The organism is Emticicia sp. CRIBPO (assembly GCF_009905725.1).
Lineage (GTDB): Bacteria > Bacteroidota > Bacteroidia > Cytophagales > Spirosomataceae > Leadbetterella.
Map to the genome: position 1 here is coordinate 173,015 of NZ_JAAAKV010000009.1, position 115,343 is coordinate 288,357.

Here is a 115,343-nt window from a genome sequence, read left to right on the forward strand (position 1 = left end):
AGTTACTCAGCCATTGTTGCGTGGCATAATAGGCCAGCGGAAAAGCTACCACCAGTGAAAAACTCACCAGTTTCAAAAAATCAGTGGAAAGCAGCTGTACAATACTTCCGATAGAAGCCCCCAGCACTTTGCGGATACCGATTTCCTTGGTTCGTCTTTCGGCTGAAAGCGTCGCCAGACCAAACAGGCCCATACATGAAATGAATATCGTCAGCAGTGTACCAAACAGCAGAATCTGCTTCCATTTAGCCTCTGATTCGTAGTTTTTCAGATTTTCCACATCCTTAAAGCGGTAACTGTATGAATGGACAGGAAAGAGTTTTTTGAATGTTTTTTCGATGTAAGCCAGGCTTGATTGCTCGGTATTGGGTTTGATCTTGATATAACTTACTCCATATTCATTCTGAGACTTCATCGTAAACAGCTGGGAACCGATTTTCTGATTCAGGGCATCGTAGTGATAGTCTTTTGTCACCCCGATTACCTTGTAAACCTGGTCTGATTCCCCCACAAAGAATCTCACGTCCTGCCCGACCGGGTTTTTCCAGCCTGCTTTTTTGACAAACGATTCATTGACAATTACCGACTGGCTTGAATCTCCCGGAAAATCTGCAGAGAAATTTCTGCCCTGGATCACCGGGATCTTCAGCATCGGCAAAAATTCGGCGTCCACTGTTTCGTAACTGAAGTTAATCTGGGTGTCCCCGTTTATTTTAGCAACAGTGCCCCATCCTCCGCCATTTTTGGGAGCATAACCCAGGATATCCGGATTTTTAAGCAATTCATTTTTAAAAAGCCTCGCTTCATTACGGCTTAACCGCCATTTATCTACCATGACCAGGTTTTTATCATCATAACCCAACTCTTTGTTGGTAAGGTAGTTAAACTGCGAATAAATGGTCATGGTAGCTATAATCAGGAAGGAAGCCAAGCCGAATTGCAAAGTCAGCAAACCCTTCTGCAGATAATTTTTCCCCGATAAAGTGAAGCGGCTGTATAAGGTCTGTACAGGATCGAATCCCGACAAAATATACGCAGGATAAAACCCGGCCATCAGACTGGTAACCAGGAAGATTGCCACATACCCGATGATCAGCTGAATATCAAGCAGATAAGAAAAAGAAAGGGCTTTGTTGGATAACTGGTTAAACGTAGGCAGAATCATATTAACCAAACCGACAGCCAGAGCAAAAGCCAGAAAGCACAAACCGAACGACTCTCCCAGGAACTGGAAAATCAGCTGACTTCTGTCTCCGCCCACTACTTTCCTCAACCCTATTTCCTTGGCACGTTTCAAAGACCTTGATACTGTGAGGTTAACAAAGTTGATACAGGCAATCAGCAGGATGAAGATGCTTATTCCGGTCAGGATATAAGAAAACATCGGGTTGCTGGCATCGGAAAGCCCGTTGCTGGCCTGGTATTGGGTATTAAGGTGAATATCAGTGTAGGGTTGTAACAGGTAAGCGGCCGATTCCTTTACATCATATTTCTCCAGCATCAATTTAATGGCATCCCTGGCATCTGCTTCATAAATCTGCTTCATTTTCGCCTCCACTTTGGCGATATCAGAGGCCGGGTGAACCAGCACAAAAGTGTTCAGGTAAAAGCTGAACCAGTTTTCTTTGTTCTGAATTTCCTCCTGGCTCACCTGCATCGGTAGCAGCAGATCAAACTTCAGAGTAGAGTTCTGCGGGCATTTTTTGGACACCCCGGTGATCAGCACCGGAGCAGGCTTTCCGTCTTCCAGCATCTCGAGGGTTTTACCCAGGACATCCGTTGTTCCGAAATATTTCTCAGCCAGTTCTTCCGAAATCACAGCCGAATTAGGTTTCTGAAGGGCTGTGGCCGGATTGCCGGCAGACAAAGGGAAAGAGAACATTGAAAAGAAACCGGCATCAGCATAAAGAAGCTCCTGACTCTTGATTTCTGTCCCCATTTTTATGTTTCTGAAATCACTTCTAACCCTTACAAAAGCTTCTATTTCAGGTATTTTATCTTTAAAACGCGGTCCCGGCAAAGAACCCGTGTTACCATCAGCATTTTTAAGGCTTCCGTCAGGGTTTGTCCACCGGTTAACAATCCTGTAAATATTCGGATTTTGTGCATGAAACTGATCATAGCTGATCTCATCTTTGGTATAAAGCAGAATCAGCATCGCCGCAGCCAGGCCAATGGCCAACCCTACAATATTAATGGAAGCATAAACCTTATTTTTAGCCAGGTTTCTGAAAGCGATCTTAAAATAACTTCTTAACATATCTGTACTGTTTACCGGTTTGGAGTAATAAGTCTCTTTTTTTCTTTTGATGGCAAATGGTCTGAAAAAACCAATCACACTGGTATAATATTTTCTTCTGGCAGCCTTTTCTCCAAACGCTTCCACGTTTTGCCCGAAACGCTCATGCAGATCGCCCTGAATCTCCTCCAGCAAGTGGGGAGCACAGAACCATTTCAGCAGGCGGTCGGCCATGTGAGGCGGATTAGGCTGCTTCATCATATACTGACTGCCGGGAAATTCTGTGGTGAAATAGAATCCCACATCCTGTTACGGACCGTCCTGATTTCATTCAGTGTGCGGTTGCCCAGGGCCGTAACGGTAAACAACCGCTTCCGGCGGCCTCCGCGTTCGGCAGTGGCCTCTCCCATTCTGGAATGAAGCATGCTTTTTTCCTGAAGGCGGTGCAGTGCCGCATGAACAGCACTGAGGCTGGCCGATCGTCCGGTCTGCTCTTCGATGGCGTCGGAAATAGAAACCCCGTAAGCCCCGTCGCCCAAAACGGCTACGGTCAGCAAAACGATTTCTTCAAACTCTCCAAGATATATTCTCTTCATGATGTTATTATATTCGCTTTTGTAGAACAAATGATATGCCATCAGCAAAAAAGCCCCTAAAACGCTGTATTTGAAGGATTAGACCCATAAAAACTGTCCGGAATCGTACAGTTGGGCTGTCCGGAAACGAACATGAACAGCAGAAAAACCCGGAAGAAACGAAGGGACATAAATCAATAATAATCTCCGAAGCCGGGATGCCTCCCTGTATTAAAAATATGCTTTCTGCAATGGCGATAAGATTCGCAATTGCGTAACTTAAATGTAATTAGAGAACGTTATGATCAGTGTTGCTAATTTTTTAAAGAAGAAAAGGACTTTTTCTATGTAAAAGGTTTCGACAAAAGGGTTTTAAAATTCAGAGAAAAAGAGCAAACTAAATTTGTATCCAACCTCATGAAGAAATCTGATCTGAGCATTACAAAAATCGTAGAACTGGCGGATGTTTCTGTGGAGTTTGTGAAAGAGATAAAGTTGTAAATAATTCACGAGACCACCGTTCAAACCATTCAACTCATTTTTTATTTCTTTGACATATCATTTCCAATCTCAGTATACAAGTCATATTAAACTTATCCCTGTTATAAACAACATCATTCTAATGCAAATAAAGAGCTTATTTTGAACTACTTCTTTATATCATTGTCAAATGATAAGGGGATCGCAAACAAATAGTTATCTGCCCGTAGAAAGCTATCATACCTTTCTATCGCAAAATACTTATTCATCATAAGTGAATGCAAAGCAAAATTCAGCTCTATATGATCTTGATTACAATGATTAAAAAATCTAAAAAAAACTTCCAAAATTATGGTATAGTCTTCATCAAGGTCCCAAAGCCCGTCAGTCGACTTAATCCGCTTCACCAGCTTTTCTCCTAATGGTTGCGGCAATTCTCCATAAACAATTACGGAATCTACTTTATTTGACTTCATTGTGATGTACACACTTACCTCCTTATTCAAACAGGAATCAGTGTAATACTTTAAGTCCTTTGTCAGATACTGATAAAAAGAATTGTTATATTCTTTGGATTTGAAAAAAGTTTTTTCGCTTTCTTGTCCTTTAGATACCAAGGCATAGAATACTATTGATATCAAAATAACCAGTCGTGTTACTTTCATGAATTCTATATATTAAAACCTCCTCCAATCTCTTCGTTCAGAATCAAAATATATCCTTTCCTTCGCCTTGAAATCTATAAATTCATAATATTTAAAAACATCTAGTTTATTTCTAAGCCTGCTTTTTAGTTCATCATGCCCGACAGACTCACCCATCAGGTCATCAAAAATATAACTACCTGGTAGCTCAAACAGAGCTTTTGATTTTATTAACTGTATGAGCCTTTCTTTACTTTCTTTGTCATACCAGTGGCTGTTATGGGTATCGTTCATGGCTTCTCTACCCATTAAAGCCATCGTATTATCTTCGTATATCAGCACCACTTTATTTAAAATTACCGTGTAATAGGGAGGAAATAAATTACACAAAACACAATCCCCTGAATCATCATCAATCAATGGATATACCATTATATTCAGATTTAGCTTGGAACGATTCTCTTCTGTTTCTCCGCCCAACATATTCAATGGTCGTCCACCGCGAATGCTCATACTTATGCTGTCTATTACTACAAAGCCAAGCCCCTTCCCAAATAATTCGTTACCGGCTGCATGCCTTGAAATATAATTTTCAAGATATTTGACTAAATACCTGTCTCGAATTTTTATATAATTTATTTTAGGTTTTTCCTCTGTAAAACTTAACAAATCCATTGACTGAGCATGGACCGAAAAGCTTATCAGGAATAAAAAAAATATTTTATTCATGTTCTTCAAAGATGAAAAGAGAAGCATCTATTTTGAACAATAAATGCTTCCCGGTTTAATATTAAGGCAAAGTAGTACACATTTGAGAAATTGTACCAGTATGTATATTAAAATATCCGTAACTTGTTCCAGAAAATTGACCTATTGCCCCGCATCCCAAAACATAGTGACTTGCTTCTGGAAATTTGTTCGCAAAAAAGACATCATCTGAACTGTGATTACCGGTTACACCGTCGGTCCCATCATTTACACAAGGGGTGTGAGAGTGTATAGTGGCTTTTATTGGAATATAGTACTTCCCTCCAGAAACAATTGTTCCTTGAAATGTCGGAGCCGCCCCTCCATCAACAGGAAAATAATAGTATAATGTACCTTGATAGCCATACACTCCTTTAAATTCACCACCTAATATCCCCGACACTTGGGTAACAAGAAATGTCCCGTCAAGCGTTATTACTCCATTAACCTCTTTCCCCGATGATATGCTCCTTGACCATAAATCACTTAATCCATCACATTTACTAGAAAAAATGGCTAAAGGTCGATCTCCAGCGGATAAAGCTGTAGAGCCAAAGGTGCTACTCCCACCTCCCCCGTTACACCATGGAGAATTTGGATTTACATCACAACCATAAGGATCTTCTCCATTATTCGGATCAACATTTCCACACTCGCCAAGATAAGTATATTCACAATAATATTCCGTATTAGTGTTAGTATAGTACCACTCTCCGGAAGCATTACTCCATTGATACCAATTCGTATCTTCAGCAAAACACTCTATTAAAACACAATCATCTTTTACCCTTAAATTATTATTTCTAGATGATTTATATCTCATTCTCGACTTAAGTAATTTCCCTTGTGATAGCTCCATTACTTTCATTTTTCCGCTACTCAACTCTTCCAAAGTAATGATACCATCAAACTGCTCCTTCGTAAAATTACCCGTATTGATCTTTTTAAGATCTTTTTTAAAATCCTCAGAAGGTTTGTATCTGACTTTAATAATTGAATAACCGCCTTGGGGTTTTTCAAGCAACAACAACCTTTCTCTCCCGCCTCCCTTCAGCCCTTTTTTGGAACTTGGAAAAGAGAGTTTCCCATCAGTCTTAAAAGCCACCTCGATTGCATGCTCAAACTCTACCGAAGTGTTCCAGATAGGCTCTATCTTAAGAGCCGTCAGTAGTGAGTCGTTTTTAAACCTCTTTTCGTAAGTTTGCCGTAGATTACTCCCTTTAAGATTATCCTGAACTTGTGGTAAATCAAATGCTTCATCCATATCTTTCTGGCAGGACAACACAAAAGTGAGTAACAAAACGAAAGGGAGTAATAATAGTTTGATTTTCTTCATGATTGTCATTAAGATTTAGTTTATTATTAAAATTTATTTGAAAAGTTGCACAAGAAATTAACTGAAATTTCAGCATAAGAAACCTGCTTTTTCGTAAGGCCCATCGAACCATAAGGAAATTTTCGCACGCTTTGCCAGGCCTGAATATCTTTCACAGGCCGCATAAAACCATAGTTATAAGCTGTAGAATAAAACCTTAACCTCTCGATGTCTGAATTAAAAGACAAATTCCTGAATCTGACATTTGCCACATTCAGGAAAGCATAGGCATATTTAAGCTGCCATTCCAAACTCTTAAGTCTTTCAATTCTCTCTTTACGGCAATCTTCATCAGTACCTCTGTTAATAACCAGATATCGAAAACCAGCAAGACTCTGATGAGTAACAATAAAATCTTCCATATCTTCAATAAAGGAAGGTTTCATCTGAAAAGGCCCTAACGAAAAATCAGCTATCTGTCTGCCTCCTTTTACATACAGAGACTCATCTATACCTGCCTCCAGTAAGTCTTGAAAGAAGTTCCACCTTATTATCTCAGGAAAAACAATAGCCAGAGCCTCTAACCTTCCTCCATTATTAATTTTCAGCTCTTTTTTGATTATAAATTCATTCGTTTTTACAAAATCAAAAGCTTCTGAAATATCATCATTATATAGAGATATTACGTTATCGCCGGGTTTCAAGCCGGATTCGGCACAATCAGTAAGATCAGGAGAAAATTCCCGAATTACATTTTTGTCTGAAAACAACCGGAGTACTCCAAAAAATGCGAGTACGGAAATTGAAAATATGAAGACTGTTTTTTTTATGGATTTATTCATTTCCTTAGGCCCTAACAACAATACCTGGTATGGCAAAAGTAACTTTCCAATGAATACAATAAAATCCTCAAATGTTACCAAATAAAGGTAACACTCATCTCTTTCTTTTGTAGTTCCTTAACCTGCTCAGAGATTTCGGATGAATATTTAAATAAGAAGCAATATACTTGTCAGGGATTCGGTTGCTGAGGTCAGGATATGTCTTTAAGAATTGTTCATAGGCTGCCATTGCATTAGGCAATCTTAACATCTGCATCCTTTTTTCATAATCCACTAAATAGTTTTCATAAATTTTTGAGACCATCATTGATGCCCCATGAACAGATTCAGTAAGATATTCAATTGAAGACCTTTCAATATAATAGGTATGAGTATTCTCCAAGGCTTGAATAAAGAAATGAGACGGTAAGCTATTGACGTAACTATCAACAGAATATACAAACTTACCCTCATGAGCAATCCAGGTAGTTAAATCTTCAAATTCCTGACAATTGTGATTCAATGAAAACTCCCGGATTAAACCGGACTGCAAGAAATATATCCTGTCGGACACTTCCCCTTCCTGTAGCAGAAAGGTCTTTTTAGGAAATTTACGCTCTTTAAAATATGAGAGTATAGTAACTAAATCATTTTCCTGGAATTTGTATATAGAGAGTAGTTTTTCTTCAAGCGGATTCATTAATTTAAAAGTTATATGCCGGAAATAAACATCCTAACGTTAGAACGTATATCGGAGGATTTTATTTCATCTCGATTGGCCGGCTAATAATAACATTACCAGATTGCCCGTTTTTCTCGCTGAAGCCTGCTTCAAAAACTTCCTTGAAATAAATAAGACATACTTTCACCTATAATCTTAAAAAAAAATCCGGCAGTTAATGCCGGATTCCTTTTTAAGTAACAGCACCAGCTATTATAGCTGATACGTACGGTATTACCAGGCTTCTGGAAGACTCCTGAGCCATCAAAAAAACGGTTTCATCTAAAGTCCGAATCATTCCCTGAAAAACACCCGTTTCACCCTTTCACTTACCCCGGTCAGTATTTCATAGGGAATCGTGCCGATTTCTTCCGCCAGTTTCATGATGGACAGGTCTTTACCGAAAATAATGACCTGATCGCCTTCTTCGCATTCAGCATCAGTAACATCAATCATCGTCATGTCCATACAGATGTTGCCCACAATCGGACAAAGCACACCGTTGACTAGCACATGCCCCACACCCCTGCTGAAACCCCTGTCGTAGCCGTCAGCATATCCGATGGCCAATGTGGCTATCCTGGCATCTTTATCGAGTACGCCCCGCCTGCCATAACCTACGGTCTCTCCTTTCGGCAGGCTTTTGATCTGGGAAATGGTTGTTTTTAAAGTACCGACAGTCTGCAAACTCTCCTGCTCGATACCTGCAGCTTCCACCCCGTACAAACCGATGCCCAAACGGACCATTTCAAAGCGGGCTTCCGGATAACGGATGATCCCTGCTGAATTACAGATGTGTCTCAACGGCTGATAAGGCAATGCCGAAATGATCTTGGCAGAAAGGCTCTCAAAGCTTTTGATCTGCATTTTAGAAAACGCCAGGTGCTCAATCTCGTCTGCTCCGACCAGGTGACTGAAAATACTGGCTACTTTGAGGTATTTGTTTACATCAAGTATTTCCAGCAATTCTTTAATATCAGCCTCCACAAAACCGAGACGGTGCATGCCTGTGTCGAGTTTAAGGTGTATGTTGACTTGTTCCGGTATCTCTTCTCCCCGGTTGTTCAGGAATGACAGAAACTCTTTAAGATTCCGCAAACTGAAAATTTCAGGCTCAAGGTTATATTCAAACAAATTACCAAACGAATCAGGTTGTGCATTCAGCACCATGATCGGCAACTTAATGCCGTTTCGCCTCAGCTGCACTCCTTCGTCGGTGTATGCCACCGCCAGGTAATCTACCCGGTGGTATTGCAGCCAACTGGCCACTTCGGTGCTCCCGCTTCCATAGGCAAAGGCTTTGACCATTACCATGATCTTGGTTTTAGGACCTACTTTCGACCGGTAAAAATTAAGATTATGGGTCAGGGCATCCAGGTTGACTTCAAAAACCGTCCCGTGAATTTTCTGGACGAGTTTATTGACAATTTTCTCAAAAGCAAACTTCCTGGCTCCTTTGACCAGTATCAGGTTGTTCTGAAGGGTGGAAAACTTAAAACTTTCCAGAAAGTCTTTGGTGGTTTCGTAAAAAACCGGCTTCGACTTTGAGCTGCTTTCAAACAAAGCCTTATTCTTGAGTATTTTCTCGCCTATCCCGATAAACAACTCCATTTCCTGGGCTTTGATCAGATCAGCCAGGCTTTGGTATAATTCTTCTTCCCTGAGGCCTGTCTGCAGCAAATCACTCAGAATCAACACCTTGTTCCGCTTGGTATGGTGCTGACTCATGAAGTTCAGAGCCATCGTTAAACCACCCAGGTCATTATTATAAGTGTCGTCAATGATATAATTGTCGTTGGTGCCCTGTTTCAGCTCCAGTCGCATAGCTACAGGCTTCAATTGAAGGAATTTCTCAAAATACTCCTGTATATCAAGCGTTTTGGCATAATTCTGCTTTAAAATCAATCCAGCAAATGCACAGTGAATGGCATTCTCAACAGAAGCATTATCCGTAAAAGGTATCCTCAGCTGATAATCTTCCCCTTTCCAATATAAAGTCACATCACTGAAATCAGCCGCTTTTTTGACATCGGCCAGGATAGATCCGCTCCCTTTCACAGACCAGCCAACGAGTTCAATTCCCGGATTGACCGCCTTCAGAAAAATCCTGATCTCCTCATCTATTTCCTGGTAATCCTTGCAATAAATAAGCACCTTGCTTTGCTTAAACAGCCTCATCTTCTCCGTAATCTTCTGCTTCTTGCTTCTGAATCCTTCGTTATGGGCAGTGCCTATGTTTGTAAAAATCCCGATGTCTGGCCTGATGATCGGCTCCAGGTTTTGCATCTCGTTCTGAAGCGAGATACCGGCTTCAAAAATCCCCAGGTTATGAGACGCGTTCATCTCCCACACAGAAAGGGCCACGCCTATCTGGGAGTTATAGCTCCGCGGGCTTTTCACAATCCTGAAGTTATTGGCCATTAAACCACTCAGCCACTCTTTAATGATAGTCTTGCCATTGCTGCCGGTGATTCCGATAACCGGATAATTAAAATTCATCCGATGGGCAGCCGACAAGTTCTGAAGGGCTTTGATGCTGTTGTCCACCAACCATACATTGACGTCTTCTTTTTCAGTAAACAACTGAAGATCAGCAGATGATGCCACTGATTTCTTTTCCATCACAAAATCACGGATACCCTTTCTGTAGAGCTCTTCGATATACTGGTGGCCATCATGGCGTTCGCCTTTGATAGCAAAAAAAAGGGTTCCGGCTGGTTCAGATAAAAACCGGCTGTCTGTCAGCAATACATGTGCCGGACTGGTGATGGGCTCTTGGAAAACAGGCATGTCAATAATGATCAAAATAATTTGCGAAAGTAATATTTAAAAACGAATAATAAGAATCTTAAGTCTGGAAGCTTTTTTCTAATTTTGCCGGATCAATTCTTTCTGAGGCGATTAATGCCGAGGAAAAATCATATTTTATGCCCCAAAATGAATCAGCTGATTGAAACCCACGCCCATATTTACGACGAACAATTTGACGAAGACAGGGACCTTATGCTCGAAAGGGCTTTCGATACGGGAATAAGCCAGATCTGGATGCCTAACTGCGACCACGAGACCATCCCGAAAATGCTGGCCCTTGAAGAACAGTATCCTGGTAAATGCCTGTCTATGATGGGTATCCATCCCTGTTATATCGACGAAAACTATCAGAAGGAACTGGAAACCATGGAGCAATGGCTGACCAAAAGGCATTTCTTTATGATCGGCGAAATCGGGCTGGATTTTTACTGGGACCTGACCTTCGTACCCCAGCAGGAAGAAGCTTTTCTTCACCAGCTGGCCCTGGCAAAAAAATACAACCTGCCGATCTGCATCCACTCCAGGAACTCCAAAGACAATACTCAAAACGCCATCATCCGGTGCTGTGAACTCATAGAACAATTCGGATGGGAGGACTTAAGAGGTATTTTCCACTGTTTTTCAGGCAACCACGAAGAAGCCAGACGGGTTATCGGGCTTAACTTCCTGTTAGGCATCGGAGGTGTGGTTACGTTCAAAAACGGAGGACTGGATAAGTTTCTGCCGGAAATAGACCTCAATCATATTGTATTGGAAACAGACTCTCCCTACCTGGCCCCTGTACCTCACCGCGGCAAAAGAAACGAGGTATTTTATATTGACCTCGTGGCCCATAAACTCGCAGAAGTCAAAGGGGTTTCTGTAGCCGACGTCAAAAGAATCACTACTGAAAACGCCCTGAACCTGATAAAAAACTAAGGCATTGAAAAACACCCAGGTTAAGTTCATTACTATCGGCATTCTTTTTTCAATGCTCTGGTCTTCCGCATCAGTAGCAGCTAAATTCGGTATCCTTTCTGTTGAGCCGCTGGTTTTGTTTCAGTTCAGGTTTATGCTGGCAGGAATACTGATGTTATTTTATGCTTACTTCATTGAGAAATCAAGACTTCCGACCAGGTCGGAATGGATTGCCCTGGCCATTTTCGGCTTTCTGAACGTCACGGTCTACCTGAGCTTATTTGTACTCGGTATCCGGGAAGTAGCCGCCGGAATAGGAAGCCTGTCCACTTCCCTTGGCCCGCTGATGATGTCTTTGCTGGCGGGGGTATTCCTGGGGGCTCATATCAATAAAAAAGAGATCCTGGCTTTGTTTTTAGGCGTGACCGGGGTTGCTGTGGCGGTTTATCCGCTCCTGTTCAACAGCTACGCGTCAATTCCAGGACTTGTCTACCTGGGCTTCAGCATGTTGAGTTATTCGCTGGCAGCCCTCTATTATTCTCAGCGTGAATGGCACTTATCACGCATGGCTATCAACGGCTGGCAGGTTTTCCTTGGAGGTATCTTCATGTTTCCGCTGACACTTCTGTTTCATGAAAAAAGTAACGTATTTGATGCCCGGTTTTGGTTTTCCATGATCTGGCTGGCGGTTCCGGTGTCGGGGCTGGCCGTTTCACTCTGGCTTTGGCTGCTCAAAAAAGACCCTGTCAGAGCTTCTTTTTTTCTTTTCCTCTGCCCTATTTTCGGATTTATTTTCGCCACATTTCTTCTCGGTGAGCCGTTCACCATCTATACTTTAGCCGGTTTGGTCTTTGTTTTGGCAGGATTGTACTTCGGACAGAAGAAGAATTGAAACCTCTTCTGAAATCTTACGGCTTAATCAGTATTTTTGTACAACAAATCACTTCTGAACCAGCCATATGAAAAGAACATTACTTATTCTGTATTTTACAATCTCTCTTATTTCTCTCCAGGCCCAGCAATACAGGCTTAAAGGAATAGTCCTCGATCAATCCACTCAAAAGCCTGTCGTCGGGGCAGTTATACAGTTAGAATCGGTTTCCTCCGCCCAAACCACCAACGAAGCCGGGACTTTCAGTTTCGGTCACCTTGAAGGAAAAGCTTACACTTTGCAGATTTCATTTATAGGATACGAAAAGATAGTCAGGAGCATTGACCTGAAAAAAGAAAAAGGAGTACTGACCTTTCAGCTAAAGGCAGGAAATATCAACCTCAGCGAAGTGACCGTTCAGACAAAAAACGCTCACAAACAGCAGATCATCAACAATATTGATATCAACCTCCGCCCGATCAATAATTCACAGGAGATTCTGAGAGTGGTACCTGGTCTGTTTATCGGGCAGCATGCAGGAGGCGGGAAGGCCGAGCAAATTTTTCTTCGCGGATTCGATATTGACCATGGTACCGACATCAGGCTGAGTGCCGACGGCATGCCCGTTAATATGGTTTCTCATGCCCACGGACAAGGTTACGCCGACCTTCATTTTATCATTCCCGAACTGATCGAAAACGTAGCCTTCAAAAAAGGTACGTATTCTGCTGACCAGGGCAATTTTTCAACCGCCGGATGGGTTGATTTTAAAACCAAAGACGTCCTTGACAAGAGTTTTATCAAAGCAGAAGCAGGCCAGTTTGACACTTACCGGGCATTGGGTGCTTTTGATCTGCTAAGCTCAGCAGCCAAAAAGAATGGGCAGTCTGCCTATATCGCAGGTGAATACAATTTCTCCAACAGCTATTTCGATTCTCCTCAAAACTTCAAGAGACTCAATATACTCAGCAAATACAATCAGAAAGTCGGTGACAATTCCTACCTTAACCTGGCTTTTTCGACATTTTACAGCAAATGGAATCACTCAGGGCAAATTCCTGACCGGGCTGTCGAAAACGGCAGTATTTCCCACTACGGTTCTATTGATGACACCGAGGGAGGAGAAACTTCAAGAACGAATGTCAACCTCCAGCTCTTAACGGCTACCCAAAACGGCCGCTTGCTGAAGAACCAGGTTTTCTACTCCAATTACAATTTTGAGCTATTTTCCAATTTCACGTTCTTCCTGGTTGACCCTGTCAACGGCGATCAGATTAAGCAGTTTGAAAAGAGGAATATTTTCGGATATAACGGAAGCTACTCCATTCCTCATAGCATCGGTGGCAGATCTTCCGAATTTATAACCGGGATCAATTACCGTTATGATTTTACCAAAGATACCGAGCTGTCCAGAACCCTCAACAGAACAGACCTGCTGGAAGGCATCAAGCTGGGCGACATCAATGAATCTAACCTGGGACTGTATCTTGAAGAAAACATCACCATCACACCAAAACTAGGCGTGAATGCGGGCCTGCGATATGATGTTTTCCGTAACCGCTACTTCGATAAACTGGCTGATAATGAAGGTAAAGCTTCGGCAGGCATTATTCTGCCCAAACTGAATTTCTACTATACCCCCGGCAAAACCATTCAGTTTTACCTGAATACAGGAAAAAGCTATCATTCAAACGACACCCGTGTGGTGGTGCCTCAGGGTGGAAGAGACATATTACCTGCGGCCTATGGCACAGACCTGGGTCTGAACTGGAAACCTTTCCCAAAATTGTTTATCAATGCAGCTGCCTGGTACCTGTGGCTTGACCAGGAGTTTGTTTATGTCGGAGATGCCGGTGTGGTGGAGCCCGGCGGAAAAACACGCCGCGAGGGCATAGATTTGTCTGCCAGATATCAGATCACCTCCGCCCTGTTTTTTGATACAGACCTTAACATCACCAGACCCAGGGCCATAGGAGAAGAAAAAGGAGCTGATTTCATTCCTCTCGCTCCGACATTTACCTCCATCGGCGGACTGACCCTGAAAGGCAAAAAAGGATTCAGCGGCTCTTTTAGATACAGATTTCTGGGTGACAGGCCTGCCAACGAAGATAAAAGCTTGATCGCTAAAGGCTATTTTGTTTCAGACCTTCAGCTTAACTATGCAGTGAACCGGTACAACCTCGGCCTTTCCGTCAATAATATTTTTAATACCCAATGGAAAGAAACCCAGTTTGCTACAGAAAGCAGACTGAAAAATGAAACCGAACCGGTGGAGGAAATACATTTTACAGCCGGAAGCCCGTTTTTTGCGAGGCTGACATTAATGGTTTATCTCGGCAAAAACTGACTTTAAACGAATTGATCCCGCCGGGGCGGGATCAATTCATACAATCAATACAGGAGATCAATCGCCTTTGTTGCCTTTTTTCTCTTTTTTAGCGGCTCTTTTCTCTTTCAGCGACTTGGTCGCTTCTTTTTTTACTTCCTTTACTGCTCCCTTATCCTTTGACATGATTTCTAATAATTAATTTTTGAAACAATAATTCTTAATAATACAATTAACGCGTAATTTTGTAGTGATATTTTTATTTAAATTTTAAAATAAAACCGAAATATTCACAATAAAATTATAAAAATTTAAATATTTTATATTACATTAACATTAAGATTGATCAATTTTCTAAAAATTTACGTATCTATTCAGATGCTGTATATGTAATTACATCTCAAAGATACGTTAATGATTTTACCATTAAATTAAATCGACTATTTATAAAATGCAAAAAGTATTATTAAGTATCGCTTTTTTGTACACAATCACCACAATATCTTGTAGAAGCAAAAAAACAGAAGGAGAAACAAAAGCACACGTCACTGTTAACGAACCTCAAACCAAGGACTCTACCATCAGGCTTGAAGGCGAATTCTTTGAACCAAACCAGGCCACTCATAAAATTGTTTTTAACGGCAACAGCCTATGCTTGTATCACGGATGGGATGCAGATGATGAATATAAAATTTACAGGGGGGAGGTTTCCATTGAAGACAAAAAGGTAACCATATTTTTCAGAGGAGAAAACCACCCTACACTGGTCCTGAGAATTTCCTCAGACCGCAATAAGAATATTTACTTAAGAGGAGAAGGTACCAGCCCGGGAGGCCGCAAAGTACATTACAATTTCGTGGGCACTAAATTCTGATCACGCCCGATCTGCAACCTGACATTTGAGATCATTTAATCCGGTTATTTCCCTGAGGATATAGCCTGATTCTTTTTGCATGAGCCCGTTCTTCGTTTTTTAATAGCCAACGGATTTTCTTTCATTTTTATCCTCATTCATGCCTGAAGTGGCGTCAAATAAAAAAAGACTGCCTTACCAGACAGCCCTTTTCTCTATTTTTCTAATAAACCATTCAATATCCTACGGGTGGCTTTGGCGGAGCCGGAACGGCCCTGGGGCTTGGAGGTGATGCCACTCTCACTTTTGAAACCGGGGACGGTGCACCCGGAGGGCTAGGAGGTGTTACCATACCTACATGTTCAACAGGAAGTGGAGCACCCGGGGCCACCGGAGGTACAGGAGGAACAAACCCTACCGATCTGTAATAATTCCTGCCGCCTTTCATGTTCAGGTGTACATTATTTCCGTCTACTTTGATCGTCAGGTCTTTTTCAGAAAGTCCGGAATATCTCTTGCTCCATTTCTGACTCATCCATCCCCACACTTTGTCATATACCTGCTGTGATTGCGGCTGCAGATCAATCAGCAACTTATCTCCTTTCAAACGGATCTCAAAATCACTTTTATCCTTTATCAGACCATCTTTATATAACATCTCTGAAAGTTCGCTCAACTCTTTTTTGAATTTGGCCTCATCTTCTTTAGCCAGCTTTTCCATGATCTTACCCTTTTCACTCATGATTTTACCCAGACTGTCCATGGGTCTCGAGAATTTTTCCATAGCACGTCCAAGGCTGTCCATCGGAGACTGCAACCTGTTCATCTTACGCTGAAGAGGAATCATCTCTTCCTGGATTTTGTGCATTTCTTCTTCCGAAGCTCTCATCTGACGCTGTACTTCCGCTTCGTTTTTCTTCAGTTGTTCAATTTTCTGAGCAATTTCTGCAGGCATTTTTGAATCACGGTACTTCATCTCAAGCTTCCTGATCTCCAGTGATACTTCCTGCATGTCCAGTGACAACTTCTCTATATTTCTGGCAGGAGCCCCCATTCTCTTTCCTACTTTTTCCATTTCAGAACCGCTCTTCTCCATTTCTTTACCATATCTTGAACTCATCTGGTCGCCGATCTTTCTCATCTCTTCACCATACTTTTCCATTTCCTTACCCAGGGCCTGCATTTCTTTTTCAAGCACTTCTATGGTTACGGTATCTCCGGCGGCTTCTGTAAAAGGAAGGCTGGCAACCAGTTTCTCAATCACTGACTTCTGTTCTTTATTTTCAGCGATTTCTTTACGGCTTTTTATTTCTTCTTTCTTTTTATCTTCTTCTTTTTTGGCGAAGGCAATACCCGCCACCATCACCATCACAAAAGCTACAATGGCTGTGATATTTCCTGAATAATTGCTTTTCTTTTCGTTAATTCCCACAATTCTTTTGATTCTGTCCATAAAAGTGCTTCTTTTTGCTCCGAAAGCCATCGCAAACTGAGGCTGGTGCCTGTAGCTCGCCACTTGCGTCAGGGCTTTGGCCAGGATCAGACGGTCTCCGCAGATTTCCACTGCAAAGTCATCACAACAGTTCTCTCTTTCGTCACGCACCTTAGCTGAAATGAACCAGGTAGCAGGATGATAGAAAAACAAGATCTCAATAAAACTCTGGAAAATATTGATCAGGTAGTCATTGCGTCTGATATGGGCCAGCTCATGGGCCAGTACCGCTTCCAGCTGCCTGGCACTCATGCCTGAGATAATACCCACCGGCAACAGGATCACCGGTTTCAGCCAACCGATGGTCATCGGTAAAGCTGCACGCACCGATTCCAGCAACTTAACGGTTCTCTTCATGGGCATTTTTTCCATCAGCTCATCCATAATGGCTTGTATTTCTTCTCCCACTTCAGTAACCTGTTTTACTTTCAGTCCCTGGGTGTACGAAAATCCGACTACAAGCCTGACCAGCAGGAAACAAGCCCCTACCATCCAGAAAGTCACAAACATATCCAGGTTGTTGTAAAGAAAAATCTCTGTTTGTTGTAAAAAACTCAGTTTGGCCGGATTGACAAGATTCTGGGCATTTAAGGTAGTATTGATAAACAATTGCTGTGAGCTGCTCAGTGTACCTGATACCGCTTCTGCCGCCGGCTGATAAATAGCCATGAAAGTAGCCAGGGCAGCGATGGTCTGGGTAGCGAGGGCACCGATCCCTAACCAGTAACGCGTTCCGGAACGCTTGAAGAAATAAAATAAAACACTGAATGTGAGGACAATCAGGATACCCTGCCAAACCGAATGAACGATGGTCCACCCTAATGCAGAACGCAGGTTCTCCGGCATCCCGATTTCTGAAATAATTTCTGTTAACTTTTTCATAATTTGTAATAGCTAAAATTTAAAGATTAATATACAGGTTTTACTTGTTTTCAATACTCTCGATCAGCTTCTTGATTTCCTCAAGCTCATCTTTACTGACGGTCTGATTACCCAAAGTCTGCATGACCAGCTTCATCGCCGAGCCCCTGAATGTGGCATCCACAAACTTCCCTAACAAAAACTGCTGGGTCTGCTCCTCTTCAACCAAAGCAGTATACCAGTGCACTCTTCCGTCTTCCAACCTCGACACGATGTTCTTTTCCAGCATGATTTGCATCAATTTAAGCGTGGTGGTATATCCCACGTCCTTTGTTTTTGACAATTCATCATTCACCTGCCGAACCGTTGCCTTACCTAATTGCCATAACACCTGAAGTATTTCAAGTTCAGAGTCTGTTGGCTTTATTTCTGAATAATTTTTCATCAATTTTATTTATCTACTCTTTCGCAGAAATCCTCTACGAATAATTTCGTAACAAATATAATACGAATGATTTCGTAATTCCAAATTTTTATTACGAAAATTTTCGTAATGGCCGGATTATTTTTTATTCCGCCATCAAATCCCGGAAATTTCGGCTATTTTAATTCTTAATATTTTTTAGTTTTTAGGCCCCGAATCCATATTTTTCTATTTAATTTTGGCGAAAACTCAACCTGATTTATATGAAAAAAATATTTCTCCTTTTATTTGTCTGTGCTGCAGCTTTCGGACAATCCGGCTACACCCCCACCCCGGAAAACATCAAAGCCAGGGAGTGGTTTAAAGAAGCTAAATTTGGTTTGTTCATCCACTGGGGAGTGTCCAGCAGCCTAGGGCACGGCGAATGGGTGATGAACAACCGTAACATTAAAGTAGAAGATTATACCCGCCTGAAGAATGCTTTTTATCCGCATAGCTTCAATGCCAAAGCCTGGGTTGACATGGCCAAAGGAGCCGGGATGAAATACATCACCCTCATTTCAAGACACCATGATAGCTTCAGCAACTGGGACACGAAGCAATCCGATTGGAAAATCACCAATACGCCTTACCAGAAAGATATCGTCAAACAGCTTGCGGACGAATGTCACAAGCAGGGCATTAAACTGTTCCTTTACTATTCACTGCTCGACTGGTACAGATCAGACTACCAGTATGAAACCGGACGCACCGGCAAAGGCACAGGAAGAACACAGAAATCGGACTGGGAATCTTATGTCAGATTCATGAAAGCCCAGTTGACAGAACTATTGACCAATTACGGAGAAATCGCAGGAATCTGGTTTGACGGCCACTGGGACCAGCTTGACAACGATCATGACAAAGAAAGCGTTTCGAAAGTCAACTGGCACTATGATGAAATATACAGCCTGATCCATAAGCTGCAGCCACAGGCCCTGATCGGCAACAACCACCACCTGATGCCCATCGCCGGTGAAGACTTCCAGATGTTTGAAAAGGACCTTCCGGGAGCTAATTCTTCAGGGTTCGGCGGGCAAGGTGTTTCAGAACTTCCGCTTGAAACCTGCGAAACCATCAGCGGAGCATGGGGATACAATATCACAGACAGGAATTACAAGTCGACAAAAGAACTGCTTCAATATCTTATCAAAGCCTCGGGATTCGGAGCCAACTTCCTGCTTAACGTCGGCCCTATGCCTGACGGACAGATTCAACCTGAATTTACCGAACGCCTGGAAGCCATGGGTACCTGGCTGAAAAAATACGGAAGTACTATTTATGGCACTCAAAAAGGTTTTATGAGACCTACCAGCGACATAGCCGTCACCCAGAAAGGCAATAAGGTATTCCTGCACCTGCTTAATCAAAAACCGGATCTTGCTCTGACTATTCCATACAGTATTAAAACCGCCAAAACTTTTGACGGGCAAAAACCGGTAAAGTTTGAGAAATCAGGCATTAAAAACTACTATATTTTTGACCTTAAGGATGTTACCTTTAACGACACAGACACCATTATAGAACTGGAAATTAACCCTTGAAATGACAAAGAAAATCAATGCGGCCAAAGTCTATACCAACGGCCAGGTAAAAAATAACCAGGAAATTACGGTTTCCGAAGGTAAAATCGTCGCCATCAAAGCAGCCGAAAACGATGCGATATTCGATTACGCGAACCTTGCCCCGGGTTTGTTCGACACCCACATCAATGGTGGCGAAAGGTTGTATTTCACACAAAACCCCAATGAAGAATGTATCAGGGACATTGTAGAGTCTTCGCAAAAATGCGGCACCGGTTATGTCTTGCCCGCCCTGATTACCTCTTCGGCAGAAAACATATTCAAAGGTATTGAGGCGATTAAAAGCTATATGGCCAGATATCCTGACTCAGGACTGGCCGGAATGCACCTGGAAGGGCCTTTTCTGAACGTCAAAAAAAGAGGTGCCCATCTCGAAAAATACATTCAGAAGCCTGCCAATGACTTCATCGAAGAAATCATCAGACATGGAAAAGACGTCATCAGGATCATCACCATAGCCCCTGAGAACTTCACAGATGAACAGGTCAAAATATTACTTGACTCAGGGATCAATGTTTCGGCAGGGCATTCCAATGCGACCTTGAAAGAGGCCCAGCATGGATTTGATCTCGGGATAAAGCTCGTCACCCACCTTTACAATGCCATGTCGGCCTTCACGCATCGTGAACCGGGTCTCATCGGAGCCAGTCTTTCTGCTCAGGATGTCTATGCCCCCATCATCCTGGATGGTGTTCATTGCGACTTTGAAGCCGCCAGAATTGCTTATAAATGCAAAAAGGACAAGTTGTTCCTCATTTCAGATGCCCTGTTTGTCAACAAAAAAGTACAGTCATTCAAATGGGAGGAGTTTGATGCCTACCTGGGTGACAACCAATACAGGAACACCGACGGTAACCTGGCCGGGGCTACCATCTCACTGGCAGACGGCGTAGTCAATGCAGTCAGGGAATTGGGCGTGAGTATTAGCGAAGCCATAGAAATGGCAACCCTGAGACCTGCACAGGCCTTAAAAATGGACCATCTGATGGGCAAGGTAGAAGCGGGCTATCCGGCCCAGTTTACGGTATTCAATGATGATCTTTCTGAATTCAAATACATAAATTGATTTATTTTTCAGAATATTTTGAAAATACAATCCAGTCAAAATTTATATTTATTTCAAATAGTTCATTTATTATAAAATTTACTGATAAAATTAAACATATGATAAATTCAATAAAATCAGATAAAAACCTCAAGCTGGATCATCCGATATTGAAAGGCCTGCAGGCTGACTACTGGGGTGACTGGGAGGGAGCACATAACATAGCCCAGTCGAAAGAAGGGCATCCTGATTATGACCGGCTCCACGCCTACCTTCATCGCAAGGAAGGCGACGCTTTCAATGCCAGGTACTGGTATAGCCGCTGCAAACTACCTGTTCCGAAAGAGAGCCTGGAGGAGGAATGGGAGCAGCTGGTTCTGAAGTATGCACAAAAATAAAACCCCGACATAGGTCGGGGCTCTATAATATGTACAATATAACGTTTAGGGAAATATACTTAAACCAAAAAATCTTCAATCTCCTGCAATGGCAGCCCGAACGCATCGGCTACTCCTTTATAAACCACGGCTCCGTTGATCACGTTTAGCCCTCTTTTTAATTCTATATTATCATTACAGGCATTTTTCCATCCTTTGTTGGCCAGTTGTACCACATAAGGAAGTGTTGCATTGGTCAACGCCACAGTCGATGTGTAAGGCACAGCACCCGGCATATTCGCCACACAGTAATGCACCACATCATCAATCACAAAAGTAGGATCTTCATGCGTAGTCGGCCTGCAGGTTTCGATACATCCTCCCTGATCTACCGCCACGTCTACAATCACCGTACCCGGCTTCATGATCTTCAGCATTTCTCTTGTCACCAGGTTCGGGGCTTTGGTTCCCGGAATCAGCACCGCTCCGATAATAAGATCCGCCTCTTTAATGGCTTCTCTGATGTTATAGGCGTTTGACATAATGGTGGTCACGTTTGCCGGCATGATGTCAGACAAATACCTCAGACGAGGCAGACTTACATCCATGATCACAACCCTTGCTCCTAATCCCGCAGCCATTTTAGCGGCCTGGGTCCCTACAACACCCCCTCCGATGATCAGGACTTTACCAGCCGGAACACCCGGAACACCACCTAACAATACCCCTTTACCTTTCTGCGGCTTTTCCAGGTATTTAGCTCCTTCCTGGATGGCCATTCTGCCGGCTACTTCCGACATCGGCACTAATAAAGGAAGTGATTTATCATCCTTTTCCACTGTTTCGTAAGCCAGACAAACCGAACCATTTTCAAGCATGGCGTTGGTCAGGGGCTCAGAGGAAGCAAAGTGAAAGTAAGTGAACAGCAGCTGATCTTTCTTAATAAGTTTATATTCCGGTTCAACAGGTTCTTTAACCTTGACAATCATATCTGCAATCTCGTAAATCTCTTCAATGGTTGAAAGAATTACCGCTCCCGCCTCTATGTACTCAGCATCGTCAAATCCGCTGTTGAAACCGGCATTTTGCTGAATATAAACTTTATGATTGTGTTTAAGTAACTCTAAGACACCGGCAGGTGTCAGAGCTACCCGATTCTCGTTATTTTTTATTTCCTTTGGTACTCCAACGACCATATGTATTTTATTGAGAAGTGTAATTACGACCAGAGTCGTACTTAAAGTGTAATTGAGGCAACAAAGTTAGCCACAAGCGAATATTTTTATACTATTTTTAAATAAATAAGAAAAAAATAAAAGAAATATAAAAATTAACAAAAAATATTTCGTTTATTAGAAATGATATTCAATCAATAAAGATATTTTTTCTTATCACTATGAAGATAGACGAAACAGACAAAAAAATACTGGGACTTCTTCAGCAAAATGCCCAATACACGTATAAGGAAATTGCCCAGAAAATCAACTTATCACTCACTCCTGTTCACGACAGAATCAAAAGACTTGAAAATGAAGGAGTAATAGAGCGATACGTCACTCTGCTGAATAAAAAGAAGCTGGGCAAAAGTCTGACCGTCTATTGCCAGGTGACGCTGATCAGACAAACGAAAGAGGTATCTTCAGAATTCGACAAAGCCATATTGCTGCTCCCTGAAGTGATCGAATGCAATTTCGTATCCGGCAGTTTCGATTACCTCCTCAAACTCATCGTACCGGACATGGATGCCTACCACCAGTTTCACCAGCAGAAACTCTCCATCATAACCGGGGTATCCCTGATCAACAGCTTTTTTGTGATGTCGGAAGTGAAGAGTTCTTATGAGATTCCTTTGTAACTTAGTAAGTAGCCACCAATCTTTTTTATCCGCTAAAGACGATAGTCGCATCAATCAAACCCTCTTAACACAGCAAATTCCTTCAAAAGAATTTCATTATTTAAATCCGGCATTATATAATTGTGGTTTAAACACCACACAATGAAATATTATCTTTTCTTAGATGAAAGCGGTGATCATGGACTTGATCAGATAGACGAGGGATTCCCCGTTTTTGTTTTATCCGGGGTTCTGTTTTCTCATGAAAGTTACCTCAGTTTCAAGAAGGAATTCGATTCCTTAATTAAGAATTTCTGGAACGACAAGAAAGTCCTTCTGCATTCCAGAGAACTCCGGAGATGCGAAAAGGAGTTTTCGATTTTACTAAACCTTGAAACGAAAAATAAGTTTTATCAACAGCTGAATTCTCTTATCAGGGAGTCTGACTATACGATTATCTCTGCCGGGATCAACAAAAAGGCTTATATCAATGAATATGGAAGACTAGCCTCTGATCCCTATGAAATCGCTCTTTCTTTTGTGATAGAAAGGACAATATTCAAACTCGACAGTATCATGACAGATACTGATAAAAACCTGGAGATCATCATTGAAAAAAGAGGAAAACTGGAGGACAAGAAACTGGAAGCCCATTTTAATAAATTAATCGCTCATGGCACTGCCTACGTAAAAAGTTCGAGGTTACATTATTACAAGATGAGAATCCACTTCAGATCTAAACAGGATTATATAAAAGGCCTTCAGCTTTCTGACTTAATCGCATATCCGATAGCAAGATATATATTGGATCAGGACAGGGCTAATCCTGCATTCGACATTCTGAAATCAAAAATATACTCGAGCAGCTCAGGAAATTACTGGTACGGATTAAAAATATTCCCTAAAAAGTAAAAGAGTCAAAAGACATAATCCTTTGACCCTTTATACCGACCGAGGACACCCCAATCCGACACAAATATACAAATAATAAATCATCATTCAAAAATCAGTAACGAAAGCTATTTTTCTTAGCAAACAGATTATGAAAATATATAACTACAAATTCTGTAACTCATACAACCATTCCTTAACTTTTCTGCACTTTGTATAAAACCACCTGATAAATGAGCGAAACCGAACTGATAGACGGTTGCAGGAAACATGATCCGAAATTTCAGCGGCAACTATACGACCGCTACAAAAACGCTATGTACAGTCTCGCTTACAGATTAGTCGGAGATTTTGAAGATGCTCAGGATGTTTTGCAGGAGGCTTTTATTGAGGTTTTCAGAAATCTCGACAGTTTTAAAGGAGAATCAACCCTGGGGGCCTGGATAAAGACCATCCTGACCCGCAAAGCCATCAAAAAGTTCAGAAGCAGGATCCGGTTTGAAAAATATGAGGACCTCCCTGAAAACACCCTGATAGAATGGGAAACCGGCATGGATGTGGAGATGCTTGAAAAAGCATTGCTCAGCCTACCGGAGGGATTCAGGACCGTGCTGGTTTTGTATGAAATAGAAGGATACAAACATACTGAGATTGCTAGAATGCTCGAAATATCAGAGGGAACATCCAAATCACAGCTGTTTTACGCAAAGAAAAAATTAAAGGAGTTAATCGGGCAATTGAGATGAAAAAGAAAGACAACACAGACGCTCTCAAAAACCTTCCGGCACACACACCTCCGGAAACGGTTTGGCTGGCGATAGAAAAGACGATTTCAGAAGACCGGAATCTGAACAGGCAACTCAAAAAGTTAAAAGAATATACTCCGGAAGAAAACGCCTGGACGAGTATTGAATCCGGATTAAAAACCAAACGTTTTACGGTTTCGATTCTCTACAAATGGGCTATAGCTGCTTCAGTGGCCGTTTTCTTACTGGCGGGAGGATGGTTATTCAGCCTCAGAAATCAACAAAAGGGCAACCTGGAGGCTGTTATTGAAAATTATCACAGCGACACGGACGATGCCTTCAGTACACTGGAAGCCTTTTGTGTGAATCAGAACATCGTTTGCTCCGAACCCCGGTTTACTTCCCTGAAATCTGAGTATGAACGATTGAAAAAAGAAGAACTGGAAGTAAGGGAAAAAGCTGGAGAGTTTAAGTCGGAAACAGACCTGTTAAGAAAACTCAACGGCATAGAAGAGAAAAAAACGGACGTTTTAAATCAAATGGCTAACTTAATCTGATCATGAAAAGCATCTTTTGTTTTATGCTGTTTTTGCTGGGGATGACGGGCCTTCACGCACAAACCACCCTGCAGGTGGTCACTAAATCCATACAAAATAAAATAAATGCAGACGGATTGAAGAAATTCAGTCTCCTGGCCGAAGGGGCCGACATAGAGCTATCGGGCTGGAATGAAAAAGAAATTAAAATCACTATTCAGCTGATCACTAAAAACAGTTCAAAAGAAACTGCGGTAGAAGATCTCAAAGCCATGAAAGTGGTGCAGGAAAAAATCGGGAACACCTACTTCATCAGGAATTACCTCGCAATACAGAAAGGCGACAGTAAACCCACATCGAATTTTAAGGCAAAATATATCATTTATCTGCCCAAAGATTTATTGCTATCGGTCACCAACAGCTTCGGAGATATCAGAATCAAAGGCATTGATGCAAATATACAGCTCAACACTAAATTTTGTAAGACAGAAATTGCGGCGAGCCACAGCAGCCTTGACCTGGACATGTATTTCGGAGAAATGGATATTCAAAGCCAGCTCAGGGAAGTCAAAATAAAAGGCGATCATGCCAGGATCATCATGGGTGTTCATCCCGGCTCGCTGGAAGCCAGGCTTACTTCAGGGTATTTCTATTGTGAACCTGCGGCCAGCAACCAGTCTTTCCGGATCATCACAGACAAAGGAGAAGTGAAACTGAAACCACAAAACCTGGGTTCGTTTGGCTATATCGTTAGCTCAGAACACTCTGACCTGAATCTTCCGGAAAACTTCAAAGCAGATAAGAAAAAGAAGAATTACAATATCAATCCGGACAAAACCTCCAAGATCATTATCAACATCAATTACGGAATCCTTAACATACAATAATTATGAAAATATTACTTACTTTCCTCCTGTTTATACAACTCACAGCCACTGCCCAGGATTCCACCTCTATCAGTTTTAGCACAGAAGCAGTGCAAGAGTTCAAAAAGCAGAATCTGATGGATGAATATGACAGAGCGTTTGGAGGAAATCGCAGAGTAAATAACAGGATAAAAGTTGGTCTTGTGGATATAGCATATGAGAGATTTCCCGCAAATCTGCCTTATCTTTCAATTGAGCAAAAAATCGGCAAGAAATTTTCTGCGATGCTGGGCTCTATCATGGTCAACAGAAATCACACGGCATTTCCCATAGGTGATTTGTTCAAGAACGGATTTTCTGTAGAATTCTCTTATGATGCAAATCTGAGGTATTACTTCAAATCAAATGAAAAACTATCAGGAGATTACCTCAGCCTTGAATTCAAAGTACTTACCAGGGATTTCCTGAGTGATGGCCTTATTCAGCATCGAAACTACCGCTCCTACATCGGTCGACATCAGACCTCTGTCAATTTAGGAAAGCAATTCGGGTCCATTCTGGATATAGGGTTTCAGGCTGGCCTGAAAAATGTACTTAAAACAAAGGTTACAGAAGAGGGTTTTACCTATACACACAAAAAAGAAAACATTCAGTTTATTCCATTTATAGGTACTTATTCCAGGATTGGCATCGGAGCTAATTTCCCCCGCACAAAAAAAGGAAAAGCCGAAAGTTGTGATTTTTTAAACTGTTACAATGAGTTCAATAACCTTTTTAAGATCAATCTGTCCAATTCGCTTTACCTCGATCCGTATTATGGCACCGTAAAATTTGACCTGGCTTACGAAAAGAAACTTGGACCGCTACCATTATCATTGGAAGCAAATCTGGTTGCATCGGCTTTTTCAGAAAAAAAATTCAAAGCTACCGGCAATTACGAAGATTCCGAAGAATTCAAAGGTAAATTTTTCACTTTTTATCCTGAGGAAGAACGAAAAAACTACCTCCAGCTGACATCCTCTTTACACTTGAAATACTATTTTCTACAAAACAGATCCATTTTAAAAGGTAAATCTGTAAGTAATCTTTCTGGAGAGTATTTCGGTGCCTTTTATACTTACAAAATGGGTGGAGAAAACATTTATACAGACTACAGTCCTTACGAGAGATTTTTAAAGGATGCCTTAAAGTCTAAATCGGGGCTTATGCTGGGCATTCAGAAAAAGATTCTTAAAAATTATTTTTATGACTTCGGTCTGAAATATGACCTAACGAGTAAAGGCTCTGTGTTTTATAAACTCAGCCAGGAAATCAAGTTTGGTTACGCTTTTTGAAATAACCTCCAAACTTACACCATCATGTCAACCATAAAAAGATTCATCAAACAGAATACCCATAATCCTGTATTCAAAGCCCTGGCGGGCTTCGGAATCTCTATCAACAGACTGTATGAAAACCGGAATCATGACATCATGAGCAATGGAGAATGGACCGTACTGAAGAAAATAGCACAGATCCACCCCGCAGTAATTATCGACGGCGGAGCCAATAACGGGGAGTATTCCCTAGCGATTAACGACCTTGCTCCTGAATGTAAAGTGTACGCTTTTGAGCCTGTCGAAATCACTTATCAAAAACTTTTCAGTGTGATAAAAGACAGGCAGAATATTTACCCTGTCAACAAAGGACTTTATAAAGAGAATTGCGGAAAAGAAATCAACATCTATCCTTCTTATGCCCATTCATCCCTGTATGTGGTAAAGGGGGTCTCCTATATTGCTCAACAAAAAACGACCATACAGCTTGTCTCCGGGGATAGTTTTCTGACTGATCACAACATCGAAAAAGTCGATCTGCTCAAAATTGACATTGAAGGGGCTGAATATGATGCATTGCTCGGTTTTAAACAAAGTATCGCGTCCGGAAAAATAAAGGCTATCCAGTTTGAATACGGATACATCAACATCTCAACCCGGAAACTTCTGATTGATTTCTACGAATTCCTGGAGTCTCATGGCTACATCCTGGGTAAAATCTATCCCAAATCTGTAGAATTCAGAAAATACGAATTGATCCACGAAGACTTCATCGGGCCGAACTTCATCGCTGTCAGAAAATCAGAAAAAAACCTGATTAAACTCCTGCAAAAACCCTGAAACAAAAAAGGGAGAATGAAACCAATCCATTCTCCCTTTTACACTCAGAAAAATCATATAATCAAAAGAAAAGCCTGAAATGTGATTTCAGTTTCGCGGTCATTCTTTTTCCATTTTCCTTCGACCCTTTCTCCTTCTCAATTATAACAATCCAGTCCCAACCAATCATAGTCCTGATCAATCGGCTGGCCGTCAGGAGCTATGAAGAAGTTGTCCGGAGCGAATGTTCCGGGATTTTCTTCGAAGCGTTTGATCAGCAATAAAGTCTGGCTGCCAAAACCTTTGGAAGCAAATAAATTCAAAGTAGAAAGTCTCTTGATCTCTTCAATCGCATACATCGTATTGGCTTTTACCTCCACAGAAGCATTGGGCGTCTGATTCAGCTTTATCAGTTCCGACAGGTACATCATCGCGACAACCCTTCTGATCTGACCGTGGTAACTGTTGGAATAAACCGCTTTGTCTTTCCACAAAGCCGAAGTAAGTTTATCAAGCACCTCTGAGAAAGAAATCAGAGCCGTGTTGTATACCTGCTGACCGGATAACCTCGAAGCCCTCTCAGGATTCAGGATAAGACTCAAAGTCAGCTGGGCTGAAGCCTCAACAGGCCCCAGCGGATCAAAACTCAAGCCCGTATGACGTTTGAAAACCTCACGGGCATTGGCTCCGTATCTGAATGCCCTCGGCGGAATCAGCGTCAGCACCTTAGGCGGCACGGCCAGAAACTCCGGTCTGAGTGTTTTCATCAGAACATCCAGTGACCGTATCTGTTCTTCAGCATTAGCGGGCTGATAGATCACCTGCGGATCTCCTTTTACCGCAAAAGTATAATAAGCCCCGCCTAAAACCTTTGCTGCCGCCTGTGTTTGAAAACGGTGAAACATGTACATCGGCACCAACACTTCTTCCAGGTTAGCCATTGGGGTACCTGCCGGTATTTTCGATTCATTAAAATTAGCCAGGGCCACTTTCCTGATTTCCATCACCCTGCTCAGTTCACCCACCGGGTCAGAGCCATTGTCCCACAAGTGTGTTTGCGGGTGCACAGAGCCATCCGGACGGGCATCCTGGTCTGTCAAAAACACCAAACCTTTTCTGTGCATATTCTGCACTATCTTCTCCAGTTCTTCTTTTTCATTCGCTGAAGCAGGAAAATCCTGGTATCCCCATTGAATCGAAGTTTTGTCGTATTCTCCGATGCCCATACTGTAGGCATTCGACAAGTCTATTTTACCATCTTTAAGAGCTACCAAAGGGTGGGGATAATCCATCACCGAAGCTCTTCCGTGAATACTTGCGATATAATTATGAGGTAAACCCAAAGTATGACCGATTTCATGAGCTGACAATTGTTTCAGCCTATCCAGAGACATCTGAGTCAGTTCAGGCTGATCTTTCCCTGTGGAGAAATCCCCGGTAAGCCCCTGGGCAATCAGGTAATCCTGACGAACCCTCAGTGAGCCCAGTGTTACTTTTCCTTTCAGGATTTCACCGGTACGGGGATCGATGATACTGGCCCCGTAAGACCAGCCACGTGTACTCCTGTGTACCCACTGGACGAGGTTATACCGCACATCCATCGGATCTGCATCCGGAGGCAGCATTTTTACCTGGAAAGCGTTTTTGTACCCAGCCGCTTCAAAGGCCTGGTTCCACCAGGTAGCCCCTTCAAATAAAGCCGAGCGGATAGGCTCAGGCACCCCTGAATCCAGGTAATACACGATGGGTTCAACCGGCTCACTGACCATTGAATTCGGGTCTTTCTTACTTAATCTGTGTCTTGATACAAACTTTTTGACAATCGGCTGGTCTATAGAACTTGAATAATCATAAAACTCAATCCCTCCATACCCGATCCTCGGATCAAAAACCCTCGGTTTGAAACCTGCATCAGGTAATTTAACAAAAGAATGGTGCTGGTGCATGGTCACATGCTCAGGTGTCGGCACCACCGATCTCAGATATGGCCCGGGCTTGGTTCCGGTAAGGGTGATCACCGCCTGAAACTCTGTATTCTTAGGAAATGACTTACACATTTCGGCATAAATGCCCGATTTGCCCGCGTCAAAATTATAAGTCCCTTGTTTGGCACCTGCAATGTCATCAATCGCTCCCACAGCATCTCTGAGCAGGAAAGGAGTCAGATCAACCAGGAATTTACCATTGGACTGAGCCAGGATTTCAAAACCAAAATGGATGGATTTGGCAAATGATTCTTCAACGGCCTTTTTCTCTAAAGGATCATTGCTGATAGCCCTGTAATAGTAATTAGGCTCGAGAAGCATCAGTTTATTTCCCAGGCGTTCAAATTTCACCACATGCTCATTCCCCAAACGGCCTCTGTCAAGTCCGATGTCGTTAGAACCGATCCCCTGGGCAAGGCTTGTAAAATACAGGAACTCTTCGCCTGTTTTTTCTACTTCAAGGTAGACTTTACCCTTGTTTTCGTTCCAGTAGAAAGTAAAATAACCGGGCACTTTTTTAGCGTCTTTGATAATAGCATCATAATCCTGTGCGGAAACGCTGATCAATGTAAATACCTGCAAAAAAACAAAAAGGAGTAGTTTGCTGAAAGGTTTAAAATTTGTCATTCATTATATAAGTTTAGACGGTTGAGAAGCTATTCTTAGTGTTTGAAATCCTTTTCCCCGGCATTTACGGCCATAGGCATCAGATTTTCTCTAGGAGGTATCGGGCAGATGTACTTTTCATTGTAAGCACAGTAAAAATTATGAGCCTTGTTAAAGTCTATGGTTACTTTTCCGCCTAAAAGCTCTTTCTTGTTTATATTGATGTATCTGCCGCCACCATAAGTTTCGGTACCGTTAGACTGGTCCCGGAAAGGAAGCAACAAAGTTTCTCCTTCTTCAAACAAAAGAAGTTTTACCTCTTTTCCATCCTTGGTAAAGGTGGCTTCTCCGGCCATTTTGAGCTTTTGAGTGGTAGAGTCGGTCATCATCAGCTCAAACTCCTTACCATCTTTTACTTCTTTAAAGTCTGCCTCAATTTTCCATTGCTCTGCTGGCTCAAAAAAACTAAAATCAGGATCACTTTTCAGATTCCTCAGCGGGGAGTCCTCCATGGTCTGGAGATTGGATTGGTAACTTTCCCTGTCTTTCAAAGTGGCGGTGTTAAAATCCTCCTTTGTGTTAAGCGAGTAAAAGATACTGACGGCCAGGGCGATAAAAATAAAGGCGAGAATAAATTTGTTTTTGAACATGCTTGTCGATAAAAAGTACTTGCGAAAATAAAAATAAAACCCCGTAAAATTTGTATAAAATCAGATAAACTGTGTGATTTGCACAAAAAACAGATTTATGTTTACCGGAATCATCGAAGATTTGGCCAAAGTAACCGCCATGCATCATCAGCAAAGCAATATTACCTTCACTTTTGAAGCGAAAATAGGACAGGAACTTAAAATTGATCAGAGTGTCAGCCATAACGGCGTCTGCCTTACGGTAGAGTCTGTCAACGGCAACAGCTACACCGTAACAGCCATCGGCGAAACATTAAAAAAGACCAACCTGGGTGATTTAAAAAACGGGGACGTGGTCAACCTGGAGCGTTGTATGCCGGCAGGAGGGCGTTTTGACGGGCATATTGTGCAGGGGCATGTAGACCAGACCGGAATATGCACCGCCATCGAAGATCAGAACGGCAGCTGGCTCATCACTTTCGAACACGACACCCATCAGGGCAATATAACGGTAGAAAAAGGCTCGATTTGTGTCAACGGCGTAAGTCTCACAGTGGTGAATTCGACTGACAATACCTTTTCTGTAGCGATCATTCCTTATACCTGGGACCACACCGGTTTTCATACCCTTAAAGTAGGTTCGGTGGTCAATCTTGAGTTTGATATCCTGGGAAAATACATCCAGAAGATACTGGCGAAAAGAAACTAAATCATAATTTCTGTGACCACAAACAGGGGAAGGTGCTTCTGTTTCAGCGGTTTAACCGGACCATTTTGATTCTGATGGATAATTGGCATGGTTTGATACAATATATCTACCATTAAAATTGTTTTTTATTTCAAAATGGAATTACTTTGTTACTTCAGATCAAAAACGCTAGCAATATACAATGCCTAAATTCAGTACTAATTCTAAAACAGACATTCTGATTCACCTTGGGATTCTGGTAGCCACAGCCCTGATCCTCTTTTTTGCATTTTTCTTTTTGTATTTACCCTGGTCTACCAACCACGGCCAGTCTATTTCTGTGCCCAGCCTGAAAGGATTAAGTCTTGAAGAAGCCGAGGATTTGCTTGATAAAAACGATCTGGATTATGAAATAAGCGACAGTACTTTTGTTTCAGGTCTTAAGCCGATGAGTATCCTGTCCCACTATCCAAAAGCCAATGCCAACGTCAAAGAAGGCAGAAAAATATACCTGACTGTTGTTTCAGCACAAGCCCCGCTGGTAAAAGTACCCAACATCATCGGCCGTTCTACCTCAAGTGCTAAAAACCAGTTGCTGAGCTCGGGTCTGATTACCGATAAAGTAGAGCTCATCCCTGCGTTGGAAGAAAACACGGTTTTGAAGCTTAAAATAGGAGAAAGAGAGATCAATGTAGGAGAAGATATTCCGAAAGGATCAAAAGTAACCCTGGTAGTGGGTGACGGATACGGTAACCAGAGAATCGACGTCCCTAACCTGGTGGGCATGAATTATGACGAAGCTGACATCTATGCTTCCGGCCTGGGATTGCTGATCGGAAATGTCATTTATGACCCTACTTCCGACAAGCCTGCAGGTACGGTGATCCGTCAAAAACCGGAGTCTGGTGTGGAAAACAAAATAAAAGTCGGAGAATCTGTCAATATATGGGTCTCGGGCAGCGGCTCTGATGCCGGCGACGGTGGAAGATAATTTGAAACTTAATAAAATTTATATTTTCTAAAAAAATGAACACTAATTTCGACATCACAGCCGAAGAGTTAAGAGATCTAATTGAAGGAGAAGAAGACATCGTTCTATTCGATGTCAGAAATCCTGATGAGTTCCAGGAAGATAACCTGGGTGGAATCCTTGTGCCACTCGGTGACATTGCTGACAGTCTCGAAGAGTTTGAGCCTTACAAAGGCCAGGACATTTACATCCATTGCAGAAGTGGTGCAAGAAGCGGCCGTGCGAAAGAATATTTAATTTCACAGGGTTACGACAAGGTACACAATGTACTGGGTGGTATTATGGCCTATAGATCATTGGAAGATTAATTTTTAATGTAGGCCCGTGCTTCGAGGCACGGGCCTACATTAAATAGCGGGCAAGCCCGCTATTTAAATTTTGTTTTTAGAATCAATGATGATCGTCACGGGGCCATCATTGAGCAACGCTACCTTCATATCCGCCCCGAACTCTCCTGATTGTATTTCTTTACCTGTTTCTTCTTTTAATTTTTCTTTCATTGCTTCATAAAGAGGAATGGCCAGTCCGGGTTTTGCAGCTTCGATAAAAGAAGGTCTGTTTCCTTTTTTGGTAGAAGCATGTAAGGTAAACTGCGAAATAATCAGGATATCTCCATCTACTGCTTTCAGGTCCAGATTCATCTTGTCGTCAGCATCTGAAAACACCCTCAGTCCGGCAATCTTTTTAGAAAGCCACTCCACATCTTCCGCCGTATCATCCTGGTGAACTCCCAGTAAAATCAAAAAGCCGAGGCCTATAGACCCTTTAATATTCCCGTCGATGGTGACAGAAGCCTCTGTTACACGCTGAATAACCGCAATCATAAATGCAATAATAAATAAGCAATAAAGAAGTAAGTACTGATGCCGATGAGGTCATTGGCGGTGGTGATGAAAGGTCCGGAGGCTATTGCCGGATTAATGCCCATTTTATCCAGTATTAAAGGAGTGATGGTTCCCATGAATGAAGCCAGTAAAACGACAGACAACAAAGAAATACACACCACCCAGAACAACTGGGGCTGCCCTACAATATAAACATACGAGCCTGCCAGCACACCGATGATAATGCCGTTGATCAAGGCTACCAGTAAAATTTTAGAGAGACGTTCACCAAGACTCATGGTCAATCCTGAACGCTCCGCCAGCGACTGTACAATAAGCGAAGAGGTCTGAATACCTACGTTCCCGCCCGTAGACCCCATAATGGGGATAAACATAGCCAGGGCACCTACTTTGCTCAGAATTCCTTCAAAACTACTGATGACCGAGGCTGCCAGAAGGCTGCCGATGGCTCCGATCACCAGCCAGGGTATACGTGCCTTGGCTAAAACCCACACTGAGTCATCTTCCTCCGCCTCACCCGTGATACCGGCCATCACCTGGATGTCTTCCTCCGCTTTTTCCGTAATAAAATCGACCACGTCATCAATGGTGATCCTGCCGAGTAATCTTCCGAGTGAATTTACCACCGGAATGGCTTCAAGGTCATAACGCTGCATGAGGTCTGCCACTTCCGCACCCGACTTGGTGGTGTCTACAAATACAATATCGTCTTCAAAAATATTCTCTACTTTGGTATTTTTTCTGGCCAGTACGATCTGCTTCAAAGAAACAATCCCTTTCAGCCTTTGCTCTTCATCTACCACGTAGACGGCATATACTTTATCTACATTCTCAGCCTGCAGCCTGATTTCTTCCACACACTCACTCACGGTCTGGGTGGTAAATACTTTTACCAGCTCTTTCTGCATCAGACCTCCGGCTACATCTTCAGGATAATGCATCAGGTCGATGATAAATCTGGCCTGTTCCCTGTCTTCTAATAAAGCAATGACTTTCTCACGGATCACGATGGACTGTTCGTTCAGTAAATCCACCGCATCATCAGAATCAAAGAGGTTTACATATTTGGCAATTTCTTCGACGGTAAATTGTTCTTTAATGAAACGCTTCCGGTCATCCGAATCTATATTGGATAAAACCTCTGCTCCTTTTTCGGTTTCGAGCAACTGAAAAAGAGTGTGTGCTTCAGGGCCGTTGAGTTCAAACAAGAGACTGGCTATATCGGGAGGATACAAATCATCAAGTTCTGAGTTCAAAAAAACAAGATCGTTTTTTGAAACCGCCTCCTCTATTTTTTCAAGATAATCCTTGGTGAGTTCAAACGTTGCCATGTTCAGAACCTTTAAAATGTTATAAAATGCAAATTTGGTCAATAAACATAAGTAAATCAACTTTAACCCACTAAATGATTAAATAATAATATAACCTTAAAAGATTTAAAAAGCGAAAATAAGGGTCAGTTTCCGGAGGCAGGGCCGGCTTTGAATTTATACAGATACGGAGCTTTATTGGCCGCCCCGGTATACAGTTTTTCCACCCTTTCGAGAATACCGAGATTAAGCATTTTACGCTGGAAATTATTACGGCGGAAAGGTGTATTTAAAATGGTCTCATAAAGACTCTGAAGCTCGTTCATGGTGAAGGTTTCGGAAAGGAGATTGAAGCCTACGAGCTTATGGTCCAGCATCAATTGTAGCGTTTCGAGGGCTTTTTCAGCAATTTCCCGGTGATCAAAACCCATTTCGGGCAGCTGTCTCACATCACACCACTCGTACATTTCTGAGAAACGGTCCGTCACCGGTTTGATGACAGAAAAGTCAACAAGTGCGTAATATCCGACGGAGACATATCTTTTCAGTAACCAGCTGAAATCGGCCACGTCGAGATCGTTATTCTCCAGGAATTTCTTCATGGTATCGATCGTAGCCCTCCCCGCATCTCCAAAAACCCGGAACTGCTCCAGGTAAATATCCGTGAGGCTTGTCCGCTCTCTCAAAACCCTTTGTGCAGCCTCATCGACGCCCTCCGTCTGTGCCACCAGGCCTCCCGGTAAAGTCCAAAAATCATACTTACGGGGCTTGAGCAATAATACTTTCAACTGGTGATCATGAAAACCGAATATAACACAATCGACAGACAACTGGGGAATATACATTTCTCCACCCAGCCTGGCATCCATTGATGATACATTAAAAAGTTCTCCTGTAATTTCCATGTTGAATAAATAGGTTTCGGGCAAAAATAACAAAATAATTTGGACGGCGGAAAAAAAGCAATTATTATTGTCTCACATTAAGACAATAATATTACTGATCTTATTTTTTTTGACATTATTACAATTTTAACCAACGTATTAAAAGGGATGAAGAAAATTTTCGATTTTACATTTAAAAAACCGGTCAAATCCCTCCTGATGGTTCTGGGATTGATGGTTTCAGGGCTTGCCCCCTCCTATGCCCAGGCACCTCCTGCCAAAAGGGTCCTGGTGTTCAGCAAAACAGCAGCTTTTCGTCATGCCTCTATTGAAGCCGGCAAGGTGGCTTTCACTAAAATGGGTCAGCAAAAAGGCTTTGCGGTAGACCTTACAGAAGACGCCGCCAAGTTTAACACCGACAACCTGAAACGCTACCAGGCGGTTATTTTCCTCAATACAACGGGTGATGTTCTGAATGCAGAGCAGCAGGTTGATTTTGAGCGTTACATTCAGGCCGGTGGTGGCTATGTGGGAATACATGCCGCTACAGACACAGAATATGGCTGGCCATGGTACGGCAAACTGGCAGGAGCTTATTTCCTGGATCACCCTATGCCGGATAATGTACAAAAAGGCAAGTATATCGTAACCATGAAAAACCACTGGGCTACCAAGGGAATGCCTGATGAGTTTGAAAGAAAAGATGAATTTTACAGCTTCAAACAAATCAATCCGGACATCAATGTCCTGTTGAAAATAGACGAGAAATCCTATCGCGGCGGAAGCAACGGCGACAACCATCCGATGAGCTGGTACCAGGATTTTGACGGAGGAAGATCATTCTATACAGCCATGGGGCACACTGACGAAACTTTCTCTGAACCTTTATTCCTTGATCACATCTATGCGGGTTTAAACTATGCCATGGGTGGAGATAAGCCCAAAGCACTGGATTACAGCAAAGCGAGACCTGAAGAAAACAGGTTTACAAAAGTAGTGCTGGAAGAAAAACTGAACGAACCTATGGAACTTACCCTGCTTCCTGACGGACGCGTCCTGTTCATAGAACGCCACGGAGCGGTAAGAACCTATAACACAAAAACAAAACAATTAAAAACAATTGCCAATCTGCCTGTCAGTACCAAATACAAAGACAAGGAAGGCAAGGTGTCAGAAGGAGAAGATGGTCTGATGGGTTTGGGAAAAGACCCGGATTTTGCCAAAAACAACTGGATTTATCTTTATTATTCAAATCCGGGGGAAGAAGCCAAGAATATCCTGTCCAGGTTTGACCTGAAAGGTGACAACCTGGTGATGGAATCTCAAAAAGTATTGCTTGAAATCCCGGTTCAGAGAGAACAATGCTGCCACACAGGCGGCTCTATTGCCTGGGATAAGGCTGGTAATCTTTACCTTTCGACGGGTGACAACACCAACCCTCATGGTTCAAACGGGTTCAGTCCGAGTGACGAACGACCTGGCCGCTCTGCCTGGGATGCTCAGAAATCATCCGCCAACACCAATGACCTCCGCGGAAAAATCATCCGTATCAAACCTCTGGCTGACGGTACCTACAGCATTCCTGAAGGCAATTTATTCCCCAAAGGCACGCCTATGACCCGTCCGGAGATTTATACCATGGGGCACCGTAACCCGTTCAGAATCTCAGTAGATAAGAAAACCGGTTTTGTATACTGGGGTGAAGTGGGTCCTGACGGAAGCAAACCTGCAGACGACCGTGGCCCGGCGGGTCACGATGAAGTAGGGCAAGCCCGAAAAGCGGGCAACTTCGGATGGCCTCATTTTGTAGGAGACAACAAAGCCTACAACAAATTTGATTTCACAACCAATAAGTCGGGTGAAAAATGGGATGTTAACGCACCGAGCAATACTTCGCCCAACAACACGGGTCTTAAAGTATTACCTCCGGCTCAGAAAGCCTTTATATGGTACCCATATGGAGAGTCTCCTGAGTTTCCGCTGGTGGGTAGCGGCGGACGTAATGCCATGGCAGGTCCTGTTTTCTACAGCGAAGACTTCAAAACTGCCGCCAGGGCATTTCCTAAATATTACGAAGGCAAGCTACTGATCTATGAATGGATGCGTGGATGGATCATGGCGGTGACTATGGACAAAGACGGCAACTACACTTCAATGGAGCGTTTTATGCCAAGCTATAAATTCAGCAACCCCATGGACATGGAGTTTGCTGACAATGGAGATCTTTATATGCTGGAATACGGCTCCGGCTGGTTTACAGCCAACGATGATGCCCGTTTGATCAGAATTGAATTCAATGGTGGCAACAGAAAACCAAACATCCAGTTGACGGCTGACAAGATGGGCGGTGCGATTCCGTTTAAAGTCAACCTGAGCTCAAAAGGAACTGCAGATCCTGATGGGGATGCTTTGAAATACTCCTGGAAGGTTACTTCTAAAAACGGTTTTGTGAAAGTGCTCAATACCCCTGACGCGTCTCTGACCCTTACCAAAGCAGGAATATACAAAGCTACTTTGACTGTCAATGACGGAAAAGGTGAAATCAACAGCCAGTCAATCGAAATATCTGCGGGTAATGAACCGCCTGTTCTGGCCTTTGACCTTCCTAAAAGCAACAAGACATTCTTCTTCCCGAACAAGTCTTTTGATTATGAAGTAAAAGTCAATGACAAGGAAGACGGCAGCCTGTCCAACGGCAAGATTTCTGCTGAGCAGGTTTCTGTCAACATAGATTTCCTTCCTGAAGGATTTGATAAAATTGCGATTGCACAAGGCCACAGATCGGCGGATGCTTCTGCCGGATTTGCCAAAGGCAAAAAACTGATCGAAGCCAGTGACTGCAGGGCTTGTCACAGCGTAGATAAGAAATCTATCGGGCCAAGCTATATCCAGGTGGCTCAGAAATACAAAGGCGACGCAGGTGCGTTGGAAAGACTCAGCAAAAAAGTTATTTCCGGCGGTAGCGGCGTCTGGGGTGAAACAGCCATGGCGGGGCACCCGCAGCTTACTGCCAGCGAAGCCGGTGACATGATCAAATACGTACTGAGTCTGGCCGACGAAAAAGCTAAAGTGAGCTCATTGCCGGTCAAAGGCTCTTTCACTACCAAGGTTCCGGCAACAGATAAAGGACAGGGTGTTTATATCCTGAGGGCTTCTTATGAAGACCAGGGAGCCAACGGCATTCCTCCTTTGGTGTCTGAACAAACATTTACCCTGCGTAACTCCAAAATGAGCCCGCATAAATTTGACAAATTCGAATCGGTTTCTAAAATGTCATTTGGCGGTAACGAACTGGCTATTCCAGGAAAATCAGGCTCATATATGGTTTTAAACCAGGTAGATCTGACAGGCATAAAACAGCTGGTGATGGGTGTTGCCGCACCTAAACCACAGTTGAATGCCCAGGGAGGAAACATTGAATTCCGGATAGACTCCCCTACCGGGAAATTGCTCGGCGAGTCAGGATTTATACCGCCTGTGGAAGAAATGAATTTTGCAGGAAAACCGGCCGTTATCAATATTGCCCCTACTGAAGGTGTTCACGATGTTTACCTGGTATATCAAAATCCAAAATCAGAAGGCCAGACCCTGATGGTCGTGATGGGAATTGAATTTAAAGCAACAGTGGAAGACGAAGCCAAACCGGAAATTAAGGCTGCTGCCGCACCGGGATATGAGGAATACGCCGGTAAATACAAAATGGAAGGCCTTCCTTTCGAATTTATTGACGTGACGACAAAGGATGGCAAACTCTTTATTGATGCAGGAGGACAAGGCGGAGAGGTCAAACCCACCTCAATTGCCGACCAGTTTGATGCCAGCGGAAAAGCCACGGTCGTTTTTATCAGAGATGAAAAAAGCAAAGTAGCCAAAATCAAGGTATTGGTGATGGGTTCAGATTATCAGGGAGTAAAACAATAATAAACCAGGGGAGTTTGCGACGGCAAACTCTCTTTTTTTCTACTATCAGCAATGAAAAACAAAGAAGAAATATTCGCAGAAAACGGGTTAAACCGTCGTGATTTCCTGGGACAAATTGGTATGGCCGCAGCTGCCACGTTGATTTCCCCATCTCTTTTTGCCCAACCTAAACCATGGTTTGAGATTTCCCTGGCAGAATTCTCACTTGCAGGCTCATTATATGGCGGCAAACTCAAAAATATGGACTTCCCGGCTAAGGCTAAAAATGACTTTGGTATCAGTGCCGTAGAGTACGTCTCAGGATTCTGGAATGGTAAATCACAGGATCAGGCTTATCTTAACGAGCTTAAACAGAGAACGGGAGACCTGGGCGTCAGGAATGTCCTGATCATGGTGGACGGCGAAGGCGACCTGGGAGCCAGTGATGCAGCCAAAAGGCTGAAGGCTGTAGAAAACCATTACAAATGGGTGGATGCTGCCAAATTCCTGGGATGCCATGCCATCCGCGTGAACATGGAAGGTGACGGAACTCCCGAAGACATCCTGAAACAAGGGGTGGAAGGCTATGGTAAGCTGGTTGAATACGGTAAAAAAACAGGTATCTCAGTGATCATCGAAAATCATATTTCGGTGTCTACCAACCCTGACTGGCTGGCCAGGCTACTGAAAGAGGTCAACAGCCCTTATGCGGGCAGCTTACCTGATTTCGGAAATTTCACAGAAAGGGAAAAACCAAAGACCATGACGCTGGAAGGCTTTATGAGTGCGAAAATCCTGAATGATTATGATAAATATGAAGGTACCCGCAAATTGATGCCGTATGCAAAAGGCGTGAGTGCCAAAACCCATACTTTCGACGAAAAAGGAAATTGTACCGATGTTGATTTCAATAAAATGATGCCTATTGTTAAAAAAGGAATCACGAAAAACTTCAAAGGATTTATCGGCATTGAATATGAAGGAGGTTTCATGAAAATGATGGGAGCCAAAGGCGACTATCTGTCTGAAGATGACGGCATCAAAGCCACCAAAGCATTGCTTGAAAAAGCTCAGGCTTTGTAAAAATTAAAATCCTGTATAAAACAAAAGACCTGGTCCGTTACGAACCAGGTCTTTTTTATTGAACTTAAAAGTCTTAAATTCCCAGAACTTTACGATTGACTGCTTCATCAGCACCTGTAGCCGCGAAATCATCAAAAGCTCTTGTAGCTACTTGAATGATGTGGCTTTCGATAAACGGTGCTCCTTCGGCTGCTCCCTGCTCAGACGACTTGATGCAACATTCCCACTCTAAAACGGCCCAGCTGTCGTAATCATACTGAGATAGTTTAGAGAAGATGGCACCGAAATCTACCTGGCCGTCACCCAATGATCTGAAACGTCCGGCACGGTTTGCCCATCCGGCATAACCGCTGTAAACACCTTGTTTTCCTGTCGGGTTAAACTCGGCATCTTTAACGTGGAATGCTTTGATCCTGTCATGATAGAGGTCGATAAAGGCAAGATAATCAAGACTCTGCAACACAAAATGTGACGGGTCATAATTGATGTTGGCACGTGAGTGTCCACCAAGATAATCTACGAACATTTCGAAAGTGGTACCGTCATAAAGGTCTTCTCCCGGGTGCAATTCGTAACAGTAGTCTACGCCATTGTTGTCGAACTCGTCCAGGATAGGCTTCCATCTCGAGGCCAGTTCTTTGAATGCCGTTTCGATCAAACCTGCAGGTCTTTGTGGCCACGGATATAAAAACGGCCAGGCCAATGCTCCTGAGAAACCAACATGAGAGCTGAGTCCGAGATTTTTAGAGGCTTTTGCAGCATATAAAAGCTGATTTTTTGCCCATTCTCTTCTTGCTGGCTCATTTTTATGTACCTCTGCCGGAGCAAAAGCATCATACATGGTATCATAAGCCGGATGTGATGCGATCAACTGCCCCTGAAGGTGAGTTGACAACTCGGTAATTTCCAGGCCTTTGTCTGCCAGTTTACCTTTCAGTTCATCACAATAAGTTTTAGATTCGGCCGCTTGCTTCAGGTCGATCACCCTGCCGTCCCAAGTCGGTAACTGGATACCTTTGTAACCCAGATCCGCCATATAGTCGGCAATTGTATCCAAAGAATTAAACGGGGCCTCATCACCCAGAAACTGAGCTAAAAATATACCTGGTCCTTTTATTGTTTTCATTTGTTATTATTTAAGATTGAGTGATTTGTGTTGACCCATCATTACAAGTACCATAATGCATTAAACTCCAAATTCACACTGAATTTATATTCACACCACTTTAAAACCGAGACGTTACAATCTGTAAATTTCAAGTAACCCTACATCAGGATTGTCGTTAAACTCTAAAATCGTCTCTTTGTTTCTTATCAAAATATTGGCAAGCTCAGAATTCGGCAAGTTGCCTGTTCTGACCCAAATTACTTTGGGAGGATAGCCCATTAAAAGATATAGTTTTTCAAAATCGTCATCCTGTGTAATTACGGTCAGGCCATTTTCTTTACAATATCTCCATATCTGATTATCGCTTGCTTCAAAGAGGTCAACTTCCTTTACTGTCAAACAAAATTCAAATTCTGTTTTAAGTAGATTCACGACCCTGTGTGAAATATTTTGATCAAAGAGAAGCTTCATGCAGCAACAAACTGAGTCCTTTGCTCTCTTGCAGCGGCAAACGCCAATACCGCCAGAATGTCGTCTTGTGTTAACTCCGGATAATCCTCTAAAATATCATCAAAAGACATACCGGTAGCCAACCAGCCAAGAACATCTCCAACGGTTATTCGCATTCCACGGATACAAGGCTTACCACTCCGTTTTCCCGGGTCAATAGTTATTATATTTTTGTAATCGATCATGCCTATCATTTTTATTCTAAACAAATTTAATCATTTTAGCATTCAATCACTAATTACCTATTTACACCGTAACCCAGCCCTGCTTCTTATTACTTTCGAGAATTCTCTCACAAATCAGCAATTCGCGATATCCGTCAGCAAAGGTCGGAAACTTCGGATTTTCAGGTTGTTTACCGGCCTCTACAGCGGCATATACTTCTTTGAACAATTGTTTTGAAGTATCTCCGAAACCTTCGTTGTGCCCGCCAGGATAAGTGATCAGAGAACGAACCTCTTCATGCACCAGTGAAGGGTCACGGATCAGCATGGAGTTAGCTCCGTCACGTTGTCCGATCCAGATTTCGTTAGGGGCTTCAGAGTTCCAGGCCAATGTCTTTTTAGAACCTGCAATTTCTACTTTCAATTGATTTTTTCTACCGGCAGCCACTTGTGACACAGTTACAGAACCACGGTTACCATTGTCAAACCTCAGCAAAACGTTCGCGTGATCTTCCGTATTGATAGGCACATCCGCGTAGTCTTCCGGCTGAAGCATTTTACCTGAATAAGTTTCAAGCGGCTTCAAAGGTTTCTTACGGATTTTGTGAACTGTATTGAAATCGGCCATCACTTCTACAGTCTTAAGGCCCGTTACATATTCAATAAGGTCAAGCAAGTGAGATCCGATGTCTGCAATGGCTCTTGAATCACCCGACTTGTCCGGTTCAAGACGCCAGTTGTAATCTGTCTCATAATATAGCCAGTCCTGAAGATAGGAACCGATGATCGAGTAAACATCTCCCAATTCACCTTTTTCCTGCATGATCTTCATCTGTCTTACCAACGGATAATATCTCAGGTTAAAGTGAACGGCATTTACCAGGCCCGTTTCTTTGGCAAGGGCTACCAATTCTTCAGCTTCATGAAGGTCCTTAGCCAATGGTTTTTCGCATACCACGTGTTTCCCGGCCAGTAAAACGGCCTTCGATTGTGAATAATGCAGGAAGTTAGGGGTACAAATATGCACACAGGCTATATCTTCCATCGCCAGCAGCTGCTCAAAAGTACAAGGTCTTTCGATACCCAACTGAGCCGCTTTGGCAGTAGCCAGTTCGATATTTACTTCGCACAAAGCCACTACTTCGATATTAGGAAGTCTCCTGAGTGCTTCGATATGGGCTGGCCCGATAAAACCCGTGCCCACAACTCCAACTTTAATTTTTGACATTTTTGATTTAAGAGGTTTGAGGTTATTGAAAAACGCTCTGACCATTCTGACCAGATCTCAACAACAAATTGATACTTATATTAAATTTCGAATTTTGTCCATTTGGTTTCAGAGTCAGCAGATTTAAGCACAGTCTGGATAAAGCCCATGCCTCTCAACCCGTCATCAACACCTGGGAAATCGTGAATTTCAGGATTGTAGCCTGTAGAAATCGTATGTTCATTGCCCAGGTTTCCGGTAGCTGTGGCGTTGCCTTCATCACCCCATTTGGCACGAAGAGCAAAAGCAAAGTTCCGGTAGATATTGGCAAATGTTTCTACATAACCCTCCGGGTGTCCGGCCGGCTGGCGGGTATGTGCCTGAGCATGTGCAGACAGGTTACCGACTCCGGTTCTGATAATTCTTGAGCCGTTTTCCTGGTTGGTCAGTTCCAGTGTGTTAGGTTCCATCTGACGCCATTTAAGCCCGCCGGTTTCACCATAAATCCTGATATTAAGGTCATTTTCCTCACCGTTGCAAATCTGGCTGTCGTGCAATACGCCTTTGGCTCCGTTATCGAACCTCAAAAGGATATTGGCATCATCATCCAGCTGACGGCCTTCCACAAAAATGGTCAGATCAGCACATAATTCAGTGATTTTCAATCCTGTAATATATTCAGCAAGGTTCTCCGCGTGGGTTCCGATGTCTCCTACCCCGCCTGCAGCACCACATCTGGCCGGATCGGTTCTCCATGAGGCCTGTTTCTGCCCGGTGGCTTCCACCAGCTGAGACAGCCATCCCTGAGGATATTCCACGATTACTTTTCTTATTTTTCCGATAGCCCCTGATCTTACCAGGTGCCTGGCTTCTTTCACCATCGGATAAGCGGTATAATTATGAGTCAGTGCAAACAGCAGTCCTGAAGATTCAATAATAGGCTTAAGGGCCTTGGCTTCTTCCATCGTCAGCGTAATGGGTTTATCCATCACGAGGTGGAATCCGTTTTCCAGTACAAACTTGGCAGCAGGAAAATGGACGTGGTTCGGCGTAACAATAGAAACGAAATCCATCCTGACTCCTTCAGGAAGTTCCTTTTCTTTCAATACCATTTCTTCATATGAGCCATAAACCCTGTCGGCAGGAAGATACAGGGCCTCACCAGTGGCTTTTGATTTTGCAGGATCAGAACTAAATGCTCCACAAACCAGCTCGATTTCTCCATCCAGAGCCGCACCGCGACGGTGAACCGCTCCAATAAAAGCCTCGAGGCTTCCACCGATCATCCCCATTCTAATTTTTCTATGCATAAGTGTAATTTGAAGGTTGAACAATTAACATTCTGGCTGCAATTTAAACAATTTTGCGAATTTCGATAAAACAAATTATCATTTATCAACTTCACAAAAGTGTAATTACTACAATTAATAAAATTTCTTTTTCACGGATACAAAAAAAATGTATTTTTACGCAGTTTTAAAAATTTCAACCCTAAAAAATTAATACTTATGGTAAACAAAACCAGACTTTTTAACGCCAGTTGCTTCGCCTTGATTACAACTGCATTGTCTTTCAGTATAAGAGCAGGTATTCTCACACAATTAGGCACGGAATTCTCCCTCGACGCGGTTCAGTTAGGTTATATTAATTCAATGGCATTTTTTGGCTTCCCTATAGCTATGGTACTGGGCGGTGCATTTTATAATACCGTAGGCCCAAAAACAATTATGCAGCTGGCTTTCATCACCCACGTGATCGGTATAGTACTGACCATTTATGCGGGAGGATTCTGGGGCTTGCTGATTTCTACTTTCTTTGTTGGTTTTGGTAATGGCTGTACTGAAGCGGCCTGTAACCCTATGATTGCCGACACCTACTCAGGCTCAACACTCGACAAAATGTTCAACAGGTTCCATATGTGGTTCCCTGGCGGCATTGTTATCGGAAGTCTTATCTCAAAATTCCTTACAGACTCAGGTTTTTCGTGGCAGATACAAATGTGGGTGATCATGATTCCTGCAGTCATTTATGCTTATTTGTTCTACGGACAAAAATTCCCGGACGCCAAAGTAGAAGGGTCTCATTCTACCAGCATGAATTTCAGGGCCATGGCCAATCCACTGTTCATTTTTATGTTTTTTGCTATGGCCATCACCGCCATTTCCGAATTCGGACCTCAGCAATGGGTTGGACCGATCATGGCTAACAGCGGTGCAAAACCTATGTTGATCCTTGCTCTTGTAACAGGTCTTATGGCGGTAGGCAGGTTTTTTGCCGGACCGATTGTTCATAAACTTAACCAGGTAGGTGTATTATTAGGCTCAGCCATATTTGCCGCTATCGGAATCTACCTGATGAGCCAGGCAACAGGCCCGCTGGTATATGTGGCAGCCGTATTCTTCGCCATTGGTGTTTGCTACTTCTGGCCAACCATGTTAGGCTTTGTGGCTGAAAAAACACCTTTAACAGGTGCTTTAGGTCTGTCACTGGTAGGTGGTATGGGGATGCTTTCCACCGCTATTTTCCAACCGTTTATCGGTGGATGGATAGAAAACGCAAAAGTAGAGCAAACAGCTTTAGGAAAAACGGGAACAGAAATGGAACTTGCTGCAGGCCAGTCTGTTTTAGAGATCATGGTGGCTTTCCCGGCTATTCTTATCGTGTTGTTTACGATTTTGTATTTCTGGCAAAAAAATTCCAAAAGTCAGGTTTCTCATGCATAATTGCTGATAATTTTTGATATTTGCAAAGCCGTTCAATAAACTGAACGGCTTTGTTTTTTTATGAATGCAGCCATTGATTTCGGGAATACATTAGCCAAGATCGGTTTTTTTGAAGGAGATGACCTGATCTCAACAGCCAGGGGCCTCAGGCCTGAAGAGCTTTTTGATTTGCTTGAAAAAGAAAATCCGGAACGCCTGATTATCTCCTCGGTGACCAAAAGCACGGACGAACTGAAAGAATTATTCTTAAAATTTCATAAAAAAATCATCCTCGATCCTGAAACCCCGCTTCCTGTCGTGAACGGATACGGCACCCCGAAAACACTCGGATACGACAGAATTGCAGGGGCTGTCGGGGCTTTTGCCAGGTTTCCTGGCCAAAATTGCCTGATAATCGATATGGGCACAGCCATCAAGTACGATTTCATAGATGCCGAAGGCGTATTCAGAGGAGGGATCATATCCCCAGGAAAACAAATGCGGTTCAAGGCACTGCATACTTTTACCCAGAAATTGCCGTTAATTGATTCAGACGAAATTCCCGAACTCCTAGGTACCTCTACAGAAACCTGCATTCAAAGTGGTGTGATCAATGGAATCATTGCGGAAATCAACGGAATTATAGCCCGATACAACGAAAAGGCAGATATTAACGTCTTAATTTGTGGAGGAGACGCTAAATTCTTTGAAAGTCAAATAAAATCAACGAAATTTGCGACTCCAAATTTAGTTTTAGAAGGATTGAACAGAATATTAAATCATAATGTCAAAAGTAAGTAGCGTTTTTATCAGCCTGATTTTTACAATTTATTCAAGTGTTTGTTTAGCTCAGGGGCAGGGGAATACGCCTTATTCTGCATTTGGCATCGGTGAGCTGGCCGATGAAACAGTCGCTTCCCAGGATATGATGGGAGGAACAGGGGTTTCATTCGGAAACAGTTTTTACGTCAATCAGCTCAACCCGGCTCTTGTTGTTAAAAACAGGATGATCGGAGGCTTCAAATATGTAGCTTTCCAGGTAGGCCTCAAAGGCAATCTCCGTAATATTTCCTATCAGGATAAAATCCAGCAGGGATTCGGCATGAACCTTAACAACCTGACCATGGCTTTTCCTTTATTGCCTAAATGGGCCATGTCATTCTCAGTAAGACCTTACAGTATCGTAGAACATAATTCTGTATTCACCAAGACGGTTGTAGGAAGCACCGAAAAAGTGACTTATCAGTATAATAATTCAGGTGGTATATCAAGATTCTCCTATATCAATTCATTTCAGCCGTTTAAGGGGCTGTTTGTGGGTATTGAGGGTAATTACAACTTCGGAACTATTTACAAAGATACCACTTCTTACCTGAATTCATCTGCGACTATCAACCGCTATACTTCAAGATATTCGCTTACCGGCAAAAGCGTGAAAGCCGGTATCGCTTACCAGCAAAAACTTTCTAAAAAATGGCAGCTTAACGTAGGTGGAACTTACGAAATAAGCAGCACACTTTCAGGCAAGCACCTGAGACACTACAGCGTTCTGGCTGATGCAGGCAACGGCCCGACCATCATACAGGCTCCTGACACGCTTTCTCTGAGAGACATCAGCACAGCTATTCCGGCTAAATATAAAGTCGGTGTGAGCCTTGAAAGTCCCTTCCACTGGGTCTTCGCGGTGGACTACGGCGTTACGCAGTGGGACGGTATAAAAAAACTGGATGTCATCTCAAGCCAGTTGCTTCATAATGCCCAGGAAATCAACGCCGGAATTGAATGGTTGCCCAACTCAAATTCGACCAAATATTTCAACCAGGTATTCTACAGGGTAGGTTTTCATCAGGCTGAAACCCCTTATGTGATCAATAAAACCAGGATCATGGACAGAAGCTTCAGCTTTGGCATGTCAGTCCCTATGGGCTTCAGAAACCCAAGTTATGTTGACCTGGGTCTTTCAATAGGTCAGAGAGGGGTGAATTCAAATGGCCTGATCCAGGAAAATTACTTTAAAGTCAGTGCAAGCTTCTCGTTGTTGAGTGCCTGGTTTATCAAGCCGATTATCGATTAATGAAATTCCTTCGTCTTCTTTTATTACTGAGCGTTCTTTCTGCTCCTGTCTTGTTTTCCTGTGAAGATAAAAAGAAGGAAGAGAAAGCCGTTCATTATAACGGGCCGGTGATGACTGTCGACAACCTGAGCATAGCTTACAGCGACTCAGGAAGGGTTACGGTCAAGATGTCTACGGCAAAACAGCTTAAGATGCAAAATGAAGACGAAATCTATCCGAAGGCGGTATACATTAACTTTATAGATAAAGCCGGAGTAGAATATTCCTCTCTCAGGGGCGATTCCGGCAGCTTTTCAAAAGTAAATAACCTGTACACCCTCCGTGGTAACGTATTCTTTTTTAACAGGACCCTGCAGCAAAGCCTGGCCACAGAAGAGTTATTCTGGAATCCGCTGACCAAGAAAATCTATTCTAACCAAAAGGTGAAAATCAAGACTCCGAAAGACAATCTTGTGGCGATGGGTATGGAGGCCAACCAGGACTTTTCGAAATACAGCATCAAAAAGCCCAAAGGTACATTTATGGTGGATTCACTCAGAAGTGAGCCGGATACTACTCTTTAGTTTTACATTCTCCCAAAGTTTTCTTCACCGAGCTGACCTCGGTAATTTCCTTTGAGTTGCCCCATTTGGTATAAATGTAGGTAGTCAGTTCAGCAATATCAAGCTCGTATAGTTGCTTATTGCCCGGCATGGGTTGATTGTAGACTTTCCCGTTTACCTTTATTTCTCCGGACATCCCGTTTCTGATGAGACAGATGACGAGTTCTTTATTATTCAGAAAATCAGACCCGGCCAGGGGCGGATACAAGTCCTTTAACCCGCTTCCGTCTGCCTGATGGCAGTTGGAGCAGTGTTTCAGATAATGCTGTTCGCCATTGACCAGGTATTGTTCATATTTAATCTCTTCGGATGATCCGCAGGAAGCTAATAAAACCCCTGAAAATATCACACACAAACTTTTCTTCATCAGGGTTGTTCGCTTAACAGCAATTGTATATCCTTTATCAGTTTGGTCACCTCTTCCTCTTTCGTGCCGTCATACATGCCTCTGACGTGCCTTTGTTTATCTGTCAGGATAAATGCTCCGCTGTGTACAAAACCGCCCTCTTCCTTCGCCGCTGAGTCTTCCATGGCTGATACCATGTAAAACTTCTGGGCTATTTCGTAGATGTCGTCCTGTTCACCCGTCACAAACTGCCACATGTTGCCTTTAATACCCAACCTGTCCCTGTAGGCTTTTAGAACCTGTACAGAGTCGTGCCGCGGGTCAATGGTATGAGACAGAATGCCTACCTGAGGATTGTCTTTAAACTTCTCATACACCCTCAGCATCTGGGTTTTCATCACCGGGCAGATGGTCGGGCAGGAAGTAAAAAAGAAATCAGAAATGTATATCTTGTCTTTATAGGCCTCGTTTGTGATTGTATCATTATCCTGGTTCACAAACTTGAAATCACGGATGGTATGAAACACGGTGTCTCCGTTTTCTCCCACTTGTTTGTTGCCCAGGTAAGGTAATTTACGCTGGCTGTCGGAACAGGAAAAAGCGGCTAACGCTATCAAAAAAACAAAAATGAACTGTATATTCTTTATCATGATCGCTTACTTGGGAGACTCCGTAAATTTCCTGGCAGCGTCAATAGACTCTTCCGTTTCTTTTTTGATCTTTTCAATCTGCTCTTTAAGCGATTTGTAGATCTTCAGTTTTTCCTCTTTATCCTGCACTTCGTTTAACGCTTTTCCGTAATCTTCCATCCAGGTATACATTTCATCCTCAGATTTCTGAAGTTTCTGAGCCAGGTCATTGGCTTGGTTCTTCAATGAATCCGAAGCGGTTTCCACACTGCTGAGCAGGTCCTTCTTGATGTTCCCGATTTTCATCGATTGCGGCATTACCTTATCATGTCCTTCTCTTAATACCTTGTCAATTTCTTCGATTTCCTTTTCTGTTTTGTTTTCACAGGAAACCAAAGCGACCAATAGAAATAATGCGACCAAACCTTTAACTATGTTCATATATCTGACTTTTTTTAATTAATAATTCCCAGCATTTCAATCGCACTCTGTATGGCACTGTCACTCGGGCTTTCGCCTCCGATCATCTTCGCAATTTCCAGAATGCGTTCATTATCATTCAGTTTCTTCATTTTACTGACCGTCCTCACTTCCGAATTGTCCTTATAGACATAGAAGTGTGAATCTCCGCGGCCGGCAATCTGGTGCAGGTGCGTAATGGCCAGTACCTGCAGGTTTTTAGCCATGTCTTTCATCATTTTACCGACTTTGATAGAAACCTGACCGGAGATCCCGGTGTCAATCTCATCAAAAATAAGGGTAGGCAACACCCGCTTACCCGCCAGAATGTATTTAATGGCCAGCATCAGCCTTGAAAACTCCCCTCCCGAGGCTACCTCTTTCAAAGATTTCGGAGCAACGCCCTTATTGGCACTGAACTCGAATTTTATCTCGTCTATCCCTTCCGCACCCGGCTCCTTGATTGAATGGCTGATTTTCAAAGCCGCATCCGGAATGCCCAGATCTACCAGAAGGCTGACAATCTCTTTTTCCAGCTGCGGCAAAACGGCCTTTCTGCCTTCAGAAATCTTCCGGGCAATATCCAGGGTCTGTTCGTAAGCTTCTGCTTTCTGTTTCTCAAGGCCGGATAACTTCTCTGAAAGATTCAGGACATTTTCCACCTTGATTTTCAACTCCTCTCTTATTCCAATCAATTCGGCATTGCTTCTGACCGCATGTTTCTGATGAAGTCTGAACAACAGGTTCAAGCGATCTTTCAGGAAAATCACCTGTTCGTCATTCACTTCAATTTTGCCTTCCATCTTTTCGATTTCCTCAGAAACGTCCTGCAACTCTATGAGTGAATTCTGCAATCTCTCCTTCAGCACACGATAGCTGTCTGCATACTGGACAATAGGGTTCAGAGCCACAGACGAATCTTTCAACATCGATATGATAGACAAATCCGGATTATTGAGATAGTCGTAAGTCAGTTTCAGTTTCTGTTTTACTTCTTCGGCGTGTTCCAGGATGGTGAGTTCTTCCTCCAGCAACTCCTGCTCGTCTGCAACGAGATTAGCAGACACCAGTTCCTCATATAAAAAACTATTGTAATCAAATTCTTTTTTCAGCAGGCCCGACTCTTCCAGCAACTGATTGTAAGCCTTTTCAGCTTTTTTGAATTTACTGTAAGACTCTTTATATCCTGAAAGTTGCTGCTGGTTCTGAAGATAAAAATCAATGATCTGCAACTGGTAGGCATTGGAGCCCAGCATCATGGTGTCATGCTGAGAGTGGATGTCCATCAGCAGGCTTCCGAGTGATTTCAGGGTTTCCAGGTTAACAGGCGTGTCATTGATAAAGGCCCGTGATTTTCCGGCAGGGGATATTTCCCTCCGGATCAGGCTGACGGGCTCGTAGTCAAGCTCCTCAGCTTCAAAAAAAGGTTTAAGATCAAGTCCGCCGAGGTCAAAAGTGCCTTCAATCACACATTTCTCTTCTTCGTCAAAAAGGGCTTTGACATCGGCCCTGTTACCCATCAGCAAGCCCAGAGCCCCAAGCATGATAGATTTACCGGCTCCTGTTTCTCCTGTAATAATGCTCAGTCCCGGATCGGGATTAATTTCCAGATGTTTTATTAAGGCGTAATTTTTAATCAGGAGATGTGTCAGCATTCGGCAAAGTGAAAGTTTTTCCCAAATTTAGACATACATTTTCCATTAAACAAAAAAAGCATCGCTCAATGTGGCGATGCAATTTTTAACAATAAACCTTAACCCTAAAAAATATGAATTACTAAACTAAAGATCTGATTACTTTTTATCATTATGACTGATTACCTCTCTGGCCGTCATGATTTTGAACTCTGTTCTGCGGTTTTGCTGGTGCATTTTTTCAGAACATTTCACATCATCGGTACACTCATTGACAAGCTCGGACTCTCCGTAACCCCTGGCCACCAGACTGTCTTCTGAAATCCCCTTCATCATCAGGTAAAGCACCACTTCATCAGCCCTGTCCTGCGAAAGTTTCATATTAAAATCACTTTCAGAACGGCTGTCGGTATGTGACAATATTTCAATCCGGATCTGAGGATATTTTTTCATGAGCGGTATCAGCCTCTCATCCAGCTCCTTACGGGCGTCCGCCCTGATTTCCGTCTTGCCGTAATCATAATAGATGTTTTCAAGTTTAAATATATCTCCCTCAGCAATCATGCCCAGGTTCTGCTCGTAGGTAACCCCTTTTGACGACTGTTTTACTTTGCCGATCTCCTCCGTGTTGGGCAGGTAGCTTTCCCTGACGGCTTTCACCAGGTACTTTCCTTCTTTTTCGGGCTGAAATACATATTTTCCGTCAATACCTGTAATCACCATTTCAGTACTCTGGTCCTGCTGATTTTCGAGCGTAACGGTGGCTCCCGCAATGGGTTGCTGATCCACTTCAGACACCACCAATCCCCTGATCAATGGTTTTTTAGACTGATTCAGATACATTTTAATATTCGTCTGGCTTTTTAATGAGGTCGAAAACGTACCATAGTTAATACTGTTGGCATCGTATCCGTCTCTGAAAGCCCTGAATTCGAAATCAGAGCCCGTTTCAAGGCAAATGCTTACCTTACCGTCCGAATCGGAGTAATAAACCTGGTGATTTACCCCGTTTCTGACCATCCTGACTTCAGCATCCTTCAAAGGGTTTTTCGTCTTTTCATCATAAACATAGACGTTCAGCTCTTTACAACCCTTTATAAATGAATAGATATTATCATCTGCATAACCTCTCTTACGGTTCGAGCTGAAGTATCCGGACTTCCTGTCTCCTTTGGTGATCAAACCGAAATCATCTTTTGCTGAATTGATCGGAGCCCCCAGGTTTTCTGCTTCTCCAAAAGGCCGGCCGTCTCTGAATTCCAGGTAAAAAATATCAAGCCCGCCCAGTCCCGGATGACCGTCAGAAGCAAAATAAAGGTTGCCATACTCATCTACAAACGGGAACATCTCATTCCCTTCCGTGTTGACTTCTCTTCCCAGGTTGGCCGGCAAAGTCCAGTTGCCGTTTTTGTATTCGGAAACATAGATATCTGTGCCACCGTACCCTCCTTTCATATCCGACACAAAGTACAGCTTACGGTTATCAGGTGTCAAAGCCGGATGCCCGCAGGAATATTCGTCTGAATTAAAAGGCAGTTCAGACACATTCGTCCATTTCTTATCTTTCTTAACAGCAGTATAAAGCTTCAGCATGTTGACGCCGGAGCTGCTTTTTCCTGTTTTGCCCTTGTTGTAATTGTTACGGGTAAAAATGATCTTTTTGTAATCTTTGTAAAAAGTAACCGGACCCTCATGGTATTTTGAATTCAGGCTTTTGCTGAATTCTTCAATCACAGGCTCTGAAGACTCGCCGGCATCCTGCCCCGAACTTTCCTTATCGCTGCCCAAGGTTTTTCCGCTGCTGCCGAGTGAAGCCACCTGGTTTTTCATCTCTATGCGATTTTCACGGTTCAGCGTGGCCGTATCTGAAAACAGGAACAAATCCAGAAAAGGCGTCTGGTTCTGCATAAATACCCTTTTGATCGCCCCGGATTCATCTCTGGAAGAGACAAAAACCAACCCGCCCTCATAATACATCGGGCTGAAATCCGCCTGCCTGGAGTTGATCGGAAACACATAATTAACCTGGTAAAGCGAAGAATCACGGTAAAAACCTGAATTATCCATGTAGGCTACAGTAAACTTTCTGCCTCTCAGGTCTTCCTTTTGCTGTTCACCGTATTTGCTGTAATATTTCTGAGAGTCTTTGTATTTGCCGTTGTTAGCCAAAGCCTGGGCATAGTAAAGCAATTGCTCACTGTCCAGCTTACCCTCATATTTTTTAAAAAGTTCTTTATAAATCCGTTCGGCATTTCTTGAATCCTGCAGTTTTCTGTAGCTAAAGGCCAGTTTGGTGAGGGCTTCTTTATGCAGGTCGCCGTCAGGTTCGGCATTACTGATAAACGCCTCAAAATTCCTGACGGCTTCCACATAGGACATTTCTTCGAAAGCACGGTTTCCGGCCTTAAACTTGCCCGTTTGGGCCATTAAACCGGAATTTATCAGGGTGATCAGCACAATTAGCCCAATTAATTTCTTGATCATGGACTTCTATATTTATTTTATTATTAGGAAAACCGGCTCTGTGGCCAAAAAATACAAATCAAAAGCCGTGCCATGTTTTCGTTTTTCAAACTATAAATACATCAAAATGAGCCCATTCCGGGGCTTATCTTCAGAAAAGGCAATTTACCTGTGTCCGATGGGAGAATAAATTACGGGAGGGTAAGGTCTGACTGACGACACCGGGTCTGCAGCTTATTGCAGTTCCACTTTTAAAACGGACAAAGTCTTTTCTGAGATCCTGCAGCGGTCGTCAATCCTCTGTCCCACCAGCCAGACTATCCCTGACTGGTCGCAGAGCACATATTGTTTATTTTTATCAAAAGAATCTATCTTGTGATCAATGAGGTAATCCGATACTTTTTTGTTTCCTTTCATTCCGAAAGGTCTGAAGACATCCCCGGTCTTCCAAACCCTCAGCACCAACGGGAATTCCAGTTTATCCACATCAAGAAATGCCTTTTCCTTCTCTTTCAGTTCACTGGCTTCAGGCAGACGGCTCAGCTGCTCTAACTGCAGTTTTCCATGGACAAAAACCACTTCATGATCCTGCCCGGAGATTACTATTTCTTCTGACAAGCGGGTACTTTGCGGGCTTAACAACCACGACGCTCTCCCCGCCTCCAGTACATATCCTGCAGATTGAAAGATTTTGCCCGGACCTGCATGAAGTATATCATTTACCTGTGCATAATTAAATCCGTAAGGTTTGAGAAACTCTTCCAGCAGCAAAGCATGCCCTGTAAAAGCTTTTAATTTCAGGCTGTCTATCTCAACACTCTCCCCTTTTTTACTGATCACATCAGCTTCAAAGACGGCCAGTCTTTCCTCAAAAATTCCGGCAAGATCCTGAAATCTGCTGATGTTCCTGGCGACAGTCTCTTCCAGCGAAGGATTGATTTCCTTCAACACCGGAATCACTTCATGCCTGATTTTATTTCTCTGATAATCAACCGTTTGATTAGAGACATCTTCCCGCCATTGTATATGATTAAGTGCCACATAATGAGCCAGTTCTCCAGACCCCGCAAACATAAGCGGCCTGATAATATGGCCTTGTTTAGCGGGAATGGACCTTAGCCCTTTCGGCCCCGTGCCTTTTGTGATATTTAAAAACAAGGTCTCAACAGCATCATTAAGATGGTGAGCCGTGGCAATGTAATCGCAGGACAAATGCTGTCTCAGCTCTTCAAACCAGGCATAGCGAAGGTCCCTGGCGATCATCTGTGTGGACACGCCTTTCGCTTCAGCTTCTTTTTTGGTCTCAAACCTTTTTACAAAAAAAGGGATGGTTTTCTCCTCGCAATACTGCCTCACAAAAGCCTCATCACCATCAGAATCAAGTGGTCTCAACTGAAAATTGCAATGGGCCACAACAAAATTAAACCCTGCCCGGAAAAACAAGTCTAACATCAGCATAGAGTCTTTGCCACCGCTCACCGCCAAAAGGATTTTCTGGTGACTTTCAAACAAAGATCTGTCGTTAATGTATGTTAAAAAACTTTGAAGCATTTCCGGTTAAAAACAATTGTAAAGCAAATTTACACTAATTTTACGTCATGAATAGCAACAATTGTTCTGTCATAAAAAAATACAGAATTCATTTTATCCTGATCTGCTTTGCTTTGGCAAACCTGACCGGAGGCTTTCAGGCGTTTGGACAAAAACCCCTGAATCCGCCGAAAGACCTTGGTCCGCAATCGCAGGTAGAACTGCTTAATACGGACAGTCTTAATGCAGATGAAATCAATCATACAAGGACATTCTACCGTAACGTGATTTTCAGGCACAGGGGTGTTTTGTTAGGTTGCCAGATGGCTGTCCAGAATACGCTGACGAATGTGATCGAAGCCTACGGCAAGATCATTATCAACCAGGGAGATAGCCTGACCATCACCGGTGATACCCTATTTTATGAAGGCAATACCCGTCTGGCCAGGATTTATGGAAAAAGTGTGGTGCTGAGAGATAAAAAAGTGACCTTGAGGACCACCAAAATGAATTATAACCTGAACAACAGCCAGGTTTACTACCCTGTTTACGGCACGATTATGCAGGATTCAAGCAAACTGAGCAGTAATGAAGGGTACTATAACTCAAGAACGAAATTATTCAAATATTACGGCGATGTTGAAATCCTGAACAAAGACTTCCTGATCTGTACGGATTCGCTGGATTACGACTCCAATACCAAGCTGGCGTATTTCAATTCGCCTACGGTCATCAAAAGTAAAGACGGAGACCTGAAGGCCAACCGGGGCACTTACAACATCAAAACCAAGAAATCTGTTTTCCAAGGCAGGGCGATGGTCGTTAACGAATCATATACCCTCGAAGCGGACACCCTGAATTTCGACAATCAGACGGAGTCGGGACTTGCTTTAGGCAATGTCGTCTTTCATTCTTTTGAAGACAGTGTCAAAATCCTGGGCAACAAAGGGGAGCGGTTCGGGGACATCGGGATGACAAAGATAATGGGCTCAGCGGTGGTTGAGCAGATTACAGGGAGGGACACCCTTTATATGTCTGCCGATACCTTGTATGCCTATGAACTGAAAGATTCTTTAGCCTCTGCCCCTAAAACCGGGGCGAAGAAAAATGATAAAAAGAAAGAGATCAAAGACCTGATTGCCAAAGGGAACGTCAAGGTATTCAGAAACGACTTCCAGAGTATCAGCGATTCGCTGACCTATAAAGTTACAGATTCAATGATTGTTTTCACCTCCGACCCGGTTTTGTGGAGCAAGGAAAACCAGCTGGAGGCAGACACCATCAGGATATACCTTAAAAACAACAGGCTGAGTTCTATGAAACTCTTCGTCAATAGTTTTGTGGTGGCTGTAGACACCGTCAGGAATTTTAACCAGATCAAAGGGCGGGACATTGAGGCTCTTTTTGATGACCAGTCGGCCCTTCACCTGATCAATGTGGAAGGAAACGGCGAGAGCATCTATTTTGCCCTGGATGATAAAAATAAGATGATCGGTCTCAACAGGGTGGAGTGCAGCAAGATGCGGCTTCGCTTCAGAGACAGGAAAGTAAAACAAATCAGTTTTTTGGGAAATCCTGAGTCAAAATTAATCCCTCCGAAAGAAATTGGAACAAATGAATCAAAACTCGATGATTTCACCTGGAAAATTGACCAGAAGCCGAATAAAAAAATGGTATTAGGATCAAGATCCGATTATTTCAATACTCAAATGTGAGTCTTTTTTGATACCGTAAAATAAAAAAGCATATTTTTTTCAAATATTTTACAACCTTTTGCAGAAAAAGAGCGTATATAATTGTAAATACTAAAAATTATTGTATATTTTTGTTATTATTTTTACAATTAAAGTTTTTGCATGATCTAAAAGTTTACCAAGGATGACATCTGCTCTAAAAAAAATAGCGATAGCCCTTATGCTCCTTACTTCGGTTGGAGGGTATACTTATGCACAAAACTCTACTGCAAAATCAAGATTGGACATCGGTAAAACACCTAAGAAAACCAATCTGAACACTACCCCTGTCAACTCCCTGATCATCAAGCCGAACAGCAAAGAAATCAAGCTGAACAAATCGCAGGCTGTCAATCAGTTCTACAGGGACTTGCTGATGAACCAAAACAATGCCGCTGCTTCTGACAAATCAAACCCTGCCGTTAACCTGGTGGCGGAAACTTCTTCAGATAAGTTTTTCAAAAACGAAAAACTGGTGGTGAATAACATTTATCCCAATCCTGCCAACGACCAGGCTTTTGTGGATTACAAAGTATCAGGAAAATTCAAAACCGCCAACATTACCTTCTATAACCTGCTCGGTGTACAGGTGGCTGATTATGAACTCGATAAGAATGATGAAAGACTCAGATTACAGACTGCAAGCTGGGATCCGGGCATTTACATGTATCAGCTTATCATTGACGGCAAAAAAATCGCCACTAAAAAGCTTCTGGTCAGACGCAACTAATGCCTGTTTTTTTATGCTCCCGTCCGGCAATTACCACCTTAATATTTATTAATAATCTTACAGCCGGTAATTTAATTGCCTCTTACACGTTATGATTGAAAAGCTTTTTATTAATTTTGTTTCATGAATTTAAAGAACTTCCCGAAATACCTTGTTGTATTGTTAGCCGTGTTGAGCATCAGTTGCTCCAAAAAGTTTTCCAGACTTCAAAAAAACGGCACCCTGGACGAAAAATACAAAGCTGCGATTGAGTATTATAACAAAGCTGATTATTACAAAGCGGGTATTCTGCTGGAAGAAATCTCTCCACTCCTCAAAGGGGACAGTACTGCAGAAAAAGCACAATTTTACAATGCTTACTGCAACTACTACCAGGGACAGTACCAGATGAGTTCTTACCTTTTCAAGACATTTTATGCCACCTATAATAACAGCCCTTTTGCGGAAGAAGCTTATTATATGAATGCCTATTCCATGTTTAAAGACTCACCTCAGTATAACCTGGACCAGACTTCAACGCTGACGGCCATTGATGCCCTGCAGACCTTTATCAATACCTATCCTACCAGCAAATATGCCGAAAGTTGTAACAAAGACCTGAAAGATCTTCGTTTCAGACTGGAGCAGAAAGCTTACGAGAAGGCCAAGCTTTATTACAAAACCCGTCAGCCTTCTTACGGTGGCCTGCCGAACTACAAAGCAGCCGTGGTAACGATTGACAACTTCAGAAGAGATTTTCCGGATTCGAAATACAACGAAGAACTGGCTTACATCCAGCTTGTTTCCCAACACGAATATGCCGACCTGAGTGTTTTCAGAAAGCAGAAAGAGCGTTATGACCTGGTGGTGAAATTGTATGAAGGCTTTATTGACAAATACCCGAAAAGCCAGTACAGCAAAGAAGTCGTAAGGATTTTTGACCAGACACAGAAGTCGCTTGACAACGTGGCGAAAATCGAAAAAGAGATAGAAGAATTTAAAGTGAAGGCTCAAAACGAAAAAAATACAGAGAAATCACAATAGAAATTGAGATTGATCGACTAAGATTCAATATTTTGTGCTATTTTTGCAAATTGATTATTAAATAAGGAATAAAGATATGGCAGTTAACGCATCTATCGTAACAAGAGACACCGATGTAATTGCATCAAAAACAGGTAATATCTATGAATCTGTTTTTATCGTTTCAAAAAGAGCCCAGCAACTGGCGATTAAAACCAAGGAAGAATTAACTCAGAAACTTAGCGAATTTGCTTCAAGTGTTGACAACCTGGAAGAAATTTTTGAAAACAGAGAGCAAATCGAAATCTCTAAGTTTTATGAGCGTCAACCTAAACCAACCAGCGTTTCCCTGGATGAATTCCTTGATGACCAACTGGTTTTCAGATACAAAGAAACTGAAGAGACTATTTGATTTCTCTCCCGATATTACATTAAAAGCCGGCTTCTGCCGGCTTTTTTTATGCCTGAAAATTACTTTATGTTACCGGGCAGCCCATCTTATATATCTTAAGGCTTACTTTCCGCAGATTCTGAAATTACCTCATCAATAAATTAACTGATAAATCGATTTCTCTTCCTGATAATTGTCATTTTTACATTATATTTGCCCCTCTATCAGATATATGAAAAATGACAAAAAAAACTTATCTTATCCTATTATTTAGCATTCTGACGCTGGCTGGCTTTGCCCAGACCAAAAACGTCATGGTTTTCTCAAAAACCGCCGGTTTCAGACACTCTTCTATCAAAGAAGGAAGGGAATTTCTGACAGACCTGGGCAAAAAAGAGGGCTTCACCGTTTATCTGACCGAAAACAGTGACGACTTCACAGAAGAAAAATTAAAAAAATACAACCTTGTCATTTTCCTGAATACCACAGGAGATGTACTTGAACCGGCCCAACAGGCTGACTTTGAAAGGTACATCCAGGCCGGAGGGGGTTACATGGGTATCCATGCAGCTTCCGACACCGAGTACAACTGGCCGTGGTACAATGACCTGATGGGAGGTTACTTTGCCAGCCACCCCGGCAGGAACGTCTCCAATGTACAGAACGGAAAAATGATCGTCCTGGACAAAACTCACCCTTCAACCGCCCACATGCCGGATGAATTCGAGCGTAAAGATGAGTTTTATGATTTCAAATCATTGAAAACCGACCTGCTTAAATTCCTGATCAAAGTGGATGAAAACTCCTATAAAGAAGGAAAAATGGGTGATTTCCACCCGATGTCATGGTACCATGAATTTGACGGCGGAAAGGCGTTCTATACCAATTACGGCCATACTCCTGAAACCTTCAAAGAGCCGTTGATGGTTAAACACTTCCTGGAAGGCATCAAATGGGCGATGGCCGCTAAACTGGATTATTCGAAAGCCAAAAGCAAGAGAGCCCCTGAAGAAAACAGGTTTATCAAAACCAACCTGGTAAAAAACCTGGACGAACCGACCGAAATGGCGGTTATGCCTAATGGCAAAGTCATCCTCGTGGAGAGAAAAGGAGCAGTAAAAATATGGAACCCGGCTACCGGAAAGACCAAAGTGGCTGCCCAGCTGAATGTGTATCAGAAATTCGAATATGGACTGATGGGGGTAAACATTGACCCTCAGTTCGAAAAAAACAACTGGGTATACCTGTTCTATTCTCCTCAAACCGAAGAACACAAAGACCAGTTCCTCTCAAGATTTGTATATGATCAGAAACTTGACACCCTTTTGCTTTCTACCGAAAAAGTGATCCTGAGATTCCCGGCCAAAAGAGTGGAATGCTGCCATACCGGTGGCTCTATCGACTGGGACAGCAAAGGAAATCTTTTCCTTTCGACCGGGGACGACACCAACCCGTTTGCCTCTGACGGCTATTCTCCAACCGACTTCGGTAAAGGCCGCGAAGGCTGGGATGCCCTTCGTTCATCAGGTAACACCAATGACCTGAGAGGAAAAATATTGAGGATCACGCCTACTCCGGAAGGTGGCTACACCATTCCTGCAGGCAATTTATTTCCTGTCGGAACACCGAAAACAAAACCTGAAATTTACGTGATGGGTAACAGGAACCCTTACCGTATTGCTGTAGATAAAAAAACAGACTATTTATACTGGGGTGATATAGGGCCGGATGCCGGAAAACCAAACCCTGAGCGTGGTCCTGAAGGTTATGTGGAATTTAACCAGGCCCGCAAAGCCGGTAATTACGGATGGCCGTTGTTTGTAGGAAATAACTTCGCCTACAATGCCTATGATTTCGAGAAAAAAGTATCGGGGCCTAAACCTGATCCTTTAAAGCCGATCAACAATTCACCGAACAATACCGGCTTAACAGAGCTTCCTCCTACCCAGAGACCGATGATCTGGTATAGCTACGGCGAATCAAAAGAATTCCCTCTGCTGGGCAAAGGAGGCTGCAACCCTATGGGCGGCCCGGTTTACAACAGCGAGGAATACAGCAATTCACCCAATAAATTCCCTAACTATTTTGACGGCAAATTCTTTGCTTACGAATGGATGAGAGACTGGATTATCCTGGTAAGCATGGATAAGGACGGCAATTATACCGGTATGGAAAAATTCATGCCGTCTACCAAATTCTACCACCCGATGGACATGAGCTTCAGTAAAGACGGGGTTTTGTATGTACTTGAATACGGGATGAACTGGTTTGCCCAGAATGAAGAAGCCATGCTTTCGAAAATAGAGTACAACCCCGGTAACCGCAAACCGATCGTTAAAGCTACTTCAAATGTGACTGCAGGGGCTGCTCCGTTTACTGTTAAATTCAGCTCTGCCGGAACCATTGATCATGATGGAGATGCCATCACTTATAACTGGAACTTCGGCAAGGGAGTACCTGCTTCCAAACTGCCTAACCCAACCGTCACTTTTGCCAAACCCGGTGAATATAACGTGGTGCTGACGGTGAAAGACAAATTGGGCAACACTGCCACCGAAAGCCTGAAAATCAAAGTCGGCAATGCCGTTCCGGCGGTTGATATTGCTGTCAAAGGTAACAAGACTTTCTTCCTTGACGATAAAATTGATTATGAAGTAAAAGTAAATGATAAAGAAGACGGAAGCCTGGTAAAAGGCATCAGTCCTGAGGATGTCGTCGTGAGCATCAACTACCTTGAAGGTTTTGACAAAACAGTCATTGAACAAGGCCACAAAGAAAATACCGGGTTTGTAGCCGGAAAAAGACAGATTGAGCTGAGCGACTGTCTGGCTTGTCACTCTGCCGATAAGAAATCCATCGGGCCATCTTTTAAGGATATTGCCGGAAAGTACAGGAAGAATGCTCAGAATATACAATTGCTGACCACTAAGATCATCAATGGCGGCGGCGGTGTATGGGGCGAACAAGCCATGGCAGCTCACCCTCAGCACAGCATATCTGACGCCAAAGACATGGCCGATTATATCCTGTCAATCAACGACACCAAAAAGGTTTCAAAACCAACCAAAGGTGAATATGCTGCGGTAGATCACAAAGCAAAAAAAGACGGTGCGTACCTGATTCAGGCTACTTATACGGACAAAGGCGGAAAAGAAATCGGACCGATCACCAATTCCAAAGTAGTAGCTTTGAGAAGTCCTTCGATCAGAGCTTCGGCTTATGATGAAGCGGATAAAACAGCCAAGTTTACGGTACCGAACATCGGCGAACTGCTGACAGCCAATGACGGAGGTTTCGCTAAATACAGTGCCATTGACCTGACCGGAATCAGCAAGATCAGCATTGGAGCGATGGGCCAGAAAGGCCAGACTGCGGGGGGCACTATTGAGGTAAGATACGGATCGAAAACCGGCAAGTTGCTAGGAACTCTCAACATAGATGAGGCTTCCATGAAGGCTTCTGAGATCAACATCAAAGAAACCACGCCTCAGCCGCTTGACCTTTACCTGATATTCAAAAACCCTGCTGCTGAAGGAAAACCGTTGTATGGTATCAGCAACATAGAATTTAAGAAATAAAATATTTCGATTATATGAAAGCCTCGCGTATATTTACGCGAGGCTTTTTTTGTATCCATAACTTTTATAAAACCACATGAACCGTATCCGGCAATTTTTCCGTGAGAGCTTAGATCTCAGTATAGCAGAGGCCAAATCTGCGATGGTACTTTTCGCTTTTATTTTCCTTATTTTAACGGTTACCCTGACGGCTAGCTGGTTTTTTGACAAAAAAGCCGGCGAAGTGATCATTACTGAATTCGGAGAGACCGCCTTACCCGAAAAGGAAGAAAGAAAACCCTATTTTAAAAGGGACAATTACCCGGAAAGCCGGAAGATACCGGTCAGACATTTCGCTTTTGACCCCAACCAGGCTTCTGAATCTGATTTGCTGACGCTGGGCATTGCTAAACCGCAGGTGAGAATGATCGTCAACTACCGGAAGAAAAACGGAAAGTTCAGGTTCAAAGAAGACCTGAACAGGATTTATGGTTTCCAGCCGGAGGTTTACGCGGCCCTGGAAAATTATATTCAATTGCCTTCCAGATCAGTAACAAAACCGGGATCAAAACCTGAATTCTCGGCAAAACCTGAACCTTACCAGGAAAGCCAGAAACCGGGTTTTACCCCCAGGGTTTTCAGTAAGGAAATCAGTAAATTCGATATCAACACGGCAGACACGACCCAACTCAAAATGCTCAAAGGCATTGGTTCGGTACTCTCGTCCAGGATCATTAAATTCAGGGATATGCTCGGAGGATTCACCGGCACAGACCAGGTGGCAGAAACCTACGGGGTGAGCCCTGAAGCGATGGAAGAGATCAGGAAATACACTTTTGTAAAGGCACCGGTCAATAAAATCAAAATCAATTCTGTAAGTCCTGAAAAATTCAGGCATCCTTATCTCAAAGGGTACCTGGCTAAAACCATCATCAATTACCGGAAACAACACGGCAGGTTCAATTCCATAGCAGACCTGCGGAATATTCAGACCCTGGACGAGGCAGTAATTACAAAACTGGAGCCTTACCTCGAATTTGACTGATTTTTTAACCCCAGCCTGAGTATTTTACGGGTTTTAGTCTTAAATTTATGATTCCCACACTCAGACATCATCCCAAACATTTATTTGACCAGATTAAACGATATGAAAAAACTCTTTATCAGCCTTATGACCCTTACTGCAACGGTTTCCGGTGCGTGGGCCCAGTCATTTAATAATTTCCCCGTCACCACCCAGAAACCCCCTTTACATGGCAAAAACTGGATGGCAATTACCGGAAAACCGCTTGCAGCGACTGCCGGAGCGATGATTTTCAGTAAGGGCGGCAACGCCATCGACGCCTCCTGTGCCATGCTGGCCGCCACCTGTACCATGTGGGACGTACTCAGCTGGGGAGGCGAAACCCAGGCCCTGATCTACAACCCGAAAACTAAAAAAGTGATCGCGATCAATGCCATGGGCGTGGCCCCGACAGGAGCTACGGTAGAATTCTACAAGAACAAAGGCATGAAATATCCGCCTGAATATGGTCCGCTGGCAGCTACCACACCGGGCACACCCGGTGGTTTGCTTACCATGCTGGCTGAATACGGCACCATGAGCCTCAAAGAAGTACTGGCACCTGCCATGCAGCTGGCCGAAGGCTATCCGATTGAAGCCCAGACCGCCAACGCCATGGAGCAGGGCAAAAGAAGAATAAAAGAATGGCCTTATTCAAAAAAGGTGTTCCTGCCGCACCTTGGCGAGAAAAGAGAGGCTCCTTCAGCCGGAGAGATTTTTGTTCAGAAAGACCTGCTGGCTACGCTTCAGAAAATGGTGGACGCCGAGCAGGATGCCTTGAAAAAAGGCAAAACACGTAAGGATGCGATCTATGCTGCCTATGACCGTTTTTATAAAGGGGATATCGCCAAAGAAATTGCCAGAGGAACCCAGGAACAGGGTGGCCTGATCACGGAAAAAGACATGGCTGAATGGAAAGTCAAAATCGAAGAACCGATGATGACCACTTACAGAGGGATAGAGGTTTATAAAATGCAGCAATGGACCCAGGGCCCCGTGATGTTGCAAACCCTGAATATGCTGGAAAACTTTGACCTGAAAAGCATGGGATACAACTCAACAAGGTACATCCATACCCTTTATCAGACCATGAACCTGGCCTTTGCAGACCGTGATTTCTATTACGGTGACCCGGCTTTTGCCCCTGAAGAACCCATGAAAGGTCTGTTATCAAAAGAATATGCAAAAGAAAGGATCAAAAATATCAATTGGGTGGTGAATGACTCGCTTGTCCGCCCGGGCGACCCCTACCCTTTCGAAGGCAAACTCAATCCTTACCTGGACATCCTGAACAAATGGGAAAACACCAAAGCCTCTGCCAACAGACACGATCAGAATGGCCCGAATGATAAATATATGGAAGACTTTACGGCCGGAACCACCTCTGTGGAAGCCACGGATAAAGAAGGCTGGGTAGTTTCCATTACCCCGAGTGGCGGATGGTTACCGGCTTGTATTGCAGGCAACACCGGCGTGGGATTAAGTCAAAGAATGCAGTCGTTTGTGCTGGATGCCAACGAAAACCCTTTCAACGTGCTGGAACCAGGCAAAAGACCGAGGGTGACCCTGACGCCAAGCATGGCTTTGAAAGACGGCAAACCCTACATCTCCTTTGCCAAGCAGGCGGGTGATGAACAGGATCAGTTGTTACTGCAATTCTTTCTGAATATGGTAGAATTCGGCATGACCGTGCAGGAAGCTACCGAGGCACCAAGCTTCAAGACCCTACAGATGTATGGCAGTTTCGGAGCACACGAAAAGACCCGCGGCGGGCTGATTCTCAACAATGCCATGCCACCGTGGTCAAGAAAAGAATTATCAAGAATGGGCTATAAACTATCATACCAGGAACGCACAAGCGGACCGATCAACGCCATCTACTTCGACTGGATTCACGGTACTTTCTGGGGTGGGTCCAGTAACCACGGGGAAGATTACGGGATTGGCTGGTAAATATTCCCTCTGAAGTTCACCATTAAGACGGAAAGGACACAAAGGCGTTGATAAAACTAAATGTCCTCCATGTCTTGATGGTGATTACATACATCATCAACAACCTGAACTTAAATGAAGAAACTGCGTATTTTATTCTTGCTTTTATTGGTTTCAGAGCTCAGTGCTCAGACTTACCCGGTGATTCTCCCTGAAAAGAAAAGGGCTGAAGTGATCGACGATATCCTGGAAGACCGCATGACGAACCTGCTCCCGAAACTCATGCGGAAAGAAGGCATAGACATGTGGATCATTATTTCAAGGGAATATAACGAAGATCCGGTCATGAAAACGATGTTGCCGTCAGTCTGGCTGTCGGCCCGCCGTAGGACTATTTTTGTATTCTTTGATAACGGGCAGGCTGTAGAAAGACTGGCCATTGCCCGGTATGACGTCGGGAACCTCCTCAAAGGCGAGTGGGACCTCAATACTTATCCCGACCAATGGGACGCCTTGGTTAAAACCATTGCCCAGAAAAAACCTAAGAAAATTGGGCTCGATTTCTCTAAAAACTATGGTCATGCCGACGGCCTCACCTACACAGAGCATGGTGAGCTGATGAAAAAACTCCCTGAAGCAGAAAAAGCAAAGGTGGTTTCAGCAGAAAACCTGGCGGTGGGCTGGCTGGAGACCCGCACCGAAAAAGAAGTGGTCCTGTATGAAATGCTCGGGAAGATATCACACAGCATCATCGACGAAGCATTCTCTGAAAAAGTAATACAACCGGGTGTCACCACCACTGATGACGTGGTTTGGTGGCTGAGACAAAAAGTGACGGACCTGGGACTGGAAACCTGGTTTCATCCGACGGTAGATGTGCAGCGGTTTGACCCTGAAAACTTTGACCACCTCCGCACCTTCTCCAAAAAACCGGATAAACAGGTGATCATTCCCGGCGACCTGCTGCACTGTGATTTTGGCATCTCCTATTTAAGGCTCAACACCGACCATCAGCAGCTGGCTTATGTCCTGAAACCGGATGAAAAGGAAATCCCGGCCTATCTGACCGGGGCCATGAAAGAAGGCAACCGCCTGCAGGAAATCCTGACTGAAAACTTCAAAACCGGCATGAGTGGCAACCAGATACTGGCCAATGCCCTGGCACAAAGCAAGAAAGAGAACATCAACGGCACCATTTATACCCACCCGATCGGGCTGCACGGCCATGCCGCAGGACCAACCATCGGCATGTGGGACAACCAGGGCAAGACGATCGGCCCGGGAGACTACCCGCTGCTGCCCAACACGGCCTATTCTATAGAACTGAATGCCGCTACCCGCATAGAAGAATGGAAAAAGACCATCAGGATCATGCTGGAAGAAAACGGGTATTTTGACGGGCAGAGTTTCAGGTACATTGATGGGAGGCAGAAGGCGATTTTGAAGATACCCAGGTGAGGTTTTGGGAGCTATAAGCTTCCTTATTTCCCTACTCGTTTGCAGAAGGAGAAATGGATGTTAAAGCAAAAGCTCCTTATGGCAAAAAAGATCAATGAAAGGATAAATTACCACTAAAGAACCCTTTAAAATAAATAAAAGAGCAGAAGCAGGCGGAGAAATTACGGACAAGCACTATTTAAAATGAAAATTATTATTAAATTCGTTATAAATATTCAACCCCGTATAACCATGAAAATTCTCTTTTCTTTTATCCTTTTGTTCTCCGGCCTCCTGATTGGTCTGCCAACCAGGGCAGAGGATTTTAAAACACTTGAGATCGGTTCCAAAGCCCCTGATTTTTCGCTGAAGGGGACCGACAACAAAACCTACTCGCTGGCCAGTTTCAGCAAGTCCGACATCCTCGTGATCATTTTTACCTGTAACCACTGCCCTACCGCCCAGGCCTATGAAGACCGGATCAAAGACTTTACGAGTCAGTATAAAAGTAAAGGGGTGCAATTGGTAGCCATCAGCCCGAATTCAGATGCGGCGGTGAGGTTTGATGAGCTGGGCTATACCGACCTGAGCGACAGTTTTGAAGAAATGCAGATCAGAAGCAAAGACAAGGCTTATAACTTCCCGTATCTGTATGACGGTGATACACAGGCTGTGGCTGAAAAATATGGTCCTGTTACCACCCCACAGGCCTTTGTATTTGACAAAAGCCGCATCCTGAGATATGTGGGCAGGATTGATGATGACGAACACATCGGCAGAGCCAAAAAATTTGACCTGAAAGAAGCAGTAGACCAGATGCTGGCAGGCCAGGCGGTTAAAACTCCGGAAACCAAAGTCTTCGGTTGCTCTGTCAAGTGGAAATCTAAAATGGAATGGAAAAAACAGGAAGTGGAAAGCTGGAAAAAAGAAGCTGTCAGTCTTGAACAGGCAGACATTCCAAAAATCAAAGAACTGATCAAAAACGGCTCCGGCAACTATCGCCTGATCAACTTCTGGGCTACCTGGTGTGGCCCCTGCGTGACGGAATTCAGTTCACTGGTAGAATCAGACCGGATGTACAGAGGCCGTGAATTTGAATTTATCACGGTCACCCTCGATGCAAAAGTCTCTCACGATAAGGCCCTTAATTTCCTTAAAAAGAAATACGCGTCCAATAAAAATTACATCTTCGGAGACGAGAACAAATATGAGCTGATAGAGGCCGTGGACCCGAAGTGGCAGGGGGCCTTACCTTACACCATCCTGGTATCTCCGCAGGGAGAAATCGTCTTCAGGCAGATGGGTATTATCGAGCCGCTAAAGCTTCGCAAGGCGATTGTGGAGAAGATCGGCAGGTATTACCCCTGAAATCCGGTCAGACCTTTGGGAAGCACTTACGATAAAGTACAGAATATATGAAATTTGAAATTCTGCTGCTGATGCTATGCACCTTTACCATTTCGGCACAAAACAGGATTAGTTTCGACAGCAACTGCCTGAACAGAAACTCTGTCCTGTTTACTGAGGCTATGATGGACCTGAAGGGAGAGCCGTTTATCAAAAAACTACTGAAAAGTGAGGAAGAAATCCTGATGTTCTGCCGGGTTGATTCCCTGGGGTATCTCAGGGAAATGGTCAGGATGATGCCGCCGGAAAAGCCCATCCCGGAAAACATCAAGAAAGAAATAACCGCTTACCTGTTCAGCCGTAAAATACCTTTTTACATCTGTTACACCAAGCCGGCCGACATGGGCGAAAAGGAGGCGGTAGTGCTGATTACGAAGGAGCTGTTCCGCCAGAACGACTCCCTGCACCTGATGAATGTAGGTTTCCCGGGTGATCTGATGAAATTCTACAACCCAGCACCGGGAACACCCAATACCTTAGAAGCCAGGTTCGAATATCTTAAAGGAGAAATGAGAAAAGTCAGAATGACGCCGGTTTTAAGAAACTGGAAGCAGGCGGTCAGGTTGAATTTCTGACCGCCGGGGTTGGTGTTTTTATTGACAGGATTTCAGGATGGGCGGGATGAAGCAAACCACGGCGGAGCAACAGATAAATGCTTCTGATTTGCAAATGCCCCCCGAAGTGGATCATCCCGACCGGGTAGCGATGACAAGCCTAGAGATCAGCCGGATTTGGAAGTGAATCTACGAAGAGTAAATGCCAGGGGAGATACCTACCGCAACAATTCTCACAATAGAAAATCTGATATATGTAGTAGTGATCAGAAAGATTGAAGTAGAGACCGGAATAACTGAACGAGAGACCGGAATAATTGAACGAGAGACCGGAATAACTGAAGTAGCGACCAGAATAATTGAACGAGAGACCGGAATAACTGAAGTAGCAACCAGAATAATTGAACGGGAGACCAGAATAACTGAAGTAGCGACCAGAATAATTGAACGGGAGACCGGAATAACTGAAGTAGCGACCGGAATAATTGAACGAGAGACCAGAATAATTGAACGAGAGACCGGAATAACTGAAGTAGCGACCGGAATAATTGAACGAGAGACCGGAATAACTGAAGTAGCGACCAGAATAATTGAACGAGAGACCAGAATAATTGAACGAGAGACCAGAATAATTGAACGGGAGACCAGAATAATTGAACGGGAGATCAGAAGTTCTGACTTTTTATGGACAGGATTTCAGGATGGACAGGATGCGGTCGGAGACCGGGGGACGCCGTCCGGTGCGTCGGAGACGCTGGACAGCTGAGCGGGACAAACTAATCTTTAAGCGATCGAAACGCCGGAGAGCGGTTGTTACCATATTTCTGCGGTCACCCGCTATATATGTCAGTGCTGTCAACATATCTGTGCATTCACCCACTATATATGTCCGTGTAGCCATCATAACTACAATTAAAATCAGTTCTTCTGAATTTAAGAATATCTTCGATGAAATAGCGGCAATGTATTTCAAACCCTGAAATAATTATCTTCTAAAAACTATACGAATTGTGGACGGGGTGGTCTCCGACATATCAAGACCTTCAAGTAATTTCAAATTAGCGTTAGTTGTTAATTCTGGTGTAATTGGAGTTCAATTACCCAACTGTCATCGCAAAATCAAAACACACCCATCCCCTTCCCCGTATTTTGTACACGTAAACTGTTGAAGTCTGTATCCTCTTCTTTACAGGGCAAGCGTAATATTACTACGGAAATATGAGTTTCGTATTAACCGAATGCCAGTCGGATCTTTACTCCTTTCTGACCCCAGAAATGAGCTTTATTTCAATAATGCTACAATCTTATTATGGTCTAATTCGAGAACAAGAAGAATATTAAGAAGATATGACAGCTTAAGGCTCAGTTTCCCGGATTCAATTTTTTGATAAGTTGATTGTTTAATTTTTAGACAATAGGCTACATATTCCTGCGAATAGCCTTTAGATTCTCTTTCTTGTTTAATTTGTGCTAAAATCATCCGGACTTTTTTGTTGGTTTCTTCGTGCATCTAATGGTAAGGTTTAAGCTTCAAAAAAAAACTACGTATATTATTCCAAAACAGAATGATCTTTATCATTGTTTTCTTGAATTTTCCTTTCGGAGATGTAATATTCGTATACAATTTAAAATCAAGGCATGGGGCATACGAATTGCATTAGTTCAAATACTTTGCCAGTTTAACCTTTTCACATTTTTTTTATGGTAAAATTTTACCGGGTCATTGCCATGGCTGTCATTATAGCCGGCATGCTTGGCAACGCTGTTGCCAGAAAGCATGAAATAATAGAGAAAATTAGTAATAAAGAGTCCGGAACATCTGTAAAGCCGCTTCCAAAGCCGATACTATTTGGTAGCATTGAAAAAATTTACAAATCTGACTCTGTCGGAGGGCAGGTGGTGCCTTACAGACTAATCAAACCTGATTATACTTTGTACAAACTCATGGAATTCGATCCTGTAAAGTTCTCAATGTCCTTAAAGAGTGATTCTGTTATCATAGGAAAAGAATTTGAAATCAGCATTGAAGCCGAATACCTGGAAGTCCATGCGATGAGCATGTTTACCTTCGAGGGATCGAACGCTTTTACCTTAAACATCCTCTTCCCTAAGGGTTTTATACAAACTGGGGGGACATATTCTCCTTATATAAAAGGCTCGGTGAGCAGAACAGACCTTCGTAAAACTTATACTATTAAAGGATATTTTGAAGGAGACCCTGGAGAAGAAGGCTTTAAACTTCTAAGGTCTCATGCCCAGGCCGACCAGACAAGTATATATGTATTAAAATCAGAACTTTACCTTAGATCAGAATATAGAACAATAACAGAGCCTCAATCCGGAAAAAGAACATCATTCTCTGTTTTAAAGGAATCAAAACTTTCAAAATCCATTAATGTTTCAGAAAAAACAGTTGCTTTTTCAAATAACTGGTGTGGAACCCCCACAGCGGTCGTTGGCTCAACTACCAGCTCGCAGTCCTTTTGTGGTCAGATTGTCTTATACGTAGAGAACTGTCCTAATCAATATTATGATATCCAGTGGAGCATTGATGGTTCCATCAGTCCCTCAAAAACATTTACTCAAACTTCCTCCACCGCCGCAAGGTGCATCAAGAGAGCCGACAATTGTGTTGGAGATTATTCCTCAACGCTCACCTATTCAAAAATACCGGACCCCAACGCACCTACCATCAGTTCTTCCATATCTCCGATAAATGTTTGTAACAGCATTACCCTTTCAGCTTCCGGCTGCTCAGGAACCGTCAACTGGTCAAACGGTTCTACAGGAAGCTCGATTACTGTCAGTTCGAGTAATACTTATTATGCCACTTGCACAAATAGCAGCTGTGGAATTACAAGTGGCTCCAGTAATACTATCACGGTACAGATGGCCGCATCACCCTCTGCTCCTACTATTTCAGGGCCAGATGCAATCTGTGGCGGAGCTTTTATTGTCGGAACCTTAACAGCTTCTGGTTGCAGCGGAACAGTCACATGGTACAAAGCCGGCCCTGACCCCTTTACCGCCACCGGAACTACTGTTACAGGACCTCCCGGACATTATACAGCCTATTGCAGTCATAACAGTTGTTCAAATTTAACAAGTGGCGGTTCCACTCATACAATATACTCTATCCCAGCCCCGAGCCAGGTCAATGCTGGTCCTGACGTTTATATTTGTGACGGGCAGACAACGTCTCTTAATCAGAATGTTTCAGGGTGCAGTGGAGGAACAATAGAATGGAGACAAAATGGCAATGCGGTTCCCAACCCCGGAAGTGTGGGACAAGGAACTTATACCGCTTTCTGTTCTAATAATTGTGGATTTACAGTAGACGATAAATACATCGGCTCAAGCGGCTCCGCTCCGTCATCCGTAAGTATTAATGGAAATCTATCTATTTGTGGTAACTATACTACCAATCTGTCTTACTCAGGATGTTCAAACGGAACAGTAACCTGGTTTAAAAACAACAGTGTCATTGCTAATGGAGATAACGCCGCTGCAGGCGTCTACAGGGTGGTTTGCCAAAATGCCTGCGGGTCTGTAGCAGATGAAAAAACCGTCAGTAACTCAGGGAACTGCTTTGATTTCCAGATAAGTTCTTCTCAGGGCAATTGCAGTAACGTGGTCAGTTTAGGTAGTTCAGGATGCCCTTCAGGAGGAGCAATTACATGGAGTTCTGATGCCAACTTTGCCAACACTATTTCTTCAACCCATACCATAACTGCAAATACTTATTTGTGGGGACGCTGCGTACATGGCCCTAACACCACGGTACAAATCACAGGACCATTTACTTATGTTTCACCAACATCTGTTCCCGACATTTCCAATGTCACAGTTTCCGGAGGGACACTGGTATCCGGCAGCAATCCTAATTACAAGTTCATTGAAGCTTGTGTGGGTGCTCAGATTACCTTAGGAGGGGCCAGCTGCTCATCCGGATATATTGAATGGAGTAGCGGCAACACCGTCACAGTAAACAATACCTCAGGCATTAATTATTATACCATGTGCCGCAGCAACACCAAACCTGAATGCGTAACGACCAACTCCAATTATATCATCATTACAGGAAAAACAACACCCAATGTTCCCACAGTAACAAGTTCTAAGAATACCATATGTGTTGGAGAGTCCGTTACGTTAACTGCTGCGGCCTGCGGCACCGGATCTATTTCATGGGCTCCGGGCGGGGCCACCACCCAAAGTATTACGGTGAGTCCGGTTACCCAGACCACTTACACTGCCACTTGCACCAATGGAGTTTGTACCGTCTCTTCAAATAAAACCATCAATACCGTTGCATCTCCAACTACGACAGCTCTGACCTCCGCTATTTGCGAGGGGGACACACTTTTCCTGAAAAAATCGGCAACAATAGCCGGAGAGACGTATACCTGGACAAAAGGGGGAGTATCAGTCCCTGCCATCATACCCAATGCTGCCGCACACAACAGCGGTGTTTACACCCTCAACATAAATAACGGTGTGTGTACGGTAACCAGCACAGCTACCATGACTGTAAACCATCTTCCGGTGCTTACAGGAGCAGGAATAGGGTGTGACGGAGGAATTACCTATGTGGCATCAGCTGGTTCTATCGCTAAAGCCGAACTGATCCTGAACGGGGTCGTGCAGGCAACTCACTATTATACGACATCCAGCCCCTTCCCCGGGTCTGTTTCTTTTGGAGTCTACACCAATCCGGGCGTTTATTACATTAAAACACAAAATGCAGGACTATGTACTTCCACCGCTGTTGTAAGCGTTGGAACTATTGCTCCCACTGTGAGCATCACCGGTGTGCCCATCAATTCAACCAGTGTATGTACAGGAACCAATGTTCAGATTTCCGGCTCTTCATGTGCCAGTGGTTACAGTTTTAAATGGTCTGATGGAGTAACCACGAATCCCAGAACGCTGTCAAGTTCCTCACAAATAACCTATAACCTGAAAGGCAGGTGCGTAAGAGACTGTAATGTCAACCAATATGCTGAGTCAGCAAACCTAATCGTGACTTTTATTTACGTAGCTCCTCCTGCCGGCACTGTCAATAAAACAATCTGCCTTAGCGAAAGTGTCACGCTCGACGGCTCCTGCGGCTCCAACACCATCAAATGGTACCAGGCCTCAAACAACCAGGAGGTTGCAACGATAGTTTCTCCAGCCGCCACTACACAATATTATGCCAAGTGTATTTACAGCTCAGGCCCGTCATGCCAAAGCGTTAATAGCTCAAACATTACGGTAACCGTAAACAGCCGACCAACTGTTACTGCTACTTCTAACTTTGTTGCGGCAACAACCGGGAGTGCCTGTCCTACCAACAATGGTTACCCCAAAGTAGGTCAGGCACTGAATTTAACAGGTTCATGTAGCAGTGGAACACCACAATGGACCGGCCCTAATGGCTTTGTATCCAGTGCCATGAATCCCGTTATTACTTCAGCAGGCCTAAATAATTCTGGTCAGTACACATTAACCTGTACGAGTTCACAGGGTTGCTCGACTACAGCTTCGACACCAGTTACTGTTTATCCCGTATGTGCCATTACCTTCACCACCACGATCGTACCTTGTGTGGCGGGAACATCATCAATAGTAGCCAAAGTGTGTAACCGTACTACCGGACTTGTTGTTCAATACAAACTCGAAAAGAAAAGTCCTGAAAACGTTTACTCTCAATATACTGCTTATACTACCGTTACCCCGAATGCCAGTGGCGAATTTACTATACCTTTACTCCCTGAAGGTATTTACAGAGTCACCATCAAAGAAAAAATGGCTGCAGAAGACCCCAATGCCCAGGATTGTATTTCTTCCCCAGGTAATGATATAGAAATCATATGCCCTTGTCAGAATGTGGGAACCATCAGTTATGATCGCTGGGAAGGCATTCCCGGAGTAGCGATTCCGAATCTGACTGAAAATCACGCGTACAAGCTGGCTCCGACAGCTTCTCTCATTCTTACTAACGGGTTTGAAGGGCCGGCAAATATTGCCGATGCTTACGGAGCAAGAATCAGGGGATACATATGCCCTCCGGTTACCGGTACTTACTATTTCTGGGTGGCAGGAGATGATCACTCAGAACTTTGGCTAAGCACAGATGATGACCGGCAAAATAAACAGATGATTGCTTTCCACAGAGGCTGGACCCCTTCCCGTCAATATGAAGTCTATGGAACGCAGAAATCTGCCGGCATTGTTCTTACAGCCAACACGAAATACTACATTGAAGCCCTTCTGAAAGACGATGGCGGAGGAGACAACTTGTCTGTAAGCTGGCAAGTGCCGGGTCAGACATGGACCCAACTACCTATTCCATCCAATTTCCTTTCGCCTTTTTGCGAACTGGCTCCTTACACCAATCTGACAAGCAACATCAGGCTGGCGAATGATCCGGTAACTATTCAGGTTACAGGGGGTTCGGCAGCTACTCCCATTTATGAGTGGCTGATCGGGACAGAAGTGGTGGGTACAGGAAACAGTATAACTGTTTCTCCCCAGTTTACTACCACCTATAAAATAAGGTGTCTGAATTGCATCAATTGTGCAGACGGAACGATTACTATTCCGGGAGTAGTAGCGTGTACCAAAATTTCAGCCAAAAATGCCGGGGAAGGAAACGCTCTTTATGTCGAAAATAACTTAGACTGGTCTTTCATTTACCAGGGACCGTTCACTAATCAAAGTAATCAGAAATGGCAGATCATTCCGGCAAATTACGGACGGTTCAGAATTGTCTCAGTATCATCGGGATTCAATGTAACAGCCAACAATGTCTATTATGTACAATCCGTTAAAAAATCAACGGCAGATAATGGAGGCATGCCGTATGAATGGTATCTTGAACATCTGCCGGAAGATAATACCTATAGGATTTCTCACCCATACAATGGCAGGGGATTTGATGTAGATGGCGTTGGGTTCCTTCAGCAATATTACTTCGAAGGCAATGACAACCAGAAATTCAGAATTGACACCACTTCCTGTGAGGTTATAGCTCCTTTAGTCTGTAATATGGACAAGCACATCACTTTTGAACGATGGAATAATGTTCCGGGAAACAATGTAAGTGATTTCACAAAAGACATCCGGTATATGCAGGGGCAAGCTGCTGATTATCTTAATTTTATAGACCTTACCAACTCTGGTTTATATATTAATTCAGGAAGCGGGCAAGAATACTATGCCACAAGGACACGTGGTTATATTTGCCCGCCTATACAAGGTGAAGCAACTTATAAACTCTATCTGACAGCAGATAACAGTGCCGAATTATTCATAAGCCCAACCTCAGATTCAGAAAACCCGTCAGCTAAAACAACTGTTTTGCTTAAGGAGGATAACGGAGGTGACGGCGGGCATCATTTTGTCCCTGCTGAAACCACAGTAACTCTGGTCGGAGGCAAGAAGTACTATTTTGAAATTCTCCACAAACAATGGGTGAGCGGCAGCTTCGTGAGACTGGAGTGGCAGGCAAACGGTATCCCCAAACAAACAATACCCGAAAACAGAATCTCCAAATACGTACAAGTGGCCGGCCAACCTCCGCTTTGTGCTTTTGAAGTCAAAGAAGGAGCCAATATGATCGAAGTGCCCGGTTCTTTGAAACTTGGACAAAGCATCATGCTTTCAGTAGTTCCTTCCTATCCCTCAGGAGGAGGAAGCTACTCGTGGACTACCGGTAGCGGTGTAAATGATTACTACCCGACCTCCAATACCTCGGGAGCAGGGTCAACGTCAGTAAGTGGCAGTCCTGTTTACATAAAACCTGCCAGTGAGGGAGAAAAAACTTACCGGGTAACGGCTACTGTCCCCGGAGGAACGTGCTTTAAAGAATATAAGATCCTGGCGACCAGCACTCCTTGTGAATGTGAAGGTGATTGTGGCAGCATAAGTACACAGAACAATACTTTGGTGAGCAGCTTTGGTACCGGAAAGAACTATGTCGTCGAAACCGTCTACCTTAACTCTGCGGGTACGGAAGGCTTGCAAACCATCTCTTATTTTGATGGCCTTGGCCGTCCACTTCAAAAGATCAACGTTAAATCATCCAACAACGGCCATGACCTCGTCGCAGCAAATGATTATGACATTTTTGGAAGAAATAACCTCAGTTTTCTGCCATACCCTGTAGCGTCTAACAACGGGGCTTTTGTAAGTACCGCGATAAATGACATTAAAAACTGGTATCAGAACTCAGGAAACAATAAACTTAATCTCAACGGCAGTGCCACTAATCTGGCTTATTCACAAACAGAATTTGAACCATCCCCTCTGAACAGGCCGGTCAAACAAACTGCTCCGGGTCAGGATGTGGCTGGAAGCAACTTAGTTAATATAGCGTATGGGACTAATACGACAGCCGACAACGTACAGTTGTTTACTGTTATCGGAAGTGTGGTGTCCAAAGGTGCTTACTCAGAAGGAAAGCTCTATAAAACCATTACTACTGACAACACGGTCAGTCCGGCTCTGGCGACCACTGAGTACAAGGATTTTGATGACAAAGTGATCCTGAAAGATGTAGGCGGCTTAAAAACGTATTATGTTTATAATGACCTGATGCAGCTCGTAGGAGTTATTCCCCCAAAGGCTTCTGTCATCGTTCCTTCCAGTTTCACCCTGTTTGCCGCCAGCGACTTTAACAGCCTGCTTTTTGAATATGAATATAATGCAAAAGGCCTGATCGGCAGAAAAAGAGTTCCCGGAGCCAACATTGTCAGTATGACATACGACAGCCGCGACAGGCTCTCGACAGTCAACGACCAGAAAAACAGTCAGAACATTACAACAGAAACCACCTATGATAACCTGAACCGGGTGGTGAGTATTAAGATCAACGGCACTGAAGTGAGCAGAAACTATTACGACAGCTATGCCAACATGCAGGGCAACAATGCTCCTTACGAAAGCAGTAAGTTTTATACCTCTGCCCAGGGTGCCGGAGTACCTTCAGCCAACACCAACGTCACCGGACTTTCTGTAGGAGGCTGGGTTAAAAACCTGCTCCCTGACGGATCATTCTCCTCCGGAATATATCCGACCACGCTTTATTACGATCAGAAAAACAGACTGATACAGATCGCCAATAAAAACCATAAGGGTGAGCTGGATTACACCTCGACAGAACTGGATTTCTCAGGCAGGGAAGAAGGCACTTATAAAGAAGTAAACAACAGCGGCCGGACCATCACCTACCAGAATAAAACTTTTGATAAAGGAAGCAGGGTAGCGGCCATTTGTCAGAAAATGAACAACGATGGCTGGCAACCCATCGGCAGATATACCTACTCAGACCTGGGAGAACTCAGCCGGAAAACCCTGGGATGTGACCTTCAGAAAGTAGATTTCACTTACAATATCCGGGGCTGGATGAGCGGAATGAACAACCCCCAGAATATGACTCCGAATGCCGGTGAGTTTGACTTTTTTGCCATGACGCTAAATTACGCAGGTGATGGAAATATCAGTTCTCAGACTTATCGTTCCGCCTACCGGACAGGATTCCATACGGACAATTACGCCATTACAGCTCAACCAATTTATACCCATACATTTACGTATGATGCACAGAAGAGGCTTAACGGCTCAAGTCTCGGCCACACAGCCACTCCGAACATTTTTAAACTGGAAGGGGCGGAATCAGGCAAAATGGGCTATGATGAAAACGGGAATATCAAGAGTCTGCACCGCCTGATTAACGGCGTCTACATCGACAAACTAAACTACAACTACCTGGCCAGCGGCAGTTCTGTTCAAACCAACCGCCTCATAGGCGTAAGTGACATCGGGGGCAATCCGAACACCAATTACTTCAAAGATGATGCCTCAAACAGTACCAATGATTATACCTATTATACTGAAGGAAGCCTGAAAACGGACAATAACAAAGGGCTGGAAATCACTTACAATGCCCTGGGTTTGGTAAGAGAAGTTAAAAAGGATAACATTATAGTCAACCAGTACACTTACACTGCCGGGGGCTCTAAAGTCAGAATGACCACTTCTACCAAAAGCTATGACTATATTGGTAATACCGTTTTTGCAGACAACGTCATTGAATTTACCGGTACAGCTGAAGGACGATGGCTGCCTAAAGAACAATTAAAAGCCTTTAAAGCCGACCCCGCTGTTAACCCTACCGCCCCTGCATTGTTTGGCAGATATGAGTTCACCTTAAAAGACCACCTGGGCAACAGCAGGGTATCCTGCCGCTGTCTTGAACGGGAAAATGCCACCAACGCTTCCCAGACATATCCTTTAGTGGTCACCAACGAGTTTCAGTACGACCCCTGGGGTGTAAATATTGAAAAAGAAATTTTGGCAAGTCCGAATCAATTTGATAAATTTACTCCGGGTGATCGGTACAAGTACAATGGAAAAGAGTTTGTGGCAGATGCGGGCTTGTATGATTATGGAGCGAGGATGTATGATGCGGTGATTGGGAGATGGGGAGGGATTGATCCTTCTTCAGAAAAATACATTGGTGTATCACCATACAATTATGTATTAAACAACCCATTAAGAATAATTGATCCAGACGGCAAAGATATCATTATTTTGTTTTATGCTAATAACGAAAGAAAAGGGAGTGAGGAATTTAGAAAAGCAGCTGAAACAAGAAGAAAAGAAATTGAAAAAAGTGAAAACTTTAATACGAAAAAAGACAAAGTTGTTATAGTAGGATATGACAAAGTTGAGCAGTTAAAAGAGTTTACAAATAATGTATTAAGCGAGTTTGGTGAGAAATATGGTAAAACATCAGAAGTAAGTATTTGGTCACATGCTTCAGCAATAGATGGGCCAATTGGCAGATTACCGAATGAAAAATACCCTGCTTCTTCAAATCCGCAAGATAGGTTTCAAATGTCTGATGACGGATGGTCACAGATAAACTTCAATTTCAAAGAAAATGGAGCAAGTATAAATTTTTATGGGTGTAATACCTGTGCAGTTGGTTTCGCAAATCCGTTTGGAAAAAGAATCTCAGAACTTGATAATTTCAGAAATGTAGAAGTTTCTGGCCAGCCATATTCGGCATATGTTTCTGAGCGTAAAAATTTGTTCTATAACCCGACTGGATCAAATAGAGACAATACTTATTTTGTTTCTCAAAAATACGAAAATCTGACCCCTGTTTCAAAAATTATATCTCTAGGTATGTACCCTATGAAAACTTTTAAAAATGGCGTATTGATAAAATGAAACAACTCACCAAAAAAGCCCTGTTAATATTATCGCTAATAATATTAACTATTATAATTTACAATAAACGGCATCGACCTGCTGTCCGGATTTCCAATACTATTGACAAAAATGATATTAAAATCAAAATATGTGGTGAGAATTTTGTACCACAATATATTTACAAAAATGGATATTCAAAATCCTTTCCTAACTTAGGATACGGTTGTAAAATAATACTAATATATAAAGATAGTTTGTATAAGATTACAGGTATTTATATTTCTCCAGAGGAAGAAAATAAAACCCCTTCTATTTCTTTTGATTTTTTCAGAGAAAATGACAAAGTAAAATGCAATTTCAAATGCTCTGGATTAATGATTAATAACCTCGAAGAAGTATTAGTTTTAGACCAGTCGGCTCTTTCGACTAGCAAAATTCCGGAGTGCACCTTTAAGGAAAAATAACAGTATGATACTTTCAAACTTGAACCGACAAAAATTCTATCCTATGGTAACAATAAAGCTAACAGGCAATTCTCTTAAAATAATGATTTATTTGACAGCAATATAGACAAGTACTCGCTACTTCATTCCTAATCAGAACACAATTTCCAAAGAAATTTTGTTCTGCAAGAAACATACTCCAAATTTCGTATTTAACTTCTAACTTATCTATAATTAAATATGGTAACTAGAATTCTTCTTATTCTTTTATTGAGTCCATTGCTCCATTCCTGTGAATTCCTCAATCTCAACCCTTGTTATACTGGAACTTGGGGAGGAGGTTATACCGAATGCTCTCCACATACCATCAAATAAGACGCCGATGAAGTAAAATCACCCTTAAGAAAAATGACACTGGTACACTTGCACAAAGATTTTATGAATTTACCGACATCCACTTCCATTATGAAATAAATAAAGGGATGTTACATCTTGCCAAAGTAATAAACTATTCACATTATGCTCAGATAGCCAAGACCAGACCGAAAGAAATGAAACTGGATGACTCTGGTCCATATTTTAAAGACAGAAGGTCGTTTTCATTGCCGGGAAGAATCGATTTTCCGGAATATCCCTGTAAGAGGAGGTCCTTATAAAGTACTCTACAAAAGAAAATCGTAAAAAAGCTCAGATATGCTTTGAAATTCTACTCCGGTATATCCGGATAAATAGACCTGATATCTATTTCAAAAAATAAACGTATACCAAACACTTCATTCCAAATCAGAATACATTTCCTGAAAAAACATTTTGATTTCTCTAAAAAAAACTTCAAATTTCGTATATAATTAAAATTAAAAAAAGATTGAAAAAAGTACAACCTATTTTATCTTTTGTATGCATTTCAGCCTCTTGATTTTACAATAATGCTATTTATTAAATCAGTCAATGTAAGCTAACCAGGAATTTATAAAGACACGCTTTTATTATATAAGGGGGTAGCTATTGATAACCTCGGAGCGGGCATGTCTTTTGATTCATGAAAATTACCTTAGAAAGAAACATGAAAAAAATAATTGGATTCTTATTCACATTAATCATTTTCGAGACAGCGTATAGCCAAACCGGAATATTTCCCAGAACCGTCCCACCAGCCCCCGAGGCAGGTTCTATTGGAAAATATGGTAACCTTCCGGTTGGACATTACAACGGTCTCCCGGCCATTTCCATTCCCATTCATAACATCAGCGTCAGAGACGCCTCTCTTGACATTTCACTTTCTTATCATTCCGCCGGTATCCAGGTAAAAGAAGAAGCATCCTGGGTTGGACTCGGCTGGAATCTTAATGCAGGAGGGGCTATTGTAAGGACGATCCGTGGAAGCGACGATTTTAACTTAAGAGGATATTATAACCTTAATTATAGTGAGCATCCTGTTGATCCTCTCAGTGAGGGCGTTATTAGCAATCCAAATATTAACAACAATCCTGCTTTTATGTTTAATGCCGCGGCATTCGGACCATTGGTAATTTCTCAGATACCGGGGCTAAAAAAAAATATATCCAATATAGACTTTGACATTTATGATTTTCACACCACTGAAAATGATGCTCCAGATTATGCTTCTGATCTATATTATGCAAACTGTGGCCCTTTAACAGTAAAATTCATTATTGTAAAAACTCCGACGGGCAATAGTTTTCAAGCCTTAGAACACCAGGATATTAAAATAGAATATTTTCCGGATTCCGGCTCATTTAAAGCCATGGGGCATTGGCTCATCACGTTGGCGAATGGCACAAAATACATATTTGGTGATTCCGCAAGTGCCTCAGACTCTTTTTTTACTCAAAAAACTGCTTCGAAAACAATTGAAGCAGACATAAATACAGACCTGTCAAATGGAGGGGAGGCTCAATTTGACATAGCTTCATCTGATGACAATTATCATAGCGTTACCTGTTGGTTTCTGGAAAAAATAGAAACTCCGTCGGGGGAGAAAATAACATTCGAATACACAGGATCTGCAGAGAATGATGTATCCAAGACTGCTTGGATTATTCAGATCCCTGATCTATCAGAATATAAGGTTGAAGATTTAGGCTCTGGCGGGTGTGCATCTTCAAGCCTTTACAACGGAAGAAAAATAGTTTCATATATTTTACAAAAAATCCGCTATTTATCTAAGATAAGCTTTTCAAATGGTTACATTCTTTTTGAAAGAGATAATCTCCCACGAGCAGATCTAACAAATGCTCAAAGATTGAAATACATCAAGGTCTATCAAACTTTTCCGGATCTGAAATTAATAAAAGAAGTCGAGCTCAATCACGACTATTATGATTCATCGACAGATACCAGGCCGACCTTTAATTCAAAAATACCAACAAACTATGGATTATGGCTAACTGGCCTTTCAGATAAAGCGGAGAAAAGGCTCCGGCTTCAGAGCGTTGCAACTAAAAATATTAATACGACATTTACCGGACAAAGTCTCAAATATGAATTAATCTATAACAACTCTGTTCTTCCTAAAAAAACTTCTTATAACGTAGATTTGTGGGGTTATCCGATAGGAAATATCAGAAACTTATTTAGCTTTATCCCTGAAGTAAAATGGGATAACCAAGGTATTTATTACTATAATGAAGCTAATCAGACATCACAACTGGTTATTGCTCCATCTAATATATTTTCGGGGAGCAATAGAAACAGTGATCCTGCCAGTATAGTCTCAGGTATTTTATATAAGATAATTTATCCTACCGGTGGCTCAACTCAGTTTGATTTTGAATCTAACGAATATATGGACACACAGGACAATACTATCAAGAAAGGTGGCGGCTGCAGGATAGCCAAAACTATTGACCATGATCAGGTAACTGGAAAAACAACTTCGACCAACTATGTCTATTCCGGAGGGAAAATAATGTCTCCGGTCAAGAATTTTCTTTTAAATTTTTGTCTTACAACAAGAAGGGTACTGGCTCCTGATCCAAATTGTTCAAAATTTGAAAGTTTTTTTGCTGTTTGTGGCCCTTTAGGTGGCTACCTTACAACGATGTTCCCAAAGCTTTATCGATATGGTAATGTTATATATCCGCTAAGCAGTGTTAATTCTTCTACAACTATTGGTTACGATAAAGTCGAAGTGATAAAAGGAGAAAACTCTGATATGGGTAAAACGGGAAAGAGCTCATATCAATTTATAAATTTAGTCAACAAAATCCCAGATCCAAACTCACAAGGCTTTGTCAATACACCCAGTGCTCCTCCCAGTTTTGAAAATCTTCAAAATGGCAGTTTGACTTCTATCCAGGAGTTTGAATTTGATGGACTTAATGGATCTAATCAACCCATGTACAGATTATTAAGCGAAACCAACAACACGTATATTGATGTAGCAGTAAATCATTCTAACAACACCAAAGCTATCTGGCAAATGGTGTACAATTTAGAACCGCTGGCTGATGGTTATTTGAATATTCATTATGTCAGATTTGCAGTAAATACCGGATGGAACACAATAAAAACCTCCACCACGACACTATACAACAGGAATAATCCTCCGGTTAGCACTACTGTAAATTATTTCTATCTGCCGGAGCCTCCTTCTTCAATCAAACATCATAACCTGGTTAGAAAAACCACTACTTCAAGTAACGGAACCATTTTAAGTAATGTCATGACCTATCCCGGAGACTACACAGACGCTTCCCTGAATGGATTGAAAAACAACTCCATCACAGGAGTGGTGATTGAAAATAAAACAACCATTGGTGATGCATCAGGACCACTTATCAATGGAAGTATAGCTAAATATAATGCATTAGGCCAACCGGTTGAAAGTTACAAACTAGAGGTCACAGCTCCGACAACTGTGCCATTCAATGCCGCCAATGTTATCCCGGGAGCTGCTTATAAGCTAAAAAGTAAACTGGAATATGACAGTGCCAATAACCTGGCTACGGTTTACGGTGTAGACGACAGCGGGAGCCCATTCGGACATACTACCTATATTTACGGGTATGGAGGAAAACTCCCAATCGCGGAGATTACCAATGCCACCTTCGCTGAGACCAGCAGTGCACTAACAAGCAATGGCATGAGCCTTACGTATTTTCATACTGTGACAGATGAAACACTTATCAGAACCAAAATAAATGTATTAAGGGATGCCTTACCTAACGCCCATATCCGCTCACTTTTGTATGATCCTTTGATAGGCGTAAAAGAAATTACCAGCCCTAACAGGATCAAGGAAACGTATGAATACGATGGTTTTAACAGGCTGGCCAACATCAGGGATAAAGACGGAAACCTGATCAAGTCGTATCGTTATCAGAATGCTCTTCCTTAAAAAATAACCATCTGAAAATATCATGTTGCGGATGAATTGAAAAAACTGTTTGTCATATTATTACTATTGTCTGCCTGCCTGCCTGCCTATGCAGACCATATCTTCGGAGGATACATCGGATTCAAAACCCATGATCCTTCGAAGGGACAGTATTTCTTTTCCCTAAGGTTGTATGTTGACATTACTACGGCACCGGTTAATTATGACTACAGCATGAAAAATTATGCAGTCCCGTTAAAGATTTTCAGGAAAAGCGATAACAAAGAAATGGATGGTGTTTTTGTTACCTTCCGCAAGAACCAGGACGTTGCCTTCGAAAACATCGCCTGTGCCAACCTGAGAAAATTCAGTATTCAGGTCTACGATTATCATTTTGAAGCGAACATTCTGAATCCGGATGACTACACCGATCCGGAAGGTTATTACGTGGTCTATGACCGGTGTTGCCGGAATAAAACACTCGACAACATTGTAGACCCAGGCAACGAAGCCATGATTTTTTATACAGAATTCCCACCGCTTAAAGTAAACGGGAAACTAACCCAGTACGCCACTCCCGACTTTCCAATTCTCAACGGAGATTATATCTGCAGGAACAAAAGGTTTGAGTACACATTCAAAGCCACTGACGATGATGCAGATGAAATGAAATATAGTGTAATGACGCCTCTCAAGGGCATGTCAACACAAGACGCAGCCGGCTTAAAGCCAGAGCCGGCTCCATATAAAACCGTGACATGGTCTTCAGGATACAGTTCTGCCTCTCCCTTTGGCGGAAGCCAGCCTTTAAGTATGAACAGTAAAACAGGGGTCATGAGTCTCAAGACAAACAATGATGGTCTTTTTCTCTTTTGTGTAGTTATAGAAGACTATCGTTCAGGCAAAAAAATGGGCCAGGTCCGCCATGACTTTCAACTTCCGGTAGTATCGTGCAGTACCAACCCAACACCTGTCACAGACATAAAATACAAAGGAAATCTTGTATCCGAAGTCGAATTTTGCCCAGGCGAGCAGGTTCCCCTGACCATAGACATCGTATCGGTATATCACTATCAATGGCAATTGGACGGATTCAGCATTCCCGGAGCTAATGGAGCAACCTTCTTAGCGACCGAACCCGGAGAATACCGTGTTTTCAAGAGTTTAAAGTCTTATTGTGGCAGCGATACTACTTCGCAGATTGTTAACTTAAAAACGGCGGTACCGAAACCTAAAATAAGATCCGATAAGCCGGGTATGTGTAATTTTGACAATGTTACTTTGAGCGTTGACCCTTTGGCGGGTTTTGTCTTCGATTGGGTGTATGAGAAAGCAGCATTCGGTCAGGGTGACAAGATCACGGTCAATAAACCGGGATGGTATTATGCTATCGCAGCTAAAACAGGTACTGGATGCAAAGCAGAAAAAGACAGTATACTGATCAGCAACAGTCTTACCACTCCCCTACCCGATCCCAAGACAAGTTACCCGGGGTGTATAGGGGATGTGATCGAACTGGAGACTACTAACAGCCCGGACTACACCTATTCATGGAAAAAAGAGGACGTTATTTTACCTGCATCAAATACATCAAAACTAAAAACTACAGAATCAGGTGATTACAGAGTAGAAGTAACAGATAAAAATGGCTGCATTGAAACTTCAAATCCTTACAAGGTAATCATAGAATCGAAACCAGCCATCCGCTTTGATTCTCTTGATCCTGTCTGTCAGTCCAATGCAAAGAAACTGATTTTATATGCTACGCCTCCCAACGGGAAATTCGACGGTATGTTTGTCCAAAACAATGAATTTGATCCATACGCAGCCGGTATAGGCAGACACCCGGTAACATATACCTACACATTACCTTCCGGATGTAAGAACGAAGTCAGAAGAATTGTAGAAGTTTACAAGCCCTTTGACCTGACGATTACACCAAAAGAAAAAACCATCAGGAAGAATGAACCTGTCCAGATTACTTCTTTATCAAATGCTCCCGGCTTGTATTTCCATTGGCATCCTGATGATTTCCTTGATGATCACAATGCTCCAAACCCCATTGTAACACCTGAACATAGCATTACCTATTACCTGACAGCCATCAACACCGACGGATGTACAATGAAAGAAGAAGTAAAAATAATAGTTGATAATAACGGTGCCGAGCCCGTTTATATGCCCACTGCTTTTACACCCAATTACGATGGCGAAAATGATGAGCTGGAAGTTTTCACCTACTATCCCGACAAAATACTGATGCGGGTATATGACCACTGGGGCAATGTTATCTTCGAGCAGAACGAGAATAGTCCAAAATGGAATGGGGGATATAAAAATAACCTATCGAATCCACTACCCACAGGTACATATGTTGTAATACTCACTTTCAGAAACTTTAATGGTGAATCTGTCAGAAAAACGTTTGAGGTTAATCTCCTCAGATAAGCGAATTTTCAAAAACAAATATAAAAGCTCTCTCACTACTCTATTTATGATACTAAAATAATAGGGCTCTAAAGAGGCATTGCTTTAATTCAATTTAAGCCCACGAAGGTCCTGACCTGGAAGTAAAAGTCAATACGTCTGACTGAGTTGAATCACCAAACCCAAAACCACAACTTAAACACTTCATAAATAATATCTTGCAAATTACCTCACTCCAGCACCACCACCTGATCTTTCGGATATTTGACACTGTAAACAAAGCTGAATTTCTTTTCCTGTTTAGCCGCGACCTGCTGCTTCCAGGTCAGTATTTTGGTGGTGGGGTTAAGCTCTGCTTCCTTGTATTCTTTTTCTTCGATACTGATCTCTTTCTGGGTGGATACCGGGAACTGGTCCTGAATCATGATATTAACCGCTTGCTTCTTATTATTCCGCACAATTATTTCATAACCCCGGCTTTCGGTTTTATAATTACTCATAAACTGCTTTTTAGTAAAGTCTTTCAGCTTTTTACGTTCCACCACAATGCCTTTGTCCCTGCCCAATGAAATGTTTAGCGTATCTCCGGCATTTCTCACATCCAATACGGATTTACCAAGATAAGCCCCTTCAAAAAACAGGTTAACCTCACCTTCCAGCAAATTAAACTCCTGCCAGTCTGTAACTTTAGCAGTCAGAAAGGCTTCTTTTTCCAGTTTCGGGGCAGCATAGTACTCGTAAATAGCCGGGACAGATTGATTTTTCACATCCACTTTATAGGTTTTGCCGTCATTCGGAATCGTATAAGGCATTTCAATCTCAAAACTCACTGAAGTAGCCTGAAAAGTCTCTTCTATTTCTACTGGTATCGAAGAAGTAGTGGCCCTGTTTCTTAACAAACCTTTTTTCTGCACACCATATCCGGTCACTACCACCTCAGAGAGGTTTTTGGTGTCAGGGACCAATCCTACATTAATGAGAGCCCCTGTAAGCGGCACTTCCTGCGGCTCATAACCGATGTAGTTAAACTTCAGACTCTGAGCATTAACCGGAAGTTTAATGGTGTAATTGCCCGATACATCAGTAGAAGTTCCAATGCTGGTACCGGCAACGAGAATAGACGCACCCGGAAGTGCTTCTCCTGTACTTTTGTCGGTAACCCTGCCTTTTACTTCAGACAAACCGGAAACAGCCATTCCGGCGATTCTTCCTTTCAGCATTTCTGAAATTTCATTTTCAGGATAACCAAATCCCAGACGCCAGGGCTTCAACTGGGGGGCGATCCCGCTTTCTGTAGGATTACCATTGGAAATAGTCAGGCTCACGTCTTTCCAGTCTTCTCCCGAGTGTTGAAAAACATTAGCCTTGAAAGACAAATCCAGTGGACTGGCAATATCCTCTACCCTAAGATCATAAGTAGCATACCATCCCGCATCTTTTACAAAATAACTCACCTCAAATGACCCGGCGACATTCTCTTTTGAAGTTACTGTTACCCATATTTCGCTGGTAGAAAGGTCTTTGGTCTGATTCAGGGCCTTTAATTGGCTATCTATTTTCAACACCATGCTGTCAAGCTTTTTGATATTACGGTTGAGATCACTTTGCTTCAGAAGTACTTCTGTAAACCTGCTGCGTTGAAAATCAACCGCTTCTTTAAGGTCCGAAGTCTTCAACCCGGTGTTGTTACCCCCGATGCTCTGGTTCTTGATCAGCATATTTTCTTCATTTTTGAATACCGCCAGCATGCTTCTTTCAAAAATCAGTTTTTGTTTTAAGTCTTCCTTTTTGTCTTCCAACACACTGGTCTCCTCTCTCTTTTTCTGTTCATTAAGATGATTGACCTGGTGAACCACCGAAACGATGGTAAACTTCCCCTCCCCTTTCACCTGGATACTTTGTTTGTCTATATTGGGAGAAATGCCCGAAAAAACCAGTTCGGTCTTGCCTTGGGCGACGTTCACTTTGGCTCTACGTGTCACCTGGGCACCGCTGGTAAAGATCGTTACTTTCTCAATTTTTGAAGCCACCGGCTGTTGTTTTTGCTGAGCATGCAAAGGACGACCCTGCGTAAATAACCCGGCAGATAAAATAAGTACGGATAAAAATTTCATATAAGTATTTGGTTTTAAGAAGTGACTACCTAAAACTAAACGGATTTCCTGAGAGTATTTATACGTTGATAATCTTTTTGTTTAATCTTCGATTTAAAACATTGGCCGTGACATAAAAATATTTAGTACAAGTATGTTTTTTCAGAAAGCTTAAAAAGTAACTTGCACAGAAATGTGTCAGAAACAACCGCTCAATAAATCACATGAAATCACCACTTTATATTTCGCTATTCTTGCTAGTTTTTATGAGTTGTAATAAACATAAAAACGAGGACCAGGCTGTTTTGCAAAATCAAAAAGAGGTTCTGAAATTACCCATAAGCCTTAAAAAACAATCGAATAAGCAAAAAGCTATAAGAGAATGGCTTGATCAATATTATTTTCATGGATATGCTAAGTATAACATCGAAGAGATAAATGACTCAATAACTTCTGCCACTATTTTCAAAATCTCGTTAAATGGCAGCTACCCGAATATGCTTAAAAATTCCTACTCAGTAATCTACCTTGAAGGAAGCGATATATCATTTCTGATTCCCATTGAATTCGTAGATTCTTATAAAATCAACAATCAAGAGATGATAGGCGGGATTTACAGTTACAGAGAATTTGAATATTTCATCATTTACCATATAAACAATAATGACATAACCCTCGCTTTGGATTCAAGAACCGAAGGTAAATATGGTTTGAAGACAGGCTATTTCAGGAATGATGAGTGCATTGAATACAAACCTGAAAGACTTGATTACCATTATGATAAAAGCACTCATGCCATTTCATTTACAGGCATGATTTTCAATTATTGTGAAAAGGGGCTTGACAGGAACAAAAATCAGATTAAAAGCCTGGACAGCCAAAAAGTAAATATTGAATATACCTTTACTGTTGGCAAATGGGTGCTTTCAAAGCCATCTGATTATAATTCCTGGTAAACAGACAACAATCTTAAAACAAAGCAATTCTTCACTCATCGTCAAAAAACAACAAAGTCCCCGGCAATTACTCCCCGGGGATTTTCCTATTAGATATCTATCTAACTCAATGCTTACCTACCCAGTCAAGGATATAATCGGCGACTTCTTTCCAGGTGGGAAGGCCTACTACGAAGTGATTGTGGTTTTCGAAGAGTTTGAAATCCAACACTGAGTTTTTGTCTTTGTAGGCTTTGAAGTTACGGGTATTGATACTCGACGGGATGATCTGGTCTTTACCACCGGCCACAAAAAGCAGTGGTGCATGAGGCTTGCTGAAGTCTACATGGGCCTGTGAGGTCAGTCCGCCTCTTGCCACCCTTTTGGATTCGGGGATGGTGTTGGCTTCCCATGAGGCTTTCTGATCTTCCAGCGACATCCCGTTGGTAAAAGCATACTGCCAGTCTGAAAGTGACATCAGGTAGGTTTTCTTCATCGATGTAAACAGACCCAGCACTTTATATCCTGCTCTCAGGAATGTAAATTCATAAGGAATAACGCCTTGTGGCGGTACTGAGTGGATGACGGCAGCTCCGGCAGCCAGTCCGCGGTTGACAAGTATCTGGGTGATCAGTCCGCCCAGTGAGTGACCGATGATCAGCGGTTTTTCAGGGAGATTTTTCACAAAGTCAGCGTAGTGGTCTACCAGTCTGGCCAGGGTAAGGTCTGCAAGGTCGGTATCGTTGGGTTGTCTGTCTCTCAGCACTTGTGCCGGGGCATCTTTGTAAGGCCAGGCAGGGTTATAGGCGGTGTAGCCTTTTTCTTCAAAATATCTTTTCCAGGTGTTCCATCCTTCATGACTTACAAATGCTCCTGTGATAAATACGACGGTTTTGGTTTGATTCGCTTTCATGGCTGTATCAGTTTAATTTGTTTTTGTTTAAATTTCTGATACAAAGGTCCCCCACAGCCATGACAATAATTTTAACCCAGGTTAAAATCGATCAAAACATAAAAAAAATAAATTATTTCCCGACCGGTCTTTTTTTTGACAGGATTACGGGGTTTGCAGGATTGTTTACTTACACATTTTCAACTACCCGGCTAAACCATTGATTAACAGACCAGCAAAAGAAAAAAAACATAAAAGCGTTATTAACATGTCCCGGGATTTTACACCAGCCCATACAATTCCGTGAAAAAAATTCGTTTTTCCATTATTTTTTAAGATATTGTCAAGAATAAAAGCATAGCCTATGAGTCAGTATATGGTAGAAATCAATCTTCCTGACCCGTTTCCGGAAGATTTCATCATCAAAATCCCTGAGCAACGCCAGGTGATCAACGGGCTGCTTGAAACAGAAAAACTTCATTCTTATTCCTTGTCTCTTGACAGGCGTAAGCTTTGGTGCATTGTCAACGGAGAGACCGAATACGACGTCATCACCATCTTGAATGAATTTCCGTTGATTGATTATATGGATTATTCTATCACTGAGCTGATGTTCCATAACGGGGTTGTATTGAAAGTGCCTGCTTTTTCTATTAACTGATACATATGCGTTTCGCCCGTTTTTTTGCTGTCCTGTTTCTGGTCTTTGGTTTCCTGGCTTGCAGCTCTCCTGGAAGCAAGCTGGAGAAAAAAGCCCCGGAAGCTGCTTCTTCTCAACATGCATTAGCAAAAAGGGAAATCCCTGAGAAGGTTTACAGGGTATTGTCATATATAAAAGCCAACGGAAAAGCACCTGCAGGCTATGTGGGCGGCAGGAAATTTGGTAATTTTGAGAAACTTTTGCCCATATCAGAAAACGGCAGAAAAATTAAATACCAGGAATGGGATGTCAATCCTAAAACCAAAGGCAAAAACAGGGGTGCCGAAAGGCTCGTAACCGGAAATAATGACAGGGTCTATTATACCCGTGATCATTACCGCAGTTTTACCGAAATTCCCGAACGATAACAAATATGAACAATCTGATCATCACCAATACGCCCGAACTTCCTGAAGATTACAGCATTGCCGTCATCGATGGTAAAGAAGTAACCACCCTCAGACATTTCTATGAGGTTCTGGCTAAAACCCTCGAATTTCCTGACTATTTCGGCTTCAACCTGGATTCGCTCGACGAACTATTGAACGATCTTTCCTGGATAGAAAATGAGAAAATAGCCATTCAGATCATTAACTCAGAGTCTTTCCTGGCCAGTGAACGCAACCAGGATAAAATACTTACCCTCCTTGACCTTCTCGATGCCACCTGCGAAGACTGGCGATGGATGGAGCCCCAGGAAGATATCTCGGAAGATGACGAGGATTATATTCCGAAAAAAGAACTGGTTTTTGTTTTTTCCGAGAGCCCCCGCATCACAGAATTGCTGAAGCATTTTGAATAAATTGCCAGCCCGGGGCCTTGAGGCTCCGGGCTGCAACCGACAGAAACTAAATATTTATTCCTCCACCACCACTTTTCCTTCAACAAAGCCGTATTTTTGTACCCATTATCAATAAAAGTACTCCTCAGGGCATGAAATCCTATTTTTTGCAGGTTAAAGACATCATCAAAGAGACAGAAGATACCATCACCATAGAATTCTGGCATCCACTCAGCGAACAAATCAAATATAAAGCAGGGCAATTCCTTACCATTATCGTCCCGGCAGACGGCGGCAAGAAAGTCAGACGCAGTTACTCCATGTCTACTTCTCCCCATACCGACACGGCGGTAGGCGTTACCGTCAAAAGGGTTCACCAGGGCCTGGTTTCCAATTACCTCAATGATAACGTCAAAAAAGGTGATTTCCTGGAAGTCCTTGAACCGATGGGTACTTTTCATTATGATTCAGAACCGGAAAAAGACAGGAATATTTATCTTATCGGAGCAGGAAGCGGCATTACTCCGCTGATCTCCATCGCCAAGTCTGCTTTGAAGTCAGAGAGCCATGCCAAAGTCAGGTTGATTTACGGCAACCGCTCCGAAAATTCTATTATCTTCAAAAATGCCCTTCATGAACTGGAAAAGGCTTATGGTGACCGTTTTGAGGTCAGACATATCCTCAGCAACCCTTCGGCCTACTGGGTGGGTGATAAAGGCAGGATCAACCAGGCCAATGCGACCATGTTCCTTAAAAACTGGGGGGTAAATTTCAACAAAGACGAATTCTTCATGTGCGGACCGGAACAGATGATGGAAGAAATCAAAAAGATCTATACCGTTTATGAAGTGCCTAAAGAGCGTGCCCATTTTGAAAAATTCAATGCTCCGATGCTCAATGAAACCATGGAAGAAAAAGACGATAACAGCTTAAAACCGCAAACCGTCAAGGTAATCTATGATGGTGAAGAGCATGTGTTCCTGGTAGAACCACACCAGTCAATCCTGGAAGCAGCCCTCGAAAAAGACATTGATCTGCCCTACTCGTGTCAGGCGGGTATGTGTACGGCCTGCCTTGGCCTCTGCAAAGAAGGTAAAGTAAAAATGGACGAGGAAGATGGCCTGACCGAAAAAGAAATCGCCAAAGGCTATGTACTTACCTGCGTTTCGCATCCGTTGACGGAAGGTGTCGTGATCGAGATCGACTAAAGGAGTTTATAGTTTTTAAAACCTCCGATCACATAACCGCCCAGAAAATTCTCCTCAATCCAGCTTAATATCCTGTATTTAGGTTTCTCATGCTTCATCAGTTTCCGGCCGATCGCATCCGGGCCTGAAAAACGGAGCTTGTCTTTCCAGTGCAATGTACTTATTTTCTTTTCCATTACCCGGGGGTGCGTTCCGGTGAACACTTTGCAACGGTCCAGACGGCCGTAATCAAAAACCTCAGGCTCGTTCTCATCTATACTTCCTGAATATGAAACGACGGCCGTAACCTGCTTTTTCTGCATCAGTTCGGGAGGCCTCACCCATCCGTAATGAAACACCCTCGCTTTTAGAGCAATACAACTCAGTTTCTGTGTTCCCTGGTGCTGCAGATAATCTCCTTTAAAATCCGGCGAAACCCTGAACGACTGGGCATCCCGCCACGAATGTATGTCTTTCCTGTTTCTGACGATCCTGATCTCTTTCTTGTACCAGCAATGATCACTGAAATAATGCCCGTAGTCTCCAAAAAAGTGGAGATAATTAAACACAAAACCTTCTACCTCCGGCTTATCCAGGTATTTTTCGCAGGCTTGTCTGATCTCCGGCAAGTCATCTTCATGGATCACCTCATCTCCCTGCACATAAAACAGCCAGTCGCCCGTACAGGCCTCTTTGGCAATGTCGGTCTGATGGGCATACTCCGTCCCGAATTTATAAGCCTGTAAATCCCAGACTGTATTGATGATCCTGATCTTTGGCGAATTCAGTGATTCCAGCAATTCCAGCGTACGGTCATCAGGATCATTATCTCCCAAAGCAATCACCAACTCATCTACAAAATCAAGTATGGACAAAAGCGATTCTCTGACCGGGTAATAAAGACTGGAAGTATTTCTTAAAAAAGTGAATCCGCTGATTTTCATAAAGATGTTTTGAAAGCTGCAAAACTACGAAATAATGAGATACCAAAAGAGTATGTTCCCTTTCCTGATAAACCCGTTCCCTCACCTTTCTCCTATTTTTCACAAAACCAGCTCGTGCGGGCAGCTGCCATGATGACCATAAAGAAGATTTGATCATCATTTGATTACACAAAATAAAAACCTTCTTAACATGGCCTCAAAAACGGAACAATTCAATTAATCTTAAAAATTGTACAATTCCAATATTGACCAATAAGTCTACTAATCTTATAGAATACAAAATATTATATAAGATTACTCTTTCAAGAAGCCTAAGTTATACCACAAAACCAAATTTTATTCTTAAACCGACACTCATAGAGTCTTTTTTTAATTTTTTTTCGATTTTCTGAAAATATTTTTTTTTTCGATTTCGATACAGACTTGGCACCTCTTTTTTTGAATTGCAATTTTTTAAATTTTAAACCCCCGAAAACGCACTTCCTTTTTTGTTTTTTATCATTTTTTAGTTTAAAAAATCCCGTTTTCGCACCAAATACACTAAAATGACACATTTGTTTCTTAGAAATAAACTGCCTTCATTTGTTCATCGAATAACAAATTGATTTTAATCAACAAAAAGATACAGTAATGAAAACGGAAAAACATATCGGAGGAAATTTGTACGGATCTACGAATGAGACTCAAATTATCGACTACCTTGCAGACCACAAAAAAATGCCTGCAAACCTTAATAAATCTTTTGTCCTTTCTTTTATGGAAGACAAAAACTTCAACCTGATCCTGTTCCTTCCGAACGAGACTCAGAATAAGTTTATGCAATTTACTTTTGTAGATTTCATCACTAATGAAGACACCCTGATTTACATGTCAGGTATGTTCAAAGAATTGTCAAAACAAGACTATTCAGCTTACAAACCTGCTCAGAACAAAGTGGATGATGTGCTTTACATGCTTCCTACTTACAGGGCACTGGCCGGATACAAAAAATCGGTGGAAGAGGAGTCAGCAGAAAAAGTAAAAGTAGCTTACTGATGATAAGCTCAAAGTCAATCCGGATGCGGCCGTTGCTTTAAACGGCTTTAATCCAAACAACAAAACCACCACTTTGCCAGTGAAAGAGGAGTACAGATCAAGGTTATTATACCTTTTGTGATAAGGCAAAATACCATATAAATATAAAATGGGGCTCCGGCCCCATTTTTTGTTTCCATACACCCTTCATTTATTACAGAATAATCACAGTGCCAGCACTGTTGTTAGCCCGACAATCCATACTTTTGTAAAACGGCATCCGGGTATCAGCTACCCTGATCCGGATCGTAAACTACATTTGACAGATATGAACATCGGTTTTGAGGCTAAAAGAATCTTTCATAATAAAACAGGACTCGGTAATTACAGCCGCGACCTGGTCAGAATACTCAGCCATTTCTTTCCCGACCGGAATTACTACCTCTACAACCCGAAGCCGGCTAAAAAAGCCCTGTTTATACCCAATAATATCAACGTATTTGAAAAGCAACCTACTGGTTCGTTCAACCGCAGTTTTTACAATTTCTGGAGACAAAGAGCCATCATCCGTGACCTGAAGAATGATAACATCGGATTATTTCACGGCCTTTCAGGCGAGCTGCCTTCCGGCCTGAGCAAAAACGGCATCAGGAGTATCGTTACCATTCATGACCTGATATTTCTCAAATTTCCGCAGTTTTATTCATTTATCGACCGGCAGATCCATTTCTACAAATTCAAAAAAGCCGCTGAAAATGCTGACCTGGTGATCGCCATCAGTGAGCAAACCAAACTGGACATCATGGAATACCTGGGCATTCCGGAATCAAAAATAAAGGTGGTGTACCAGGGATGCCAGGATGTATTCAAAAAGAAATATCCTGAAAATCAGAAAGAACAGGTCCGGAAGAAATTTAACCTCCCGCAAAACTTCATTCTCAATGTCGGGACGATCGAAACGAGGAAAAATGTACTGACCGCCATCAAAGCCATCAGAGACATAAAGACCAGCCTGGTCATTATCGGTTCTGAAACCGCTTATTTTAAAGAAGTAAAGCAGTACATCAGCCAGCACAATTTAGAAGCCAGGGTCATATTTCTGAAAGGCGTAAGCAGTGAAGAACTCGCCATTCTGTATCAGCTGGCAGATGTTTTTGTCTACCCTTCTCTTTATGAAGGTTTCGGAATTCCGATCATCGAAGCCCTGTTTTCAGGCACACCGGTGATCACCTCAAAAGGCAGCTGTTTTCCGGAAGCCGGAGGGCCGGATTCAATTTATGTGGATCCCTATGATCCTGAAGCGTTGAGACTTGAGTTACAGACTTTACTTAACGATGCCGTAAGAAGAGAGAAAATAGCAGAAGCAGGATTGCTGTTTGCAGAGCGATTCAACGATGTTCACATCGCCGATAACATCATGAGGCTTTACAAACAAGTAATGACAGAATAAGACACTTCTAAAAAGCAAAAGAGATCGCCCCGCAAGGAAAACGATCTCATTTTTTACATTTTTGGGTATACAACAGACGCCGGTGAGGCCCTTAGCTTATCCTGACGTCCGCAATGACTAAGCTCCGGAAATCGGAATAGGTCTTTTCTTGAATTTCACTTTCCAGCGATCAATGCGTTTTTTTAAACTCAATAACATATCTTCTTCAGGGTTTTCCATGTAGCCTTTAAAGTCAGTCCCTATTTTCAAATAGTTGTTAAAGAAAGTATTACTACTCATCCCCCATTTCAAAATAAAGTTACTTCTGCCGTCATTTCTTTTCACCCTTGCGGTACTTATACTTCCAAAGTGATAAGCCCTGCTTTTGCTGATTCCTTTATAATACCTGACCCCGTAGTGCCACAATTTGATCATGAAATCGGGGTCACTGTACATGCCGGGATAAAACTCAACACTCAATCCCCCGATGGCCCTGAAAACAAACGTAGGCAACACCAATGGGTACCACTGACTTCCGTTCCAGTCTTTTTTCTCAAAACCGGCATACTCTTTCAGAAAACGCTGTTCGTCAAACTGAGACGGATGCCTTCCGTAATCCTTGTCCGGAATGATGCACGGTATCTTTTTGTTATAAGGCTCGATCATCGTACCGCTCAGGCACCATTTTTCGTCCGGCATCTTTTTAATTTCAGCCAGCAGATGCTCGTCCCAGTCAGGGCATAAATAAAGATCGTCATCAATCAGGACCAGCAAATCCGAAACCGCTAAATGAGAAATGGCATTGAAGCCGTAACACACCCCGCTGTTTTCAGAACTTTTGGTATACCCGATATCTTTCTGAGCCAGAACCCAGTCTTCAGTTCCGTCGTTTCCCTGGTTAATATGAACCAGTATCTGGTGTTGGTGTCTGCTGTTTTTGCGGATACTGTCCACCACACATTTTAAATAATCCAGGTTATTCCAGGTCGGGATCAGGATCGAAAATACAGGATCAAAATCAAGTCCGACCTTGAAAGTTTTAAAATTCATCTGATTTGATACTTTTAATAAACAGCCTTTCTCACCAACCTTTCCTGATCACCTCAGCTATTCTTTCCACATCACATTCAGTCACCTTGGCATGAAGAGGCAATACGATATAGCGGTCTTCCATCCTGTCCATATTCGGGAACTTACCTTCCTGCCTTCCTCCGAAAATAGTGTACCTGTCATTCCTGTAATGTACCTGGGCAGACTCGATATCATGGTTTCTGAGGTGTCTCATAAAGTTATCACGGTCATCTACTTCAGCCGTCAGTAACCAGGCGGCGTGCTCTCTGTCTTCATACTCAGCTCCTATGATCCTGATGCCTTCCACCCCGGCCAGAACCTCACAATATTTCTTATACAACCGCTGCCTGTGCTCCAGGTGCTCATCAAATTCTTCCAGTGAAGCAATCCCCAGCACAGCGGCCAGGTCCGTCATCTGATATTTATACCCCACCTCAACAATATCATTCTCCCAAATACCCTTCTGCTTTTTCAGGCGGTCAATACCAAACCATCTCAATCTTTTGGCTTTTTCTACCAGTTCAGGATCTTTAATAGTCAGCATGCCCCCGTCTCCGGTAGTCACGTGCTTGATGGCCTGAAACGAAAACATAGAAAAGTCACTTTCACTGCCTATTATTTTGCCTTTGTACCTGGCTCCCAGGGCGTGGGCAGCATCTTCAATGATTTTCAGATCGTACTTCCTTCCCAACTCCCAAAGCTTGTCCATGTCGCATGGCAACCCGCCGTAATGCACACACACAATGGCCTTTGTCTTTTCCGTGATCAGGTCCTCAATAGCATTAGCGTCTATATTCAGATTCTCATCTATGTCACAAAAGACAATCTTCGCTCCTATATACAGGAGAGGAATATTTGTAGCCGTACAGGTAAAAACCGGAACGATCACCTCGTCGTCAGGCTGAATGTCTGCCAGCAGATAAGACAGATGGAGAGCATCTGTACCTGAACCTACTGCCAGGCTCTTACAGGGATAAGCAAATTTGGAATTGAACATATGTTCAAATTCCTCTACTCTCGGCCCCTGACCGATCCAACGGGTATTCAAAACGTTTTCTAAATATTGTACAGCATTTTTGGGAATGTTAGGATGAAACAAAACGATACCCTCGTGGGTCTCCATTAAAGGGAGTTCATCCAGTGATTTTTCTTTAGTCATTTCTAGCGTTAGTGATAATTTTCATGCAATGTAGGATTTTATCCACAAATATTACCTATATGATGAAATTATTTTTTTCGTAGATAAAAGAATTAAATCTGTAGACAAAATAGCAGATCAATCGACCAATGTATACGATACAAATATACCTCAGGCCCTGTAAAACACAATTTTCATGGCTAAACCAGCCTTTTTCTGCCATTCTTCTACCACAAAAAAAAGGCTTTTACCGGCTCCGGATAACGACGTTTTTTTGCAGAAAATACACTTCCACAATCCCGGAATAATCCAATTACAACAACTATATTTTTCGTTGTTAATTTAAACAGGGAAAGAATACGTCATTTCTGTTCTGTACATACGCCCCCTCAAGTCTATACACGATCCTTCATGAGATTATATAAAGAAGTCCTATAAAGTTAATATGAATTTAATGCGAAAAATGAAATGTTGCTGCTGTAAGTGCGTTGATTTGCCGTATTGCTTAGATAACAACCTTATGGATGTTTCCAGGGTCTATATTTAACATGCTTAAAACGCACTAAAACTACAGCTCAGAATGAAACGCAATTTGAAAGATTTCGGGATAGAGGGCATTTATGTGGTTCATGCCAAAACAGGCTATGAGGTACACGAAGAAAGAATCAACAGGCTCTTCCCGGAAATGGGAATGGAGCATGAATTTGTAACAGATGGAGATATCTCAAACTTCACCCCGGAGTTGCTGGGAAAGTATTTCTGCCCTGAAATATCCTCAAATCTCAGCCAAGGGGCTCTATCCTGCACACTCAATCATATTCTCAGTTATGAAAAAATCGTCAAGAATCAGAACAGGTATGCCCTGATTTTTGAGAATGATCCCTTTTTCCTGGGAGACTTCCCCTGTTCTATCGCAGCACTGGCCAGAGAAGCTGAAGAACTGGAACCGGGCTTTATTATCTCCCTGGAAAACAGCACCCTCAGATTTCCTCCGTATAAAACCATAAAGAAAGACAAGCTCATTTATGAAGCAGACAACGGAAGGTGTGCCGGTGCGTATCTGATCGATTTTTTTGCCGCCGAAACCATCCTGAAAGACCTCAAAGCCAACAAATGCACCCAGGTGATAGACTGGTGGCATAACTCTATGATTGACAGGAACATTATCAAGGTTTACTGGGCTCACCCGACACTCACAGAACAAGGCTCTCATAACGGGCTCATGTCGTCCCCGCTTTCAACCAGCAAGAAAAATATGGCAAGGCGAATCAAATGGGTGGCTCAGAAGCTATATAAAACTCATTTTCTCAGGTATCTCAAATGAATCTGTCAGGGCCTGATGACAAATTTTGCAGTTTTTGTACCTGTGGAAGAGCGGCAAAATACCAGATAAATACCCAGGGGAGCACGAACTCCGTTTTTTGTCAGGTCCCAGGTCGCTTTACCTCCGTTTGAGGTCGTAGAATACACCAGATTTCCACCCAGATCCGTAATCCTTACCTCCGTCTCATTTTCAAGACGATCTATCGTCAGAACACCCTGAAAATCAGTTTTGACAGGATTAGGGTACACAAGGATATCGCTTAAATCATCGCGACTGCCTGAAGCGTCTGACTGATATGAAACTACTCCTGAGCCTGTTTGCACAAAAACCTCACCTGATAAGGGGTGAACCGCCAGGTTCCGGATTTTACCGTCGGGCATCGGGCTGTTGAGTTCATTAAAGTAATCAATCTGCTCCTCTCCGCTTTCGTTGAAAAGGTATAAGCCTTTTTCTGTTCCGATCCATTTCCGGTTGCCCTGATCAGAGACAATCGCCGGAACAACCTCGCGGATCAGCAATCGCTGATTTCCAAAAACAGGATTAAAAGGTACCCTGGGATTGGTGACCGCTACATTGGAGGACTGAACCACTGAAACGCCGTTATCCGTCCCTATCCATACCTGCTGATTCTGATCAATCACCAGCGAAACAGCGTTGCCTGGCAAACCATTTGAAATGCTGTATGTGTAAGAGGCCCCGCCTTTACTGACTACCAGGAAACGGCCGCTGATGTACCATTCATTGCCGTAAGTATCTTTCTGAACGGCACTGACTCCTCCACCTGAGTAGGCTTTCCAGCTGTTATCTTCAAAGAAAAAATCACTGCTGCTCTGAAAAACAACTTTATCATTGATCCTGGTCAGCAATCCGTCGCTGACAGGCAGACCTTCAGGGACATAACTTAGAAATGCCCCGGAAACATCCGAAAGAAGACCCCTGACACCATCTGAAATCCAATATTTACCGTTAGCATCCCTTCTTACCTGATTTACATAAGCCGGGTTTACGCCAGCCGGCAAAACGACCTGGTTTTCGAAAAGAGATTTCCGGCTTGAACTGAACCAGTTGCCGTAAAACAGGATATTGCTGGAAGCACCGAGAGAAGAGGCCAGGATATTGCCTGAGGAAGTTTTAACAAAAAGACTGTCTGCCGTACTTTTAAGACCGGCAATACCGGGACTTGAGCCGTTCGGTCCGAAATTACGGATCACTTCCCGGATGTAATCGTCATGAAGATCAACCAGCAGGATAACCTGCCCGGTACTCAAATAAGCCTGGGATTCATTCACCACCACTGCTCCGAAACTTCTGCCTCCCTGAATAATTTCGGAGGTCTTAAAGTCATCTACATACTTCACACGGGTGATCAGCCCCTTTTCATCTGTTTCAGCCAGATCTATACCACCGTCCTGATAGCCTATAATCAACTTCCGTGGCACCGGAGCATACTCAAGGGTGGAGATAACACCCCCGTGCAGTCCCAGCTCCTTTCCGGGCTTCTTATAGGCCTTTGCCGACAGATCGTACGCAAAGAAACCGTTGACGGTAAAACAATACACCTGGTTACCCGCCAACGCCGCCCCCCTGGCATCGGTATAATTAAAATGAGTTCTCCATGTTTTGGTAGGTATCTGGCTAAAAATATCCGTAGAAACACCACATAGCAACAAACCCAGCATAAAAAGCCGGGTTTTAAAGAAAAGAGAAATATAATTACAGCTTTTCGGCACTTTCATCTGGAAGATGGTAACATTTTCTGCATCTGGCTTCATAAGTATCCGCTTCACCGAGCATCACCTGGTTTCCGTTGCTCACTTTACGATAAGAATAATGGGCAATGTCTCCGCAAATCATACAAATAGCGTGTACTTTGGTTACATATTCGGCCACGGCCATCAGTCCGGGCATAGGACCAAAAGGCTTCCCGGTCGAATCCATGTCCAGACCGGCGATAATGACGCGTTTTCCCATGGCGGCCAGACTATTTGCTACATCAACGACGGCTTCGTCAAAAAATTGGGCCTCATCAATACCTACCACGTCACAATCGCCCGTGTAAAGCAGGATTTCGGTAGCAGCATTGATAGGTGTCGAACGAATGGCGTTCTGGTTGTGCGAAACAATGTCTTCTTCGTGATACCTGATATCTATGGAAGGTTTAAAAATCTCAACTTTTTGTTTGGCGATCTTCGCCCGGTTCAGTCTTCTGATCAGTTCTTCGGTTTTTCCCGAAAACATTGAGCCGCATATCACCTCGATCCATCCCATCCTGGAATCTTTACTTCTACCTCTTTTTGGCTCAATGAACATTTTTTTATGATTTATTTCGTTTTGATAATAGTCTGGCAAAAAAGTTGCAATAAATTTGAAGCAAATTGTCCGACAGGGATACAAAAAAAACAAATTTAGAAATGACCTACAAGTGGAATTTACAAGAAGCCGAAAATTATGCTAAAGCTTTTGCTGCTTTGTTAAGTGATGAGTACTTTAAAAACAAGTTGACGATCAATGGGGGTGAAATATTAAACCTGACTGAAAGCAAACAGCTTAATCTTCTGACCATCAGGGAGCTTTATGATAAGTGGCAAACTGAAACCGAAAGATTAAAAAGTCCTTATTTCGACTTTGAGCAATCGGAGGTTAAACAAGCCCTTGCTGATTTTATGAATGTATTGTCAAGGTTTATTCTTGTAAATAAAGACAATTTTATTCCCCTTCTGACAAAATCGACAAAAAAAACACTCGAATTATATATTTCTCCGGTCAGTTTTTTTGAAAACCTGATGCGTGATCTTCCCGATTTCAAGCTTACTTCTGAATGGCTGAAAAACAACGGCCGTTTTTTCAAGGATTATGGCTGGGTTTTGTCAGAAATGCTTAACCGTCTCAGCGGCCTTCAGTTTGTTTACGCCAATCAGGCGATCGATTGGGTGAAGGAAATCATTACGGATGATAAGATTGAGAACCATGAGAAAGCCCTCAGGGATTTCAGCCAGATATTACCACTTCCTTTTGGTTTCGGCTCAACACCAACGGCAGCCCCTGCTAAAAAAGGGAGTTCATTCTTCGATACCGATTTTTCAAACGATATACCTAAAATGCAGGAACAGGCCGCGGCATTACCGGAGCCTGTATTTCGTGAATTCCCGAAAATCGAACCCGCCGAGCCTGTCAGAAAATCAGCAGATGTGGTAGAAGTGGTAGCAGAGAAGTCTGTGACTGAAACGTTTGCCCCTACTCAGCCACCTGTGGAGCAGAGACTGAATGAAAAGCTGACGAATGAAAGCAAAACCATCAACGAGTCACTGACTGAAGGCCAGAATCATGGAGCTTCCCTGTCTGATTTTCACCAGAAACGCAAAATAGAGTCTATCAGCGGCTCCATCTCTCTAAACCAGCGATTCCTTTTTATCAATAATCTTTTTGAGGGCAAGTACGAAGTTTTCAACCAGGCGGTTAACGAACTGGAAGCCTGCAGCTCATTCACGGAAGCCAAAGAGCAGATGCTGAGAAACTACATGCCGAAGTTCAAATGGGACCTGAGAAGTGCAGAAGCAGAAGAGTTTTTCGATATTTTGAAAAGGAGATTTAATTGATTTATATCCTCCGGCCTGAAGGCCTGGAGCAAAGAATATAGGGGTTTGCGGGCCTGAAGGATTATCATAAAACAATCTTATAAATAAAAAACTCCGGTATCGCTACCGGAGTTTTTCTTTATCCAACAAATTCACCTTTTTTCCTCTATCCAATTAATTAGCCATTTCAGATAGGAACTTGATTCTCATCAATCTCAGTTCTTCTTCCGTGATTTCATCATCTCCTTCTTCGAATTCTTTCAAAGCCATTTTGATGTTATCAGAGTCAGACGTCATGAAATATTCGTAGATATCCTTCTGACGCTCTTTGTCAATCACCTGGTTGATATAATAGTCAAGGTTCAGTTTGGTGCCCGAGAAACAGATGTGTTCGATTTCTGTGAGCAACTCATCCGAACTCATGTCTTTTGACTCGGCAATTTCTTCCAGGTCAATTTTACGGTCTATCTGCTGAATGATGAAAATCTTTGTTTTAGACTTGTTGACGGTTGATTTCACCAGAAGATCCTGGGTGGTTTCAATGTCATTGTCATCTACATATTTATTGATCAGATCAAGGAAAGGCTTACCGAATTTCTGAACCTTACCCATGCCTACCCCATTTACCTGGGCTAGATCCTGCTGGGTAGACGGATAGGTAGTGGCCATTTCTTCCAATGAAGGATCCTGGAATACCACATATGGCGGAACATTTTTCTCTTTGGCTATTTTCTTTCTCAGGGCCTTGAGCAATTCCAGCAGGGCCTGGTCAGAAGCTCCACCGCCACCACTCGGGCCAGGGGACTGCTGCAGTTCATCATCACCGCTGCCTTCTGTCTCATCAAGGTTGTGATCTTCATATAGAGTCACCGGATAAGGGTCTTTCAGGAAGCTGAAGCCTTTCTCTGTTAACTTTACAACACCGTAATTATCAATGTCTTTATCAATGTATCCGAATACCTGCAACTGACGAAGAACAGAAATCCATTTGTCTGTCGCGTCAATTTTCTTATCTGCATTCAGATCTGCTTTTGGTCTTGATACGGTGTTTCCCTCATCATCTTCTTCCTCATCATCGTCATCGTCTTTATCAGGCTTGGCGTTCAGGCTGAAGAACTTCAGTCCTTTTCCGAACTCCTCCAGCTTGTCATGACCATAACTGCTGATATAGGCATTGTCTTTGGTATTGGCCGTAAGAATATCCGCAATGTGCGTAAGCGGGAACCTCTGATCTGTTTTCAGGATGGTATTGAGAGCCAGTGCAATTTCTTCTTCCCCTCTGAAAGTCTTGGTCGGTTTGTTACAGTTATCACAGAAACCACAGTTTTTCTCCATGTGTTCCCCGAAATAACTCAGCAACTGACGTCTTCTGCAGACTCCGAGACTTGAATAAGAGACCATTTCCATCAGCAGGGCTTTGGCGTTGTCTCTCTCTGTTACGTTTTTATCTTTATTGAATTTTTCCAGCTTAGTGATGTCATCCAGGGCATAGAACATCAGGCAGTTTCCTTCCAGTCCGTCGCGGCCTCCACGACCGGTTTCCTGGTAGTATCCTTCCAATGACTTGGGAGCATCATAGTGAACCACAAAACGGACATCCGGCTTATCAATGCCCATTCCGAAAGCAATAGTGGCTACCACTACGTCACAGTCCTCGTTCAGGAACGCATCCTGGTTTTTCATCCTCACATCCGAATCAAGACCTGCGTGATAAGGCAGGGCCTTAAAACCGTTGATGTTCAGCAATTCGGCTATTTCTTCAACTTTCTTTCTGCTCAGACAATAGATGATCCCCGATTTACCTTTATTCTGAGAAACAAACTTGATCAGTTGTTTTTTGGCATTTTGTTTGGGTCTTACCTCATAATAAAGGTTAGCTCTGTTGAACGAGGTCTTATAAAGCACCGAATCATCCATATTCAGATTTTTCTGAATATCAAGCTGCACTTTAGGCGTTGCCGTAGCCGTCAGGGCGATGATAGGCAGTCGCTCATCGATGCTTTCAATGATGCTTCTGATCTTGCGGTATTCCGGTCTGAAATCGTGGCCCCATTCAGAGATACAGTGGGCTTCATCAACGGCTACAAATGAGATTTTCGCTTTTTTAAGGAAAATAAGATTCTCTTCTTTAGTCAGCGATTCGGGGGCAATATAAAGCAACTTACAGGTACCGCTCAGAACGTCGTTCTTCACACGGTTCATTTCAGTTTTATTCAGCGTAGAGTTCAGGAACTGGGCATTTATTCCGAAAGCTGTCATCTGATCCACCTGGTTTTTCATCAGGGCGATCAGCGGGGAAATCACGATGGATGTTCCGTCCAATACAGTGGCAGGAAGCTGGTAACACAAAGATTTCCCCGCTCCTGTCGGCATAATAACGAAGGTGTTATTTCCTGAAACAATACTTTTGATGATCTTTTCCTGTTCTCCTCTGAAATTATCAAATCCAAAAATATCTTTCAGGTTTTTCCGTAGTTCTATTTCAATTGACTCGTCAATCATAATTGATTATGTAAAGCATTGGAATAAAAAGGACAATACTAATAAGTATGTCTTTCTTACTATTTCTTTGCTAATATACTAAAAAATGTTTTGTTGCCTCTCCTAAAAAATAAAAAAATATATCTTCCTAAACGCAAATTTAGTTTCACAAAAAAGAAGTAATTACTTTTGTGTAAAATCAAAATTTTAAATGTGGAGACGAATTTAGAAAAAAAAATAATTTCAATAGCCAAAAAAGTTTTAACAGATGAATCCGAGGCAATTAAATCTTTAATAAATACAATTGACAAAGATTTTGAATCCTGCGTGGAATCAATTCTTCAATCCACCGGCAAACTCGTTATCACAGGAATAGGTAAAAGTGCCATTATCGGGCAAAAGATTGTCGCCACAATGAATTCCACAGGCCAGCAGGCGGTTTTTATGCATGCAAGCGATGCACTACACGGAGATCTTGGCATCATAAATCCTGAGGATCATGTACTTATCATCTCAAAAAGCGGGGATACTCCCGAAATAAAAGTGCTTGTCCCGCTGATCCACCGTACCGGAAATGTACTAATTGCAATGGTTTCAAATACTTCTTCTTTTTTAGCCACACAGTCCAGATTTGTGCTTAATGCCCATGTTGAAAAAGAGGCGTGCCCGCTCAATCTGGCTCCGACAACCTCTACTACCGCAGCCCTGGCCATGGGCGATGCCCTGGCGGTTTGTCTGCTTGAAGCCCGGAATTTTACAAAAAGAGATTTTGCGAAGTTTCACCCCGGCGGCAGCCTCGGCAAAAAATTATATCTGAAAGTTAAAGACATTTATCCCAATAACGCTGTTCCTTTTGTACGTAAAGAAACCGGGATCATGGATGTCATCATAGAAATGACTTCCAAAAGACTCGGGGCCACCTCAGTACTGGACGAAAATGACGAACTGATCGGAATCATCACTGACGGTGACCTTCGACGAATGCTCAACAATTCCTCCGACTTCTCCGGACTCACTGCCGCTGATGTCATGAACACCAGCCCCAAAACGATAGAAGCTTCTGAATATGCCGTCAATGCCCTCACTATGATGCAGGATAAAAGCATTACACAACTGGTGGTAACAGAGCATAAAAAACTACTGGGTTTTGTACATTTACATGATTTATTAAAAGAAGGCCTGATTTGACCATGAAACCGGGCGTTTGATCCGGTTTTTTAGGCTCAGAATCATTTATTTTCAATTGTTAAGCATATGAAAGAAGTTGATTTTTTAGTGGTTGGTTCGGGAATTGCCGGACTAAGTTTTGCTCTCAAAGCGGCCCAGAAAGGTAAAGTGCTGGTACTCACCAAAGTCAATGCCGACGAAACCAACACCAAATATGCCCAGGGTGGCATTGCGGCGGTTTTTGATCCTGATACCGACACCTTCGAAAAACATATCAATGATACCCTGATTGCCGGAGACGGACTTTGTGATAAAAAAATCGTGGAGATCGTCGTCAAGGAAGGCCCTGACAGAATCCAGGAACTGATAGATTACGGTGCGAATTTCGACAAGGAGCTGTCGGGAGAATATAACCTGACGCGGGAAGGCGGTCATTCTGAAAAACGCATTCTCCACTATAAAGACATCACCGGCTGGGAAATTGAAAGGGCACTGCTCGACCAGGTAAGCAAAAATCCTAATATTGAGATACTTACGCATTATTTTGCGGTAGAAATCATCACCCAGCACCACCTGGGTAAGGAAGTCACCCGCGAAACGCCTGATATCACCTGCTACGGCATCTATGCCCTGAATGTCAATACGGGTAAGGTAGACACGATCTTGTCCAAAATGACACTGATGGCCACCGGTGGTGCCGGGCACATTTATGCCTCTACCACCAACCCTGTTATTGCTACCGGTGACGGCATAGCGATGGTTTACAGGGCCAAAGGCAAGGTCAGGGATATGGAAATGATGCAGTTTCACCCTACATCGCTGCACAATCCGGGTTCGTTCCCGAGCTTCCTGATCACCGAAGCCGTGAGAGGAGAAGGTGGGGTGCTGAGAAACAAAGCCGGGGTGGAATTCATGTATGAGTATGACGAGCGTGGCTCACTGGCCCCTCGTGACATTGTGGCGAGGTCTATTGATGCGGAAATGAAAAAGACGGGGGAAGAATTTGTTTATCTGGACATTACACATAAACCTAAAGAGCTGATCCTTGAGCATTTCCCAACCATTTACCAGAAATGCCTCAGCATCGGGATAGATATTACCAAAGACAAAATCCCTGTAACGCCGGCCGCCCATTATTTGTGCGGGGGTATCATGGTCGATGACTTCGGCAGATCCTCCATCCAAAATCTTTTTGCCTGCGGCGAGTGCTCTTCCACAGGCTTACACGGAGCTAACCGACTGGCATCCAACTCATTACTGGAAGCAGCAGTATTCGGCAGCAGGATCTCGGATATCGCCCTGGAAGTCATTGAAAGTATCACTTTTGAACATGATGTACCTGAATGGAATGAATTCGGCACCCTGCAATCAAACGAAGAGGTATTGGTGACGCACAACCTGCGGGAACTGCAACGCATGATGTCTGATTACGTGGGGATTGTGAGATCTGATTTCAGACTTGACAGGGCTCAGAGGCGTCTGCAACTGATCAAAAACGAAACGGAGGAATTTTATAAGAAGACCAAGCTGTCTGTTAAATTGTGTGAGCTGAGAAACCTGATCCAATGTGCCGAAATGGTGATCAAATGTGCCATGCTGAGGAAAGAGAGCAGAGGTCTGCACTACACCACGGACTATCCTTACAAACTCGGAGGAAAACCTGAGCATTCGATTATTTGAAGGAGAAAGAAAAAAGAAGTACGGCGAGGGCAGACATCTGTTTCGTATATTGGGTATTCATTGAGAACTTCATTCATTGAAGCATTGAAAACTCTCTAAATCAGAAATCACAATTTCCTATTGAGACATTCATTCATTGAGCACTCAAAATTATTAAATAAAAGCGTGCTCTTCAGATGATCTGAAGAGCACGCTTTTATTTTTATGAGGCGGCCATGGCTTTGGCCACCGATGCTTTCATTTTATCCAATCCTATTTTAGCGGCGTCATATGCGGGCATTTTCCAGTATTCTTTATTGAAAAGCTCCAGAGAAAGTACAATCGGGGAGTTTTTATCATTCAGGTCCTTCAGAATCTGGTTGAGCGGGGCTACGCCGTCGCCGGGAAAGACCCTGTGGCTGTCATTGATGGTTGCTTTCGGAGGATCAGCCGGGTAATCGTTCATATGGAACATTTCTATGCATTTCCCGTTGATCATTTTCAGGCTGTTGAAGTCCGAACCACCTTTGTAAATATGATAAACATCAGGCAGGATAATGGCATTCGGCTCGCCGCTTTCTGACGCAACGTAAAGGGCTTCGCCAAAACGGTGGAGATTGGCTGAGAAGCCCCATACTTCCAATTGCGGCTTTACTCCCATTTCTGTTCCGAGTTTAAGCAGGGCGGCGTATCTTTCCGCGGCCTTCATCAGGTCGAGGCCAGGCTGATTGGTAGCCCCCATGGGTGGTGCCGCTATGCGTTTGCACCCTATTTCCGCCAGCATGCCCATTTCTCTTTTGTTTTGTTCCATGGCCAGGGCCCTTTCTGCAGGGTCGTCCACAATCCACTTCGAAAAACCCATGCCGTCTTCTATCACGATTCCCAGGTCAGAAGCCAGTTTTTTGATATCTTTGAGACTACCTCCTTTTTTCACGTATTCTTCCACTGTGCTCACCCAGACTTCAATGCCGTCGTAACCGGCTTTTGCGGCTGTTTCAATCTCTCCTACCAGCCCAAGCTTTTGCTCCCTGATGGTAGCGGTATTTAACGAATACGTGAAATTATGCTTGGCTTTTTTAGCCGGGGCAGCCATTAATTCAGTGACTCCGGTGGTAAGCCCGGCCCCGAACAGGAAAGAGGATTTCAGAATATTCCTCCTGGAGGTAGTGTTTTCTTTCATTTTTTATGGTTGAATTAGACAGTAAATATATAACAAATGACATGTATAACCAACGGGCTGCCAGCTAAAAGGCATAAAAAAAGCCAGTCTTTGCAGACTGGCTTCTGAATGGCATGACTGATCAATCGACGAATGCCACGTGACTGAATCGCTCTTCGAGTTCGAGGGGTAGCACCACATCTGAGACCTTCAATTCCGGTTCTTCAGCGTTCATGAAAAAGTACCTGGCCCTTTTTTCCCAGCCCGGATAAACATGGGCTTTTGCTCTGGAACGGTAATAAAGCACACGGTATTTGACAAATGAATTGATGAGCAAAACCGGGGAAGCAAAAGAATTGGCACACCTGATGTCTTCCCTGGACAGATATCCGTCCTGTTCAACACCTAGAATGGCTTCAAAGGCTTTGATATTTGCATTATCTTTACCCATACCTGCATTGATCAGGTGATCTATGAGTACTTCGGCCAGTTTTTGACTTTTGATATAATTACCGTGGTATTTGTTCCAGTATTCCTTACGGTATATGGCAAGTGCCTGAGCTTTGGTGAAAGATTTGTCTCCCCAAATAGGCTTGTGTATCCCGAATCCTGAGCCTTCAAATCTCAGCAATTTCGGAGCGTACTTCTCAAAAGAAGCAGCATTGGAAGAAAAAACAATAAAAAAAGAGCTGATAAAACACAATTTTAAAAGATAACGCTTACATCTGATCATTATAAATTAAATTGGTGAAAAATACTGATAAAAGCATCAAAAGACCCTTTTATACCGGTCGGCCAAACGGCAGACAAATTCATGGCCAAGGGTACAAACTCAATTGACAACCAAGGCTAAGAACGTGCAAATTTACAGCTTTATTGTTGCAAAAGCAAAAAAAGTGCAACGACCCTTCCGAAAACCCGTTTTCAACCCCTTGGTAAACAGGCTATTGATGAAAAGTGATTTTTACGAAAAAACGAAATAATACAACAAGATAGAATGAATTGCGAAAGTTTTATTATCAGTAAAAAAGTTAAGGCAAATCATTAAGTATTTCTACGTGAAATGACTCGTATTTTCACGCAATCAAATATTTAAAATTATCACAAAATACTCATAATAAATAACTTACACCCATTTTAACATAAAGCGAAATTTTGGAGGTCTTTGTAAAATTTTGTAGATTTATGGTTAAATTTTATCACTAATCATTAATAAAAACTCAAAATGGCAAAGCAGGACATTTTTCATGAGAAGGCTGGCAGATTTGTTACTCACGACACCGCTAAAAAATACCAGGATAAATACCTGAAAAAAAAGAGCGACAAGGGAGATAAAGACCCTGTGAGGTCCCAGTTTTTCGGAATTGAGCACATTAAAAAACTAATCAGCAGGCCAGGCTGTACGGGCATAAAAATATACTATGGAGCAGACGACAACGACGCTCCGGGCCTGGTACTGGTAGCCGCTGATAAAGCCGGTAAAAATCATGAAAGAAACCTGTCGGGACTAAAAGACCCGGATGACGGGGATTATGTAGCGGACGGACCGATTTGTCCGGTTCACTGTGAAAACACAAACTAAACCTATGGTTCATAACATTACAAAGATGATTCTTAACTATCCAATAATGGCATTGTATACTTTAATGCCGTTATTGGTAATTTTTACTGTCTGGCATAAAAAAATACCCTTGAAGTCACATCTTGATAAAGTGATGTGGTTTTCTGTTTTCTTTTTTTTCTCGGACCTTCCACTTTGGATCACCGCTGGCCTCAACATTCACAATATGATGTATTATTATATTCGTGACCTTTGGGTTCACATGCTCATCATCGGCATTTATTATTTCGTACTTGATTCACCTGTAAAAAAAAGAATCATTATTCTCATAGAAATCATTTTACTTCTTATCGGCATTCTTTCAATTTTGGTAAGCAAAGACGTACCTGCCGAACTTTCTTCTATCTATAAATTGGCGGTAATTCTGGCGATTTTCATGCACTTTCATTCGATTATTTCTGAGTTGAAAATCACCAGTTTACTTAACTATCCATTCTTCTGGATCAGTTCAGGAGCTCTGATCTTTTCTTGCGGGTCTATTTTTATCATGCTATTTTACAAATACACGATTAACATTCAAACTCCAAAAATATTTATCATCTACACTCATTTCCTCGACATTATGGGGATTTTGATGTTTATATTTATAGAAATCGGATTTCTCAGTGCAAAAAAGAAGTATCTATGAACATCATTTATTCTTGCACACTAATTTTTTCACACATCAATAGAACATGATTGAAAGTATCTTAAATATTGCTCAGGATTTCCCGTTAATTGCTTTGTCAACATTAATGCCGCTCATAGTCATCATAAGCATCTGGAAAAACCGCAACTCCTTTGACAAACCTCTGACCGTAGTTTTATGGTTTTGTGTTTTCTTTTTTCTCTCGGACTTGCCGCTTTGGGTTACTTCAGGGCTGGGCATCCGCAACATCAGGTACAACTACATCCGTGACATTTCATTTCATCTGATGATCATCGGCATTTACTATTTCGTACTGAACAACTCATTCAAAAAAAGAATGATACTTTACATGATCCTTATTTTATCAATCATCGGTATTACGCCATTGTTACTATCCTACGAAGCTCCGAGCCAACTTACTGCTATTCACAAACTGGCTATAGTCGGGGTTGTGTTCTTACATTTCCATACTCTCATATCAGAACTTAAAATCACAAAAATATTAAGCTATCCCTTTTTCTGGATCAGTTCCGGTATTCTGATGTTTTCATGCGGGTCCGTGCTGATCATGCTTTTTTACACTTATACATTCTCGATAAAAACCCCGGCTATGTTTTTATTTTATGACCAATTTATAAGTTTCCTCATTGTTTTAATGTTTCTCTTTATCGGATTCGGCTTTTTCAATACTAGAAAGAAATATTCTTAACGTTTTGACCTACGATCTACCACAAAACTATTTTAAAAATGAAAAAAAAGACCTTTGAAAATATCTTAACAATTGCAACAAATTATCCCATTTTTGCCA

91 protein-coding genes (2 of these 91 running past the window's edge) are annotated in these 115,343 nt (G+C 42.8%); 53 read left to right on the plus strand and 38 right to left on the minus strand.

Annotated elements, in window-relative coordinates; all coding sequences use genetic code 11:
• The 8 genes from GVN16_RS19250 to GVN16_RS19285 all read right to left on the minus strand — a co-directional run.
• A protein-coding gene (locus tag GVN16_RS19250; RefSeq protein ID WP_166565564.1) for an ABC transporter permease crosses the window boundary here: on the minus strand, positions 1-2,500 show its 5' portion. It extends 140 nt beyond the left edge of the window; the window shows 2,500 of its 2,640 coding nt (coding positions 1-2,500); it begins with the start codon at positions 2,498-2,500; its stop codon lies off the left edge, out of view.
• The gene (locus GVN16_RS19255) at positions 2,497-2,835 is read right to left on the minus strand and encodes a PadR family transcriptional regulator (RefSeq protein WP_166565565.1); all 339 of its coding nucleotides are present in this window, start codon (positions 2,833-2,835) and stop codon (positions 2,497-2,499) included. Before GVN16_RS19255 ends, GVN16_RS19250 begins: the two co-directional genes overlap by 4 nt.
• A gap of 626 nt (positions 2,836-3,461) precedes the next feature.
• Complete coding sequence (locus tag GVN16_RS19260; RefSeq protein ID WP_166565566.1) at positions 3,462-3,959, minus strand: hypothetical protein; 498 nt, start codon at positions 3,957-3,959, stop codon at positions 3,462-3,464.
• A 12-nt stretch (positions 3,960-3,971) separates the two neighbouring features.
• Positions 3,972-4,667, minus strand: a complete 696-nt coding sequence (locus tag GVN16_RS19265) for a hypothetical protein (protein ID WP_166565567.1) — start codon at positions 4,665-4,667, stop codon at positions 3,972-3,974.
• Between the two features lie 61 nt (positions 4,668-4,728).
• Entirely contained in the window at positions 4,729-6,021 is a 1,293-nt protein-coding gene (locus tag GVN16_RS19270) for a hypothetical protein (protein WP_166565568.1), read from the minus strand.
• Positions 6,022-6,047: 26 nt separating this feature from the next.
• Positions 6,048-6,842: a hypothetical protein gene (locus tag GVN16_RS19275; protein WP_166565569.1), complete on the minus strand. Its 795-nt coding sequence runs from the start codon at positions 6,840-6,842 to the stop codon at positions 6,048-6,050.
• Positions 6,843-6,936: 94 nt separating this feature from the next.
• On the minus strand, positions 6,937-7,521 hold the full coding sequence (locus GVN16_RS19280; protein WP_166565570.1) for a Crp/Fnr family transcriptional regulator: 585 nt from the start codon (positions 7,519-7,521) through the stop codon (positions 6,937-6,939).
• 315 nt (positions 7,522-7,836) lie between these two features.
• Entirely contained in the window at positions 7,837-10,332 is a 2,496-nt protein-coding gene (locus GVN16_RS19285) for a bifunctional UDP-N-acetylmuramoyl-tripeptide:D-alanyl-D-alanine ligase/alanine racemase (protein ID WP_166565571.1), read from the minus strand.
• Positions 10,333-10,488: 156 nt separating this feature from the next.
• Between GVN16_RS19285 and GVN16_RS19290 the strand changes: the two genes are divergently transcribed.
• From GVN16_RS19290 to GVN16_RS19305, 4 genes are all read left to right on the plus strand, one after another.
• Positions 10,489-11,271 carry a TatD family hydrolase gene (locus GVN16_RS19290; protein ID WP_166565690.1) on the plus strand — a complete coding sequence of 261 codons (783 nt, stop codon included), beginning with the start codon at positions 10,489-10,491 and terminating at the stop codon, positions 11,269-11,271.
• Between the two features lie 4 nt (positions 11,272-11,275).
• Entirely contained in the window at positions 11,276-12,142 is an 867-nt protein-coding gene (locus GVN16_RS19295) for a DMT family transporter (protein ID WP_229244247.1), read from the plus strand.
• Positions 12,143-12,209: 67 nt separating this feature from the next.
• Complete coding sequence (locus tag GVN16_RS19300) at positions 12,210-14,468, plus strand: TonB-dependent receptor (protein WP_166565572.1); 2,259 nt, start codon at positions 12,210-12,212, stop codon at positions 14,466-14,468.
• A gap of 430 nt (positions 14,469-14,898) precedes the next feature.
• Complete coding sequence (locus GVN16_RS19305) at positions 14,899-15,321, plus strand: hypothetical protein (protein ID WP_166565573.1); 423 nt, start codon at positions 14,899-14,901, stop codon at positions 15,319-15,321.
• A gap of 214 nt (positions 15,322-15,535) precedes the next feature.
• Here the strand turns inward: GVN16_RS19305 and GVN16_RS19310 are convergent, their stop codons facing one another.
• Positions 15,536-17,674, minus strand: coding sequence for a M56 family metallopeptidase (locus tag GVN16_RS19310; RefSeq protein WP_166565574.1), 2,139 nt, complete (start codon positions 17,672-17,674; stop codon positions 15,536-15,538).
• Between the two features lie 40 nt (positions 17,675-17,714).
• Complete coding sequence (locus tag GVN16_RS19315) at positions 17,715-18,098, minus strand: BlaI/MecI/CopY family transcriptional regulator (protein ID WP_166565575.1); 384 nt, start codon at positions 18,096-18,098, stop codon at positions 17,715-17,717.
• A gap of 242 nt (positions 18,099-18,340) precedes the next feature.
• On the opposite strand from GVN16_RS19315, the gene GVN16_RS19320 reads away from it, so the two are divergent.
• From GVN16_RS19320 to GVN16_RS19330, 3 genes are all read left to right on the plus strand, one after another.
• Positions 18,341-19,660 (plus strand): alpha-L-fucosidase, encoded by a 1,320-nt coding sequence (locus GVN16_RS19320; RefSeq protein WP_166565576.1) that lies wholly within the window; start codon positions 18,341-18,343, stop codon positions 19,658-19,660.
• A 1-nt stretch (position 19,661) separates the two neighbouring features.
• Positions 19,662-20,765 carry an N-acetylglucosamine-6-phosphate deacetylase gene (gene nagA, locus GVN16_RS19325; protein WP_166565577.1) on the plus strand — a complete coding sequence of 368 codons (1,104 nt, stop codon included), beginning with the start codon at positions 19,662-19,664 and terminating at the stop codon, positions 20,763-20,765.
• Positions 20,766-20,863: 98 nt separating this feature from the next.
• The gene (locus GVN16_RS19330; protein ID WP_166565578.1) at positions 20,864-21,142 is read left to right on the plus strand and encodes a hypothetical protein; all 279 of its coding nucleotides are present in this window, start codon (positions 20,864-20,866) and stop codon (positions 21,140-21,142) included.
• 59 nt (positions 21,143-21,201) lie between these two features.
• Here the strand turns inward: GVN16_RS19330 and ald are convergent, their stop codons facing one another.
• The gene (gene ald, locus GVN16_RS19335) at positions 21,202-22,317 is read right to left on the minus strand and encodes an alanine dehydrogenase (protein ID WP_166565579.1); all 1,116 of its coding nucleotides are present in this window, start codon (positions 22,315-22,317) and stop codon (positions 21,202-21,204) included.
• A gap of 200 nt (positions 22,318-22,517) precedes the next feature.
• Here ald and GVN16_RS19340 point away from each other — a divergent pair, with 200 nt between their 5' ends.
• From GVN16_RS19340 to GVN16_RS19370, 7 genes are all read left to right on the plus strand, one after another.
• Positions 22,518-22,976: an Lrp/AsnC family transcriptional regulator gene (locus GVN16_RS19340; protein ID WP_166565580.1), complete on the plus strand. Its 459-nt coding sequence runs from the start codon at positions 22,518-22,520 to the stop codon at positions 22,974-22,976.
• 141 nt (positions 22,977-23,117) lie between these two features.
• The gene (locus tag GVN16_RS19345; RefSeq protein WP_166565581.1) at positions 23,118-23,867 is read left to right on the plus strand and encodes a DUF3800 domain-containing protein; all 750 of its coding nucleotides are present in this window, start codon (positions 23,118-23,120) and stop codon (positions 23,865-23,867) included.
• Positions 23,868-24,079: 212 nt separating this feature from the next.
• A complete protein-coding gene (locus GVN16_RS19350) occupies positions 24,080-24,592 on the plus strand; it encodes an RNA polymerase sigma factor (protein WP_166565582.1) in 513 nt (170 codons plus the stop codon).
• The gene (locus tag GVN16_RS19355) at positions 24,589-25,149 is read left to right on the plus strand and encodes a hypothetical protein (protein WP_166565583.1); all 561 of its coding nucleotides are present in this window, start codon (positions 24,589-24,591) and stop codon (positions 25,147-25,149) included. The genes GVN16_RS19350 and GVN16_RS19355 overlap by 4 nt, the downstream gene beginning before the upstream one ends.
• Positions 25,150-25,151: 2 nt before the next feature.
• Positions 25,152-26,015 carry a DUF4097 family beta strand repeat-containing protein gene (locus GVN16_RS19360; RefSeq protein ID WP_166565584.1) on the plus strand — a complete coding sequence of 288 codons (864 nt, stop codon included), beginning with the start codon at positions 25,152-25,154 and terminating at the stop codon, positions 26,013-26,015.
• 2 nt (positions 26,016-26,017) lie between these two features.
• Positions 26,018-27,328 (plus strand): hypothetical protein, encoded by a 1,311-nt coding sequence (locus GVN16_RS19365; RefSeq protein ID WP_166565585.1) that lies wholly within the window; start codon positions 26,018-26,020, stop codon positions 27,326-27,328.
• Positions 27,329-27,352: 24 nt separating this feature from the next.
• Positions 27,353-28,150 carry an FkbM family methyltransferase gene (locus GVN16_RS19370; RefSeq protein ID WP_166565586.1) on the plus strand — a complete coding sequence of 266 codons (798 nt, stop codon included), beginning with the start codon at positions 27,353-27,355 and terminating at the stop codon, positions 28,148-28,150.
• 137 nt (positions 28,151-28,287) lie between these two features.
• On the opposite strand, the gene GVN16_RS19375 is transcribed toward GVN16_RS19370, so the two are convergent.
• Positions 28,288-30,741, minus strand: a complete 2,454-nt coding sequence (locus tag GVN16_RS19375; RefSeq protein ID WP_166565587.1) for a zinc-dependent metalloprotease — start codon at positions 30,739-30,741, stop codon at positions 28,288-28,290.
• A 35-nt stretch (positions 30,742-30,776) separates the two neighbouring features.
• Positions 30,777-31,370 carry a DUF1684 domain-containing protein gene (locus GVN16_RS19380; protein ID WP_166565588.1) on the minus strand — a complete coding sequence of 198 codons (594 nt, stop codon included), beginning with the start codon at positions 31,368-31,370 and terminating at the stop codon, positions 30,777-30,779.
• A 97-nt stretch (positions 31,371-31,467) separates the two neighbouring features.
• On the opposite strand from GVN16_RS19380, the gene GVN16_RS19385 reads away from it, so the two are divergent.
• The 3 genes from GVN16_RS19385 (at position 31,468) to GVN16_RS19395 (ending at position 33,375) form a co-directional block, all read left to right on the plus strand.
• Positions 31,468-32,058 carry a riboflavin synthase gene (locus tag GVN16_RS19385; protein WP_166565589.1) on the plus strand — a complete coding sequence of 197 codons (591 nt, stop codon included), beginning with the start codon at positions 31,468-31,470 and terminating at the stop codon, positions 32,056-32,058.
• A 181-nt stretch (positions 32,059-32,239) separates the two neighbouring features.
• Entirely contained in the window at positions 32,240-33,028 is a 789-nt protein-coding gene (locus GVN16_RS19390; protein ID WP_166565590.1) for a PASTA domain-containing protein, read from the plus strand.
• Positions 33,029-33,063: 35 nt separating this feature from the next.
• Positions 33,064-33,375 carry a rhodanese-like domain-containing protein gene (locus GVN16_RS19395; RefSeq protein ID WP_166565591.1) on the plus strand — a complete coding sequence of 104 codons (312 nt, stop codon included), beginning with the start codon at positions 33,064-33,066 and terminating at the stop codon, positions 33,373-33,375.
• A gap of 63 nt (positions 33,376-33,438) precedes the next feature.
• On the opposite strand, the gene dtd is transcribed toward GVN16_RS19395, so the two are convergent.
• The 3 genes from dtd to GVN16_RS19410 form a co-directional block, all read right to left on the minus strand.
• Positions 33,439-33,891, minus strand: a complete 453-nt coding sequence (gene dtd, locus GVN16_RS19400; RefSeq protein WP_166565592.1) for a D-aminoacyl-tRNA deacylase — start codon at positions 33,889-33,891, stop codon at positions 33,439-33,441.
• Positions 33,888-35,243, minus strand: coding sequence for a magnesium transporter (mgtE, locus tag GVN16_RS19405; protein ID WP_166565593.1), 1,356 nt, complete (start codon positions 35,241-35,243; stop codon positions 33,888-33,890). Before mgtE ends, dtd begins: the two co-directional genes overlap by 4 nt.
• A 125-nt stretch (positions 35,244-35,368) precedes the next feature.
• On the minus strand, positions 35,369-36,127 hold the full coding sequence (locus GVN16_RS19410) for an NrtR DNA-binding winged helix domain-containing protein (RefSeq protein WP_310587446.1): 759 nt from the start codon (positions 36,125-36,127) through the stop codon (positions 35,369-35,371).
• A 213-nt stretch (positions 36,128-36,340) separates the two neighbouring features.
• Between GVN16_RS19410 and GVN16_RS19415 the strand changes: the two genes are divergently transcribed.
• Together GVN16_RS19415 and GVN16_RS19420 are read left to right on the plus strand one after the other, a co-directional pair.
• The gene (locus GVN16_RS19415; RefSeq protein ID WP_229244259.1) at positions 36,341-40,027 is read left to right on the plus strand and encodes a ThuA domain-containing protein; all 3,687 of its coding nucleotides are present in this window, start codon (positions 36,341-36,343) and stop codon (positions 40,025-40,027) included.
• 51 nt (positions 40,028-40,078) lie between these two features.
• Positions 40,079-41,089 carry a sugar phosphate isomerase/epimerase gene (locus GVN16_RS19420; protein WP_166565595.1) on the plus strand — a complete coding sequence of 337 codons (1,011 nt, stop codon included), beginning with the start codon at positions 40,079-40,081 and terminating at the stop codon, positions 41,087-41,089.
• A 73-nt stretch (positions 41,090-41,162) separates the two neighbouring features.
• Here the strand turns inward: GVN16_RS19420 and GVN16_RS19425 are convergent, their stop codons facing one another.
• The 5 genes from GVN16_RS19425 to GVN16_RS19445 form a co-directional block, all read right to left on the minus strand.
• Entirely contained in the window at positions 41,163-42,215 is a 1,053-nt protein-coding gene (locus tag GVN16_RS19425) for a sugar phosphate isomerase/epimerase (RefSeq protein WP_166565596.1), read from the minus strand.
• A 114-nt stretch (positions 42,216-42,329) separates the two neighbouring features.
• Positions 42,330-42,668 (minus strand): DUF5615 family PIN-like protein, encoded by a 339-nt coding sequence (locus tag GVN16_RS19430; protein ID WP_166565597.1) that lies wholly within the window; start codon positions 42,666-42,668, stop codon positions 42,330-42,332.
• Positions 42,665-42,889, minus strand: a complete 225-nt coding sequence (locus GVN16_RS19435; protein WP_166565693.1) for a DUF433 domain-containing protein — start codon at positions 42,887-42,889, stop codon at positions 42,665-42,667. Before GVN16_RS19435 ends, GVN16_RS19430 begins: the two co-directional genes overlap by 4 nt.
• Before the next feature lie 64 nt (positions 42,890-42,953).
• Positions 42,954-44,099 carry a Gfo/Idh/MocA family protein gene (locus tag GVN16_RS19440; protein WP_166565598.1) on the minus strand — a complete coding sequence of 382 codons (1,146 nt, stop codon included), beginning with the start codon at positions 44,097-44,099 and terminating at the stop codon, positions 42,954-42,956.
• A gap of 80 nt (positions 44,100-44,179) precedes the next feature.
• The gene (locus GVN16_RS19445; RefSeq protein WP_166565694.1) at positions 44,180-45,370 is read right to left on the minus strand and encodes a Gfo/Idh/MocA family protein; all 1,191 of its coding nucleotides are present in this window, start codon (positions 45,368-45,370) and stop codon (positions 44,180-44,182) included.
• 216 nt (positions 45,371-45,586) lie between these two features.
• Here GVN16_RS19445 and GVN16_RS19450 point away from each other — a divergent pair, with 216 nt between their 5' ends.
• The 4 genes from GVN16_RS19450 to lptC are packed head-to-tail and all read left to right on the plus strand — an operon-like array spanning position 45,587 to position 49,417.
• The gene (locus tag GVN16_RS19450) at positions 45,587-46,801 is read left to right on the plus strand and encodes a sugar MFS transporter (protein ID WP_166565599.1); all 1,215 of its coding nucleotides are present in this window, start codon (positions 45,587-45,589) and stop codon (positions 46,799-46,801) included.
• A gap of 60 nt (positions 46,802-46,861) precedes the next feature.
• Complete coding sequence (locus GVN16_RS19455; protein ID WP_166565600.1) at positions 46,862-47,581, plus strand: type III pantothenate kinase; 720 nt, start codon at positions 46,862-46,864, stop codon at positions 47,579-47,581.
• A complete protein-coding gene (locus GVN16_RS19460) occupies positions 47,565-48,854 on the plus strand; it encodes a hypothetical protein (protein ID WP_166565601.1) in 1,290 nt (429 codons plus the stop codon). Before GVN16_RS19455 ends, GVN16_RS19460 begins: the two co-directional genes overlap by 17 nt.
• Complete coding sequence (lptC, locus tag GVN16_RS19465; RefSeq protein WP_166565602.1) at positions 48,854-49,417, plus strand: LPS export ABC transporter periplasmic protein LptC; 564 nt, start codon at positions 48,854-48,856, stop codon at positions 49,415-49,417. The genes GVN16_RS19460 and lptC overlap by 1 nt, the downstream gene beginning before the upstream one ends.
• On the opposite strand, the gene GVN16_RS19470 is transcribed toward lptC, so the two are convergent.
• The 6 genes from GVN16_RS19470 to tilS all read right to left on the minus strand — a co-directional run bounded on the left by GVN16_RS19470 (position 49,407) and on the right by tilS (position 56,538).
• A complete protein-coding gene (locus GVN16_RS19470) occupies positions 49,407-49,823 on the minus strand; it encodes a cytochrome c (protein WP_166565603.1) in 417 nt (138 codons plus the stop codon). The two genes, lptC and GVN16_RS19470, sit on opposite strands and share 11 nt — an antisense overlap.
• Positions 49,823-50,452, minus strand: coding sequence for an SCO family protein (locus GVN16_RS19475; protein WP_166565604.1), 630 nt, complete (start codon positions 50,450-50,452; stop codon positions 49,823-49,825). Before GVN16_RS19475 ends, GVN16_RS19470 begins: the two co-directional genes overlap by 1 nt.
• A gap of 6 nt (positions 50,453-50,458) precedes the next feature.
• Positions 50,459-50,872 (minus strand): hypothetical protein, encoded by a 414-nt coding sequence (locus GVN16_RS19480; protein WP_166565605.1) that lies wholly within the window; start codon positions 50,870-50,872, stop codon positions 50,459-50,461.
• Positions 50,873-50,886: 14 nt separating this feature from the next.
• Positions 50,887-52,545, minus strand: a complete 1,659-nt coding sequence (gene recN / locus GVN16_RS19485) for a DNA repair protein RecN (protein WP_166565606.1) — start codon at positions 52,543-52,545, stop codon at positions 50,887-50,889.
• Between the two features lie 138 nt (positions 52,546-52,683).
• Positions 52,684-55,008 carry a carboxypeptidase regulatory-like domain-containing protein gene (locus GVN16_RS19490; RefSeq protein WP_205748921.1) on the minus strand — a complete coding sequence of 775 codons (2,325 nt, stop codon included), beginning with the start codon at positions 55,006-55,008 and terminating at the stop codon, positions 52,684-52,686.
• A gap of 213 nt (positions 55,009-55,221) precedes the next feature.
• Entirely contained in the window at positions 55,222-56,538 is a 1,317-nt protein-coding gene (gene tilS, locus GVN16_RS19495) for a tRNA lysidine(34) synthetase TilS (RefSeq protein WP_166565607.1), read from the minus strand.
• A gap of 47 nt (positions 56,539-56,585) precedes the next feature.
• Here tilS and GVN16_RS19500 point away from each other — a divergent pair, with 47 nt between their 5' ends.
• The 11 genes from GVN16_RS19500 to GVN16_RS19550 all read left to right on the plus strand — a co-directional run bounded on the left by GVN16_RS19500 (position 56,586) and on the right by GVN16_RS19550 (position 71,089).
• A complete protein-coding gene (locus GVN16_RS19500; protein ID WP_166565608.1) occupies positions 56,586-58,232 on the plus strand; it encodes an OstA-like protein in 1,647 nt (548 codons plus the stop codon).
• A gap of 163 nt (positions 58,233-58,395) precedes the next feature.
• Positions 58,396-58,980: a T9SS type A sorting domain-containing protein gene (locus tag GVN16_RS19505; protein WP_166565609.1), complete on the plus strand. Its 585-nt coding sequence runs from the start codon at positions 58,396-58,398 to the stop codon at positions 58,978-58,980.
• A gap of 123 nt (positions 58,981-59,103) precedes the next feature.
• Positions 59,104-60,003 carry an outer membrane protein assembly factor BamD gene (locus GVN16_RS19510; RefSeq protein WP_166565610.1) on the plus strand — a complete coding sequence of 300 codons (900 nt, stop codon included), beginning with the start codon at positions 59,104-59,106 and terminating at the stop codon, positions 60,001-60,003.
• A gap of 76 nt (positions 60,004-60,079) precedes the next feature.
• Positions 60,080-60,394: a DNA-directed RNA polymerase subunit omega gene (locus GVN16_RS19515; RefSeq protein ID WP_166565611.1), complete on the plus strand. Its 315-nt coding sequence runs from the start codon at positions 60,080-60,082 to the stop codon at positions 60,392-60,394.
• Positions 60,395-60,612: 218 nt separating this feature from the next.
• Positions 60,613-63,951: a ThuA domain-containing protein gene (locus GVN16_RS19520; RefSeq protein WP_166565612.1), complete on the plus strand. Its 3,339-nt coding sequence runs from the start codon at positions 60,613-60,615 to the stop codon at positions 63,949-63,951.
• A 76-nt stretch (positions 63,952-64,027) separates the two neighbouring features.
• Positions 64,028-64,975: a ComEA family DNA-binding protein gene (locus GVN16_RS19525; RefSeq protein WP_166565613.1), complete on the plus strand. Its 948-nt coding sequence runs from the start codon at positions 64,028-64,030 to the stop codon at positions 64,973-64,975.
• 102 nt (positions 64,976-65,077) lie between these two features.
• Positions 65,078-66,946 carry a gamma-glutamyltransferase family protein gene (locus GVN16_RS19530; RefSeq protein WP_166565614.1) on the plus strand — a complete coding sequence of 623 codons (1,869 nt, stop codon included), beginning with the start codon at positions 65,078-65,080 and terminating at the stop codon, positions 66,944-66,946.
• A gap of 114 nt (positions 66,947-67,060) precedes the next feature.
• Positions 67,061-68,383: a M24 family metallopeptidase gene (locus tag GVN16_RS19535; RefSeq protein ID WP_166565615.1), complete on the plus strand. Its 1,323-nt coding sequence runs from the start codon at positions 67,061-67,063 to the stop codon at positions 68,381-68,383.
• Positions 68,384-68,614: 231 nt separating this feature from the next.
• A complete protein-coding gene (locus GVN16_RS19540) occupies positions 68,615-69,730 on the plus strand; it encodes a redoxin domain-containing protein (protein WP_166565616.1) in 1,116 nt (371 codons plus the stop codon).
• A 47-nt stretch (positions 69,731-69,777) separates the two neighbouring features.
• Complete coding sequence (locus GVN16_RS19545) at positions 69,778-70,344, plus strand: hypothetical protein (protein ID WP_166565617.1); 567 nt, start codon at positions 69,778-69,780, stop codon at positions 70,342-70,344.
• Positions 70,345-70,525: 181 nt separating this feature from the next.
• Positions 70,526-71,089, plus strand: coding sequence for a hypothetical protein (locus GVN16_RS19550; RefSeq protein ID WP_166565618.1), 564 nt, complete (start codon positions 70,526-70,528; stop codon positions 71,087-71,089).
• Between the two features lie 516 nt (positions 71,090-71,605).
• Here the strand turns inward: GVN16_RS19550 and GVN16_RS26360 are convergent.
• A complete protein-coding gene (locus tag GVN16_RS26360) occupies positions 71,606-71,833 on the minus strand; it encodes a helix-turn-helix transcriptional regulator (protein ID WP_166565619.1) in 228 nt (75 codons plus the stop codon).
• 191 nt (positions 71,834-72,024) lie between these two features.
• Here GVN16_RS26360 and GVN16_RS19560 point away from each other — a divergent pair, with 191 nt between their 5' ends.
• The 4 genes from GVN16_RS19560 to GVN16_RS19575 all read left to right on the plus strand — a co-directional run bounded on the left by GVN16_RS19560 (position 72,025) and on the right by GVN16_RS19575 (position 88,758).
• A complete protein-coding gene (locus GVN16_RS19560; RefSeq protein WP_166565620.1) occupies positions 72,025-81,546 on the plus strand; it encodes a DUF6443 domain-containing protein in 9,522 nt (3,173 codons plus the stop codon).
• Positions 81,543-81,992: a hypothetical protein gene (locus GVN16_RS19565; RefSeq protein WP_166565621.1), complete on the plus strand. Its 450-nt coding sequence runs from the start codon at positions 81,543-81,545 to the stop codon at positions 81,990-81,992. The genes GVN16_RS19560 and GVN16_RS19565 overlap by 4 nt, the downstream gene beginning before the upstream one ends.
• A 1,042-nt stretch (positions 81,993-83,034) precedes the next feature.
• Complete coding sequence (locus GVN16_RS19570) at positions 83,035-86,331, plus strand: hypothetical protein (RefSeq protein WP_166565622.1); 3,297 nt, start codon at positions 83,035-83,037, stop codon at positions 86,329-86,331.
• A gap of 36 nt (positions 86,332-86,367) precedes the next feature.
• Positions 86,368-88,758, plus strand: a complete 2,391-nt coding sequence (locus GVN16_RS19575) for a gliding motility-associated C-terminal domain-containing protein (protein WP_166565623.1) — start codon at positions 86,368-86,370, stop codon at positions 88,756-88,758.
• A 209-nt stretch (positions 88,759-88,967) separates the two neighbouring features.
• Here GVN16_RS19575 and GVN16_RS19580 read toward each other — a convergent pair whose 3' ends face one another.
• Complete coding sequence (locus GVN16_RS19580) at positions 88,968-90,851, minus strand: DUF4139 domain-containing protein (protein WP_166565624.1); 1,884 nt, start codon at positions 90,849-90,851, stop codon at positions 88,968-88,970.
• A gap of 203 nt (positions 90,852-91,054) precedes the next feature.
• On the opposite strand from GVN16_RS19580, the gene GVN16_RS19585 reads away from it, so the two are divergent.
• The gene (locus tag GVN16_RS19585) at positions 91,055-91,786 is read left to right on the plus strand and encodes a hypothetical protein (RefSeq protein WP_166565625.1); all 732 of its coding nucleotides are present in this window, start codon (positions 91,055-91,057) and stop codon (positions 91,784-91,786) included.
• Positions 91,787-91,892: 106 nt separating this feature from the next.
• On the opposite strand, the gene GVN16_RS19590 is transcribed toward GVN16_RS19585, so the two are convergent.
• Entirely contained in the window at positions 91,893-92,678 is a 786-nt protein-coding gene (locus GVN16_RS19590; protein ID WP_166565626.1) for an alpha/beta hydrolase, read from the minus strand.
• A gap of 343 nt (positions 92,679-93,021) precedes the next feature.
• On the opposite strand from GVN16_RS19590, the gene GVN16_RS19595 reads away from it, so the two are divergent.
• The 4 genes from GVN16_RS19595 to GVN16_RS19610 all read left to right on the plus strand — a co-directional run bounded on the left by GVN16_RS19595 (position 93,022) and on the right by GVN16_RS19610 (position 95,346).
• Positions 93,022-93,318 carry a hypothetical protein gene (locus tag GVN16_RS19595; protein ID WP_166565627.1) on the plus strand — a complete coding sequence of 99 codons (297 nt, stop codon included), beginning with the start codon at positions 93,022-93,024 and terminating at the stop codon, positions 93,316-93,318.
• A 5-nt stretch (positions 93,319-93,323) separates the two neighbouring features.
• Positions 93,324-93,725 carry a ribonuclease domain-containing protein gene (locus GVN16_RS19600; RefSeq protein ID WP_166565628.1) on the plus strand — a complete coding sequence of 134 codons (402 nt, stop codon included), beginning with the start codon at positions 93,324-93,326 and terminating at the stop codon, positions 93,723-93,725.
• 5 nt (positions 93,726-93,730) lie between these two features.
• A complete protein-coding gene (locus GVN16_RS19605) occupies positions 93,731-94,159 on the plus strand; it encodes a barstar family protein (RefSeq protein WP_166565629.1) in 429 nt (142 codons plus the stop codon).
• 131 nt (positions 94,160-94,290) lie between these two features.
• The gene (locus tag GVN16_RS19610) at positions 94,291-95,346 is read left to right on the plus strand and encodes a ferredoxin--NADP reductase (protein ID WP_166565630.1); all 1,056 of its coding nucleotides are present in this window, start codon (positions 94,291-94,293) and stop codon (positions 95,344-95,346) included.
• Here the strand turns inward: GVN16_RS19610 and GVN16_RS19615 are convergent.
• The gene (locus GVN16_RS19615; RefSeq protein WP_166565631.1) at positions 95,343-96,269 is read right to left on the minus strand and encodes a glycosyltransferase family 2 protein; all 927 of its coding nucleotides are present in this window, start codon (positions 96,267-96,269) and stop codon (positions 95,343-95,345) included. The genes GVN16_RS19610 and GVN16_RS19615 overlap by 4 nt on opposite strands.
• Positions 96,270-96,899: 630 nt before the next feature.
• Between GVN16_RS19615 and GVN16_RS19620 the strand changes: the two genes are divergently transcribed.
• Together GVN16_RS19620 and GVN16_RS19625 are read left to right on the plus strand one after the other, a co-directional pair.
• Complete coding sequence (locus GVN16_RS19620; RefSeq protein ID WP_166565632.1) at positions 96,900-97,304, plus strand: hypothetical protein; 405 nt, start codon at positions 96,900-96,902, stop codon at positions 97,302-97,304.
• A gap of 307 nt (positions 97,305-97,611) precedes the next feature.
• On the plus strand, positions 97,612-98,733 hold the full coding sequence (locus GVN16_RS19625; protein WP_166565633.1) for a glycosyltransferase family 1 protein: 1,122 nt from the start codon (positions 97,612-97,614) through the stop codon (positions 98,731-98,733).
• Between the two features lie 117 nt (positions 98,734-98,850).
• Here GVN16_RS19625 and GVN16_RS19630 read toward each other — a convergent pair whose 3' ends face one another.
• Positions 98,851-99,762, minus strand: coding sequence for a glycosyltransferase family 2 protein (locus GVN16_RS19630; RefSeq protein ID WP_166565634.1), 912 nt, complete (start codon positions 99,760-99,762; stop codon positions 98,851-98,853).
• A gap of 31 nt (positions 99,763-99,793) precedes the next feature.
• Positions 99,794-100,942: a DegT/DnrJ/EryC1/StrS aminotransferase family protein gene (locus tag GVN16_RS19635; protein WP_166565635.1), complete on the minus strand. Its 1,149-nt coding sequence runs from the start codon at positions 100,940-100,942 to the stop codon at positions 99,794-99,796.
• A gap of 559 nt (positions 100,943-101,501) precedes the next feature.
• Between GVN16_RS19635 and GVN16_RS19640 the strand changes: the two genes are divergently transcribed.
• The gene (locus GVN16_RS19640) at positions 101,502-102,245 is read left to right on the plus strand and encodes a glycosyltransferase family 25 protein (protein ID WP_166565636.1); all 744 of its coding nucleotides are present in this window, start codon (positions 101,502-101,504) and stop codon (positions 102,243-102,245) included.
• A gap of 5 nt (positions 102,246-102,250) precedes the next feature.
• On the opposite strand, the gene GVN16_RS19645 is transcribed toward GVN16_RS19640, so the two are convergent.
• Both GVN16_RS19645 and GVN16_RS19650 read right to left on the minus strand, forming a co-directional pair.
• Positions 102,251-104,017, minus strand: coding sequence for a T9SS type A sorting domain-containing protein (locus GVN16_RS19645; protein ID WP_166565637.1), 1,767 nt, complete (start codon positions 104,015-104,017; stop codon positions 102,251-102,253).
• On the minus strand, positions 103,959-104,555 hold the full coding sequence (locus tag GVN16_RS19650; protein ID WP_166565638.1) for a thymidine kinase: 597 nt from the start codon (positions 104,553-104,555) through the stop codon (positions 103,959-103,961). Before GVN16_RS19650 ends, GVN16_RS19645 begins: the two co-directional genes overlap by 59 nt.
• 101 nt (positions 104,556-104,656) lie before the next feature.
• Here GVN16_RS19650 and GVN16_RS19655 point away from each other — a divergent pair, with 101 nt between their 5' ends.
• Positions 104,657-105,841 (plus strand): hypothetical protein, encoded by a 1,185-nt coding sequence (locus GVN16_RS19655; protein ID WP_166565639.1) that lies wholly within the window; start codon positions 104,657-104,659, stop codon positions 105,839-105,841.
• Between the two features lie 153 nt (positions 105,842-105,994).
• On the opposite strand, the gene GVN16_RS19660 is transcribed toward GVN16_RS19655, so the two are convergent.
• The gene (locus GVN16_RS19660; RefSeq protein ID WP_166565640.1) at positions 105,995-108,322 is read right to left on the minus strand and encodes an ATP-dependent DNA helicase RecQ; all 2,328 of its coding nucleotides are present in this window, start codon (positions 108,320-108,322) and stop codon (positions 105,995-105,997) included.
• A 192-nt stretch (positions 108,323-108,514) separates the two neighbouring features.
• On the opposite strand from GVN16_RS19660, the gene GVN16_RS19665 reads away from it, so the two are divergent.
• Positions 108,515-109,489 carry an SIS domain-containing protein gene (locus GVN16_RS19665; RefSeq protein ID WP_166565641.1) on the plus strand — a complete coding sequence of 325 codons (975 nt, stop codon included), beginning with the start codon at positions 108,515-108,517 and terminating at the stop codon, positions 109,487-109,489.
• A 66-nt stretch (positions 109,490-109,555) separates the two neighbouring features.
• Complete coding sequence (gene nadB / locus GVN16_RS19670) at positions 109,556-111,148, plus strand: L-aspartate oxidase (RefSeq protein WP_166565642.1); 1,593 nt, start codon at positions 109,556-109,558, stop codon at positions 111,146-111,148.
• Positions 111,149-111,350: 202 nt separating this feature from the next.
• Here nadB and GVN16_RS19675 read toward each other — a convergent pair whose 3' ends face one another.
• On the minus strand, positions 111,351-112,307 hold the full coding sequence (locus GVN16_RS19675) for a sugar phosphate isomerase/epimerase (protein ID WP_166565643.1): 957 nt from the start codon (positions 112,305-112,307) through the stop codon (positions 111,351-111,353).
• 121 nt (positions 112,308-112,428) lie between these two features.
• Entirely contained in the window at positions 112,429-113,019 is a 591-nt protein-coding gene (locus GVN16_RS19680; protein WP_166565644.1) for a glycosyl hydrolase 108 family protein, read from the minus strand.
• Between the two features lie 492 nt (positions 113,020-113,511).
• Between GVN16_RS19680 and GVN16_RS19685 the strand changes: the two genes are divergently transcribed.
• From GVN16_RS19685 to GVN16_RS19700, 4 genes are all read left to right on the plus strand, one after another.
• Positions 113,512-113,868, plus strand: a complete 357-nt coding sequence (locus GVN16_RS19685) for a hypothetical protein (RefSeq protein WP_166565645.1) — start codon at positions 113,512-113,514, stop codon at positions 113,866-113,868.
• 109 nt (positions 113,869-113,977) lie between these two features.
• Positions 113,978-114,535 (plus strand): hypothetical protein, encoded by a 558-nt coding sequence (locus GVN16_RS19690; protein ID WP_166565646.1) that lies wholly within the window; start codon positions 113,978-113,980, stop codon positions 114,533-114,535.
• A gap of 46 nt (positions 114,536-114,581) precedes the next feature.
• The gene (locus GVN16_RS19695) at positions 114,582-115,244 is read left to right on the plus strand and encodes a hypothetical protein (RefSeq protein ID WP_166565647.1); all 663 of its coding nucleotides are present in this window, start codon (positions 114,582-114,584) and stop codon (positions 115,242-115,244) included.
• 38 nt (positions 115,245-115,282) lie between these two features.
• A protein-coding gene (locus GVN16_RS19700) for a hypothetical protein (RefSeq protein ID WP_166565648.1) crosses the window boundary here: on the plus strand, positions 115,283-115,343 show its beginning. It continues 629 nt past the right edge of the window; 61 of the gene's 690 nt are visible here — the first part of the coding sequence; it begins with the start codon at positions 115,283-115,285; its stop codon lies off the right edge, out of view.

Excerpts from the sequence above, each read along its gene's own strand:
- GVN16_RS19255 (WP_166565565.1), bottom strand. The coding sequence starts at position 2,835 with ATGAAGAGAATATATCTTGGAGAGTTTGAAGAAATCGTTTTGCTGACC.
- GVN16_RS19260 (WP_166565566.1), bottom strand. The coding sequence starts at position 3,959 with ATGAAAGTAACACGACTGGTTATTTTGATATCAATAGTATTCTATGCC.
- GVN16_RS19265 (WP_166565567.1), bottom strand. The coding sequence starts at position 4,667 with ATGAATAAAATATTTTTTTTATTCCTGATAAGCTTTTCGGTCCATGCT.
- GVN16_RS19270 (WP_166565568.1), bottom strand. The coding sequence starts at position 6,021 with ATGAAGAAAATCAAACTATTATTACTCCCTTTCGTTTTGTTACTCACT.
- GVN16_RS19275 (WP_166565569.1), bottom strand. The coding sequence starts at position 6,842 with ATGAATAAATCCATAAAAAAAACAGTCTTCATATTTTCAATTTCCGTA.
- GVN16_RS19280 (WP_166565570.1), bottom strand. The coding sequence starts at position 7,521 with ATGAATCCGCTTGAAGAAAAACTACTCTCTATATACAAATTCCAGGAA.
- GVN16_RS19285 (WP_166565571.1), bottom strand. The coding sequence starts at position 10,332 with ATGCCTGTTTTCCAAGAGCCCATCACCAGTCCGGCACATGTATTGCTG.
- GVN16_RS19300 (WP_166565572.1), top strand. The coding sequence starts at position 12,210 with ATGAAAAGAACATTACTTATTCTGTATTTTACAATCTCTCTTATTTCT.
- GVN16_RS19305 (WP_166565573.1), top strand. The coding sequence starts at position 14,899 with ATGCAAAAAGTATTATTAAGTATCGCTTTTTTGTACACAATCACCACA.
- GVN16_RS19310 (WP_166565574.1), bottom strand. The coding sequence starts at position 17,674 with ATGAAAAAGTTAACAGAAATTATTTCAGAAATCGGGATGCCGGAGAAC.
- GVN16_RS19315 (WP_166565575.1), bottom strand. The coding sequence starts at position 18,098 with ATGAAAAATTATTCAGAAATAAAGCCAACAGACTCTGAACTTGAAATA.
- GVN16_RS19320 (WP_166565576.1), top strand. The coding sequence starts at position 18,341 with ATGAAAAAAATATTTCTCCTTTTATTTGTCTGTGCTGCAGCTTTCGGA.
- nagA (WP_166565577.1), top strand. The coding sequence starts at position 19,662 with ATGACAAAGAAAATCAATGCGGCCAAAGTCTATACCAACGGCCAGGTA.
- GVN16_RS19330 (WP_166565578.1), top strand. The coding sequence starts at position 20,864 with ATGATAAATTCAATAAAATCAGATAAAAACCTCAAGCTGGATCATCCG.
- ald (WP_166565579.1), bottom strand. The coding sequence starts at position 22,317 with ATGGTCGTTGGAGTACCAAAGGAAATAAAAAATAACGAGAATCGGGTA.
- GVN16_RS19340 (WP_166565580.1), top strand. The coding sequence starts at position 22,518 with ATGAAGATAGACGAAACAGACAAAAAAATACTGGGACTTCTTCAGCAA.
- GVN16_RS19345 (WP_166565581.1), top strand. The coding sequence starts at position 23,118 with ATGAAATATTATCTTTTCTTAGATGAAAGCGGTGATCATGGACTTGAT.
- GVN16_RS19350 (WP_166565582.1), top strand. The coding sequence starts at position 24,080 with ATGAGCGAAACCGAACTGATAGACGGTTGCAGGAAACATGATCCGAAA.
- GVN16_RS19355 (WP_166565583.1), top strand. The coding sequence starts at position 24,589 with ATGAAAAAGAAAGACAACACAGACGCTCTCAAAAACCTTCCGGCACAC.
- GVN16_RS19360 (WP_166565584.1), top strand. The coding sequence starts at position 25,152 with ATGAAAAGCATCTTTTGTTTTATGCTGTTTTTGCTGGGGATGACGGGC.
- GVN16_RS19365 (WP_166565585.1), top strand. The coding sequence starts at position 26,018 with ATGAAAATATTACTTACTTTCCTCCTGTTTATACAACTCACAGCCACT.
- GVN16_RS19370 (WP_166565586.1), top strand. The coding sequence starts at position 27,353 with ATGTCAACCATAAAAAGATTCATCAAACAGAATACCCATAATCCTGTA.
- GVN16_RS19375 (WP_166565587.1), bottom strand. The coding sequence starts at position 30,741 with ATGACAAATTTTAAACCTTTCAGCAAACTACTCCTTTTTGTTTTTTTG.
- GVN16_RS19380 (WP_166565588.1), bottom strand. The coding sequence starts at position 31,370 with ATGTTCAAAAACAAATTTATTCTCGCCTTTATTTTTATCGCCCTGGCC.
- GVN16_RS19385 (WP_166565589.1), top strand. The coding sequence starts at position 31,468 with ATGTTTACCGGAATCATCGAAGATTTGGCCAAAGTAACCGCCATGCAT.
- GVN16_RS19390 (WP_166565590.1), top strand. The coding sequence starts at position 32,240 with ATGCCTAAATTCAGTACTAATTCTAAAACAGACATTCTGATTCACCTT.
- GVN16_RS19395 (WP_166565591.1), top strand. The coding sequence starts at position 33,064 with ATGAACACTAATTTCGACATCACAGCCGAAGAGTTAAGAGATCTAATT.
- dtd (WP_166565592.1), bottom strand. The coding sequence starts at position 33,891 with ATGATTGCGGTTATTCAGCGTGTAACAGAGGCTTCTGTCACCATCGAC.
- mgtE (WP_166565593.1), bottom strand. The coding sequence starts at position 35,243 with ATGGCAACGTTTGAACTCACCAAGGATTATCTTGAAAAAATAGAGGAG.
- GVN16_RS19410 (WP_310587446.1), bottom strand. The coding sequence starts at position 36,127 with ATGGAAATTACAGGAGAACTTTTTAATGTATCATCAATGGATGCCAGG.
- GVN16_RS19415 (WP_229244259.1), top strand. The coding sequence starts at position 36,341 with ATGGTTTCAGGGCTTGCCCCCTCCTATGCCCAGGCACCTCCTGCCAAA.
- GVN16_RS19420 (WP_166565595.1), top strand. The coding sequence starts at position 40,079 with ATGAAAAACAAAGAAGAAATATTCGCAGAAAACGGGTTAAACCGTCGT.
- GVN16_RS19425 (WP_166565596.1), bottom strand. The coding sequence starts at position 42,215 with ATGAAAACAATAAAAGGACCAGGTATATTTTTAGCTCAGTTTCTGGGT.
- GVN16_RS19430 (WP_166565597.1), bottom strand. The coding sequence starts at position 42,668 with ATGAAGCTTCTCTTTGATCAAAATATTTCACACAGGGTCGTGAATCTA.
- GVN16_RS19440 (WP_166565598.1), bottom strand. The coding sequence starts at position 44,099 with ATGTCAAAAATTAAAGTTGGAGTTGTGGGCACGGGTTTTATCGGGCCA.
- GVN16_RS19445 (WP_166565694.1), bottom strand. The coding sequence starts at position 45,370 with ATGGGGATGATCGGTGGAAGCCTCGAGGCTTTTATTGGAGCGGTTCAC.
- GVN16_RS19450 (WP_166565599.1), top strand. The coding sequence starts at position 45,587 with ATGGTAAACAAAACCAGACTTTTTAACGCCAGTTGCTTCGCCTTGATT.
- GVN16_RS19455 (WP_166565600.1), top strand. The coding sequence starts at position 46,862 with ATGAATGCAGCCATTGATTTCGGGAATACATTAGCCAAGATCGGTTTT.
- GVN16_RS19460 (WP_166565601.1), top strand. The coding sequence starts at position 47,565 with ATGTCAAAAGTAAGTAGCGTTTTTATCAGCCTGATTTTTACAATTTAT.
- lptC (WP_166565602.1), top strand. The coding sequence starts at position 48,854 with ATGAAATTCCTTCGTCTTCTTTTATTACTGAGCGTTCTTTCTGCTCCT.
- GVN16_RS19470 (WP_166565603.1), bottom strand. The coding sequence starts at position 49,823 with ATGAAGAAAAGTTTGTGTGTGATATTTTCAGGGGTTTTATTAGCTTCC.
- GVN16_RS19475 (WP_166565604.1), bottom strand. The coding sequence starts at position 50,452 with ATGATAAAGAATATACAGTTCATTTTTGTTTTTTTGATAGCGTTAGCC.
- GVN16_RS19480 (WP_166565605.1), bottom strand. The coding sequence starts at position 50,872 with ATGAACATAGTTAAAGGTTTGGTCGCATTATTTCTATTGGTCGCTTTG.
- recN (WP_166565606.1), bottom strand. The coding sequence starts at position 52,545 with ATGCTGACACATCTCCTGATTAAAAATTACGCCTTAATAAAACATCTG.
- GVN16_RS19490 (WP_205748921.1), bottom strand. The coding sequence starts at position 55,008 with ATGATCAAGAAATTAATTGGGCTAATTGTGCTGATCACCCTGATAAAT.
- tilS (WP_166565607.1), bottom strand. The coding sequence starts at position 56,538 with ATGCTTCAAAGTTTTTTAACATACATTAACGACAGATCTTTGTTTGAA.
- GVN16_RS19500 (WP_166565608.1), top strand. The coding sequence starts at position 56,586 with ATGAATAGCAACAATTGTTCTGTCATAAAAAAATACAGAATTCATTTT.
- GVN16_RS19505 (WP_166565609.1), top strand. The coding sequence starts at position 58,396 with ATGACATCTGCTCTAAAAAAAATAGCGATAGCCCTTATGCTCCTTACT.
- GVN16_RS19510 (WP_166565610.1), top strand. The coding sequence starts at position 59,104 with ATGAATTTAAAGAACTTCCCGAAATACCTTGTTGTATTGTTAGCCGTG.
- GVN16_RS19515 (WP_166565611.1), top strand. The coding sequence starts at position 60,080 with ATGGCAGTTAACGCATCTATCGTAACAAGAGACACCGATGTAATTGCA.
- GVN16_RS19520 (WP_166565612.1), top strand. The coding sequence starts at position 60,613 with ATGACAAAAAAAACTTATCTTATCCTATTATTTAGCATTCTGACGCTG.
- GVN16_RS19525 (WP_166565613.1), top strand. The coding sequence starts at position 64,028 with ATGAACCGTATCCGGCAATTTTTCCGTGAGAGCTTAGATCTCAGTATA.
- GVN16_RS19530 (WP_166565614.1), top strand. The coding sequence starts at position 65,078 with ATGAAAAAACTCTTTATCAGCCTTATGACCCTTACTGCAACGGTTTCC.
- GVN16_RS19535 (WP_166565615.1), top strand. The coding sequence starts at position 67,061 with ATGAAGAAACTGCGTATTTTATTCTTGCTTTTATTGGTTTCAGAGCTC.
- GVN16_RS19540 (WP_166565616.1), top strand. The coding sequence starts at position 68,615 with ATGAAAATTCTCTTTTCTTTTATCCTTTTGTTCTCCGGCCTCCTGATT.
- GVN16_RS19545 (WP_166565617.1), top strand. The coding sequence starts at position 69,778 with ATGAAATTTGAAATTCTGCTGCTGATGCTATGCACCTTTACCATTTCG.
- GVN16_RS19550 (WP_166565618.1), top strand. The coding sequence starts at position 70,526 with ATGCCAGGGGAGATACCTACCGCAACAATTCTCACAATAGAAAATCTG.
- GVN16_RS26360 (WP_166565619.1), bottom strand. The coding sequence starts at position 71,833 with ATGCACGAAGAAACCAACAAAAAAGTCCGGATGATTTTAGCACAAATT.
- GVN16_RS19560 (WP_166565620.1), top strand. The coding sequence starts at position 72,025 with ATGGTAAAATTTTACCGGGTCATTGCCATGGCTGTCATTATAGCCGGC.
- GVN16_RS19565 (WP_166565621.1), top strand. The coding sequence starts at position 81,543 with ATGAAACAACTCACCAAAAAAGCCCTGTTAATATTATCGCTAATAATA.
- GVN16_RS19570 (WP_166565622.1), top strand. The coding sequence starts at position 83,035 with ATGAAAAAAATAATTGGATTCTTATTCACATTAATCATTTTCGAGACA.
- GVN16_RS19580 (WP_166565624.1), bottom strand. The coding sequence starts at position 90,851 with ATGAAATTTTTATCCGTACTTATTTTATCTGCCGGGTTATTTACGCAG.
- GVN16_RS19585 (WP_166565625.1), top strand. The coding sequence starts at position 91,055 with ATGAAATCACCACTTTATATTTCGCTATTCTTGCTAGTTTTTATGAGT.
- GVN16_RS19590 (WP_166565626.1), bottom strand. The coding sequence starts at position 92,678 with ATGAAAGCGAATCAAACCAAAACCGTCGTATTTATCACAGGAGCATTT.
- GVN16_RS19595 (WP_166565627.1), top strand. The coding sequence starts at position 93,022 with ATGAGTCAGTATATGGTAGAAATCAATCTTCCTGACCCGTTTCCGGAA.
- GVN16_RS19600 (WP_166565628.1), top strand. The coding sequence starts at position 93,324 with ATGCGTTTCGCCCGTTTTTTTGCTGTCCTGTTTCTGGTCTTTGGTTTC.
- GVN16_RS19605 (WP_166565629.1), top strand. The coding sequence starts at position 93,731 with ATGAACAATCTGATCATCACCAATACGCCCGAACTTCCTGAAGATTAC.
- GVN16_RS19610 (WP_166565630.1), top strand. The coding sequence starts at position 94,291 with ATGAAATCCTATTTTTTGCAGGTTAAAGACATCATCAAAGAGACAGAA.
- GVN16_RS19615 (WP_166565631.1), bottom strand. The coding sequence starts at position 96,269 with ATGAAAATCAGCGGATTCACTTTTTTAAGAAATACTTCCAGTCTTTAT.
- GVN16_RS19620 (WP_166565632.1), top strand. The coding sequence starts at position 96,900 with ATGAAAACGGAAAAACATATCGGAGGAAATTTGTACGGATCTACGAAT.
- GVN16_RS19625 (WP_166565633.1), top strand. The coding sequence starts at position 97,612 with ATGAACATCGGTTTTGAGGCTAAAAGAATCTTTCATAATAAAACAGGA.
- GVN16_RS19630 (WP_166565634.1), bottom strand. The coding sequence starts at position 99,762 with ATGAATTTTAAAACTTTCAAGGTCGGACTTGATTTTGATCCTGTATTT.
- GVN16_RS19635 (WP_166565635.1), bottom strand. The coding sequence starts at position 100,942 with ATGACTAAAGAAAAATCACTGGATGAACTCCCTTTAATGGAGACCCAC.
- GVN16_RS19640 (WP_166565636.1), top strand. The coding sequence starts at position 101,502 with ATGAAACGCAATTTGAAAGATTTCGGGATAGAGGGCATTTATGTGGTT.
- GVN16_RS19645 (WP_166565637.1), bottom strand. The coding sequence starts at position 104,017 with ATGAAGCCAGATGCAGAAAATGTTACCATCTTCCAGATGAAAGTGCCG.
- GVN16_RS19650 (WP_166565638.1), bottom strand. The coding sequence starts at position 104,555 with ATGTTCATTGAGCCAAAAAGAGGTAGAAGTAAAGATTCCAGGATGGGA.
- GVN16_RS19655 (WP_166565639.1), top strand. The coding sequence starts at position 104,657 with ATGACCTACAAGTGGAATTTACAAGAAGCCGAAAATTATGCTAAAGCT.
- GVN16_RS19660 (WP_166565640.1), bottom strand. The coding sequence starts at position 108,322 with ATGATTGACGAGTCAATTGAAATAGAACTACGGAAAAACCTGAAAGAT.
- nadB (WP_166565642.1), top strand. The coding sequence starts at position 109,556 with ATGAAAGAAGTTGATTTTTTAGTGGTTGGTTCGGGAATTGCCGGACTA.
- GVN16_RS19675 (WP_166565643.1), bottom strand. The coding sequence starts at position 112,307 with ATGAAAGAAAACACTACCTCCAGGAGGAATATTCTGAAATCCTCTTTC.
- GVN16_RS19680 (WP_166565644.1), bottom strand. The coding sequence starts at position 113,019 with ATGATCAGATGTAAGCGTTATCTTTTAAAATTGTGTTTTATCAGCTCT.
- GVN16_RS19685 (WP_166565645.1), top strand. The coding sequence starts at position 113,512 with ATGGCAAAGCAGGACATTTTTCATGAGAAGGCTGGCAGATTTGTTACT.
- GVN16_RS19695 (WP_166565647.1), top strand. The coding sequence starts at position 114,582 with ATGATTGAAAGTATCTTAAATATTGCTCAGGATTTCCCGTTAATTGCT.